Origin of the sequence: Vibrio salilacus, assembly GCF_002811245.1 — a bacterium.
Classification (GTDB): domain Bacteria; phylum Pseudomonadota; class Gammaproteobacteria; order Enterobacterales; family Vibrionaceae; genus Vibrio; species Vibrio salilacus.
Genome location: NZ_NIVQ01000014.1, coordinates 1 through 91695 on the forward strand (window position 1 = coordinate 1; position 91695 = coordinate 91695).

80 protein-coding genes, 2 pseudogenes and 1 other annotated feature are annotated in these 91695 nt (G+C 44.7%); of the genes and pseudogenes, 56 read left to right on the top strand and 26 right to left on the bottom strand.

Annotated features, from left to right (window positions below; all coding sequences use genetic code 11):
• Both CDZ87_RS10840 and CDZ87_RS10845 read left to right on the top strand, forming a co-directional pair.
• The coding region (locus CDZ87_RS10840; RefSeq protein ID WP_100753565.1) for a lipase family protein at positions 1 to 1616 on the top strand (1616 nt) is incomplete at its 5' end.
• Entirely contained in the window at positions 1613 to 2311 is a 699-nt protein-coding gene (locus CDZ87_RS10845) for a hypothetical protein (RefSeq protein ID WP_100753566.1), read from the top strand. The genes CDZ87_RS10840 and CDZ87_RS10845, both read left to right, overlap by 4 nt.
• Before the next feature lie 213 nt (positions 2312 to 2524).
• Here the strand turns inward: CDZ87_RS10845 and CDZ87_RS10850 are convergent, their stop codons facing one another.
• From CDZ87_RS10850 to trpL2, 8 genes are all read right to left on the bottom strand, one after another.
• On the bottom strand, positions 2525 to 3784 hold the full coding sequence (locus tag CDZ87_RS10850) for a dicarboxylate/amino acid:cation symporter (protein WP_100753567.1): 1260 nt from the start codon (positions 3782 to 3784) through the stop codon (positions 2525 to 2527).
• 338 nt (positions 3785 to 4122) lie between these two features.
• Positions 4123 to 4929, bottom strand: a complete 807-nt coding sequence (trpA, locus tag CDZ87_RS10855) for a tryptophan synthase subunit alpha (RefSeq protein WP_100753568.1) — start codon at positions 4927 to 4929, stop codon at positions 4123 to 4125.
• On the bottom strand, positions 4929 to 6119 hold the full coding sequence (gene trpB / locus CDZ87_RS10860) for a tryptophan synthase subunit beta (RefSeq protein ID WP_100753569.1): 1191 nt from the start codon (positions 6117 to 6119) through the stop codon (positions 4929 to 4931). The genes trpA and trpB overlap by 1 nt, the downstream gene beginning before the upstream one ends.
• Before the next feature lie 54 nt (positions 6120 to 6173).
• Positions 6174 to 7601, bottom strand: a complete 1428-nt coding sequence (gene trpCF / locus CDZ87_RS10865) for a bifunctional indole-3-glycerol-phosphate synthase TrpC/phosphoribosylanthranilate isomerase TrpF (RefSeq protein ID WP_100753570.1) — start codon at positions 7599 to 7601, stop codon at positions 6174 to 6176.
• A 27-nt stretch (positions 7602 to 7628) separates the two neighbouring features.
• Positions 7629 to 8627, bottom strand: a complete 999-nt coding sequence (gene trpD, locus CDZ87_RS10870) for an anthranilate phosphoribosyltransferase (protein WP_100753571.1) — start codon at positions 8625 to 8627, stop codon at positions 7629 to 7631.
• 5 nt (positions 8628 to 8632) lie between these two features.
• A complete protein-coding gene (locus CDZ87_RS10875; protein ID WP_100753572.1) occupies positions 8633 to 9229 on the bottom strand; it encodes an aminodeoxychorismate/anthranilate synthase component II in 597 nt (198 codons plus the stop codon).
• 7 nt (positions 9230 to 9236) lie between these two features.
• Entirely contained in the window at positions 9237 to 10799 is a 1563-nt protein-coding gene (locus CDZ87_RS10880) for an anthranilate synthase component 1 (protein WP_100753573.1), read from the bottom strand.
• Positions 10800 to 10927: 128 nt separating this feature from the next.
• Positions 10928 to 11030 (bottom strand) — a sequence feature (Trp leader region).
• Complete coding sequence (gene trpL2 / locus CDZ87_RS10885) at positions 10977 to 11102, bottom strand: tryptophan operon leader peptide (protein ID WP_100753574.1); 126 nt, start codon at positions 11100 to 11102, stop codon at positions 10977 to 10979. (Overlaps the previous feature by 54 nt.)
• 81 nt (positions 11103 to 11183) lie before the next feature.
• Between trpL2 and rnm the strand changes: the two genes are divergently transcribed.
• From rnm to CDZ87_RS10905, 4 genes are all read left to right on the top strand, one after another.
• Complete coding sequence (rnm, locus tag CDZ87_RS10890; RefSeq protein ID WP_100753575.1) at positions 11184 to 12050, top strand: RNase RNM; 867 nt, start codon at positions 11184 to 11186, stop codon at positions 12048 to 12050.
• Positions 12051 to 12086: 36 nt separating this feature from the next.
• A complete protein-coding gene (locus tag CDZ87_RS10895; RefSeq protein WP_100753576.1) occupies positions 12087 to 12707 on the top strand; it encodes an L-threonylcarbamoyladenylate synthase in 621 nt (206 codons plus the stop codon).
• Between the two features lie 106 nt (positions 12708 to 12813).
• Positions 12814 to 13752: a 23S rRNA pseudouridine(2605) synthase RluB gene (rluB, locus tag CDZ87_RS10900; protein WP_100753577.1), complete on the top strand. Its 939-nt coding sequence runs from the start codon at positions 12814 to 12816 to the stop codon at positions 13750 to 13752.
• Positions 13753 to 13990: 238 nt separating this feature from the next.
• The gene (locus CDZ87_RS10905; protein WP_100753578.1) at positions 13991 to 16270 is read left to right on the top strand and encodes a bifunctional diguanylate cyclase/phosphodiesterase; all 2280 of its coding nucleotides are present in this window, start codon (positions 13991 to 13993) and stop codon (positions 16268 to 16270) included.
• A gap of 31 nt (positions 16271 to 16301) precedes the next feature.
• Here the strand turns inward: CDZ87_RS10905 and cydC are convergent, their stop codons facing one another.
• From cydC to trxB, 3 genes are all read right to left on the bottom strand, one after another.
• The gene (cydC, locus tag CDZ87_RS10910; RefSeq protein ID WP_100753579.1) at positions 16302 to 18023 is read right to left on the bottom strand and encodes a heme ABC transporter ATP-binding protein/permease CydC; all 1722 of its coding nucleotides are present in this window, start codon (positions 18021 to 18023) and stop codon (positions 16302 to 16304) included.
• A complete protein-coding gene (gene cydD / locus CDZ87_RS10915; protein WP_100753580.1) occupies positions 18016 to 19803 on the bottom strand; it encodes a heme ABC transporter permease/ATP-binding protein CydD in 1788 nt (595 codons plus the stop codon). Before cydD ends, cydC begins: the two co-directional genes overlap by 8 nt.
• A 112-nt stretch (positions 19804 to 19915) precedes the next feature.
• The gene (gene trxB, locus CDZ87_RS10920; RefSeq protein ID WP_100753581.1) at positions 19916 to 20878 is read right to left on the bottom strand and encodes a thioredoxin-disulfide reductase; all 963 of its coding nucleotides are present in this window, start codon (positions 20876 to 20878) and stop codon (positions 19916 to 19918) included.
• 402 nt (positions 20879 to 21280) lie between these two features.
• Between trxB and CDZ87_RS10925 the strand changes: the two genes are divergently transcribed.
• Both CDZ87_RS10925 and CDZ87_RS10930 read left to right on the top strand, forming a co-directional pair.
• Positions 21281 to 21937: a 2OG-Fe dioxygenase family protein gene (locus tag CDZ87_RS10925; RefSeq protein ID WP_100753582.1), complete on the top strand. Its 657-nt coding sequence runs from the start codon at positions 21281 to 21283 to the stop codon at positions 21935 to 21937.
• The gene (locus CDZ87_RS10930) at positions 21921 to 23156 is read left to right on the top strand and encodes a cysteine desulfurase-like protein (protein WP_100753583.1); all 1236 of its coding nucleotides are present in this window, start codon (positions 21921 to 21923) and stop codon (positions 23154 to 23156) included. Before CDZ87_RS10925 ends, CDZ87_RS10930 begins: the two co-directional genes overlap by 17 nt.
• Positions 23157 to 23196: 40 nt before the next feature.
• Here CDZ87_RS10930 and CDZ87_RS10935 read toward each other — a convergent pair whose 3' ends face one another.
• The 4 genes from CDZ87_RS10935 to CDZ87_RS10950 form a co-directional block, all read right to left on the bottom strand.
• Positions 23197 to 24021: a DUF2797 domain-containing protein gene (locus tag CDZ87_RS10935; protein ID WP_100753638.1), complete on the bottom strand. Its 825-nt coding sequence runs from the start codon at positions 24019 to 24021 to the stop codon at positions 23197 to 23199.
• Between the two features lie 170 nt (positions 24022 to 24191).
• The gene (locus CDZ87_RS10940; RefSeq protein ID WP_100753584.1) at positions 24192 to 24884 is read right to left on the bottom strand and encodes a SanA/YdcF family protein; all 693 of its coding nucleotides are present in this window, start codon (positions 24882 to 24884) and stop codon (positions 24192 to 24194) included.
• Positions 24884 to 25204, bottom strand: a complete 321-nt coding sequence (locus CDZ87_RS10945; RefSeq protein ID WP_100753585.1) for a DUF3392 domain-containing protein — start codon at positions 25202 to 25204, stop codon at positions 24884 to 24886. Before CDZ87_RS10945 ends, CDZ87_RS10940 begins: the two co-directional genes overlap by 1 nt.
• Before the next feature lie 108 nt (positions 25205 to 25312).
• Entirely contained in the window at positions 25313 to 27001 is a 1689-nt protein-coding gene (locus CDZ87_RS10950) for an NAD-dependent malic enzyme (protein WP_100753586.1), read from the bottom strand.
• A gap of 155 nt (positions 27002 to 27156) precedes the next feature.
• On the opposite strand from CDZ87_RS10950, the gene CDZ87_RS10955 reads away from it, so the two are divergent.
• The 3 genes from CDZ87_RS10955 to CDZ87_RS10965 all read left to right on the top strand — a co-directional run bounded on the left by CDZ87_RS10955 (position 27157) and on the right by CDZ87_RS10965 (position 30898).
• Positions 27157 to 29502, top strand: a complete 2346-nt coding sequence (locus tag CDZ87_RS10955; protein ID WP_100753587.1) for a helicase-related protein — start codon at positions 27157 to 27159, stop codon at positions 29500 to 29502.
• A 211-nt stretch (positions 29503 to 29713) separates the two neighbouring features.
• Positions 29714 to 30091, top strand: a complete 378-nt coding sequence (locus tag CDZ87_RS10960) for a transporter (RefSeq protein ID WP_100753588.1) — start codon at positions 29714 to 29716, stop codon at positions 30089 to 30091.
• A 153-nt stretch (positions 30092 to 30244) separates the two neighbouring features.
• Positions 30245 to 30898 carry an outer membrane beta-barrel protein gene (locus tag CDZ87_RS10965; protein ID WP_100753589.1) on the top strand — a complete coding sequence of 218 codons (654 nt, stop codon included), beginning with the start codon at positions 30245 to 30247 and terminating at the stop codon, positions 30896 to 30898.
• 66 nt (positions 30899 to 30964) lie between these two features.
• Here CDZ87_RS10965 and CDZ87_RS10970 read toward each other — a convergent pair whose 3' ends face one another.
• Positions 30965 to 32155: an amino acid aminotransferase gene (locus tag CDZ87_RS10970; RefSeq protein ID WP_100753590.1), complete on the bottom strand. Its 1191-nt coding sequence runs from the start codon at positions 32153 to 32155 to the stop codon at positions 30965 to 30967.
• A 1162-nt stretch (positions 32156 to 33317) separates the two neighbouring features.
• Between CDZ87_RS10970 and CDZ87_RS17570 the strand changes: the two genes are divergently transcribed.
• From CDZ87_RS17570 to CDZ87_RS11020, 9 genes are read left to right on the top strand one after another with little or no spacing between them, the layout of a single operon-like run.
• Positions 33318 to 33998, top strand: a complete 681-nt coding sequence (locus tag CDZ87_RS17570) for a methyl-accepting chemotaxis protein (protein ID WP_422641422.1) — start codon at positions 33318 to 33320, stop codon at positions 33996 to 33998.
• A 17-nt stretch (positions 33999 to 34015) separates the two neighbouring features.
• Complete coding sequence (locus tag CDZ87_RS10985) at positions 34016 to 34399, top strand: response regulator (RefSeq protein ID WP_100753592.1); 384 nt, start codon at positions 34016 to 34018, stop codon at positions 34397 to 34399.
• 11 nt (positions 34400 to 34410) lie between these two features.
• Positions 34411 to 34722: an STAS domain-containing protein gene (locus tag CDZ87_RS10990; RefSeq protein ID WP_100753593.1), complete on the top strand. Its 312-nt coding sequence runs from the start codon at positions 34411 to 34413 to the stop codon at positions 34720 to 34722.
• Between the two features lie 29 nt (positions 34723 to 34751).
• Complete coding sequence (locus tag CDZ87_RS10995) at positions 34752 to 36923, top strand: chemotaxis protein CheA (RefSeq protein WP_100753594.1); 2172 nt, start codon at positions 34752 to 34754, stop codon at positions 36921 to 36923.
• Between the two features lie 35 nt (positions 36924 to 36958).
• On the top strand, positions 36959 to 38578 hold the full coding sequence (locus CDZ87_RS11000) for a methyl-accepting chemotaxis protein (protein WP_100753595.1): 1620 nt from the start codon (positions 36959 to 36961) through the stop codon (positions 38576 to 38578).
• Between the two features lie 15 nt (positions 38579 to 38593).
• Positions 38594 to 39142 (top strand): chemotaxis protein CheW, encoded by a 549-nt coding sequence (locus CDZ87_RS11005; protein WP_245834694.1) that lies wholly within the window; start codon positions 38594 to 38596, stop codon positions 39140 to 39142.
• The gene (locus CDZ87_RS11010) at positions 39126 to 40004 is read left to right on the top strand and encodes a CheR family methyltransferase (RefSeq protein WP_100753596.1); all 879 of its coding nucleotides are present in this window, start codon (positions 39126 to 39128) and stop codon (positions 40002 to 40004) included. The genes CDZ87_RS11005 and CDZ87_RS11010 overlap by 17 nt, the downstream gene beginning before the upstream one ends.
• Before the next feature lie 41 nt (positions 40005 to 40045).
• Positions 40046 to 40525, top strand: coding sequence for a chemotaxis protein CheD (locus tag CDZ87_RS11015; RefSeq protein ID WP_245834698.1), 480 nt, complete (start codon positions 40046 to 40048; stop codon positions 40523 to 40525).
• A 34-nt stretch (positions 40526 to 40559) separates the two neighbouring features.
• Positions 40560 to 41633 carry a protein-glutamate methylesterase/protein-glutamine glutaminase gene (locus CDZ87_RS11020; protein WP_100753598.1) on the top strand — a complete coding sequence of 358 codons (1074 nt, stop codon included), beginning with the start codon at positions 40560 to 40562 and terminating at the stop codon, positions 41631 to 41633.
• Between the two features lie 60 nt (positions 41634 to 41693).
• Here CDZ87_RS11020 and CDZ87_RS11025 read toward each other — a convergent pair whose 3' ends face one another.
• On the bottom strand, positions 41694 to 41993 hold the full coding sequence (locus CDZ87_RS11025; RefSeq protein WP_100753599.1) for a hypothetical protein: 300 nt from the start codon (positions 41991 to 41993) through the stop codon (positions 41694 to 41696).
• A 189-nt stretch (positions 41994 to 42182) separates the two neighbouring features.
• Here CDZ87_RS11025 and CDZ87_RS11030 point away from each other — a divergent pair, with 189 nt between their 5' ends.
• Together CDZ87_RS11030 and CDZ87_RS11035 are read left to right on the top strand one after the other, a co-directional pair.
• Complete coding sequence (locus tag CDZ87_RS11030; RefSeq protein ID WP_100753600.1) at positions 42183 to 43583, top strand: aminotransferase-like domain-containing protein; 1401 nt, start codon at positions 42183 to 42185, stop codon at positions 43581 to 43583.
• Between the two features lie 81 nt (positions 43584 to 43664).
• Positions 43665 to 43877 (top strand): hypothetical protein, encoded by a 213-nt coding sequence (locus CDZ87_RS11035; RefSeq protein ID WP_100753601.1) that lies wholly within the window; start codon positions 43665 to 43667, stop codon positions 43875 to 43877.
• 155 nt (positions 43878 to 44032) lie between these two features.
• Here the strand turns inward: CDZ87_RS11035 and asnS are convergent, their stop codons facing one another.
• Both asnS and CDZ87_RS11045 read right to left on the bottom strand, forming a co-directional pair.
• Positions 44033 to 45433: an asparagine--tRNA ligase gene (gene asnS / locus CDZ87_RS11040; protein ID WP_100753602.1), complete on the bottom strand. Its 1401-nt coding sequence runs from the start codon at positions 45431 to 45433 to the stop codon at positions 44033 to 44035.
• Between the two features lie 180 nt (positions 45434 to 45613).
• The gene (locus CDZ87_RS11045) at positions 45614 to 47227 is read right to left on the bottom strand and encodes a methyl-accepting chemotaxis protein (protein WP_100753603.1); all 1614 of its coding nucleotides are present in this window, start codon (positions 47225 to 47227) and stop codon (positions 45614 to 45616) included.
• Between the two features lie 291 nt (positions 47228 to 47518).
• Between CDZ87_RS11045 and queD the strand changes: the two genes are divergently transcribed.
• Together queD and CDZ87_RS11055 are read left to right on the top strand one after the other, a co-directional pair.
• Positions 47519 to 47884, top strand: a complete 366-nt coding sequence (queD, locus tag CDZ87_RS11050) for a 6-carboxytetrahydropterin synthase QueD (protein ID WP_038172492.1) — start codon at positions 47519 to 47521, stop codon at positions 47882 to 47884.
• Positions 47885 to 48314: 430 nt separating this feature from the next.
• The gene (locus CDZ87_RS11055; RefSeq protein ID WP_100753604.1) at positions 48315 to 49469 is read left to right on the top strand and encodes an amino acid permease; all 1155 of its coding nucleotides are present in this window, start codon (positions 48315 to 48317) and stop codon (positions 49467 to 49469) included.
• Positions 49470 to 49616: 147 nt separating this feature from the next.
• On the opposite strand, the gene CDZ87_RS11060 is transcribed toward CDZ87_RS11055, so the two are convergent.
• The 3 genes from CDZ87_RS11060 to CDZ87_RS11070 all read right to left on the bottom strand — a co-directional run bounded on the left by CDZ87_RS11060 (position 49617) and on the right by CDZ87_RS11070 (position 53221).
• Positions 49617 to 50978 (bottom strand): L-serine ammonia-lyase, encoded by a 1362-nt coding sequence (locus CDZ87_RS11060; RefSeq protein ID WP_100753605.1) that lies wholly within the window; start codon positions 50976 to 50978, stop codon positions 49617 to 49619.
• A 93-nt stretch (positions 50979 to 51071) separates the two neighbouring features.
• Positions 51072 to 52325 carry an aromatic amino acid transport family protein gene (locus tag CDZ87_RS11065; RefSeq protein WP_100753606.1) on the bottom strand — a complete coding sequence of 418 codons (1254 nt, stop codon included), beginning with the start codon at positions 52323 to 52325 and terminating at the stop codon, positions 51072 to 51074.
• 275 nt (positions 52326 to 52600) lie between these two features.
• A complete protein-coding gene (locus CDZ87_RS11070) occupies positions 52601 to 53221 on the bottom strand; it encodes a CoA pyrophosphatase (protein ID WP_100753607.1) in 621 nt (206 codons plus the stop codon).
• Positions 53222 to 53305: 84 nt separating this feature from the next.
• Here CDZ87_RS11070 and CDZ87_RS11075 point away from each other — a divergent pair.
• Positions 53306 to 53584: pseudogene (locus CDZ87_RS11075) on the top strand (heme NO-binding domain-containing protein); the annotation flags it as partial.
• Between the two features lie 154 nt (positions 53585 to 53738).
• On the opposite strand, the gene pabB reads toward CDZ87_RS11075, so the two are convergent.
• On the bottom strand, positions 53739 to 55121 hold the full coding sequence (gene pabB / locus CDZ87_RS11080; RefSeq protein ID WP_100753608.1) for an aminodeoxychorismate synthase component I: 1383 nt from the start codon (positions 55119 to 55121) through the stop codon (positions 53739 to 53741).
• A gap of 168 nt (positions 55122 to 55289) precedes the next feature.
• Between pabB and CDZ87_RS11085 the strand changes: the two genes are divergently transcribed.
• From CDZ87_RS11085 to CDZ87_RS11155, 16 genes are all read left to right on the top strand, one after another.
• The gene (locus CDZ87_RS11085; protein WP_100753609.1) at positions 55290 to 56813 is read left to right on the top strand and encodes a fumarate hydratase; all 1524 of its coding nucleotides are present in this window, start codon (positions 55290 to 55292) and stop codon (positions 56811 to 56813) included.
• 120 nt (positions 56814 to 56933) lie between these two features.
• On the top strand, positions 56934 to 57119 hold the full coding sequence (locus CDZ87_RS11090) for a hypothetical protein (RefSeq protein ID WP_100753610.1): 186 nt from the start codon (positions 56934 to 56936) through the stop codon (positions 57117 to 57119).
• 119 nt (positions 57120 to 57238) lie between these two features.
• Positions 57239 to 58615 carry a YcjX family GTP-binding protein gene (locus CDZ87_RS11095; RefSeq protein ID WP_100753611.1) on the top strand — a complete coding sequence of 459 codons (1377 nt, stop codon included), beginning with the start codon at positions 57239 to 57241 and terminating at the stop codon, positions 58613 to 58615.
• Positions 58612 to 59658 carry a YcjF family protein gene (locus tag CDZ87_RS11100; RefSeq protein WP_100753612.1) on the top strand — a complete coding sequence of 349 codons (1047 nt, stop codon included), beginning with the start codon at positions 58612 to 58614 and terminating at the stop codon, positions 59656 to 59658. The genes CDZ87_RS11095 and CDZ87_RS11100 overlap by 4 nt, the downstream gene beginning before the upstream one ends.
• Positions 59659 to 59757: 99 nt before the next feature.
• Positions 59758 to 61302: a transcriptional regulator TyrR gene (tyrR, locus tag CDZ87_RS11105; protein ID WP_100753613.1), complete on the top strand. Its 1545-nt coding sequence runs from the start codon at positions 59758 to 59760 to the stop codon at positions 61300 to 61302.
• Positions 61302 to 61880: a ribosomal protein S5-alanine N-acetyltransferase gene (rimJ, locus tag CDZ87_RS11110; protein WP_100753614.1), complete on the top strand. Its 579-nt coding sequence runs from the start codon at positions 61302 to 61304 to the stop codon at positions 61878 to 61880. Before tyrR ends, rimJ begins: the two co-directional genes overlap by 1 nt.
• 91 nt (positions 61881 to 61971) lie before the next feature.
• Complete coding sequence (locus CDZ87_RS11115; RefSeq protein ID WP_100753615.1) at positions 61972 to 62445, top strand: DUF2947 domain-containing protein; 474 nt, start codon at positions 61972 to 61974, stop codon at positions 62443 to 62445.
• Between the two features lie 302 nt (positions 62446 to 62747).
• A complete protein-coding gene (locus tag CDZ87_RS17170) occupies positions 62748 to 62915 on the top strand; it encodes a hypothetical protein (protein WP_038172456.1) in 168 nt (55 codons plus the stop codon).
• A 208-nt stretch (positions 62916 to 63123) separates the two neighbouring features.
• Positions 63124 to 63720, top strand: a complete 597-nt coding sequence (locus tag CDZ87_RS11120; protein WP_100753640.1) for a GTP cyclohydrolase II — start codon at positions 63124 to 63126, stop codon at positions 63718 to 63720.
• Between the two features lie 169 nt (positions 63721 to 63889).
• Entirely contained in the window at positions 63890 to 65155 is a 1266-nt protein-coding gene (locus CDZ87_RS11125) for an imelysin family protein (RefSeq protein WP_100753616.1), read from the top strand.
• Positions 65156 to 65276: 121 nt separating this feature from the next.
• The gene (locus CDZ87_RS11130; protein WP_100753617.1) at positions 65277 to 66668 is read left to right on the top strand and encodes a di-heme oxidoreductase family protein; all 1392 of its coding nucleotides are present in this window, start codon (positions 65277 to 65279) and stop codon (positions 66666 to 66668) included.
• Positions 66669 to 66677: 9 nt separating this feature from the next.
• Positions 66678 to 67709, top strand: a complete 1032-nt coding sequence (locus CDZ87_RS11135; protein ID WP_100753618.1) for an imelysin family protein — start codon at positions 66678 to 66680, stop codon at positions 67707 to 67709.
• Positions 67699 to 68775, top strand: coding sequence for a DUF1513 domain-containing protein (locus CDZ87_RS11140; RefSeq protein ID WP_100753619.1), 1077 nt, complete (start codon positions 67699 to 67701; stop codon positions 68773 to 68775). Before CDZ87_RS11135 ends, CDZ87_RS11140 begins: the two co-directional genes overlap by 11 nt.
• A 100-nt stretch (positions 68776 to 68875) precedes the next feature.
• On the top strand, positions 68876 to 70429 hold the full coding sequence (locus CDZ87_RS11145; RefSeq protein ID WP_100753620.1) for a L,D-transpeptidase family protein: 1554 nt from the start codon (positions 68876 to 68878) through the stop codon (positions 70427 to 70429).
• Between the two features lie 178 nt (positions 70430 to 70607).
• Positions 70608 to 71150 (top strand): peptidoglycan L,D-endopeptidase MepK, encoded by a 543-nt coding sequence (mepK, locus tag CDZ87_RS11150; protein WP_100753621.1) that lies wholly within the window; start codon positions 70608 to 70610, stop codon positions 71148 to 71150.
• A gap of 79 nt (positions 71151 to 71229) precedes the next feature.
• The gene (locus CDZ87_RS11155; RefSeq protein ID WP_100753622.1) at positions 71230 to 71886 is read left to right on the top strand and encodes an MBL fold metallo-hydrolase; all 657 of its coding nucleotides are present in this window, start codon (positions 71230 to 71232) and stop codon (positions 71884 to 71886) included.
• 54 nt (positions 71887 to 71940) lie between these two features.
• Here CDZ87_RS11155 and CDZ87_RS11160 read toward each other — a convergent pair whose 3' ends face one another.
• Entirely contained in the window at positions 71941 to 72615 is a 675-nt protein-coding gene (locus tag CDZ87_RS11160) for a DUF2982 domain-containing protein (protein WP_100753623.1), read from the bottom strand.
• Positions 72616 to 72834: 219 nt separating this feature from the next.
• On the opposite strand from CDZ87_RS11160, the gene CDZ87_RS11165 reads away from it, so the two are divergent.
• The 7 genes from CDZ87_RS11165 to CDZ87_RS11195 all read left to right on the top strand — a co-directional run bounded on the left by CDZ87_RS11165 (position 72835) and on the right by CDZ87_RS11195 (position 79498).
• The gene (locus CDZ87_RS11165; protein WP_100753624.1) at positions 72835 to 73212 is read left to right on the top strand and encodes a MarR family transcriptional regulator; all 378 of its coding nucleotides are present in this window, start codon (positions 72835 to 72837) and stop codon (positions 73210 to 73212) included.
• 387 nt (positions 73213 to 73599) lie between these two features.
• The gene (locus CDZ87_RS11170; RefSeq protein WP_100753625.1) at positions 73600 to 74691 is read left to right on the top strand and encodes a TRAP transporter substrate-binding protein; all 1092 of its coding nucleotides are present in this window, start codon (positions 73600 to 73602) and stop codon (positions 74689 to 74691) included.
• 130 nt (positions 74692 to 74821) lie between these two features.
• Positions 74822 to 75355: a TRAP transporter small permease subunit gene (locus tag CDZ87_RS11175; RefSeq protein WP_100753626.1), complete on the top strand. Its 534-nt coding sequence runs from the start codon at positions 74822 to 74824 to the stop codon at positions 75353 to 75355.
• A 12-nt stretch (positions 75356 to 75367) separates the two neighbouring features.
• Positions 75368 to 76651 (top strand): TRAP transporter large permease, encoded by a 1284-nt coding sequence (locus tag CDZ87_RS11180; RefSeq protein WP_100753627.1) that lies wholly within the window; start codon positions 75368 to 75370, stop codon positions 76649 to 76651.
• Between the two features lie 90 nt (positions 76652 to 76741).
• Positions 76742 to 78106: a cache domain-containing protein gene (locus tag CDZ87_RS11185; protein WP_100753628.1), complete on the top strand. Its 1365-nt coding sequence runs from the start codon at positions 76742 to 76744 to the stop codon at positions 78104 to 78106.
• Positions 78099 to 78737: a response regulator gene (locus CDZ87_RS11190; RefSeq protein ID WP_038172413.1), complete on the top strand. Its 639-nt coding sequence runs from the start codon at positions 78099 to 78101 to the stop codon at positions 78735 to 78737. Before CDZ87_RS11185 ends, CDZ87_RS11190 begins: the two co-directional genes overlap by 8 nt.
• 158 nt (positions 78738 to 78895) lie before the next feature.
• Complete coding sequence (locus tag CDZ87_RS11195) at positions 78896 to 79498, top strand: 2OG-Fe(II) oxygenase (protein WP_100753629.1); 603 nt, start codon at positions 78896 to 78898, stop codon at positions 79496 to 79498.
• On the opposite strand, the gene CDZ87_RS11200 is transcribed toward CDZ87_RS11195, so the two are convergent.
• A complete protein-coding gene (locus tag CDZ87_RS11200; protein ID WP_100753630.1) occupies positions 79495 to 80361 on the bottom strand; it encodes a patatin-like phospholipase family protein in 867 nt (288 codons plus the stop codon). The genes CDZ87_RS11195 and CDZ87_RS11200 overlap by 4 nt on opposite strands.
• A gap of 291 nt (positions 80362 to 80652) precedes the next feature.
• On the opposite strand from CDZ87_RS11200, the gene CDZ87_RS11205 reads away from it, so the two are divergent.
• On the top strand, positions 80653 to 80874 hold the full coding sequence (locus CDZ87_RS11205; RefSeq protein WP_100753631.1) for a hypothetical protein: 222 nt from the start codon (positions 80653 to 80655) through the stop codon (positions 80872 to 80874).
• Positions 80875 to 81025: 151 nt separating this feature from the next.
• Here the strand turns inward: CDZ87_RS11205 and CDZ87_RS11210 are convergent, their stop codons facing one another.
• Entirely contained in the window at positions 81026 to 82912 is a 1887-nt protein-coding gene (locus CDZ87_RS11210; RefSeq protein ID WP_100753632.1) for a PLP-dependent aminotransferase family protein, read from the bottom strand.
• 416 nt (positions 82913 to 83328) lie between these two features.
• On the opposite strand from CDZ87_RS11210, the gene CDZ87_RS11215 reads away from it, so the two are divergent.
• The 7 genes and pseudogenes from CDZ87_RS11215 to CDZ87_RS11250 all read left to right on the top strand — a co-directional run.
• Complete coding sequence (locus CDZ87_RS11215; RefSeq protein ID WP_100753633.1) at positions 83329 to 85221, top strand: methyl-accepting chemotaxis protein; 1893 nt, start codon at positions 83329 to 83331, stop codon at positions 85219 to 85221.
• A gap of 634 nt (positions 85222 to 85855) precedes the next feature.
• Positions 85856 to 88237, top strand: a complete 2382-nt coding sequence (locus CDZ87_RS11220) for a hypothetical protein (protein WP_100753634.1) — start codon at positions 85856 to 85858, stop codon at positions 88235 to 88237.
• A 39-nt stretch (positions 88238 to 88276) separates the two neighbouring features.
• On the top strand, positions 88277 to 88771 hold the full coding sequence (locus CDZ87_RS11225; RefSeq protein WP_100753635.1) for a hypothetical protein: 495 nt from the start codon (positions 88277 to 88279) through the stop codon (positions 88769 to 88771).
• A gap of 77 nt (positions 88772 to 88848) precedes the next feature.
• The gene (tnpA, locus tag CDZ87_RS11230) at positions 88849 to 89169 is read left to right on the top strand and encodes an IS66 family insertion sequence element accessory protein TnpA (RefSeq protein ID WP_088731436.1); all 321 of its coding nucleotides are present in this window, start codon (positions 88849 to 88851) and stop codon (positions 89167 to 89169) included.
• Positions 89166 to 89411, top strand: coding sequence for an IS66 family insertion sequence element accessory protein TnpB (tnpB, locus tag CDZ87_RS11235; protein ID WP_100753636.1), 246 nt, complete (start codon positions 89166 to 89168; stop codon positions 89409 to 89411). The genes tnpA and tnpB overlap by 4 nt, the downstream gene beginning before the upstream one ends.
• 547 nt (positions 89412 to 89958) lie before the next feature.
• On the top strand, positions 89959 to 91290 hold the full coding sequence (gene ltrA, locus CDZ87_RS11245; protein WP_157806467.1) for a group II intron reverse transcriptase/maturase: 1332 nt from the start codon (positions 89959 to 89961) through the stop codon (positions 91288 to 91290).
• Positions 91291 to 91349: 59 nt separating this feature from the next.
• A pseudogene (locus CDZ87_RS11250) lies at positions 91350 to 91695 on the top strand (IS4 family transposase); the annotation flags it as partial.

Consider the following 91695-nt stretch of genomic DNA (forward strand, 5'->3'; position numbering starts at 1 on the left):
CCTACGTTTTTGAAATCAAAGCCCTGCGCAGTTATATGCCCATGATTGTGGATACGGACAAGTTTAGTTTGGTTAACAGTTATACCTTTGCGTTATTGTCGCAATTAGCTTACGCCAATAAAGAATATGGTGATGCAAGAAACGAAAAGGTGCCGCAAGGTGGGCATGATGCTGTTTTAAAATCACTTGGAGAGAAGAAGCGTCCAATGTATTCAGCGGATAGTGAAGTCACTTGGTTGCTGGACGAAATACCCTACTCGCAAGCATTGAAAGGGGAGTTTTACCGAGATGACACCATTGGCTCTGAAGGCTATATCTTCAGTAATGATGATATCGCTATTATCGGTGTCAGAGGGACAGAAACGTACTTTTATAATGATGATGCATTTCAGCTCTCTAGTAACAAAGAAGCTGCTTTAATGGCTGAGGTGAGTTCCAGGTTACCGATATTGAAAGTGACTGAGGTCATGGATGGGGTACTTGCGGCAGTTGGTTCGCCGGGATATCAAGATGTGGCTACTGACATTAATGCATCTCAAGTTGCACCACCAGAATTTGGGGGAACGTATGTCCATCAGGGTTTCTATCAATATGCGGTTGGACTGTGGAAACCAATTGATGACTCTATACTAAAAAACCATGAAGGAAAAAAGATTTATATTTGTGGCCATAGCCTAGGAGGTGCCGGTGCTATACTACTGAGTAGCCTAATTCAGGATACCTATTCACCCTCAACATTGCGTCTCTATACCTACGGAATGCCGCGAACTGGTACACACAGTTTTGTTCGTCGTTATAGCTCACTTTTACACTTCCGGCATGTAAACAATCACGATCTTGTTCCTCAACTTCCAATGCGCTGGATGAACACCAACTCCGATAACAAATGTGAGTCATCATTGTTATGGAAATATTTGTCGCCGACCTTACTGTACCTTTGGGACTCTCTTAAAGAGAGAACGATGGATTGTGATGAGGATAATTATCAACACCATGGCGACCTTATTCAGTTGTTAACCTATAGCCAAACTAAACATCGCCCTGACGAAGTAAAACAAGTCATGTTAACGGAAAAACAGACGCACATCACCAGCTTGACACTAGCATCTAACAAAACAGAAGACTCTAATCGTTTAGCTAAAACATTAAACAACGATCATATTGATATTAATGGCTACGTTGATACCTTCAAGAACTCCGGATTGGATCATATGCTAGGTGAATACATTCCAAACCTGAAACAGCAACTCGCTTTGATGCTTGATAATACCATGACGGAGAATTATCAATCAGCTCAGCATATAATCCACCAGACAGAAGCAAAATTACTGAAAGCTCACCGTGCACTCAAAGAGGATGAAATGAACGCTTTAGTCATGCACGCCATATCAAGAAAAGATCCTGCGGCGCATGCACGGCGAGAGCATGAACGTACACAAGCATTATTTGTGATCAGACAAGAGCTGAAATTGACAGAAAAAATTACATTGAATGTGCAAAGGGTAAGAAAAGAGCTTGATGCTTTAGTTAAAACTCCGGAATTATTACCTAATAAAGAGTTACTATTTGGCGATCAAAGCATAGATATACGAACGGTGGAGGAGCAATTGCAATGAGCATCAAAGAGCGAACATTATCGATTGTGCTTCTCATCATTACAGTAATTCTGTTTGTGTATTATTTGAGGCCATCGGAGCGAATATGGGGGGCGGGTGAAGAGCCATATATGGTGATTGCTGGCAAAAAGCCATCAGATGCTAAGATTAGTGTTCAGGTTAACTATTTTGGACGAGGAGAAAGTTGTTCGGGATGGTCATGGAATGCAGGTAGTGGGAAGGTAAGTACAGGGAATTATAATGAACATTTTACTATCGAGCACAATTTCTCAGAAGATGAAAGCTTTTATGAACTAAGGATCCCTTATCAGCCCAGACAGCCGGAGACAAACTGCATTACTCATTTATCAAATATGGAAGTGAAGTTAACTAATGCTTTCGATACAGTAGGGTTTGCAAATTTACGTATCAATAAAGCGGGCACCGATTATTATAACAAACCGTTAGAGTTAACTTCAAAGATTGAAGCAAGAAAGTGTGAGCCTTTTTATTCTCCAAAATATGACAGATGGACGAATGGTTTTGGTTGCTTCTATTACGTTAATGGTGAAAAGAAATCCCAAGACCAGGAGTTTAATGCAGAAACTGTTTACTTCGATTTCTCTCAATTTAATAGTGATACGGTGATTCACTACGATATTGTAGCTGGTGATGACTATCGTAGTACCCCGCTAGATCCGCAAACAGGGAAGTAAAAGCTAGATAAGGCTCAGGCATGATCTTTCACTTTTTCGTGCCTGAGTTGAGTTTTTCAATATCTTAGATAATCCACAATATACTAATTTAGCAAAATAAATGACTCATTCTGTCCAAATATGCTTTAGGACACTTAGGTTCGCTCAAATACCGTAGGGCCCAATACAAAGAAGCCACTCAATCGAGTGGCTTCTTTGGCTTCAAGCGTATGTTTAAGCGTTCTGCTTTTGCATTTCTACTTGTTGCTCTTCTTCTTCAACCATTGCATCAACAATCACGGCACATGCAGCGTCACCTGTGATGTTTAGTGCGGTACGAATCATATCGAAGATGCGGTCAAGAGCAAACAGAAGCGGTAGACCTTCAATTGGAATGCCTGCGGCAAGCAGTACGGCAACCACTAAGAAAGACGGACCAGGAACGCCAGCTTGACCAACTGCACCTAACGTTGAAGTAATGATGATGGCGATGTAGGCGCCCATACCAAGATCAATGTTAAATAGCTGAGCAAAGAAGATAGCCACTAAGCCGTAGTAAATAGCGTTGCCTGACATGTTGATGGTCGCGCCAAGTGGCAGAACAAACGATGCTGTCGAGTTTCTCACTCCAAGTTCATGCTCAACGGTGTCCATCGTGACAGGCAGCGTTGCCATAGAAGAAGCCGTTGATAGTGCTACAGCTTGAGGTTTTTTCATCGCGGTTAGGAACTTCTTTGCCGAAGTTTTGGTGAAGATGTGTACCATCAATGGGTAGACAACAAAGCCGAAGATAAGGATAGCGGCAACGTAAACCACAAACAATTTGAATACCACCATCAGGGCACCAAAACCGAAGGTGCCGACCGCTTCTGCCATTAGACCGAAGACACCGATAGGAGCAATCACCATTACTTTGTTGATCATCCACACCATCGCATCAACAATACAGTTTACGCCATTGATGATAGGTTCACGACGCTCTTTGGCCTGCTTTGAAATCGCGATACCAAAGAACATACAGAATACCAAAATCTGGAGGATGTTAGCTTCATTGAGTGACTGGAAAACGTTGGTTGGGATCATACCTGTGACGGTAGCCCAGAAAGTAGGTAGTTCACCTTTTGAAGCGTACTCTGCAGAGAACATGCCTTCAACGCCAGAAACGTCAATGCCCATGCCTGGTTGGAATACTTCGCCCATCAGTAATGCTAACGAAACGGCAAGTGCAGATGTAAGGCCAAAATAAGCTAAGGTAGTTAGACCAACTTTACCTGCAGATTGGCTGTTTCCTAGACCAGCTGCACCAGAAATAAGGGCGACTGCTACCAAAGGAATAACCAGCATTTTAATCAAGCTGATAAAGATAGCACCTAACGGAGCGAATAGGATCGCGTCGTTACCCATCATGGCACCCACGGCAGTACCAACGATCATTGCAATGACGACTTGCACACCAATGTTGCTTAGTAAACTCTTATCTTTTAACACTTCCATAACCTCTGTGCTAATTAAATTTAAATTCCTGGAATTACACACCGTTAATCATATTTTATTTGGGTGATAATCCTGCTTCGCTTTGTACACTTAATTTTTACAATTGGCAATATCAGCAACAGGGTTATTGACTAAATAAGCACTGTTTATTGACGGGAGCTAATTTTTTGCACAATAGCAAACGATTGCTATTGATGCTGGTAATGATTCAGCGACATCTAATTAACGTTTCGGTGGTTATCGACAACAGAGAGAAAGGGCGGAAAATGTTAATAAAAAGATCAGCCTCATTAAGGGAATAAGAAGCTGATCTCATAGGTGGTTAGATGGTTAACACGTTACTTTTGTGTTGCAGCTTTCATTGCTGAAACAAAGCTCGCGAGCTTATTTAACATTTCTTGGGGTTGGTCGAGATTATTCTCGATGATTTTAACCACCGCAGAACCTGATATCGCGCCAGCAGCGCCGGCTTGCAACGCTTGTTTCACTTGCTCTGGTTCTGAGATGCCAAAGCCTAGTAGGGCTGGTGGGGCATCAAATCGATTAAGGTTGTCTATCATATCGGCGACGGGCATATTCGCCTTTGTTTCGGCACCTGTGACACCTGCGCGCGAGAGTAAGTAAGTATAGCCTCCACCAAGTTGGGCAACCGACTGCAAAGTGGCATCTGAGGCAGTGGGTGGCGCAATAAAGATCGGTTGAATGCCATGATGTTTGGCCGCAATAACGAACTCTTCACTTTCATTCGTTGGGACATCTGCGATCAAAACAGAATCGACCCCGGCATCAGCGCAGCGCTGATAGAAATTATCGATGCCGCGCGAGTAGACCAAATTAGCGTACATCAACAAACCGATTGGTAACTCTGGGTATTGCTGACGGATTTTGCTGATCGCATCAAAGCATATCTCTGGTGTGGTTGCCGACTCTAACGCGCGGATGTTCGCCCCTTGAATGGTTGGGCCATCGGCCAAGGGATCCGAAAAAGGAATGCCTAATTCCAGTGCGTCAGCACCTGCTTCAACTAAGGTTTGCATAATGTTGAGCGAGTGCTCTGGCGTTGGGTCACCAACCGTTACGAACGGGACAAAAGCGCCTTGGTTTTTTTCGCCAAGACGGGCGAACATAGCTTCATAGCGGTTCATTAGATCGCTCCTTTTTGTTCAAGAATGTCATGCACAGTGAAGATATCTTTGTCACCACGACCAGATAGGTTAACCACCAGTAATTGTTCTTTGTTTGGGTTCTCACGAGCCATACGCAGTGCATGTGCGAGTGCATGCGAAGATTCGAGCGCAGCAATGATCCCCTCACTACGTGCGATTTCTTGGAATGCTTCGAGTGCCTCGTCATCGGTGACATTGTCATACTCAGCACGGCCGATAGCGTGGAGGTGAGCGTGTTGCGGCCCGACCGATGGGAAGTCAAGACCTGCAGAAACAGAATACGACTCTTCAACTTGGCCATTTGCATCTTGCATTAACGGCGCTTTCATACCGAAGAAGATGCCTGTTTTTCCGTGTTTAAGCGGCGCACCGTGTTGGTCCGTGTCAATGCCTTTACCTGCTGGCTCAACGCCAATAAGGCGAACGTTTGGCTCTTCGATAAAGTCTGCAAAGATGCCAATCGCGTTTGATCCGCCGCCAACACAAGCAATCACCGCATCGGGTAAACGACCTTCGCGGGCGAGGATTTGATTTTTGGTCTCTTCACCAATAATGCGCTGGAATTCACGCACTATGGTTGGGAACGGGTGTGGACCGGCGGCAGTGCCTAATAGATAGTGCGCTTTCTCGTAGCTACCAGACCAATCGCGCAGTGCTTCATTACAGGCATCTTTTAATGTGGCTGAACCCGAGTGAACCGGGATAACCTCGGCGCCCATCAGCTTCATGCGAAATACATTAGGATTTTGACGCGCAACATCTTTTGCACCCATGTAAACGCGACATTTGAGGCCAAGCAGAGCACAAGCCAAAGCGGTCGCAACACCATGTTGCCCTGCGCCAGTTTCAGCGATGATTTCATCCTTGCCCATACGTTTAGCGAGCAATGCTTGACCGAGTACTTGGTTGGTTTTGTGCGCACCGCCATGCAGCAAGTCTTCACGCTTTAAATAGAGTTTAGTTTTGGTTCCCTTAGTGAGGTTACGAGTCAAAGTCAATGCAGTAGGACGGCCGGCGTACTCTTGCAACAGTGACATAAACTCACTGCGAAACTCAGGGTCGTCTTGGGCATCAATGAATGCTTGCTCAAGTTGATCTAGCGCTGGAACCAGAATTTGCGGTACGAATTGACCGCCGTATTCGCCGAAATAGGCGTCGAGTTTTGCCATGATGTTGTTCCTTTAATTTGAGTCAGCGCAACCATGCCACGCCGATGAAATTGGTTAATAGTTTCTGATTGCCATAAACGCTTGGGCGAGTTTGTCGGCATCTTTTTTACCTGGCGAGCTCTCTACGCCAGAATTGAAGTCAAGACCCAAACAGCCTTGTTGAGCCGCTTTTTGTGCATTGAATGGGGTAATGCCTCCTGCCAGCATAACTTTTGAACGATCGCCAATTAATGACCAATCAAAGACTAACCCAGTACCGCCAACCTGAGAGCCGACTTTGGTATCCAACAGATGGCGGTCAATGTGTTCGGTAATCAGGGTAGGCATCGATTCACCCACGCCGGTTGCTTTCCAAATTTCAATGGTTGGTGAAAGCTGATCTCTCAGCTGCGCAATGAAGGCTTGATCTTCATCACCATGCAATTGAACCGCCGCTAGACCAAGTTGACTAGCGGTTGCGGTAATCTCGTCGATAGTGTGGTTACGAAAAACCCCGACGTATTTCAGTTGTGCGCCGCTCATTATGATGCGAGCGGCTTCAACCTCAATAAAACGTGGCGATTTCTCGACAAAGATTAGACCACCGAAGACCGCACCTGATTGATAGGCTTTGGCTGCGTCATCAGGGTGAGTAAGGCCACAGACTTTGTTTTCACCTAAGATCACCTTACGTACCGCCAGCTCGAGATTCTCTTCGGCCATCAGTGAGCTGCCGATGAGAAAACCATCAGCAAAGTCGGCTAACTCGCGAACTTGTTGGTGGGTATAAATACCAGACTCGGAAATCACAATCGCCTCAGGGGCAAGCTGTCTAACCAGAGGCGCGAGTTGTTTTGTTCGGTCTAAATCGGTGGATAAGTCACGTAAGTTACGGTTATTGATACCGATGACTTTTGCTTCTAGTTTGACAGCGCGATGCAGCTCATCTTCATTGCTAACTTCAGTCAGTACGCCCATCTTTAATGAGTGCGCCACCTCAGACAGTTGTTGGTACTCTTCATCACTTAGCACGGAAAGCATCAATAAAATAGCATCTGCGCCGTAGTGGCGTGCCAAGTAGACTTGGTAGTTATCGACCATAAAGTCTTTACATAAAATTGGCTGTTTGGTTTGTTTTTTTATCTGCGGCAGAAAGTCGAAATTGCCTTGAAAGTATTTTTCGTCGGTCAATACCGAAATAGCGTCAGCATGATGATTGTAAACGGAAGCGATGTAATCCAAGTCAAAATCTTCACGAATCAATCCTTTAGAAGGAGACGCTTTTTTGCATTCGGTAATAAAAACGGTGTCACTTTGACTTAGTGCTTGATAAAAACCGCGATCAGACGCTTCAAGCGAGTCTTTAAATGAGGTGAGGGGTTGTGACTGCTTTCGTAGTGCTACCCATTGATATTTATCAGCTACTATCTTAGCCAGTACCTCAGCCATTTTCGCCTCTTGTCGCGAAACGTGCTCAGAGAGCTTGTCTTTAACCTCAGTCATGTTGTTGATTACCTTCTCTTGAGTAACTTAGGCATGCGCCGCAAGCTGAGTGACCAGCTGGTAGGCTTTGCCTGAATTCATTGCGTCAATCGCTTGTTGAGTATTGGCCTTAAGATCTTCATGGCCAAACAAGCGCATTAATAATGCGACATTAACCGCAACCGCACCAAGCTGCGCCTCGGTTCCTTTACCGGTTAAAATATTGGTGATAATCGCTTTGTTCTGTTGTGGATCACCACCTTTAATCGCCTCAAGTGGGTGGCGATTAACGCCAAAATCTTCTGGCGTTAACGTATATTCGACGATCTTACCGTGATTAATTTCAGCGACCAGTGTCTCACCGTGAATGGCGACTTCATCAAGACCGCTGCCATGCACCACTGCCGCGCGCTTCATCCCCATCTGTAACATGGTTTCAGCGATAGGGCGAACCAGCGCTTTGCTGTAAACGCCCATTAATTCAATATTGGGTCGAGCTGGGTTAATCAGGGGGCCAAGAATGTTAAAAATGGTGCGTGTTTTCATGCTTTGGCGAACTGGCATCGCGTGTTTGACGCCAAGGTGATATTGAGGCGCGAACAAAAACGCCACCCCTAACGTGTCGACAGCAGAGCGGGTATCTTCCGCGCTCATCGCTAAATTGATGCCAAATGAGTCAAGCAGATCTGAGCTGCCAGATTTACTAGAGACGCTGCGATTGCCGTGTTTCGCTACCTTTAATCCACAAGCGGCAGCGACAAACGCAGCCGTAGTGGAAATGTTAATGGTATCGTGACCATCGCCACCAGTACCGACAATGTCGGCAAAATCATAATCGGGACGTGGGAATGGTTTGGCGTTTGCCAGTAGTGCTTTGGCCGCACCTGCTATCTCATCCGGTGTTTCACCTTTGATTTTTAGCGCGGTTAGGGCCGATGCCATTAACATCGGATCGAGTTCGCCACGGATGATTGAGTCAAAAAGCTGTTGGCTCTCTTGTTGAGTAAGTGACACCTGGTCGTAGAGTTTATTAATGATCGCTTCCATGTCACTTATCCTTGCTGTTGATGGTTGGCAACGGCCCACTCAATCGCATTCGCGAGTAAGGTTGCGCCGTGGGTGGTCATAATGGATTCTGGGTGAAATTGAAAACCACACACTTTGTCTTGTTCTTGTACTACAGACATCACTAAACCATCAACCTCTGCGGTAACGGTCAATGCTTCGGGCACGTGAGTGGCAACTAAAGAGTGATAACGTGCGATCGCAAGCGGGGAAGGTAAATTTGCATAGGTCGGATGTTGCTGATGCGCCATCATGGAGACTTTACCGTGAATGATTTCGCCTGCGCCTGCAACGACACCACCATAGGCTTCGACGATCGCTTGATGACCAAGACAGATACCAATCATTGGCACTTGACCGCGTAACAGTTGAATCACCTCTGGCATAGAGCCTGCGTCTGAAGGAGCGCCTGGGCCGGGCGAGAGTAACACTACGGGATTGTCGAGTTCAGTCACGGCCGTAACAATCTTTTGCGCCGCGATATTGTTGCGATAAATGGTGACTTGATGGCCGAGTGAACGAAACTGATCAACGAGGTTGTAGGTAAATGAATCGAAATTGTCGATAAAAATGATATTCGCCATCTCTGCATTACTCCTTATGTGCGTTTTGGATAGCAGAGATTACTGCTTGCGCTTTGCCGCGGGTTTCGTCGGCTTCTGCTTGAGGATCTGAGTCAAACACCACTCCAGCGCCCGCCTGAACTTGGGCCACACCATTTTCAACGTATGCCGAGCGAATGACGATACAGGTATCGAGTGTCCCTTCACCAGTAAGGTAACCCACAGCACCGCCATAACTGCCTCGGCGGGTGCCTTCCACATTACGAATAAGCTGCATGGCGCGAATTTTCGGTGCCCCGGTCAGTGTGCCCATGTTCATACATGCCTGATAAGCATGCAGGGCATCAAGGTCGTCACGCAGTTGACCGACGACGCGCGAAACAAGATGCATCACATGGCTGTAACGGTCGACTTTAAGCAGATCAGCAACGTGTCGAGTTCCTGCTAGAGAAATGCGCGCCACATCATTACGTGCTAAATCAACCAACATCATATGCTCTGCGTTTTCTTTTTTATCGGTGCGTAATTCAAGTTCGATACGGCTATCAAGATCAAAATCGAGTGTTCCGTCAGGACGTTTTCCACGGTGGCGAGTCCCGGCAATTGGATAGATTTCGACTTGGTTGGTACCAGTTTCGTATTTGAGCGCACTTTCAGGTGATGCACCAAATAGGGTAAAGAGTTCATCTTGCATGTAGAACATATACGGACTGGGATTGCTCTGCTTAAGTTCTCTATAAGCCGCGAGCGGCGATGGACAAGGAAGCGTGAAGCGGCGTGATGGTACTACTTGGAATACATCACCGTTAACAACATATTGCTTTAAATCACGCACGATTTGACAGAAGTCTTGATCAGAAATGCTTGGCTGCACATCAAGGTGATTAACTGGGTGTGCTTTAGGCACGGGCTTTAGTGCGGCACATTGTTGGCGGATATCGTCGATTCTTGCTTGCAGCGCTGGTTTTTGTGAGTCATCGACGAACAAGCTTGCTTGCACATCGCAAGATTGAGTCTGATGGTCAATGACCAGCAGTGTTTCAGCAACGTAATAAACGTAATCAGGGCATTGATTATTGGTTTTGGCAGCCCCTAAAGGCTCGAAGTTTGCCACAAGATCGTAGGCGAACAGTCCGCCGATGAAGATGGCATGCTTATGCAGGTTGGTAATGTCGAAACTATGTTGAATCAGGCGCAAGGCATCAAATGAAGAGGCTTCACGTAGTCGAGAATCTTCATCCAATAAGTCAGACGGCGCTTCAAAGCTAAGGGTTAGCTCAGTACCGTTAAACTGGTGCTGAATATCGTCATGAATATTCATTGCAATATGGGCCAATAGATTGCGGCCATTGGCGGTCAGCGCCGTCATCGTCACCTGATGACCAAAACAAACAATTCGTACTGCTGAATCGACAATCAATAAACTTTTGAGATCTTGTTTAGAATCAATTTCAGCCGATTCCAATAACAAGCTATCGGTCTTACTTGCACATAAAGTGTGAAATAACTGCGTTGGGTCTTGCGCATAGGGAGCGTCAGTTCTTATCAGCTCAATATTAGCTAGCTTTCTGATTTCAATGGCCTTGTTCACAAGACCTCCTTATCGATATCGTTATTCTTCCTTTGTCACCATAGTCGCATAAAGCGTAGGTTGACCCAATCAAGATTTGGTCAAAACTGACCAATGTTTAAACACCTGAATGTGAGGAAGATTGCAAAACAAAAAAGCCCGCTTCTAGAGCGGGCTTTAAAACATGAATTCTTTAGATTAAAAGTACACGTTAGCCCACCAACAACGGGTCCAAGTACGCCACCAAGCAAGATCCGCCTGAATCCGTTGGTTAGGATTGGCAGCAACTTTTTCTTTATGCAGTTGGTTAATGTCTTGTAACATAGAGAGCCTTGAATTAAGTACTTTGTATTTGTGTACTAGTTAACTAGTGCAGGGGTAAAAAGTCAACAAAAAAATGAAACTATGAGAATTGATTTACACAGCCATACCACTGCCTCTGATGGTCGACTAGACGCCGAACAGCTTATTGACCGAGCTTTGAGCTTTGATCTCGATGTGTTGGCGATTACCGATCACGATACTGTTGATGCTCTCGGTGCCGCGCATCAATACATTCAAGATAAACAATTGCCCTTACAATTGATCGACGGCATTGAGATTTCGACCGTATGGCAAAATAAAGATATTCACATTGTTGGGTTGAACATTGATCGCCACAGCGAAGCGTTGCAAGCATTAATCACCAAGCAGCAACGTCACCGCGAGTCGAGAGCCGAGTTGATTGCCGAGCGGTTGCAAAAGGCAACCCGAGAAGGAGTCCTTGACGAAGTTAAAGTGATTGCGGGCAGTGCGCCGATCACACGAGCACACTTTGCCAAGTGGCTGGTCGATAATGGTTACGCTAAAACGATGCAACAGGTGTTCAAAAAGTATTTAACTCGCAATAATCCCGGTTACGTTCCACCGACTTGGTGCTCTATTGCCGATGCGGTTGAAGCAATTCATGCCGCGGGAGGTCTTGCTGTGTTAGCGCATCCTGGACGATATGATCTGACGGCAAAATGGTTGAAACGCTTATTAACCGCCTTCGCTGAAGCAGGAGGTGATGCGATGGAAGTGGCTCAACCTCAGCAAGGCCAACAAGAAAGACGCAACTTGGCTGATTATGCTATACAATACAAACTATTAGCCTCTCAAGGCAGTGACTTTCATTACCCGTCACCTTGGATGGAGCTAGGTAGAAATTTGTGGTTACCGAAAGGTGTTGAACCAGTATGGAAAGATTGGGGTATTGAGCCTTCTGCAACAGACTCCATCCCCGCAGATTAACTATAGAGTCGAGAGACTCGATAATGAGGAATGACAATGAGCCAGTTTTTTTACGTTCATCCAGAAAACCCCCAGGCTCGCTTGATCAATCAGGCTGTAGCAATCATTCGAAACGGTGGGGTGGTCGTTTATCCAACCGATTCAGGCTACGCTTTAGGTTGTCAGCTTGAAAATAAGCAAGCGCTTGAGCGTATTTGTCAAATTCGTCGTCTCGATGATAAGCACAATTTTACGCTGCTTTGCCGCGATTTGTCTGAGCTTTCTCTCTACGCACGAATCGACAATACCGCGTTCCGTTTGCTGAAAAACAATACGCCGGGACCGTACACTTTTATTTTTAAAGGGACCAAAGAGGTGCCACGTCGCCTAATGAACGCTAAGCGTAAAACGATTGGTATTCGTGTCCCTGATAACCGCATCGCCCTTGATTTACTCGAAGCATTGGGTGAGCCCTTAATGTCGACATCGTTGATATTGCCGGGAAACAGCGTGACAGAGTCAGACCCTGAAGAGATTCGCGATAAGCTTGAGCATGCAGTGGATTGTATTCTAAATGGTGGTCACTTGAGCGAGCAGCCAACCACTGTGGTTGATTTTAGTGATGGTGAGCCTGTTATTGCACGGATTGGCTCGGGTGATACTGCGCCTTTCGAATAATCGAAAGTACGTGATTTCCTCCACACTTTTTGCGATAATGTGCGGCCGCGATTTTGGGTCGCACTTGTTTATTCGACGTCTGAGAAGACGACACATAGGTAGATAAATGAACGAAAAACTACAGAAAGTATTAGCTCGAGCTGGACTTGGCTCTCGCCGCGAACTAGAAGCTTTGATTAAAGCGGGTCGTGTGAGTGTTAACGGTGTTGTGGCTAAGCTTGGTGAACGACTAGAAGATGAAAGCGCTGTAGTGCGTATCGATGGTCATATTGTTTCTGCTAAAGCGCAGGAAGAGGTGGTGTGTCGTGTGCTTGCCTACTACAAGCCGGAAGGTGAACTGTGTACTCGCCATGATCCGGAAGGTCGCCGTACTGTCTTTGACCGTTTGCCTAAAATCCGTGGTTCACGCTGGATTTCTGTGGGTCGTTTAGATGCCAATACCTCAGGTTTACTCTTGTTTACTACCGATGGTGAATTAGCCAACCGCTTAATGCATCCAAGTCGACAGGTAGAACGTGAGTATTTAGTTCGCGTGTTCGGTGAAGTGACCGAGCAGAAAGTGAAAAACCTTGTCCGTGGGGTTGAGCTAGAAGATGGTGTTGCCCGTTTTGAAGACGTGGTTTACGCTGGTGGTGAGGGTATGAACCACACTTTCTACGTCGCGATTAACGAAGGTCGTAACCGAGAGGTTCGTCGTCTTTGGGAATCTCAAGACACGACGGTAAGTCGTTTAAAGCGTGTTCGATACGGTGATATCTACCTCGACAAAAAACTGCCACGTGGCGGTTGGATGGAATTAGACCTGAAACAGGTTAACTACTTACGTGAGTTAGTTGAACTGCGTCCTGAGAAAGAGACGCTGCTTGATGAAAACAAAGCCAACACGTCTCGTAAACGTGAACGCTCTCGTAGTCAAAAAATTCGTCGTGCTGTTAAGCGTCACGAAGAACGAGTGAACAGCGGTGGTGGTCGTAGCAATAACCCATCTCGTCGTAAGCCAAAGAAAAGCGCAGGGCAGCAAAATGCTCGTAGCAATCAACGTTAATACATGATTAGCTCATAAAAATTATAAAAGCAGCGACTTAATTCGCTGCTTTTTTTATGCGAAAAATTGGTAAATGGTTAAATAATTGTAGAATATGATATGTTAATCAGAACAACCACAGGATTAATTGGTAACCTACGTATTGACGTCTCGAGCAAGGTAATGGATTGAAAACCGTTGAGCGGCGTTATAAGAGTTACCACATCTAATAGTAGTCTTCAGCAGGGATATGAGCTAAATGGCTTTGATCAAGAAAAATATTTGGTTAGCGTTTTACTTTATTATTGTGGTTTGGTCTGCGATCTCTGCCGCGGCTGCATATTTTTCTTATCAAGGCTCTTATCAAGATATCACACGCTCTCAAGTTAACCTGACAAAGCTAACCGCCAGTGCGTTTGATGCTTCATTAAATCAATATCGTACTATTCTCGATATTATTGGCTACGATTTAATTCGCTTTGATATCACCCAAGATATTGAGCATACTCGACAAATACTCGACTCAACGGTCAGCCTTGATGAGTCTATTTTGGCGGTAGAATTGTTTAATCTTGATGGCACTCTAGTGACTAGCTCGACCAGAGTATTAGCCAACCAAGCAATAAACCCACTTTTTCGCCCTCAAACTCGTGATAGTTTTCAGCAGACCCTAAAAACGGATCAGACCGTGATAGGACGCACTTATTTAAAGCCCAGCCTGGGCGAGCTAATTATTCCGTTTCGAAAACAGATGCATGACAACAATGGTCAACCGCTGTTTGTGATTTCAATTTCGGTATCACTCGAAAAAGGTTTTGACTATTTCTATGCTTACAGAGCGCAACAGGCCAATCAAGAGTTTGATATTTACCTCTACCGTGAACAAGACCGATATTACCAAATCGCTCCCAAGCACAAGATATATCAACCCAAGAGCTACCTCTATCAATTACGCCAGTCAGAAGTGGACCTGAGTGTTGCACGCTTAGAGCGAAAAAGTGGGCTTGATTATGATTACATCAAATTGAACCAAAATATTGTGGTTAACCAACTTGAAAATCACGCACGAGGAACGATTGGGGCGGCGACCTACATTGACCAATATCAGCTTTGGGTCGTAAGCGAAATGAACAAAAGCATGGTCATTGAGAGTTTCTTGTCGAAGCTGTCGATTATTATTGGCTTGTACATTATTGCGATCAGTGTGATGTTTTTTTTGTTCCGTAGTATTGCGCTTAGCGAACAACGCAAACAACAAGAACTAACCTATCAAGCCAATCACGATTATTTGACCGGAATAGCCAACCGTTTTTGCCTTGATCATTACTTGTCGAGCTTGAATAAGTTCCAAGACTTTAGCCTCATCCTAGTGAATGTTGATAGTTTTAAACTGGTCAATGATAATTTTGGTAATCAAGCGGGTGATGCGGTATTAACAAGTATTGCTAGACGCTTGCATGTTTTCATTAATGAACAACACCGATTATTTCGCTCCGGCGGGGATGAATTTACGGTTGTCACGCTCTTCACTGATCAAAAGGCTTTAACGACTTTGTGTGAAGGGATCCAGCAAGTATTCACACAGCCGTTTAGTTATCGTGATGCAGAAATTTCCCTTGATTGCAGCATGGGTGTTGCAACAAGAGAAGAGAGTGATTGGGATATTGAAGCGATCAAACGGAATGTCGGTCTGTCGATGCATTATGCCAAACAAGCTCGTCATGGATTGATGTTTTATCAAGCGAGTTTCCTCGAACATTACCTAGAAAGAAACCGTATTGAATTAGCGCTTAAGCAGGCGATTTCGCGTGGCGAGTTATCCATGGTCTATCAGCCCCAAATTAATGTTCATCGTCAACTAAAAGGGGTTGAAGCTTTAATTCGCTGGCATAGCCCTGAGCTTGGCTTTGTGCCGCCAGATAAATTTATTCATGTCGCAGAAAACTCTGGTTATATGCCGATTTTAGGTGATTTTATCTTAGATCAAACCTTAAATGATATGGCTGAGCTTAAAGCCAATACCGGCGCTAATATCGACGTCGCGATCAATGTCTCGGTTAAACAACTGCAAGACTATCGCTTTGTTGAAAACGTAAAAACTCAGCTTAATCACTACCATTTTGATCCACATAAGTTAATTCTTGAGGTGACAGAAAGTGTCTTTGCGGAAGACGTCGATACGTTGATTGTTTTACTCAATGCACTTAAAGAGCAAGCGATTCGTATTTCCCTTGATGATTTTGGCACCGGTTACTCGTCACTCAGCTTGTTGAAGAGCTTGCCTATTTCTGAAGTTAAAATCGATAAAAGTTTTGTTTCAGACATGCTCACTAGCGACAAGTCTTACTCTATGATGGCAGGAGTTCTGGATATGGCGCAGCGTTTAGGCATGGAAACGGTAGCCGAAGGCATCGAGTCTGCAGAGGAGGCAGCGGTGTTGCGCCAACTCGGTTGTGACGTCTTCCAAGGTTACTTTTTTGCTAAGCCGATGGATCTGGCTTCATTGCATGAGTTTGTGGTCAAGCAAGACGTTGCCTAGCGCTGACAACCTGAGTTGCCAGCCTAGAGGTTTAAAGGGTTTGAGTCAGTTGATAGTAGCGTCCTCGTTGTTCAACCAACGCTTGGTGACTGCCGTGTTCGACGATTTCTCCGTGTTCGATAAGGCAAATCGAATCCATCTTATCGAGATTGACCAAGCGGTGTGTGATAAAGACCACTGTCTTGCCGATAAAGTGCTGCTCAAATAGCGACATGATCTGCTGCTCTGTCTGTTTATCAAGCCCTTCAGTCGGTTCGTCTAATAGCAAGATCGGTGCGTTATGCAGTAAAGCACGCGCGATGCCAATCCGGCGTTTCTCCCCACCAGAAAGCTGTCGACCCCCATCGCCAAGCCAAGCATCAAGTCCCTGATCTAGCGTTAGTTTTTCGAGCCCGACTCGATTTAACACTTGAATGAGTTCGTTGTCATTGGCGTCGGGCTTTGCCATTAAGAGATTGTCGCGCAAAGTACCGTTGAGCACATCGACGCGCTGGCTGACGACACTGATCGCTTTTCGTAATTGGCTCTCGCTCCATTGTTGCAAAGGTTTTCCACCGATCTCAATCGTGCCTTGTTGTACATCCCAGTATCGGTTAAGTAGCTGAATCAAGGTAGATTTACCAGAGCCAGTTTGACCGACTATCGCAATACGATGCTGAGCAGGAATCGATAAGTCAACGTGTTTCAGCACTTGTGTTTGCGAGTCTGGGTAGTGGAATGAGACACCTTGGTAGGCAAGCGAAAATTCGCCGTTATGCGCAACATCTTGCTGGGTAAACTGAACCTCTGGCTCAGAGAGAATAATGTCGTTGAGGCGACGCGCAGAGGTTAGGGTTTGGCCAAGATGTTGAAATGCGCCTGCAATTGGCATCAGTAATTCAACACTCGCCATGGTCGCAAATGCGACTAATGCAATCATTGGGTCGGGCGTGTTGCCGCCAACGCCGTCGGCGGCGAGCCACAGCATAAGAACCAGAGTCCAGCCATTGGCTAGCAGCAGCAACGCTTGTGCTAAGCCTGAGAAATGGGCGTTAAAAAACTGATTCTTCAATAACTTTTCTTGTGTCGTTACGATGACATTGCGATAACGCTGCTCAGCGCCAAACAGAGTCAGTTCACTATAGCCTTGCAACCAGTCGAGTGTTGCGATGCGCAAATCGGCTTTGTGTTGGGTGAGCTCGCTGCCATTACGTTTACCTAGTTTATAAAACACCAGTGGCCAAGCCAGTAAAAGAGCAAAGAGGATGGCGCCCAGTATTAAACCAAGTTGGTTGTCAAACCAACACACTAAAGCCGATAGGGCCATAATGCCGAGTGTACCAACGACCATCGGACTAACCAGTCTGAGGTAGACATGATCCATTGCATCAATGTCGGCGACAAGTCGGTTAAGTAGATCCGCATCGCGTAGATTTGATATTCGGCCTGGAATAAGCGGTGCTAACTTGGAAAAAAAGAAAACTCGCAGGTCTGTCAGTAACTTAAACGTCGCATTGTGGCTAACGACACGTTCGCCCCATCGCCCAGCAGTGCGTCCCATAGCAAAGCCGCGGACAAAAGCACCAGGCAGCATGTAATTAAAAGTTTGCCTTGCAATGGTCAACCCAGCCACCGCAGCCGCTGACAAGAACCAGCCAGATAAGGTCAACAGTCCAATAGAAGCGGCGACCGTCAAAAACGCCAGCAGCATGCCGAGCGAAAGACCAAACCAATGTTTCTTATAAAGTTTAAGGTAGGGAAGGAGTTCACGCATCGAGATTTCCCTTTTCTGTCTGTTGAAGTGTCTGATTAGATTGCAACATCTGCCTGAATAAGCCGTCGTTATCGGCTAACTGTTGATAGTGACCGCTTTGAATGAGTTGTCCGTTTTGCATCACCAAAATTTGCTGCACATTCTGCAATGGAGTGAGCTGGTGGGTCACCATCAGTGTGGTTTTGCCGTTAATTTGTTTATCTAAGCCTTGCATCACCAGTTTTTCACTGCGAGCATCAAGACTTGCGGTCGGCTCATCCAATAGCCAGAACAACCCATCTTGAATCATTGCGCGAGCAAGGGCTAGCCGCTGTGCTTGACCAACAGACAACCCACCCGATCGATCAGAAATGTTGTAGTCTAAACCGTGTGCATCGACAAACTCCGAGGCAAAAGACTCATCTAACGCTGTGGCGATCTTTTGATCATTCACACCCTGCTTGCCGAGCGTAACATTGTCACGAATCGTGCCGTGCAGTAACAGTGGGTTTTGGCCAACCCAACTGATGTTTTTGCGCCAATCTGACAGTGAGAGTTCACGACGTTCAACGCCGTTAATCTTTAATGACCCTTTATAAGGTAAAAATCCAAGCAGGGCGTTGATAAGGCTAGTTTTTCCTGCGCCACTAGGACCAACCAACGCCGTAGTTTGACCATTGCTGATGTCGAAACTCATCGGCCCAAGTAGTTTCACGCCTTCGGGTGAGAACACCTCAAGTTCGCTCGCGGTGATGCTTACCCCTTGATTCACAGGTAAAAGGGTTTTTCCAGAGCGCACGGTTTCGACATCAGTGTCTAGAAACTCGACGATACTCTCTGCCGCTCCCACCGCTTGTTGCTTAGCATGATAAAACGTCCCAAGGTCGCGAAGTGGTTGATAGAACTCAGGTGCCAGTACAAGAATAAACAGTCCGGCAAAGAGGGTAACTCCTGCGCCATAATCACCAAAATTAAGCTCACCGATAAAAGCAAAACCGAAGTAAACCGCCGTTAATGCAATCGAAATAGAGGTAAAGAACTCAAGTACTGCAGAAGAAAGAAAGGCGATTTTAAGCACATCCATCGTGCGAGTGCGGAAGACTTCAGAAGCGCCGCGCATCATCTCAGTTTCTGCTTTGGTCCGGTCAAACAGACGAATGGTTGTCATGGATTGTAGGCGGTCATAAAAATGGCCTGACAAGCGCTGCAATGCTTTAAAGTTTTTACGGTTGGCGTCAGCGGCTTTCATGCCCACTAAGGCCATAAATAATGGTACTAGGGGCGCGGTCAGCAGAAAGATTAATCCTGCCGCCCAGTTCACCGGAAACACCACAATTAAAATAACGAACGGGATCAAAACCGCCAATGACATTTGTGGTAGGTAACGGGCAAAAAAGTCGTGCATGTCCTCAACTTGCTCAAGCAGCAGTGTTGCCCAAGCGCCAGCAGGTTTTCCTTTGATATAGGCAGGGCCAAGTTCATGCAGCTTATCGAGAATCAATTGCCGAATGTAAACACGAATCTGCTCACCACAGCGATAACCTGCGATTTCACGACCCCACGAACAAAGTGCTCGAACAGCAATGATAGCCGCGAGACCGACGAAATAAGGCACAAGTTGAGACTTATCAACATGTTCGATGATCAATTGGTGTAATAAGCTAGCCAGTAAAGCAGCTTGAGCTAAAAGGAAAAAGCTGGAAAGTACCCCAAGGCCAATAGCCGTCATAAGCCAGCGTTTGGCGAGCTTACTTTGCTGCTTGAGCCAATTGTTCAAGCTGCGTTGTTTCTTTTTATCCATCGTGAAGGCTTAATGATAATTATTATTACGAATTAGAGTGAGCCATTATACAAAAGAAAGCCCTAAGGGCATACCATAGGGCTGTAAGGATTTGAGCTAAAAATAGAAAATATTATTTAGCGTCTGCAAGTTCATCAAGGTAACGTTCTGCATCTAGCGCTGCCATACAACCGCTACCCGCAGAAGTGATGGCTTGACGGTAGTTGTGATCCATGACATCACCGGCCGCAAAAACACCAGCAACGCTGGTTTGAGTCGCGTTACCTTCAAGGCCGGATTGAACCAAAATATAGCCATCTTTCATTTCTAATTGTCCTGCAAAGATATCGGTATTTGGTTGGTGACCAATGGCGATGAATGCCCCCATAACATCAATCTGTTCGATAAGATCTGACTGGGTATCTTTGATGCGAACCCCAGTAACGCCCATCTCGTCACCGACAACTTCTTCAAGGGTGCGATCAGTGTGCAATACAATATTACCGCTTTCGACTTTGTCCATTAGGCGCTTGACCAGAATTTTTTCGGCACGGAAGCTATCACGTCGATGAATAAGGTGTACTTCCGATGCAATATTGGACAGATAAAGCGCTTCTTCTACCGCGGTATTACCGCCACCGACAACGGCAACTTTCTGGTTTCGATAGAAAAATCCATCACAGGTCGCGCAAGCAGAAACACCGCGGCCCTTAAATGCTTCTTCAGATTCTAGCCCCAAGTATTTTGCTGACGCACCCGTCGAGATTATCAACGCATCACAGGTATATTCACCGCTATCGCCTTTTAAGCGTAGAGGACGTTGGCTCAGATCGACTTCGTTAATATGATCGAACAGAATTTCGGTTTCGAAACGTTCAGCATGTTCTTTCATTCGTTCCATCAAAACCGGACCAGTTAAGCCCTCTGGATCGCCTGGCCAGTTCTCAACCTCAGTGGTAGTGGTTAGCTGACCGCCTTGTTGCATTCCGGTGACCAACACGGGTTTTAGGTTAGCTCGGGCTGCGTACACCGCTGCTGTGTATCCTGCAGGGCCAGAACCAAGAATTAAAAGGCTGCTATGTTTTACGACGCTCATTTGTGCTCCATTAGCGGTGACGCTTGCTGAATAATTTGTCTCGATTGTAGGGAATATATACGGCTTTTGAAAGAGTTAGCAAGGGAGAAAGCGGTAATAATTGGTTATAGGCTAGAACGTAAACGATCGCGCTACTGATGAAAGCTCGCATTCTAACTATATGAAAAATAATAACTATTTCCCCCCTACTAGTGAACTTGTCTAATATTCCCACACTCGCTCGTTTTAAATTGGTTTGTTTGACTGAAATTTTATTTTTTATTGGTTTTTAATGCTTAAATAAATATTTTGATAGATAGTGATGCTAATAAAAGTTGAACTTGCAAGATAAATGCGCAGATAATGATTGTGAACATGATGTTAATTTATTTGTAAGTATGTACGTTCATTAAGGAGATGATGATGTTACATCAGCGTGAAACCACTCTTCAACTGACCAAACTCAGCGACGCGGCGATTGCTCAGCTTGCCCCCACTTTCACCCAGCTTCCTAAAACTAGCCATGCTGACGGTAAATTCCGCTTACGACGTTATTCCGTGGTTGCCTTTAAAAACGGTGAAGTGCTTGATTTAAATAAAAATGAGTTTATGCAAACCGACGATATCAATCGCTTCCAAGGCAACGTTGTACGCCAGTTCGAGCCTGTAGAGGAGACCACCTTGAAAAGTGATGGCATGCGCGAGATGTGTCAGTTGTTCGCGACATCAAATAACCTTGTCAATGGTCAAGAAATAGAAATTCACCAAATTCGCATTGCAGCGGTTTACGACGAAACTCAGGTTGCCCCAGAAGGTGTTCACCAAGATGGCTTTGAACATATCGCCTTAATCGGTATGGGACGTCACAATATTGAAGGTGGCGATATCATGCTTTACAACAGTTTTAATGAAGCGCCATTTTTTAGAAAAGTTCTGCAAAGTGGTGAAGTGGCGATGTTGGCTGACAATAAACTGTGGCATAACGCGCAACCAATTCGTTCTGTCAACCAAGGCCAAGAGGGCTATATGGATGTATTTGTACTGACTGCGAAGGATGCCGTGAATGAGCTTCACTCCTAATCTAGCAAGGGCGCAATTTAGCGCGCTGAGCCAAACATATAATGACTTACCAGTGACATTTTTTGATGGCCCGGGCGGTTCGCAAGTGCCACAGTCGGTGTTAGAAGCGATGCAAGCTTATCTGGGTTTTTTCAACGCAAACTTGGGTGGGCATTATTTCTCAAGCCAGCAAACGACGCAATTAATGCTCCAAGCGCGCGAGCATGCCGCGGCACTGGTCAATGCAGAGTCGAAAGATAATATTGTGTTTGGCGCTAACATGACATCACTGACTTTCCAACTCAGTCGAGCCATCAGTCGTGAGTGGCAGATGGGGGATGAAGTAATCGTTACCGCACTCGATCATTATTCGAATGTGTCGAGTTGGCAGCAGGCAGCCGATGACAAGGGGGCGATTATCCATCAAGCCCTTGTTGACGAACTCGATTGCAGCTTGGATATCGAACATTTGCTGTCACTTATTAATGATAAGACCAGACTTATTGCGTTGACGCTTGCGTCAAATACCACAGGGTCGATTGTTGACGTGAAGCGTGTTGTTGATGCTGCACATCGAGCCGGTGCTATGGTTTACGTTGATGCAGTGCATTACGCACCGCACCATTTGGTTGATGTTCAGGCCCTTGGCTGTGACTTCTTAGCTTGCTCTGCGTACAAATTTTTCGGTCCGCACGTTGGTATCGCCTATGTCGCTCCGAAATGGTTGCATGCGTTAAAACCCTATAAGGTCGAGCCGGCAACTGACTGTGGCCCTGGTCGTTTCGAGACAGGAACGCAAAGCTTCGAAGCATTGTCAGGCTTAGTTGCGGCGGTTAAATACCTTGCGCAATGGGGCTCGAGTCATTTATCGCTACGAGAGCGTTTGGTTGAATCTTATCGTGACTACAACCAACATGAATCTGGACTCAGCGAGCGTTTCCTACTGCGTCTATCTGAGTTGTCAGGCGTGAGACTATATGGCCGACAGGTTGCTGATAGTGCGCTTCGAACCCCAACCTTTGCGTTGACGTTCGACAATCATTCGTCTGAAACGATTGCACGTAAGTTGGGCGAATGTAATATTTGTGTTGGGAACGGCCACTTCTATGCTCTTGGCTTAGTGCGGCAGTTAAAGTTAGAACAATCGGGCGGTGTGGTGCGTATTGGCTTTATGCATTACAACACGCTAGAAGAGGTCGATACGCTGTTTGATGAGCTTAAGGCCATTCTTGGCGATTAACCTGAATGAACAAAGGACCTCAATTGAGGTCCTTTTAATTTTACGCGCTGACTTCAACTTCATAAGAGGTGAATTTACGAATGTTAATTACCCCGGTATCAAAAATCAGATATTGGCCTTTAATCCCTTGAAGAACCCCAGTCACTTGGGGGGTTTTATCAAAATTATGTGAAGTGATTTTGATCGGATGCTGTTCGACAGGGTATTCGATTGGCGTAATACTTTCTGTCAGAACGTCAATGGCATCATCGCCAAATTGCTGTTTGATCTCTGCAATCTTATCGCTGAGGAGCGGCAATAGTTGTGCAAAGCGCTGATTAAGATCAATCGGCTCACCATCACCTTTGAGTAGCGTTCTCCAATTGGTTTTATCCGCGATATGCTTAGCAACTTCTACTTCAATCAAACCAGAAATATGACGGGTTTTAACTTTAAAAATAGGCAAACCTTGTGTCGCCCCTTGGTCTATCCAACGCGTTGGGATCTGTGTATGGCGAGTAATACCGACTTTTAAACTCGAGGTATTCGATAGATAGACATAATGGTCGACCATACAGTTGTCCTCCCCCCATTTTGGCTCGCGACAAGTACCTTGATCGTAGTGACAGGTTTCTGGCTTCATTATACACATGTCACAGCTGGCAAGCTTGCGCATACAAATAAAGCAATGGCCTTGTGAATAGCTTTTTTTGGTTTTCTTACCACACGCACTGCAATAGATATTGCCAGTGTGGGTTAGCGTGAGGGATTGACCGATAAATGGTGTCAGGTCGACAAACTGTTCGCCGACAGGAAGTTGATAGATGACTTTGACATCCAGTGAAGCACGCATTTTATTGAGCGTACCTTTCGCAATTAAAGACATGACAATGCTCTTTTCGTTTTTGTTGGTTTTTTCAATCGTTGATTGTAGCATTATTGATCTCGAGCGGAAAAACGAACGCCTTCTTTGCGCTAGCGAAATAGAATGATGCAATAACATGTTGCACATGATTGGTACGCGGTGATCGTCGCTTTTTAGTCACTTGTCTCAGATTACGGCTCGATTGTAATGGGTTCTTTAGGGCCTAAAAACTTAGGCTTGGTATTCGTAATGTAGATATCAAGTAACGCCTTTGCGCGGGCGAAGACTTCGCGGATGCGTACTTTGAAGCCTGAATGACGTGAAGGACCAGGAACTGCAAAGCACTTGGCATTAATATTGTGCGAGTTGGCAATAAATAGCGCCCGTTCGCAGTGAAACTTCTGCGAAATAATCAAAAAATTATCGGTATCAAAAATCTCTTTTGCTCTGACGACGGAATCCAGTGTGCGAAAGCCTGCATAATCCAACACAATTCGTTCTTCAGGAATCCCAGCGGCTAGTAGATCACGCTTCATGGTCCAGGGCTCATTGTATGAGCGATGCGCATTGTCACCACTGAGTATAAAATGACTGACCTTGTCCTGTTGATAGAGTGCGATAGCCGCCTCAATACGATGGGTGTAGTATTCGTTGAGAGTTTTACCAAGATATTTACTGGTGCCCAAAACCACGGCAACATTGAAAGAATCAACCTGATCCATTTGTGAAAACAACTGCTCACGTGCTTGAACAGAGACCCACCGGTCAACGCTAAATAGTGTTACCGCGATCAATAGTAGACTAAAAAATAGCCAGGTGAACAACTTGATTAGCCGTTTAAGCCAAGTCTGTGATTGTGTCTCTCGATGGAATAATTTTCGCACTAGATTTGTCGATTCCTTTGCGCCCAAAGACCGATGATAATAAAACATGTCAACACGATAGAGAACATTATACCGCTGTCCAATGATCGTAGTGTCCGAGTTAAATAGGGCGTTGCTTTAATGATGATTAAGCCGTAACCAAACGCGTTGATCAAGACAAACGCGATCGTTCTGAGCACGAAGTTGTAGTTTCTCAGCCATCTTCTGACTATGCTATTGATTTCACCGCCTGCCATCACTAACGTACAAGCAATCAATGCTGTAGAGATTTCACTCAGATAAGGCAGCAAATAGCGCCCGAGTATATGTAAATATTCCATTATTGATTAAAGAGTTAACTAAAAACAGCCAAGGATATCACGAAGTAGTGCGCCGCTGTCTAGAGTAAATCATAAAGAAAAACCCAGCAGTTGCTGGGTTTGAATGGATTAGAACGCTGTGCGTTTGTAACGGCGATACACTGGCTGCCAGAAAGAGGCGTCGATTGCCTCTTCGAGAGCTTCGTCAGTTATCTCAAGCGCCACACCTTGCTCAATCGCTTTTTTGGCGACAGCGAAGGCAATTTTCTTCGAGACAGAATGAATTGCTTCAAGTGGCGGTAACAGTGGGCCTTGACCATTGATCGCCAGCGGAGAGCAGGTCGCTAGTGCGCGGCTCGATTCCATCAGCATTTCATCTGTCACGCGTTTTGCTTGTACGGCCAAAACGCCCAAACCAATGCCCGGGAAGATATAGCTGTTATTACATTGGGCAATGGCGTAGGTCTTACCATCATGAGTGACTGGATCAAACGGACTGCCCGTGGCAACCAAGGCCTCACCGTTAGTCCAACGAATGATGTCATTCGGCGTGGCTTCGACTCGGCTGGTCGGGTTTGACAGTGGGAAGATAATAGGACGCGCGCAGTGAGCGTGCATCTCTTTGATTACTTCTTCGCTAAACAGACCTGGCGCACCAGAAACGCCCACTAGTACGGTTGGTTTGGCATTGCGCATCACATCAAGCAGTGAAAACCCATTGCTTTCTGCTTGCCAATCGGCGGTACTTTTGTGCTTTTGTACCAAACGTTGTTGGAAGTCGAGTAGGTTAGGCATGCCCTCTTGCAGTAAGCCCCAACGATCGACCATAAAGACTTGTGAGCGAGCTTTGGCATCACTAATGCCTTCTGACACCATTTGTGCAATGATCGCTTCTGCAATACCGCAACCTGCTGAACCTGCACCAAGGAAGGCGACGCGTTGCTGTGATAATTTACTGCCTGCCGCCTGACATGCAGCCAGTAGTGAACCAACAGTAACAGCGGCGGTGCCTTGAATGTCATCGTTAAAGCAACAAATGCGGTCTTTATAGCGCTCAAGTAGTGGCATCGCGTTCTTTTGGGCGAAGTCTTCGAATTGAATCAGCGCCTCTGGCCAACGGCGTTGAACGGCTTGCATGAACTCTTCGACAAAGGCATCGTATTCTGTGCCAGTAATGCGCGGATGACGCCAGCCCATGTACATTGGGTCAGCCAGACGCTGCGGGTTGTTAGTTCCCACATCAAGAACGATAGGCAAGGTATAAGCAGGGCTGATACCACCACAGGCAGTATAGAGAGCAAGCTTACCAATAGGGATACCCATACCACCGATACCTTGGTCGCCAAGGCCCAAAATACGTTCGCCGTCAGTGACCACAATGACTTTAACGTTGTGGTTAGAGGCATTGTTGAGAATATCATCGATGCGATCTCGGTTGGCGTAAGAGACAAACAGACCACGCCCACGACGATAGATGTTAGAGAAGTTTTCACATGCCGCGCCAACCGTTGGCGTATAGATAATTGGCATCATCTCAGAAATATGATTTTGCACTAAACGGTAAAACAGCGTTTCGTTTGTGTCTTGAATATTGCGCAGGTAAATATGCTTGTCCATATCGTTTTCAAAGTTACGATATTGCAAATAAGCACGTTCTACCTGTTCCTGAATCGTTTCAGTATTTTCCGGTAGCAGACCTTCAAGGTTAAAAGAGCTTCTCTCTTGTGCGGAGAATGCGCTGCCTTTGTTGAGCAGAGGTGTACTCAGAAGTGCTGGGCCTGCATATGGGATATATAAAGGGCGTTTATCGTTATTCATTACATGCCTATAGTAGGGTTTCGGTCAACAGACCATCGGGAACAGGAACCTAAAAATGATAGGGATTCGTCGCTGTATTGTAAACTGAATATTCCTCCATTTTAACAAACTTTGCGTATATAATTTGCCGCTTCAACTCAATCAGCGTATTTGTCATGACACCTTTACCGATCGATATTCTCAAGCCTCGATTTGACCAACTCATTACTGATGATGATTTAATCATCGAAGCGGAAACTGGATCGGGAAAATCGACACGTCTGCCTTTATGGGCTGCTGAAAAAGGCAGAGTATTGGTTATCGAACCAAGACGGATTGCTTGTACTTCATTAGCTCAGTTTCTGGCGCAGCAATCAGGTCAACCAATAGGTAAGTCGATAGGCTACGCGATAAAACTCGACAACTGCTGTGATGAGCACACTCAAGTTGTCTTTGTTACCCCTGGGGTTGCTTTACGTTGGTATGCCGAAAACCGTTTGACTGAATTTAGTCATGTCATTGTGGATGAATTCCATGAACGACGTTGGGATACCGACCTAATAGTCGCGCTGTTAAAAGAGCGCTCGTCACATCGGTTGATCATTACCTCAGCGACGATTGAAGGTGAAAAGCTCGCTCACTACATTGGTGCGTCGCGTTTGCAAGCACCAGGGCGCCAATTCGACGTTGAAATTGGTTATCGGGCTAAAGATCCCAAGCACTTACCGGATAGCCGCTCTTTAGACCAACGGGTTGCTGGTGAAGTTGAACATAGTCTGAAAACTCCCGGAGATATTTTGGTCTTTCTGCCCGGGAAAAAAGAAATAAATCAGTGCATGAGCCGATTGGCATCAATAGAAGAGATAGTCGCCGTTCCGTTGCATGCATCAATTACCGATCAGCAACGTGAAATTGCGCTTAACCAACAAGACTACAAAAAGGTGGTACTGGCCACTAATGTGGCAGAGACCTCGTTAACCATTGCTAATATTAGTCTGGTGATTGACTCTGGGTTAGAACGAAGGACCGAGCAACGCAACGGAAGAACAACACTCAGTCTCAAGACCATCTCTAAAGCCAGTGCTAAGCAACGTTGCGGCCGCGCAGGGCGAGTGATGAACGGCGTTTGTATCCGCTTATATGGTGAATTTGCAGCCTTATCAGAATCAACACCACCTGAGTTCCACCGTGAAGCGCTCACTGAGGCGATGTTGGCGTCGGCTTGTTGTGGTTACTCATTGGATCAACTCGAATTTCTTGAACCATTACCGGCAAAGTCACTTTTTCAAGCGCAGCATATATTAACCGTGATGGGGGCGATTGACCCACACGGCTTAGCAACCGAGCACGGCCAGCGCCTTTATCCATTGCCTATTGATGCGCTTTATGCCGACTTAACCACTCGCATGCCAACTAAGGCTCTGCAAGAGGCCATGGTTGATTTAACGGCGGTGCTAGCCACGCCAGCGACGTTATACCGACTCAATAACGATCAACAACAACGTCAACAATTGGATCAGCAAGAGCCATTGGGGTGTGATGCACAACTAGCAATTGCCTTGCTGCGCGGACAAACGTTTTCAGCACTCACGGTTGATCAAGAGGTGCTTAAAGAAGCGCGCTTACTTTCGCAGCAAATGAGAGCGGTGTTTGAGTTACCTCAGTTAAGTGTTGCCTCTCGCTATCAGCATGCGCACTTGAGTGAAGCGATTGCAAAATTGCACCCTGAATTGGTGTTTGTTCGCCGTGAAAAGCGTCGCGAAGCGTTTGGTAATGGTGAAATGGAGGTGTTGTTAGCTAGAGAAAGCCGACTGAAATCGGACCAAGAAGCGGTGTTGGTGTTAGATACTCACAGTGTGCCGGGTCGTGGCGTTAAACAGACTCTGAACCTTGCCACTATCACCGTCCCCTTAGCTTTCAGTCAACTACAACATTTGGCCATCGGTGAGTGGCGGCAAGGTGAGGTGATCCATCAAGATGATAAGATCTGGGTAGAGAGCGCGTTATATTACGCCGGTAGGGTGATTGCTACTTGCCAACAAGAAGCCAAAGGAGAGTTGGCGGTCACCCCCATTGTGCAAGCGGTGCTGGCTAACGAACAATTTCCAGGCTTTGCCAAACAGCGCGGCCAAGAAATAGAGCATTGGAAACTCTATCTTGGTTTAGGGTTGAGTGAGACACCACAAGAAGCTTGCGAGCTGACGTTTGAAACTTGGTTTACACAACAACTCTCGTTGCTTGAAATTAGTGATATCGAAGAGTTGGCGCTGTTTGAGCCACAAGATTTTTCGTTTAACGGTATTCCTGACTGGGAGTATGCCGAGTTTGCCCAAAGCTACCCGTTTGAGCTGTTGCTCGGTGATCTGAATTTAGATGTTGATTACCACATGGATAAGAAGTTGGTTCAGGTGGTTTATCGCGACGGGCTGAGAAAAGGCTACCCTAAACGTTGGGAGTTACCCAAGTGGCCAGGTTGGCGAATTCAGTTTAAAAAAGCCAGCAAAGTGATCGACATCCGCTGATGTGTACAGGGATATTATTCGATAAACAAAATATTACGCAACCGGTTACTTATATCGCTGAGATGTACATAGATTGTTACGTTATGGCGTTTTATATAGCTTTTTCAAACAAAGAATGGATATAAAAGACCATTCTTTTATATCCTATTGCCATAAGGGCGCGGATCTTGGATATTGGGTACATTGTGTTGCCGTTAACACGGGGGATGATATGGAACATCTGGGCAAGACAAGCGTTGTATTTGACTATACTTCTTTTCTTGGCGCTTCATGCAGTAAAAAATGGACGTTTTTAGAGGCAATGAGTACCTTTGCACCCATTTTTAGCTTGGCGTGGAAAACCACCATTAAAGAGTCGATAACGGTTGAAGATCGTTTGTGGCAACAGGCGATGAATAGCTTGTCTGCGAATCGCAGTGATGAGTCCAACATTCTCACTCTGCTTGAACTGGCAAAATTCGAAGGGGTGGTAGAGCTTAAGTTGGTGATGCCCTACGAGTTAGAGGATGAGCAAATAGAGCGGATGCGTCGTAAATCTGGCGTATCGATTCTGGCACTGACTCAAGATGAGCTCATGATTCGTTTTTAAACTGAAAAGATCTCGCAAGAGGTCTTTTCAGTTTTTGCTCGGATCAGATCATAGTTCTTGACTGTGGGGTAATAACTTGCAGCGCTTATGATCTATATTAAGTGACATAACTACCTGACTCTTATCAGGGTATATGGATTGTATGAGGTTGTAATGGAAGTAAAGTACACACGTTTTATCACGCCATTGTTGCTCGCCTTCGCAGCATCGGCGACTGCCAATGGTGGTACAAATCAACTCAATTATGATTTTCTCTATGCAGATTTAAGTGCCGGTTCGCTTAATGAAAATGTAGGCGTGAATAACAATGTCACGGCGTTAGCGGTGGGAGGCCATTATCTACTCGCTGATAATGTGTTAATGACGCTCGACTACAGTGCACGCTTCATTCATCCTGAAGGCTTTACCACTGAGCTATACACATTATCGCCAGGTGTGGCTTTTCGCTACCCTATTATTGACAAACTCGATCTGGTCGCTGGGGCTAGGTTAGGTTACTTGTGGGCGACACAAACTCAAGATGATACTCAGCAGAAACTATTTAGCGACAATGACTTTGTGCTGAGCGCGACTTTAGCATTGAAGTATGCCATTAATGAAAAGTGGAAGGTTGCCGCGCAAGGTGAAATCAACCATAGCGATTTCCTTGAAGAAAACGTCTTCCATTTTAGGGCGGATTACCAATTTGCCGAACGTTTTACTGTTGGTGGATTTTATACCCATCATGATGGTGATTTTGAAACGACTCAAATTAATGGTAAAGCTTCAACTAACGAAGGGGGAGTATCACTTCGTTATCTTTTTTAGCCCTAGCATAGAAACCAAAAGAACCAGCAATTAATTGCTGGCTCTTTTTAGTTAAATCAGCAGCGATTAAAGAACGGCTGCAATGCCTTTACATAGTGGTAGCATGTTGTTGCGCGTCATGCCTGCAACACTGATGCGACCCGAACCGACAATGTAGATAGCAAATTCGTCTTTTAAGCGGTTGACCTGCTCTTTACTTAGACCTGAGAAAGAGAACATGCCATTTTGGCGCTCAATAAAGCTAAAGTCAGCGTCAACGCCTTGCTCTTTTAGCGTCGTGACGAAGAGTTCGCGCATCGCTTGAATACGGTCACGCATCTCTTTCACTTCCTGTTCCCATTCAGCGCGCAAGGTTGGATTGTTAAGGATATGAGTAACAACAGCGCTGCCGTGTGCTGGTGGGTTTGAGTAGATAGAACGAATGATCGCTTTCACTTGTGAAAATGCGGTCGTTGCGACGTCAGCAGACTCAGCCACCAAGGTAAATGCCCCCACACGTTCATTGTAGAGGCCAAAGTTCTTCGAGAATGAACTCGCGACGAGAATCTCTTTATTGTGTTTGGCGAAAATACGCAGACCGGCGGCATCTTCTTCGACACCTTTTGCAAAGCCTTGGTACGCGAAGTCGAAAAGTGGCAGTAGTTTTTTGTTAGCGATCAGTTTTGCTAATGCTTCCCATTCTTCAGCGGTTGGGTCGATACCCGTAGGGTTATGACAGCAGCCGTGCAACAGAACGATATCGCCAGGTGCAGCTTTATCGAGATCCGCGAGCATTGCCGAGAAATCTTTGTCTTGAGTGTTTGCGTTGTAGTAGCTGTATTGCGCAGTTTCGATGCCAGCAGCAGTAAAGACTCCGTTATGGTTTGCCCACGTTGGATTACTGATCCAAATTTTTACGTCGCCAAGTTGGCGTTTGATGAATTCGCCAGCAACGCGAAGCGCACCTGTACCGCCAGGAGCTTGCGCTGTTTTAGCACGCTTGGCGCTGACGATTTCAGCGTCGGTACCAAATAGCAGTTTTTGGACGGCGAGGCCGTACTCGGCAGTCCCTTCGATGGTTAGGTATGACTTGGTTTTCTCAGTTTCTACCAGTGCCGTTTCTGCTTTTTTCACCGTCGCAAGAACGGGTGTTTCACCTTGTTCATTTTTGTAAATGCCAACACCAAGGTTGATTTTTTCTGCGCGCGGATCTTTTTTAAATTCTTCAGTCAGGCCGAGGATAGGGTCAGCCGGAGCAGCAACTACTTTTTCAAACATAATCGTCATCCATGTAAAGTATTAGAAGGGATTTTAGAAACCTAAAAGTTAAGGTATTTATACCTTCATGGCATACCTGTTACAACACACTAGATAGGAAAACTGGAAATAAATCGTAATGATTAGGGTCTGTTTATCTTTGGCGGTTAAATTTTGTTCGAGATAGAATCGTTTCAGGCGCGGCAAGAAGTATGTCGCCTAGTTATTCTAAGTCAATACCGCTTAACAAAGCATAAAACGATTCTAGCCGAACCCTCCTGGCAGCCTTTGTGGTTCATTTCTACTGCGTTATCGGCTTTTTATGTAGAGTAACCACACGTCAAAGCCGATGCCTTGTATCAATTTCCCACAAAGTACTGCAAAAATCAGCTCGAAAGGTCAACAGACCCTAACCATAATGAGCATAAAGCCTATTTATAAAAGTCGATTGGGGATGGTTTTCAGACCAGAAAAGGTTATCACGCTTAAGGACAGCAACGCCTTGTTGCCACTTTCCGGCCGGTAAAATCGACTTACATAATAAAATTGACATTACATAGAGCAGGCACATTGCAGATTCTTATAAGCTTTCCTATCTTTAGCTATGAGACCAGACGTTGCATAACAACTTCACACATAGCGTCATGGCTCACGTCAGTATTTATAATTTATGGCTAAAGGATAATAAATCATGCTGCTCATTAGGCTGGTACGTGTCTACGTTCCCTTAGTGTTATTATCAGTTGTTGCGCTTCTATCACAGCCCACACATATTGGTGTTTGGGCATCGATCTTGCTCGTTTTCATCACTGTCAGCTATGCACTTTGGAATTACGAATCATTTATTACTCAAGTTAAAGCACAAAAGCAAACCATTGAGCACCTATCACAAACTCAAGAGCTCCAGCTTGATGGGTATCATTCGCTAGAGCCTCTTTTTGCTCAATCTTTACCGGTTTGGTCTCGGCATATTGATTTGGCTAATCAACAATTGACTGATTCTGTAACACAACTTAGTCAGCAATTTAGCGATTTGGTCGAGCACCTTTCTCAGGCATTGTCACTTTCTCAAGGCTCGACTTTCAAAGACGACACGAACTTAATGGATGAAATTGAGTGTTGTCGATCAATGCTTTCTCAGGCGGTCGATGAACTTCATGATAGCCAAAAAACCAGATCACATATGCTTGATGAGATGAGAAGCCTTGAGCAATATACCGTCGATTTGAAAAAAATGGCCACTGATGTTGTTGGTATCGCGGATAAAACCAACCTTTTAGCCCTCAACGCAGCCATTGAAGCAGCACGTGCAGGTGAGCAAGGTCGTGGGTTCGCGGTTGTTGCCGATGAAGTACGAAACCTATCCCAACGTTCAAGAGAGATTGCTAGCAGCATGACAGAGAAAGTCAATGTGGTTAGCGAGGCTATTAATAGCACCTTAAAAACGGCTGAAATGATGATTGAGGCTGAAAGTGAACAGATGGACCAAACTGAGCATCGAATCGATGACGTGATTAATCATTTCCAAAATATAGCGCAAACACTGCAGCAACAATCGGAACGCTTGAAAGAAGATGCATTTTCTGCCAAAGAGACCATAAGCGATGTGATTATTAAGCTGCAATTCCAAGATAGAGTCAGTCAAATATTGGATCAAATAAGTACCAACCTTAAAGAACTCAGTGATTCTTTAGAGTTACTCAAACAGGACAGTAACCATTCAATAGCCGGTGAGTTATCACCACAAAAGTGGCTCGAAAAGATGACTGAAAATTACACAATGATAGAGCAGCACGATAGTCACAATGGTGAGGTTACTAAGGAAAAAAGCAAGGTAACCAGTACCGACATTACGTTCTTTTAAGAATAGTCAATGAATAGATGAGGGACTCTGTGATGAGCAAAACAATACTGGTTGTCGACGATTCGACTTCAATTAGGCAAGTTGTGAGTATGACCTTAAAAGGAGCGGGCTATCAAACGATTGAAGCTCACGACGGTAAAGATGCACTAGCGAAATTGGCTGGCAAACGTATTCATTTGGTGATCAGTGATGTCAACATGCCAAATATGGATGGCATCACGTTACTTAAAGAGCTCAAGCAAAGGCCAGATACCAAGTTTACACCTGTCATTATGTTGACAACAGAATCTGAGGCCGTGAAAAAAGAGCAAGGTCGTTCCGCCGGCGCGAAAGCTTGGGTCGTTAAACCTTTTGCACCTGATCAAATGCTTGCAGCTGTCGCAAAACTGATTCCAGCTTAAGGGAGACATTCATGCTCACATCACATCACATCGATGGTCAGCTGACGCTAAAACTGACAGGGGAATTGACGATTTATGAAGCTCGAGAGTTGTTTGAACAACTAACACCTTATGCCGCCCACAGTGGAAAAGTCGTGATTGACCTGGCTCAAGTTACCGCCATGGATACCAGCTGTGTGCAAGTGTTGATGGCATTTAAAAAAATAAGAATTGAACAAGGATGTGAACTGGTTCATCACAGTGGTGCTGTGGTGGATGCATTAGGCAAATTAGGATTAGTAGGGTGGTTTCATGATCCTATTGTTCTTTCGAGTTCACAGTAACATAGCACAACCAAGCATCGGGGAAAATTATGGATGAAATGATGGCTGCGGCGCTCCAAACTTATTTTAATGAGAGTCGAGAGCTGCTAGAGGGCATGGAGTCTGACCTTCTCGAATTAGACAGTGGTAATCTTGATGGTTTAAATGAGCGCTTAAACGCTATTTTTAGGGCGGCTCATACTGTAAAAGGGTCAGCAGGGATCTTTAACTTAAGCGCTATTGTCCAGTTTACCCATCGCGTCGAAAGTTTACTTGACTTATTACGTTCAGAACAACTGCCCCTAAACGAACAGCATATATCCTTACTCCTCGAGTGTTGTGACCATATGGTGAGTTTGATTGATGATGCTCAATCAGGACAAGAAAATTTAGCAGATGATGTGACAGGGCAGCGTTTGAGTGCTCGGTTATCCGAGTTTTTAGGTCAACCTGACGCTGAAATCCCTGTAAGTAATCCTGCCGAGAATGCAGATAATACCGTATCCGAACATTCATGTTGGCATCTTTCTTTAAGCTTCCCACTTCATGCGTTCCAAGATGGTATGGATCCGCTTTCTTTTCTTTCATATTTAACAACGTTAGGCGAGGTTATTTATATCGAAGCTGTGGATCGTAAATTACCCGATTGGCATCGTTTTGATCCAGAGTGTTGTTATTTGGGGTTTGAACTGCGATTTTATTCGTCTGCATCTAAACAACAAATCGAGGATGTATTTGAGTTCATTCGTGAAGAGGGCGATATTCGTATTTTCCCGCCGAGCTCTAAAGTTATTGATTTTATAGAATATATCCAATCTATGCCAGATGAAAGTTATAGAATTGGCGAGATATTAGTACGCTGTGGAGCTTTGACGGAAATCGAGTTGCAGCGTGCCTTGCAACAACAAGGTGTCCAACGAGAAGCGGCTTCAGGTACCTTACCGATTGGTGAGATTTTAACTCAAAAAGACGCCCAGCTAACACCGGTGCTCAATGCGGCTGTTGATAAGCAAAATAAAGCTAGGGAAGCGATTTCTAAAGAGCAGAAAAGTCTAAGGGTTGATGCTGAAAAGCTAGATACTTTAATTAATTTAGTCGGTGAACTCGTTACCGCAGGGGCAGGCAGTGCCTTACAAGCTGAATTAATGGGTGATAACGGCATGATTGAATCCGTTGCCAGGCTTAATGGACTCCTCGAAGAAGTTAGAGATGCGGCATTACAGTTACGAATGGTTGCTATCGGGGCGACGTTCGTTCGTTTTCAACGTGTTGTACGTGATATGGCTAAGGATCTCGATAAGAGTATTCATCTCACTATTAACGGTGCTGACACTGAATTAGATAAGTCGGTTATTGAAAAGATTGGCGATCCTTTAATGCATTTGGTACGCAATGCCATTGATCACGGTATTGAAACAGAAGAAGAGCGCGTAGCACATGGAAAATCGGCACAAGGTACAATCACACTCAATGCTTACCATGATTCAGGCAATATAGTGATCGATGTGGGCGATGATGGCAAAGGGCTTAATAGTGATAAACTTCGTGCAAAAGCGATGGAAAAAGGGCTAATAGATGAAAGTCAATCCATGACCGATGATGAAATATTTCAACTCATTTTTGAGCCCGGTTTTTCAACGGCTCAGCAAGTTTCTAATATTTCAGGTCGAGGCGTTGGGATGGATGTTGTAAAACGAAATATCACTGATTTACGCGGTCGAGTCGAGATACACAGTATTCTTCACCAAGGCACAACCATTCGAATCGTATTGCCACTAACGCTTGCGATCATTGATGGCTTCTTGATTGAGGTCAGTAGCGAAACCTTTGTCGTGCCATTAGATGCTGTTCAAGAGTGTGTCGAACTAGATAGTCAGTGGCTTAAAGATGGACAAGATAAGCCTTACATTAACCTCAGAGGGCAAGTGCTGCCCTTAATCGATCTAAGACAGCAGTTTAATCTTACCGCACGCAGTTCAAAACGGCAAAATGTGGTGGTGGTAAGTAGTGGAGGACAAAGCGCAGGGCTTATCGTTGATCACTTGCTTGGTGAACTTCAAACCGTCATTAAACCACTGGGGCCGATTTTTTCACGAGTGAAAGGAATTAGTGGCTCGACGATACTGGGCAGTGGAGATATTGCGCTTATCTTAGATATTGGCAGTTTGTCGCAACATATTATAAAGGAAGAATCGAAGCAGCATTTATTAGCAATACACTAATTCGATTCAATTACATCGTCAGAAAGGAATAGGCTATGTTCAAAAATATTTCAGTAAAATTCAAACTGACTATGCTGGTCGGCGTCTTAAGTTTGTTACTCATTGTGGTTGGTTCATTAGGTCTTTACGGCATGCAAAAAACATTACATGGCCTAGAAACGGTTTACTATGACCGAACGGTTCCGGCACTCTCTATCGGTGACATAAAAATTCGTTTTTTAAACAATCGAATCGCGCTGGCATTTTCACAGCTGTATCCTGAACCGGAGATCATTCGAACTCAAATAGAGGTAGTTGAAGAACATCTCAAAGTTATTGATGAAACATGGCAGCAATATAAATTAACCCGACTCACACCTAAAGAAGCAGAGCTTGCGAAACAGTTTGAAGTACAAAACAAAGCATTTGTTGAGCAAGCCCTCATGCCAACAATGGACGCTTTACGACGCTCTGATATTGCAGAAGCAACTCGGCTTGCAGTGGACAAAGTTCGCCCGCTCTATGTGCCGGTTGAAAAAACATTAAATGCGCTAATGCAGTTGCAAGCCGATGAAGCGGAGAATGTCTATTATCTTGAAGTTGAGCTTTATGACAATATACAAACGATTGCCATTGCCTCAATTGTATTAGGATTACTTTTTGGTATCGGCTTCGCAACAACTTTAATTCGAGGTATTTGCCATCCTTTGGAGCAAGCTGTGTCTCTAGCCAACAAGTTAGCGACTGGTGATCTGACTGGAAAAATAGAAGTCACATCCAACGATGAGCTAGGACGTTTATTAGCAGCGATGAAGAAAATGGTGGCTAAGTTATCTGATATTGTCGGAGAAGTGAATAGCGCCAGTAACTCTTTGGCTTCCGCTTCTGAAGAAGTTTCTGCGACCGCACAAAACTTAAGTCAAGGTGCTAGTGAACAAGCAGCGAGTGTTGAGCAAACTACGTCATCCGTAGAACAAATGTCAGCCTCCATTGCACAAAACACTGAAAATGCCAAAGTCACCGATAGCATGGCTGGTAAAGCGGCTAAAGAAGCCAAAGAAGGTGGAGAAGCCGTGGATAAAACGGTCTCGGCAATGAAATCAATTGCTGAAAAAATCGGCATTATCGATGATATCGCGTACCAAACTAACTTACTTGCGTTGAATGCAGCTATTGAAGCGGCTAGAGCCGGTGAACATGGTAAAGGTTTTGCGGTGGTTGCGGCTGAAGTGAGAAAATTGGCTGAACGTAGCCAGATTGCTTCCCAAGAAATTGGTGAGGTCGCTAAAAACAGCGTCGGCCTGGCGGAGCAAGCCGGGAAGTTATTGGATGAAATGGTGCCTTCTATCCAAAGAACGTCCGATTTAGTTCAAGAAATCAACGCCGCATCAATGGAGCAAGCGACCGGAGCAACGCAGATTAATCAGGCGATGGAGCAACTCAATAGTATCACTCAGCAAAGCGCTTCGGCATCAGAAGAACTTGCGTCGACTTCAGAAGAAATGAGTAGCCAAGGCCAGCAACTTCAGCAGCTTATGACCTTCTTTAAAACGGAAAATTCTCGACATGAGGCAGAGAGTCATCATTCAACTCTCCATGATATGCAAAGCCCTAAACAGAAAAAAGATATCGACTTGGTTTCGATGGATGATGAACCTGAATATGTCCGCTTTTAGTCTATGGAGGTGAATGTGGCTAATCTTATTCCAGTCGACGCGAAATCGAAGATCTTAACACCATCCACTACTGATATGGCGCAAGATCAACAATATTTAACATTCTTGCTTAATGGTGACATGTATGCATTTGCCATTTTGCATGTTAAGGAAATATTGGAGTACGGGAAAGTAACTCAAGTGCCAATGATGCCTGATTACATCCAAGGTATCATTAATTTACGTGGAGAAGTCGTTCCTGTTGTTAACTTAGCCAGACGCTTTTATCTGAAACCGCAAGAGGTGAATAAGAAAACTTGTGTGGTGATTATTGAAGTAACGAATGAAGACCATCATCAAGACTTAGGGGTGATGGTTGATAGTGTTTCTGAAGTGATCGAAATATCCGACCAGCTGATGCGACCTGCACCTAATTTTGGTACTAAAATCCGCACTGAATTTATCAGGGGGATGGCACAGTTAGAGGACGAATTCGTCATTATTTTAGCCGAAGATAAAGTGTTATCTGTCGAAGAGTTGGCCATGATGGAACAGGTTAAAGAACAGAATGAACTCGCAAGGTGAGCAGAAGGATCTAGCATTTGTTCATCAAATGGTTGGCCAGACGTCGACCATTAGTGATGCTGACTTTGAATTATATCGCAACTGGATATACCAATCCGCGGGCATTTCACTTACCCCGACTAAGAAAGCACTGGTGGTTGGACGTTTGAGTAGTCGCTTAAGAGAGCTCGGTGTGACTACATATCGAGACTATTTTGAATATCTGACGACATTTACTAATCAGCAGGAACGTAAACTTGAACAGCAGCGTGTGATCAATTTGCTGACGACTAATGAAACCTATTTCTTCAGAGAAGAAGCGCATTTTACCTATATCCAACACTCCCTTTTCGCTGCGTGGGCGGGACAACCGATTCGTTGCTGGAGTGCAGCAAGCTCTACGGGCGAAGAGGCATATTCGTTGGCAATGCTTCTTGATAGTCATTACCCAGGGAGATGGCAAATAGTTGGTACCGATATAAATAGCCAAGTATTGCATATTGCATCGCAAGGGATTTATCCGATGTTACGTCATGAACACATACCGCAGGTTTACCTTAAAAAGTATTGTCGAAAAGGGATTGGCTCTAAGCAAGATACATTAAAAATTGTTCACTCATTAAGAAGTCATGTGAAATTTGAACGGGCAAATTTACAACGCTCCCTAGACGACCTTGGTCTCTTTGACTTGGTCTTTTTACGTAATGTGATGATTTATTTTGATAAAAGTACTAAGCAACGAGTGATTACTAATGTGGCTAGTCGATTGAAAAATGGGGGGATCTTGCTCATCGGTCATTCTGAAACATTAAACGGGCTCGATTGTAATGAGTTGCAATTATTACAGCCATCAATCTATCAAAAGCGGAGCAATGCGGACTAATGGAAATGGCATTTTTGTCTAAAAGAGAGGCTTTGAATCTGATGCCAGGTGAGATGTTTTTTGGCCATCATCAAGGTTGTATTTATACATTACTCGGCTCGTGCGTTGCAATTACGTTATGGCACCCAAAAACCCAGTTGGTCGGTATGTCTCACTATTTACTCAGTCAGCGCTTTATCGGCAATACTGAAAAGGCGAAGCAACCTGAAGGTTACTATGCCAGTGATGTTGTTGCGTATTTTTCCCTTCAGTGCAGGCGGTATCATATTAACCCTAAGGATTGTGTTGTTAAAGTGTTCGGAGGAAGCTCTATGTTTTCAGTAAACTATGAGAAAACCGCTGTGATCAATGTTGCCCAACAAAATATACAGTTGGGTATGCAGCTACTGCAAGAGCATGACTTTCGTATCCATTGCCATGATGTCGGTGGGAATCGCTATCGGAAAGTGTGTCTTGATGTCCAAAATGGTGATGTCTGGGTTCAATATGGTCGCTCTTATGCAAGAGAAATCGCTTATTAATCTGTTATTAGCTAGTTAATTACAGAGGCATTGAATGAAAAAAATAAAAGTACTAATCGTTGATGATTCCGCGGTTGTTCGGCAAGTGATCAGCGCTTTGTTAAAGAATGAACCTGATATTGAAATGCTTGCTCCCGCTTCTGACCCTATATTTGCACTAAAAAAAATGGCCGTTCAATGGCCAGACGTGATCATTTTAGATGTAGAAATGCCTCGCATGGATGGAATTACGTTCCTAAAACAGTTAATGGCTGATCATCCTACACCAGTCATTATTTGCTCGACATTAACTGAACGAGGGGCGGAAGTGACAATACAAGCTTTGCAAGCGGGAGCCTTGACCATTATCACCAAACCTAAAGCAGGATTGAAAGACTTTTTGCAAGAGAGCCGGCAGGAGCTACTCAATGCGGTAAGAGCGGCCGCGCAAGCTAAGTTAGAAAATATTTTTAAGCCAAGCCATAATGCTGTAAAAAAAGTGCAGGCTACAGTGCAAGCGATTACTCATTCTTCACCTGCCTTAAAAACCACTCAAAAAGTGATCGTGATCGGTACATCTACAGGGGGCACGCAAGCTTTAGAAGCAATATTAACCGCATTACCGGCCGTCTCTCCAGGGATTGTCATAGTGCAACATATGCCCGAAAAGTTTACAGCGATGTTTGCTGATCGACTCAATGGACTGTGTCAAATAGAAGTCAGAGAAGCAAAGCATGGTGACCGAGTTCTTCCAGGTTTAGCTTTGATCGCACCTGGTGGTCGGCACATGCAACTGAACCGAAGTGGTGCTCATTATCAAGTGAAAATTAAGGATGGCCCAGCTGTCAACAGGCACAAGCCATCGGTTGATGTACTCTTTCGTTCAGCAGCAAAACAAGCTGGCCCAAACGCTGTTGGTTTTATTTTGACAGGTATGGGAGATGATGGTGCGCGTGGGTTGCAGATGTTAAAAGAGCACGGTGCGTTTACTGTTGCACAAGATGAAGCAAGTTGTATTGTTTTTGGTATGCCTAAAGAGGCAATTGAACGGGGTGGTGTTTGTTCTGTGCTGCCGCTTAATCAAATAGCACAAGAAATATTGCAGCGCGCCTCATCACGACACCAATAATTCGTCACTAAATATCAGTTGAAAAAGACTTGCTGAACAGTGGTCAACAAGTCATCATTTTTACTTTTTTAAGTCAATTTGATATTCGATGGCTTCGGATTCTATTTCTGGATGTTGAGCAAGTTTGTCGGAAGCCCATTGATTGATATGCGACAAAATTGCCGCTATAGCATGATTTTTATTGGCTTTATCGCCTGTAGAAACATCAACTTTCTGTTTCGGGTGAGATCCCATGGCATCTTCAGCAATATGGAGCCAGTCAGGGTGCCAGTAGTATGGCTGACCACTTGGCGCGATCCAACTGTGTACGCCGTTAGTTTCGCCTTTGTACTCGATGTGCGAGGAATCGTATTTTTTCATTATCATCTTGTCCCTAATCTAAGGTTGTTTTGATCACTTTAACCTGATGAATGTAACAAAATCGCCAAGTATTAATGTGATTTGCTTCAATAAATAGAGTTCGCCTAACACAATCACTTTTTGTGTCGTTGATTGGAGGACGAGTTTTACTTGCTTGTGGTAAGCTGACGTAGTGAAGCTGAGGAAGTTATGAACCGTTATCAACAGTTGGCCCAGACAATCCAAGAGCAAATCGAGCAGCAGGTATGGCGTCCAGGTGACAAAATACTTTCCATTCGTGCCGCGAGTAAAAGTTATGCAGTGAGTGCCGCGACCGTATTGCAAGCTTATCAGCGATTAGAGGGCGAAGGTTGGCTTATCGCAAAGCCGCAATCGGGGTATTTCGTTGCATCGAGACTTGCACATCATTATGCGAAGCCAGCTTTACCTACCACAGTAACGTCGTATCACGATGAATTGTATGACTACCTCAAAGACAGCAATCAAGCCAGCATCGCGCTTGGGGCCGCTTTTCCTTCTCCCGATTTGTTTCCGTTAGCACTGCTCAACCGTCATTTGGCAAGCGCAGGGCGAAAACTTCCCGTTGAAAGTGTGTTGCATAATATGCCTCCGGGAAACGAGTCTCTACGCCGTAGTATAGCCCAGCGTTACCTGGCTAATGGACTCACCGTTTCGCATCAAGATATTGTGATTACCTCAGGAGCGATGGAAGCGCTTAACCTTAGCCTAGCCACGTTATGTAAGGCGGGTGATACTGTAGTGATTGAGTCGCCAGCATTTTATGGTGCACGACAAGCCGTTGAGAGGCTGGGTCTAAACGTGATTGAGGTGCCAGTTGATCCTCAGTCTGGTCTATGTATAAATTCTTTAGAGCGCGCACTGCAATCTCAACCAGTCACAGCGTGCTGGTTAATGTCACGCTTTCAAAACCCAACAGGCGCTTGTTTAAGTGATGCAGGAAAAAAGCGAGTGGTGGAGCTGGCCAATCAATACCATGTTGCGATTATTGAAGATGATGTTTACGCTGAACTTGGGTTTACTGCGACCTCGCTAAAACCATTCAAATATTATGACAAGCAGGATAGGGTACTTCTGTGCGGATCATTATCGAAATCGCTTTGTCCTGGTTACCGCATCGGTTGGGTGGTCAATCAAGGTTTCAATGGCCGACTGCAGAAGCAGAAAATGCTATCAACACTGTCCGGGAGCGCTCCAGTACAACAAGGTATCGCGCATTATCTACAACATGAAAGCTACGATAACCATTTGCGTAAATTACGTAAGGCGTTGCAACTGCGCCAGGCTAGTACCATCGAGATGATTAGACAATATTTCCCTGCTGATATCACCCTGCATCATGCCGAGGGCGGCTACTTTGTGTGGCTAGAATTGGCTGACGATATTGACTGTTATTCAGTCTACGCTCAGGCATTGGCTGATGGAATTTCTATTGCATATGGTGGTCTGTTTGCTAGTAAGCCCCAATACCGTCATTGCATGAGATTGAATGTGTCGTTAGCGCCGAGTGAACAACTTGAGCAGGCTCTTAGTCGAATAGGTTTATTGATACGTCAACAAGCAACTGTTTAGTCATTTTTCCGTTTAACTGTATCGTAACAGAATGTAGCTTGCGTGATTAAATAGTGTCGTTGGAATTATTGAGGGACAAGTATGCAAGCAACGAAGTCAAAACGTGAATCTCGCCTGATCATCATTGCGGTTATTTGCGCAGCACTCTTAGTATTTGGTCATGTTATTTTAGCGAAAGGGTTTGCTGAATTAATCTGGACAGAGTACACCGCAGCAGCGATCCCTTTCATTATGTTTGGGCTTTGCTTATACAGCATCCGTTACGCTGTAAAAGGGCCTGATGATAAGCATTAATGGGTGTCTTGCTTAATCATTTAGGTTAGAGACATCAACAACAAACATGATGAAACTAGCTGACTCCACATCGGTTACCCTAGTAACGATAGACACAAAAAAGCCTTCACAATATGAAGGCTTTTTACGCTATAACCTAAACGTTGTTCGGCAGGTTAGAAGTTAGCTGAGCGTGGCGTACGTGGGAAAGGAATCACATCACGAACATTACCCATGCCTGTTACATAAGAAACAAGGCGTTCAAAACCTAAACCAAAACCTGCGTGCGGCACTGTGCCGTAACGGCGTAGGTCGCGGTACCAGTTCATGTGTTCAGGGTCGATACCGACTTCACGCATACGTGCATCAAGGACGTCCAGACGCTCTTCACGCTGAGAACCCCCAATAATTTCACCGATACCCGGTGCAAGGACATCCATTGCCGCTACAGTTTTGCCGTCTTCATTGAGACGCATGTAGAACGCTTTAATGTCTTTCGGGTAGTTCTTAACGATAACTGGTGCTTTGAAATGCTCTTCAGCAAGGAAACGCTCGTGCTCAGAAGACATGTCGATACCCCATTCAACAGGGAACTCAAACTCACGATCTGATTCAATCAAGATTTGAATTGCGTCAGTGTAGTCAACTTGGGCAAAGTCAGATGAAACAAATTGCTCTAGGCGTGTAATCGCCTCTTTGTCGATACGTTGTGCAAAGAACTCAAGATCATCGCGGCACTCAGCAAGTACGGCTTTAAACACATACTTAAGCATATCTTCAGACAATTTAGCCACATCGTCGAGATCAGCGAACGCAACTTCTGGTTCAACCATCCAGAATTCCGCTAGGTGGCGACTGGTGTTTGAGTTTTCAGCGCGGAAAGTAGGTCCAAACGTGTAAACTTTGCTTAGTGCACAAGCGTAGGCTTCTGCGTTTAGCTGACCTGATACGGTTAGGAACGTCTCTTTACCGAAGAAATCTTCGTTGTAATCGACATTACCTTGCTCTGTTCGAGGTAGGTTTTCCATGTCTAGCGTTGATACGCGGAACATTTCACCAGCACCTTCAGCATCAGACGAGGTGATAAGTGGTGCTGACACCCAGAAATAACCTTGTTCGTGGTAGAAGCGGTGAATCGCTTGTGAAAGACAGTTACGAACACGCGCTACTGCACCGATCACATTTGTACGTGGACGTAGGTGTGCAACTTCACGAAGGTATTCAATTGAGTGACGAGTTTTCGCCATTGGGTAAGTTTCTGCATCTTCAACCCAACCGACTACTTTTACATCAGTAGCCGCTAACTCAAAATCTTGGCCCTTGGCAGGAGACGCAACAATTTTACCTGTTACTTCAACAGAGCAGCCAGTGGTTAGCTTGAGTACTTCGTTATCGTAATTATTGAGATTATTAGGGACCACGGCCTGAATCGGGTCGAAACAAGAGCCGTCATAAATGGCGAGAAAAGAGATTCCAGCTTTGGAATCACGACGTGAACGGATCCAGCCACGAACAGTGACTTCACTGTCTACTGCTAGCTGACCTTTCAAAACGTCTGATACAGGCGCGTAAGTCATGTTGTAAATATTCCCCATTGAGATGAAAATTCAACCCAATGTGACATTAGTTTACGAATAAATAATGAACAAACATTGGGTTGGATAGAATTCTAGTACTTCAATGAGACATATTACCTTTCAATTACTAAGCTTCAACCTTTATTGTCGTTTAGTCGGACAAAAATAGCCTATAAATGGCTATTTTTTGGTTGAAAGGGTGAATTGATCAAGCAGAGCCGCCAAATGTTCGGAAAGTTGCTCAAGATTCATACTGATGTGATGCGTTTGAGCCGCTGACTCGCTAGTTTGGTTAGCATGTTTGGTAATGATCTGCACTTTACCTTGTACCTCCTTACTGATGGCTGCGGACGTATTGGTTTGCTGTTCGATACTATTGGCGTGTGACAGTGCTTGCTGCATCTCTTTTACCACTCCCGACATCGCTTGTGAAAGCTGCTCAACTTCTGTCGAACGCTGGTGGGCAGTACTACATACACTGTCAACAGAGTTCAACGAGGTTTGGCTGTCATGTTGGAACTGAGAAATAATGGTTTCGATGCTACTGGTGGCCTCTGCGGTGCGACTAGCGAGATTACGTACTTCATCGGCTACGACCGCAAAGCCACGCCCTTGTTCGCCCGCGCGCGCCGCTTCGATCGCAGCGTTGAGCGCCAGTAAATTGGTTTGTTCAGCAACGCCTTTAATGACCTCAAGGATACTTGATACTTCAGAAGTTTGATTATTGAGGGAAACGATACTGTCTTTGACGTGTTCAATATCATCGACCAAGGATTTTATATCATGGCTGGCGTTGTGTGCTTGCCCAGCACTTTGATTGGCAATGGTAGTTGTATGGGTGATCAAAGAAGAGGCCTCTTTGGTGGCTTGCTCGACTTGAGCCTGCTGCGCTTGCATATTTTCGATGTGGTCTTGAACGTCTGAGGTTTCGCGTTGCTGATTGTCGGCGGCAGAGTCAGTCATCTGAGCCACCTGAGTCAGTTCAGTCGCGCTAACCGCCACTTTATGCGAGGTAGTTTGAACTTGTTCAAGGCTGTCGTTCACCGTATCCATAAACGAGTTAATCGCGCCAGAAAGCTGGCCGATTTCGTCTTTTTGCGTAGCGTCTAGGCGTTGGGTTAAATCTTTTGTTGCGCTCAAGCTTTGCATAAACCCGGACGTTTTTTGAATCGGGCGAACAATTATCTTACGAATCAGTGCCATAGTAATAAGGAAGCCGACGAAACCAAACGCAGACATGATCGCTAAAGCGATAAACGCTCGCTGACTGATTAATTGATTAACATGAGAAAGGTTGTACTCAAGTCGAATCGCGCCCAACACTTCACCTTCTGCGGCCATATGGCAGGCCACGCAGTTAGTTCCGCGGTAGTTTTCACTAGACTTCATCGGCAAAGCAACCACAATCCCTTTACCCCAATCGGCAGCAATAGGCTCGATCACCAATTCGCCCGCCAACGCACGTCGGTCTATTTCATCGATCGGAACTTGATTGTCCTGACCCGGGCCGTACAGTTTGTTGACGGCATCGGCACGCAAAACTTTGACTTGCTCGATACCGTCTTGTGCCAGCGCTTTTTGGCGCAATGTCTCTTTTTGAGCCATGGTTCCGGTTAGCATCATCATATTTAAGCTATCGAAATAATTGCTCGCTTTATCGTGCAATTGTTCAGTTAAAACTGAGTTGATAAGTTCACGTTGTTGGAGGTATTGGTAGGTTGTTGATGCGACCAATACCAGTCCGAACACGGTCAAAAGGGTGATAAGCAACTTGGTTGTAATTGTTAAGCGCATGATAGACTTATTATTTAGAATTATTGGAATTAACTTCAAGATCTTGTCTTATCTACTAGCAGAAAAAAAGATAGCGAACTTTATACTGTGACCTTACTCTCCTCGAGGGTATTGTAAATGTGATGTAAGCGTAATGTAATCAAAAAATTGACGCGGCAACGTGAAATTGACGTGCTAGGGGCAGGGTATCGTTTAATCACATAATAAGTGGCCGAATGTCGAGAGCAAAGCTTGTCTCATTTGTCGTTATTCCTTAGTATTGCGTCTGTTTTGACAAGCCTGAGATCTAAGATGAAAACAGAATTATACAAAGAGTTTATGTTTGAAGCGGCGCACCATCTTCCGCATGTTCCGGAAGGCCATAAATGTGGTCGTCTCCATGGGCACTCTTTTTTAGTTCGCCTTTATGTTGAAGGTGAGGTGGATCCACATACAGGCTGGGTGATCGATTTTTCAGAGATTAAAGTCGCCTTTAAACCGATTTACGACCGACTTGATCATTATTACCTAAATGATATTAAAGGGTTAGAAAACCCAACTAGCGAAGTCCTTGCTAAATGGATTTGGAATGAGCTGAAACCAAGCTTGCCACTCCTGAGCAAAATCGAAATCAAAGAAACCTGTACCGCAGGTTGTATCTATAAAGGCGAAGCCTAACGGTTAATCGAAAAGCGAAGCACAGACTTCGCTTTTTTATTACTATTAACTGCCTGAACTTTAGTCACTTGACTGCTCGTCAGTTGCAATCGTTTGTTTTGACGATAAGATAAAAATATCTCGATGTGAGATGACATAGAGCATGAAGCGCTATTATATCAGCCAGCGGATGGTTGTTTGTTAGGATACAAAAGTGATTTTCAAAATAACGACACCGATAATAGAGCCGACAGAAGGATCACCACATCGCGCGGTTTTCATTTGCCAATCTTACTTCTTATCACTGTTTTCCGCACTTTGCCGCAGCCCCTATTTACCGTCCTATTCATTTTCTCGATTTAGCACCTTGTATTGATCTTTGCTTTCGATACCTGTGCTCAAAATACCCACATACAGTCAAAAATAATTAATTATTACGGTTTTACAGAAAATGAACACAAAACTATTGGGCAGTGCGCTCATTATTTCGGGGACCGCTCTTGGTGCCGGTATGCTAGCTATACCTATGGTATTAGCTCAATTTGGCCTAGCTTATGGCTCTTTGTTAATGGCCTTGATATGGTTTGGTACTACCTATGCCGCGCTGTTGTTACTTGAAGCGACCATCAAATCAGATGGTGGCATTGGGCTTAATTCGATCGCGAAAAAACTGTTGGGCCGAAGCGGCCAATGGCTAAGTAACAGCTTGTTGTATGCGCTGCTTATCTGTCTGTTAATGGCCTATATTCTGGGTGCTGCCGATTTGTTAGCACAATTATTATCCAGCGTTGGCCTAACTCTGAGTCAGGTTGAAAGCCAAGTAATGTTTACCTTAGCGGCAGGTGCAATCGTTACCTGTGGCACCGGCGTGCTTGACAAGCTTAATCGCGTGTTGTTTATGGTGATGGTCTTGTGTTTATTTTTAACACTCGGCGCGCTTTTACCACAGTTTTCTTTTACTGCGTTACAGCAGGTGAGTAATCACGATCACTTTAGTTTAATCGAAACCAGTTCGGTGCTATTCACCAGTTTTGGTTTTATGGTCGTTATCCCAAGCTTGGTTACATACAACAATGAAGCGACCGACAAACAGCTAAGAAACATGATCATACTTGGTTCAATTATTCCCTTAGTTTGTTACTTGTGTTGGTTGTTTGCCGTGGTAGGGAGCTTGCCAGCACAGCAATTAAAACAGTTTACTAATGTGTCTGAATTGATAAGTGTTTTTCAGCAGCAAACCCCATGGATAGGGAACGTATTGTCACTGTTTACTGGTTTGGCGTTACTGACATCATTTTTTGGCGTGGCGATGGCTTTGTTTCATCAAAACAGTGATGCGCTGGGTAGCAATCGCACGCTGATTTACGTGGTTACCTTTATATTACCATTGCTTGGCGCGATAGGGGCAGCGGATAAGTTTTTGTCAGTACTGGCTTATGCGGGGATTATTCTCGTGTTGTTAGCCGTTGGCATGCCGTTAATCATGGTGATAAAAGCACGCCAAGCAGAGATCATGTCGCAACGATATCGAGCTGAAGGAGGTGCGTTCATGCTGATCTTTAGCTTATTGTTTGGCGTGTTTCTTATTACCTCACAGCTGATGTGATGCAATAAAAGAGCTGCGGTTGATCTTATCTTGAATAGGGTAAACCGCAACGGAAAATGGATAGGATTTCATGTTTGATATCTGGTAACAATCCATAAAAAAGCCCGAACAAATGCTCGGGCTTTTTAGATTATACAAGGCGGGTATTTAGCAAATAACTTTGATTGCTAAGCCACCTTGAGAAGTCTCACGGTATTTTGCGTTCATATCTTTACCTGTCTCTAGCATAGTCTCGATAACCTTATCTAGAGAAACGGTCGGAGCAGAAGAACGACGTAGCGCCATACGAGTTGAATTGATCGCTTTCACAGCAGCAATGCCATTACGTTCGATACAAGGTACCTGAACCAGGCCGGCAACAGGGTCACACGTAAGACCTAGGTTGTGCTCCATGGCGATTTCTGCGGCCATACAGACTTGTTCAGGGCTCCCCCCCATCAGCTCTGCAAGACCAGCCGCTGCCATCGAACACGCAACACCCACTTCGCCTTGGCAACCTACTTCAGCACCTGAAATGGATGCGTTACGTTTGTACAGACCACCAATCGCGCCAGAAGCAGCAAAATAGCGGATGTAATCTTTTTCAGTAACCGTCTGGATGAACTTGTCATAGTAAGCCAGAACCGCAGGGATGATGCCACACGCACCGTTGGTGGGTGCTGTCACAACACGACCGCCCGCTGCGTTCTCCTCGTTAACAGCAAAAGCAAACATGTTTACCCAGTCAACCACAGTCATAGGATCGTTGGTGGTTTTCTCTGAAGTAATCAGTTGCTGGCGTAGTGCTGCTGCACGACGCGGCACACGTAGGGGACCTGGCAAAATACCTTCGGTATTCATACCGCGTTCCATACACTCGCGCATGGTTTTCCAAATCTTGGCAAAATAAGTATGTGATTCTTCTTCAGTATGAAGTGCAGCTTGGTTCTTCATAACTAAGGTACTGATCGAAAGGCCACTCTCCTTACATTGCTTCATTAGCTCTTCAGCGCTGGTGAATTCGTAAGGTGCTTTAACTGGATTTTGTTCTTCTTTACCGAAGTTTTCTTCATCAACAATGAAACCACCGCCGATAGAGTAATAAGTCTTTGAGTACGCTTTTTCGTCATCGACCCACGCGTGGATTTGCATGCCGTTTTCGTGTAGTTCAAGGTTGGTAGTATGGAAGTTAATACCACCTTCTTTCGGGAACGATACTGTGTGACAGTGCATGCCAACAGGAAGGCGCTCAGTTTCTTCTACGCGAGCGATAAAGCCCGGAATAGAGTCGATATCAACTTTCTCTGGCGTATTACCAGCAAGACCCATAATGATGGCGATATCTGTGTGGTGACCTTTCCCTGTCAGTGATAGTGATCCATAGACGTCCACGGTAATTTTAGTGATGTCGCGCAATTTTCCCATTGAACGTAAATCATCAATAAATTCTTTACCCGCTTTCATTGGGCCTACAGTGTGTGAGCTTGAAGGACCAACGCCGATCTTATAGATGTCAAAAACACTAATCATATCGATTACCTCAAAACTAAACCTCCCAAGGGTTGAGAGGTTTATTATTATCGTTATATTTTTGGCTTAATCAGACTGTGTAAAGTCTTAAGATTAAAGAGCGCCGTAGATTACAGAACTAATTGCAGCAAGACCACAGATAGTTGTGAAAATCTGTACGGGTGCAGAAGTTTTGTACTTCGCCATCGCTGGCACTTTATGCATTGCGAATATAGGCATGAGGAACAAGATCCCTGCGATCATTGGTGCGCCCATTGTTTCAATCATACCTAGAATACTTGGGTTAACGATAGCTACGACCCAAGTAGTAATGACGATGAACAACAGTGACACTTTTTCAATCTTGTTGATTGATGTGTTAGAGCGAGACTTAATCAAACCAACCAAACCTTCATGAGCGCCTAGGAAGTGACCAAAGTAGCTAGAAGTGATTGCTGCGAATGCAACTAATGGACCCATGTAAGAGATCAGCGGTGATTCGTGAACGTTGGCGAGGTAAGAAAGCACTGAGATATTTTGTTCTTGCGCCATAGCCAGTTGCTCTGGAGACAGTGAAAGTACTACAGAAAAAACGAAGAACATAACGAAGCCCATCAACATCATTGCTGCGCCGCCCGTTATCGCGTCTGTTTTCTTCACTGCGTCATCACCGTATACACGACGTTGCTCTTTAGAGAACTGTGAGATGATTGGGCTGTGGTTGAAAGAGAACACGATGATTGGGATTGCTAACCAAACGATAGATGGCATTGCAGACCAATCCGGTGCGACAGAAACCATTGAGCTATTCCAGTCTGGGATAAGGAAGAAAGATAGCGCAAGCAAGATAGCGACAAGTGGGTAAACCATCGCTGAGGTTGCTTTTAACATCAACTCTTTACCAAATACCACGCCTGCTGTCATGGTTGTGATGAGCGCACCAGACAGCAACCAGCGTGGAATAGATTCCATACCGATTTGGTTAACCAAGAAAGAATCAACCGTGTTGGTGATACCGACGCCGTAGATAAGAACGATTGGGTAGATGGCGAAGAAGTAAGCGAAAGTAATAAGGTTTGCGCCAGTCTTACCAAAATGTTCTTCAACAGTGTCCGTAATATCAGCTTCAGGGTTTTTCGCAGAAAGCACGAAACGAGCAAGAGATTTATGCGCAAACCAAGTCATTGGTGCTGCGATTAGAGCAAGGATGACTAATGGCCAAAAACCACCAGCACCTGCTTTGATTGGTAGGAAAAGTACGCCAGCGCCGACCGCAGTACCAAAAAGCGACAGACACCAGGTGAAGTCCTTGTAATTAAATTTATTAGACGATTGTGTGGCAGATGCCACTGTATTAGTAGTATTCATTTGTGATACTCATTTTTGGGAACAGGAAATAAGTCGGTTGCAATTCTGCAGAATTTCTTTACATGAAAAGTAGATCTAAATCATGAATTGATAAGAGTTATAATAGGATATGTCAAAAATAGGTTTTTGCTCACGAAAATGATGTGCTACTAGTGATTTATGCTAATGCTTGGCATTAGAAAAACTAAAAATGTTATGATTTTGTTTGGTTGATGTCGATAGAAAACGTTTACTATATTAATAATAATCTACCTAATGTGACGGATTATCAAGAGCTAGTCGGTTTGCTCGCCACTATGCATAATCTGTTTTTGCATCGCATCGATAATTTGCGCTGTCATTCCCCAAATAAAGTGGTTTTGATAGGATAAACCAAATACGCGATGGCAATAGTTGTTGATTAAGAACTGTTCACTGTGCAATTTCTGCGTATCTAAAACGACGTTAGCCGGGACTTCAAATACTTGGTCGACTTCGTTGTGATCGATCTTGATTCGATAGTCAGAAGCGATAAAAGCGACGAAAGGAGTGACCGTGAATTTACTCACTGTCACTAGCTCAGGTAACTGACCAAGAATTTGTATTTTATCTTGGCTAATTCCCACTTCTTCATAGGTCTCCCTCAGAGCGGTGGTAGTCAAATCACCGTCACTAAGCTCATATTTTCCTCCGGGAAAGCTCACTTGACCTGGGTGGTGTTTAAGGTGGCTCGCTCGGCGAGTAAAGAGTACGTGTAAGCCGTTGTCTCTTTCAACAAAACCAATTAGCACCGAGGCTTTTCTTAGTTTATTCGGGTGTAAGTGCGCAACACGTCGGATCGCCTCTTGATGATAGTTAACTGTTTTATGCAATTGAAAGCGCTGAATTAGGCTGCTTTTATTTAACTCAGACAACACGTTAGCTCCTAGTGCAATTTGGAAATGTAAATAAAATGACTCATGTTTTTGGTAAGCAAAAATCGCATAAGGATAGCGAAACGAATGAAAGGAATTGTATTCACCAAATTTATGGAATTAGTTGAACAGCAGTTCGGTCTTGAAGAGCTAGGCGCAGTTCTATCTCAAGCTGAAGACAACGGTGTCTACACCACAGTAGGTAGCTATGATCACAGAAACCTAGTTAAGCCCATCGTCCAATTGAGTCAGCGTACTGGCATTTCCCCTCAACAACGACAACGTATATTCGGTCAGTCCGTCTTTCACAATTTATATCGCACCTTACCTAGTAATAGTAGTCTATAGAATTGTAAATCTACCTTTTAATTCATAAAGTTGGTTGAAGACTATTATTCATGTCGAGGTAAAAAAAGCGCTATCAAGTGGTTAGTGAATTAACTATTCTCGTCAATGGTGGTGATATTTTAACCAAGCCGTATGCCGCTAAGGATTTAACACAGACACTAGATAAATGGGTTTAGTGTTCGCGGCTTTGGCGACTTAACACGGGTAAAATTCGACTGAGCTTATCAAGTGTCTCTTGGTATTCGCTATCGCATTGACTATCGGCCACGAGGCCACCTCCAGCCCAGACATAAAGCTGATTGTTTTCGGCGACCAAAGTGCGAATGGTAATGCTAGTGTCCATGGCGCCATGTCGACTGATGTAACCAATGCTACCGCAGTAAGCACTGCGACGGTGTGGCTCTAACTCCTCAATGATTTCCATTGCTCTGATTTTCGGAGCGCCAGTAATTGAGCCTCCTGGAAACGATGCTCTGAGTAGATCGGCGGCAGTGAAACCGTCGTCCAGTTGAGCTCGAATCGTGCTGACGAGGTGGTGAACCGCTGGAAAGCTTTCGATTTCAAACAGTTTCGGTACATGCACACTGCCTGGCTTAGCGACCCGACCGACATCGTTACGCAGTAAATCAACGATCATCAAGTTTTCAGCTTGATCTTTTTCAGCATGAGCGAGTTCGTCAGCCGCTTGCTGGTCAAGCGTTTCATCGACGTGTCTTGGTCGAGTTCCTTTGATTGGCTTGGTTTCGATCTTTCCCCGTTTAACTTGCAAGAAGCGCTCAGGTGAGACGCTGATGATCGCGCTCTTATCTGTACGAACAAACGCTGAAAATGGGCCCTGATTGACCAGCTCAAGTTCTAGGTAGGCTTGCCATTCGCTACCTTGGTATTCGGCGTTAAATCGTTGGGCAAGATTGATCTGATAGCAATCTCCACAGCGCAGGTACTCTTGCACTTGATGAAACTTGTCACTGTAGCTTGCTTTGGTCATATTCGATTGCCAGTCACTGGTGAGCGAGAAAGCTTTATTGCTGTCTGACGTTTGAAGTTGTAACCACTGCCAACGCGCCTCAATATCAACGCCAACCACGAATGCTTGCTTTGTCTGGTGATCAACCACAACCGCCCAATCATACATGCCGACAGCCATATCCGCAGTCGTGAGATCTTGCTCGGCAATAACAGGTAAACGTTCAACACGGCGACCTAAGTCGTAAGCAAAATAACCGAGCGCGCCACCAATAAAGGGCAGCTCTCCCTGATAGTCGATTTCAGGTAGGAGCTCGGATTGAATCTGCTTAAGTAGCTCAAAGGGATCTTGCTGTGACTCGCTGATATGACCCTTTTTGACAAGGCATGTTTTGTCGCCAGTGGTGGTTAGGGTCGCCACCGGATTGACGACAAGAATGTCAAAACGGCTATCGATATGAGAAGGCGAGGGAGAGCGGAGTAACATCGCCCACGGCTGTGACTCGACAAGATTAAATAGCTCGATTGCTAAGGTGTTTTTATAGGTAATCGGCTTGATTTCTAAGTGATTTGGCTTGTTGTTATTCATTTGTTTAATTTGTGACAAAGAGATCGTTGCTACCGTGGCGTGTTGAGGAAAGCAAGAGTATCATAATGACCATAAATGTCGCTACACCAGCGTGTTGCTAATACAAGTTCGTTTAGCAATCGTTTGTGTGCGATGACAAAAGGAAGCATAACGATAACGAGGCATGCAATGACCGTAATTCGCCAACAGGATGTGATCAGTAGTGTTGCTGATGCACTTCAGTACATCTCTTATTACCATCCATTAGACTTTGTCCAAGCCCTAGAAAAAGCTTACCACCGTGAACAAAGCCAAGCGGCAAAAGACGCGATGGCGCAAATTCTGATTAACTCACGTATGTCTGCCGAAGGGCACCGCCCGATCTGTCAAGATACGGGCATTGTGACCTGTTTTGTCTACATCGGTATGAACGTACAATGGGACGCGACCGATATGACCGTTCAGCAAATGATTGATGAAGGTGTGCGTCAAGCTTATACCAATCCTGACAATCCGTTACGTGCTTCTATATTGAAAGACCCAGCAGGAAAGCGCATCAATACCAAAGACAATACTCCAGCGGTCGTTCATATCAATATGGTGCCAGGCGACAAGGTTGATATTCAGATTGCAGCCAAAGGCGGCGGTAGTGAAAACAAGACCAAAATGGTGATGCTCAATCCTTCCGATGATATCGCAGAGTGGGTAGAAAAAACCTTGCCAACAATGGGCGCGGGTTGGTGTCCTCCGGGTATGCTCGGTATCGGTATTGGCGGCACGGCTGAAAAAGCAGCAGTGCTGGCGAAAGAGTCTCTGATGGAGCATATCGATATTCAAGAACTTATCGATCGCGGTCCAGAAAATGCAGAAGAAGAGTTACGTCTCGATATCTTTGATCGAGTTAATAAACTCGGTATCGGTGCGCAAGGTCTTGGCGGTTTGACGACCGTTGTTGATGTCAAAATTAAAACGGCGCCAACCCATGCGGCCTCTAAACCTGTCTGTTTGATCCCGAACTGTGCGGCGACGCGTCATGTTCACTTTACTCTTGATGGCAGCGGCCCTGCAGAATTGACGCCACCAAAACTTGAAGATTGGCCAGATATTACTTGGGAAGCGGGTGAGAACACACGTCGCGTGAACTTAGAGACGGTCACTAAAGAGCAAGTTCAAGAGTGGAAAACCGGTGAAACGGTACTTCTATCGGGTAAAATCCTGACAGGTCGTGATGCGGCGCATAAGCGTATTCAAGGCTTGCTTGAAAAGGGTGAAAAGCTACCAAATGGCGTTGATTTAAAAGGTAAGTTTATCTATTACGTCGGGCCAGTTGATGCCGTGGGTGATGAAGTGGTTGGCCCTGCTGGCCCTACAACGTCAACCCGCATGGACAAGTTCACCGACATGATGCTCGAAGATGCGGGCATTATGGGCATGATTGGTAAAGCTGAGCGCGGACCTGCGACAGTTGAATCAATCAAAAAGCATAAAGCGGTTTACCTAATGGCCGTCGGTGGTGCTGCCTATTTAGTCGCTAAAGCGATTAAAAAAGCGCGCGTGGTCGCATTCGAAGATTTGGGTATGGAAGCGATTTACGAGTTCGAAGTGGAAGATATGCCAGTGACAGTGGCAGTTGACGCAAACGGCGCTAACGCTCACCAAATCGGACCAGAAACTTGGAAAGTAAAAATCCAAGAAATGGATGTTAAATCGTAATAACAACGATTAATTTTGAAAGAAATTACTGATTTAATTAGCAAATATTTGACAAAGGTGGCGCCAAGGCACCACCTTTAGTCTGTATACTCTACTATTTTAAAATCGTCAGGAGCTTACATGCCACGTTTTATTCAAATCTTGCAACTCTTCATTGCGGTGGTGGTGGGGACATTTATCTGTTATGACCTTATTTTACATGGTATTAGTATCTTCGATGAGAAGTACGTGACGATCACCTGCGTGTTGTTGCTGATAGTAGAAATTACCCTGTTTATTATCTATAAATTGATCGAAGACGATTAAATTTTCGTTGATAGCACATATATTTTAAGCCTCTGGATCTCTTCAGGGGCTTTTTTGTTCATCTAGGATTAAGGTTAGTCACAATAAGCTAGGGCTATCAATCGCAAAAGAGAGTGTGAATGAAGCAATTAACGCAAGAAATGAATGATTTACTTAGCCGCACTATGGACTCCCATGTTCGTATCGCGGTGACGGGGTTATCGCGCGCAGGTAAAACCGCTTTTATTAGTTCACTGGTGAATCAGTTACTTCATACTTCGACGCACGACAATCTGCCATTGTTTGCCGCGGCTCGGGATAAACGAGTGATTGGCGCCAAACGAGAGCCACAAAGCAACATGCTGGTGCCGCGTTTTGCTTATGACCAAGCCATGGAGCAAATCCATGCAACGCCACCAACATGGCCTGAGCCGACGCGAGATGTGAGTGAAATTCGTCTGGCGGTAAAATATCGTCCAATAAAACGGACGAAAAAACTCTTCGGTAGTACCGCAACACTCAACATCGACATTATCGATTACCCAGGTGAATGGTTGCTCGACTTGCCTTTGTTAGATATGGATTTTAATCATTGGTCCCAAAGTCAGTTTACCGCGCTAAAAGGCGTACGTGCGGATTTGGCCAAACAGTGGCTTGCGCAGATGGAACGCTTTGACCCTGACGCGCCGTTAGATGAAAAACAGATTACCCAGATATCATCTAGCTACAGCGACTTTTTATTTGCGTGTAAGGATCATGGCTTGCATTGGGTGCAACCGGGGCGTTTTGTGTTACCCGGTGAGCTTGAAGGTGCGCCAGTGCTGCAGTTCTTCCCATGCCGTGTTGAACCAGAGCACAAAGTGATCAAAGGCTCGAACTTAGCGATATTAAAAGCGCGCTATCGAGAGTATCAACAAAAAGTGGTTAAGGCGTTTTACAAACACCACTTCTCAACGTTTGACCGACAAATCGTACTGGTCGATTGTTTGCAACCACTCAATGCAGGTCAGGACTCTTTTAACGATATGCGTCAAGCGTTAGAACAGATCATGCACAGTTTTCGTTATGGTCGCAGCAATGTGCTTAAACGTTTGTTTGCACCGCGTATCGACAAGATTTTGTTTGCAGCAACCAAGGCTGACCACGTGACTCCAGAGCAGCACAATAACTTGGTGTCACTGTTACAACAAATGGTGCATCCAGCGTGGCAAACGGCATGTTATGAAAACATTGAGATGAGCTGTATGACCTTAGCGTCGATTCAAGCCACTGAAGCCGGTTTTATTGCCCAAGGCGATCAATCATATCCTGCACTGCGTGGCGTGACTATTGACGGGCAGTCGTTAACGGTCTTCCCCGGAGACGTGCCGAAAACACGGCCAGAAAAAGCGTATTGGCAGCAACAAGGCTTTGATTTTATTGATTTTAGGCCGATGGAAAATTCTATCGACGAGCCGTTACCGCATATTCGTATCGATAAGGCGTTAGAATTTTTAATAGGAGATAAACTGAAATGACCTCAAGTGATAAAGCGCCGCTTAAACCTAAACAGGTCTTCAATGAGTCTTTGGATGAACCCAATATCAAGCTTGATCCCGAGCTGACAGCGAAGAGGCAGTTTGCTCAAAACGAGACGTTTGTTCCGGTCAATATCGAAACAGAAATACCGACAGAGGCAGAGCAAAAATTAGAACAAGTGATCAGACCTAAAAGTGGTTCGAAGTGGCTGACTACCGGCTTATTAACGTCCTTTGCAGGCCTAGTGGCTTGGCAAGCGATAGACAATGTGCTGACTGCGATACAGAGTGCGGACTGGTTAGCGCTGGGCTGGGTAGGCTTTGTTACTGTGCTCGCGAGTTTAGGGATTGGTGCGATTAGTAAAGAGCTTCTAAAACTGCGTAAGCTTAAGCATCACTTTAGCGCTCAAGAGCAAAGTGAGGTGATGATCAACACGCACAATGTCGGACAAGCTAAGGCTTTTTGCCAGACCTTGGCTCAAGAAGCGGGGATTAAGCCCGAGTCACCGAGTTATGACCGCTGGCTAAACAGTATCAATGCGTCGCACAATGACGCAGAAATCCTCGATATGTACGATGCTATGGTGGTTGCCGAGCAAGACAAAGTGGCAACGCGCATTGTCTCTCAACATGCAACAGAGTCTGCTGCGTTGGTGGCCATAAGCCCTCTGGCATTAGCTGATATGTTGCTGGTGGCGTGGCGCAACTTTAAAATGATCGACAGCCTAGCGCAAGTCTATGGTGTTGAGCTTGGTTACTGGTCACGCTTGAAACTATTTAAAGCGACCTTAATCAATATGGCCGCAGCGGGAGCGAGTGAATTGGCGGTTGATGCCAGCATAGATTTGATGTCAATGGACCTAGCCGGCAAAGTGTCGGCAAGAGCCGGGCAAGGTCTTGGTGTTGGTATTTTGACTGCCCGTTTGGGGCTGAAAGCAATGACGCTATTAAGACCGACGCCATGGAACGCGCAGCGACAGGTTAAATTGGGTGCAATTCGCAAGCAGATCGTTGAAAAAATCGGCGCAATTACCTTCAAATAGCATGAATGTGACGCGAGCGTTATCAGTTTACTTGACGGGGATCTAGGCTTAAGGGAAACTACTGTCAACTTTTCGTGACACCTAGTTAGGAACTCATCCGTGCGTCTAGAAGTTTCCTGTGAAGACAGACTTGGTCTGACTCGTGAATTACTCGATATCCTCGCGTCTAAAAGCATAGACTTACGTGGTATCGAAATTGATGTCAGCGGTATTATTTATCTCAATTGCCCAGACATTGATTTTGATATGTTTAGCGAGTTAATGGCTGAAATTCGTCGTATTTCGGGTGTTAAGGATGTGCGTAAAATTCAGTTTATGCCCATTGAAAGACACAATAATGAATTGATTTCATTGCTCAACAACTTGCCCGAACCAGTACTGGCTATTGATTTGAAAGGCAATGTTGATATGGCAAATCATGCGGCTCTGACACTATTTGGCCATGAAGAGAGTGACATGATTGGTCATCAAATCTCTTTATTGCTGCCAAGCTTTAACTTTAGCAAGTGGGCGGAAGGTAAGATCACCCGGCTGAGAGAAGAAATCGTCATCCGCGGCCTCGACTACATGATGGAAATCATGCCCGTCTATATCAGCGATGAAACCAACGAGTCAATGCTGGCCAGTACGGTGATGATTATTCGCTCGAGCAATGAAAAACCGCTGTTTGATGATTCTCTTTCTGTGCACAATAATTTGGGTTTTGAGCACTTTGTTGGGGTTTCAAATCGTCATAAGGCATTGATTAGTCAGGCGAAGAAACTGTCTATGCTCGATCAGCCACTATTGATTCAAGGTGAGACAGGTACTGGCAAAGAGATGCTCGCCAGAGCATGCCATAATCGCTCTCAACGCGCGGCACGGCCATTTTTAGTCTTGAGTTGCGCTTCAATGCCCGATGATGTGGCAGAAACTGAGTTGTTTGGCCATGCGCCGGGCTCGTTCAATCACCAGCAAGGCCATAAAGGGATCTTTGAACAAGCTAACGGTGGCACCGTCTTTCTTGATGAAATTGGTGAGATGAGCTCGCACTTGCAAATCAAATTGCTGCGCCTACTTCAAGATGGCACTTTCCGCCGGGTTGGTGAAGAAGATGAAATACATGTTGATGTGCGAGTGATTGCCTCAACAAGACATCATCTTGCAGATTTGGCTGAATCAGGGACTTTCCGCGAGGATCTATTCTATCGCCTCAATGTATTAACGCTGCTTATTCCGCCTTTAAGAGAGCGATCGAATGATATCGCACCGCTGCTTGAGTTATTTGTTGCGAAATACGTTAAACAGTTGGGAATGGCGAAACCGTATATTGATGATGAGTTGATTGATCAGCTGGTTAGCTATCAATGGCCAGGTAATATGCGTCAGCTCGAAAACGTAGTACTGCGCGCACTGACCGAGTTAGAGTCCGATCAGCTTACGGCGGATCTATTTCATTTGCCACAACTTGAGTCAGCCAGCAGCAACGCGCCAACATTAAATCTCGATGGTTCGCTGGATGAAATCATGAAAGAGTATGAATCTCAGATCTTAGAGCGTTTGTATCAATCTTTCCCATCAAGTCGTAAACTTGCGAAACGTCTTAATGTGTCGCACACCTCAGTGGCGAACAAACTCAGAGAATATGGTATTCGGAAAAATTAATGGACAGAGTCAGTACCCCCACTCAAGTATTTGAGGTTGATGATGAGATAGTAGTCCGCACTGCTGAGCCAACCGATGGCGCGTTGATTGCGGACTACTTCATGCGCAATAGAGCACACCTTAAAGCGTGGGAACCCAAGCGTGAAGAGGCGTTTTTTTCTATCTCTGGATGGACACAGCGTCTTATTAAGCTCAATGAACTGCATCGGATGGGATTAGGTTATTACTTATTGATTATCGATAGAGAATCGGATCAAATGTTAGGCACTATCTCATTTAGCAATTTGTCGCGCTTTCCTTTTCATGCTTGCAATATGGGGTATTCGCTAGGTAAAGAGGTGCAAGGAAAGGGCGTGATGACCCGTGCACTGCGTTTAGCGGTTGACTACATGTTCCGTATACAGAATATCCACCGCATCATGGCCAGCTACATGCCGAAAAATAAACGCAGTGAAGCGGTACTTGAGCGGATTGGGTTCGTTAAAGAAGGTTTTGCGCAAGATTACCTGTTGATCAATGGTAAGTGGGAAGACCACAACTTAACATCTTTGATCAATCCGCACTGGAAGACATTGTAATTGTGCATCATTGAAAGCAAGATCAATCATAGTCATTTATCAAGCCAGCAGTATGGCTGGCTGAAAGCAGCATGCTTTAAGAGGAAACTAAATGTCGTACCTACCTTTGGAGCAATACCAAAGAAAATGGATTTTTACTCACCAGTCAATGCCAGTGCCTGAATCAGATCTTGCGGCGATAAAACCAATGACTCAATTGCGCGCGTCGCAACTGTGGAAAGAAAACATCAGTGCGCAAAGTCCAGATGCCGATCGCTTTAGTTCTAGTGATTGGCCGATGAAAGAGTCAAACTGGCAAGACAACGTTGATTGGATGGCGGCTTGGGAATCTGATGACGAACAATTGCCGCAAGAAATATTAGACTTCGTTGACTGGCAAGATGATGTCACTGTCTATTTTTGTTACGAAAAATACAACGTGATCGAAACCAGTTGGTCATTTTTTAAAAAGTATTGGAAAAATTTCCTCTTTTACGATGATGGCCCGGTGCTGATCGGTCGTCGACGCAATGAAGCGTTATGGTTTGATAGTGAAGGCAAGGTAAAATTAGGCCAACGAAAATAGATAAAAGCAGCGTCAGCTGCTTTTTTACATTGTGTCTTTTTCCATGCGGCTCTTATCGAACTTGTATAACGTGTTATTTCCTAGTGGTTGAATCTAATGATCGTACTTAAGCCAATGAAGATCATTATTGATCGACTAAGTGCCAGAAATGTAAAGAGTAGGTTTGACGGAAAATGTGATTTTAAGCCCATTATTGAGCCTATTTTTTGCATGGGAATTTGTGTTTGTTATCATTTATGGGACAAATACATCCAGTGAGTTATTTTTCACATTTCATCATCGTCTTAGGGAAAGTAGTGGCCATGAACATTGCTCAATTACGCGAAGATTTTTATGCGCATATTAGCGCCATACAAGCCTACGCGCTGCCTCAGACTAAGCCGACGCTTTCACTATTAACGGAAGAAGAACTCAGAGAACTAGAAGCCTGTTGGATTGAATTATCTGTTTGGAAAAATCAGCAAGACTAAGCAACTGATAGCCAATCATTGTAAAAAAACCTCAATATATTTCATATTGAGGTTTTTTATTGCCTGGACGATTAATTGTTATAATATAACAATTGTGATCTTAATATTGAATTATTCAGTATTAGTCCCCATAGTTAACCTCAAAGCGGAGCATCGCATGAATGCAGCGACAGATATAACAATTAAAAAATTCCAGGTGAGTAAGAATATGGCGGAAGTAAGAGCCAGAGTTGACTTCAAAGTCGGTGTTAAAAGTAATATTGATGCAGAAATCTTATCTTTTAGCGGTTTAAAGACAGACAAAGAACATATCGCTGTGATTTTTAAGCATGCTGACCAAAATCAGCCAGCGCCTTTAGTTCGCATGCATTCAGAGTGCTTAACCGGAGATGTATTTCACTCTTCGCGTTGTGACTGCGGTGAGCAACTCGACGAAACCATCAACCGGATGGGAGAGTCGGGCGGTATTATCCTCTATTTGCGTCAAGAAGGTCGTGGTATTGGTCTTTACAACAAAATTGATGCATACAAGCTACAAAGTGAAGGGATGAACACCTACGAAGCTAACAATCATCTTGGTTTTGGCGATGACCTACGTGATTTTACCGAGGCCGCGCAAATGTTATTGGCTTTAGGTATCACGAATATTCGTTTGGTGACCAATAATCCCAAGAAAGTTAAAGAACTGCAAGAGCATGGTATTAGTATCGAAGAAGTGGTCAACACTTCTGCGCACGTCAAAGAAGGCAATGAAGGTTACCTGAAAGCGAAAGTGTCTCATGGCAAACATAATCTCGTTCTCTAACTTATTCATCGTCTTATGTTGATAAAAAAGCCTCACTTTTGTGAGGCTTTTTTGTTTGGTGCTTGCAAAAAAAATGTAAATTTGTATTATTCCTACCTAAGAGTGCAAATGATAATAATTAGCACTAACAATGGCGAATAATAATTAAGCTCAACAAGGATGCTCTTTAATGAATGTAAACACGCTTTTCGCTCAATCAGCAGTTGCTGCGTCTCTTTTGCTCGTTGGTGGCTCTGCGTTGGCCGCTCCGGTCACTCAACAACAAGTGGTTGAGCATTATGCCGATGTGGCTCATGCGGTTTTTGCTGACTCGTTAACCACCGCGAAAGCACTAGATACTGCAATCGAATCCTTCCTAGCCAACCCAAGTGCAGATAAGTTTGCACAGGTTAAGCAAGTTTGGATAGCGTCACGCGTACCATACCAGCAGTCTGAAGTTTTCCGTTTTGGGAATGCGATTGTCGATGATTGGGAAGGACAGTTGAATGCATGGCCGCTTGATGAAGGTTTGATCGATTATGTCTCTGCTGACTACCAGTATGAGCTAGGCAACGAAGGGGCGAGAGCGAATATTATTGCGAGTAAAACGCTGAAGATTGGTCCCTCAACGCTTGATGTATCGACGATCACTCCGACATTGATTGCTGATTTGAATGAAGTGGGTGGTTCTGAGGCGAATGTAGCATCGGGCTATCACGCGATCGAATTTTTACTGTGGGGTCAAGACCTCAACGGTACCAATGAAGGCGCGGGTGCACGTGCTTATACTGATTTTGTGGTCGGTGACGGATGTACCAATGGCCATTGTGACCGCCGTGGTGCTTATCTGCAAGCGGCAGCGGACCTGCTGGTACAAGATCTTGAGTGGATGGAAAAGCAGTGGTCGGCTAACGAGAAAGGTAACTATCGCGAAACTCTTCTTAATGAGTCTGCTGAAAATGGTCTGCGTAAGATGCTGTTTGGCATGGGCTCACTCTCATTAGGTGAACTTGCTGGTGAACGGATGAAAGTCGCGCTCGAAGCAAATTCAACCGAAGATGAGCATGATTGCTTTTCTGATAACACCCACAACTCGCATTACTACAACGAGCAGGGTATCTACAACGTTTATACCGGATTGTATAAGCGTGAAGATGGGACCTTACTTTCCGGTCCTAGCCTGCACGATTTAGTTGCGCAAAAAGATAAACAAGCCGCGCAGCAGATCCAAAAGCAATTTGATCTGACTCGCGCGCAAGTGGGCCAATTGGTGACGTCGGCGGAAAAGCATAACCAATATTTTGATCAATTGATTGCGGCAGGCAATGTTCAAGGCAACGCACTTGTCAATCAAGCGATACTCTCTTTGGTCGCGCAAACTGCACAAATTGAACGAGCTGCGAAAATTGTTGGTATTACTAGTCTTAATCCAGACACAGCGGACCACGAATTTTAAGCTCAGCGACATTTATTGATAAAGGGCTCGCTAGAGCCCTTTTGCTGTTATGAGTCCTATTTTTTTATGAGAAATATTCCCATTTTCATGCTTCGTTTTTTCCCTTTATAGAGTTATCGCAATGACGTTTTTTCCCAAATCTTTAATGGTCACCTGTTTGGCGCTGAGTGCATGCTCTGCATTTGCTTATGAAGTGAAATCGGGGGGTGACACCTCTGTTAAAAAGCAAGGAGCGAATGCCTATTCTCTTCCTGCTGCCAATTTACCGATGTCAAAGCGACTTGATTTCAGCGTCGGTAACAGTTTTTTCCGTAATCCATGGGTTCAGGCACCAGCCTCAACCGATGCTCGTGATGGTTTAGGTCCACTATTTAATACGAATGGCTGTCAAAACTGCCACATTAAAGATGGTCGTGGTCATCCCCCTGAGAAAGGCGACAAGCATGCGGTGTCGATGTTAGTTCGTTTAAGTATTCCAGCTATGACAGCAGAACAAAAAAAGGCATACATTAAAGGTGGCGTAATTCCAGAGCCCAATTATGGCGACCAACTGCAAGATTTTGCTCTGCAAGGTGAGGTCCCAGAAGGAACGATTAATATTCGCTATGACGATGTTCCAGTGACTTTTTCTGATGGTACGGTAGTGACGCTGCGCCAGCCGAATGTATCGATTACACAATTAGGTTACGGGCCGATGCATCCCCAAACTCAACTGTCCGCGCGTGTGGCGCCACCTATGATTGGTCTTGGTTTGCTAGAAAGTATCCCGGATCAAACCCTCATCGGCTGGTCTGATCAACAAGACCAAGATAATGACGGCATTTCCGGCAAAGTGAATCGAGTTTGGGATGTACGCAAGAAGGATTTCGCGATTGGGCGCTTTGGCTGGAAAGCAGGTCAACCTAATTTGATGCAGCAAAATGCGGCGGCGTTCAACGGTGATGTCGGTTTGACCAGCGCCTTGTTTCCACAAGAAAACTGTACCGCGACACAATCCATCTGTGATGATTTACCTAATGGAGGCGCCCCTGAAGTCAGTGATAACATCCTCAATTTCGTTGAGTTTTACTCTCAGCACTTAGCGGTGCCTGTTCGTCGAAATGTTGATGATCCGCAGGTTAAACTTGGTCAGACACTGTTTGCTAAAGCAGGCTGTGATAGCTGTCATAAACCGAGTGCCAAGACTGAGGTGCGCTCCGATCTGCCGGCGCTTTCTAATCAAACTATCCATCCTTACACCGATCTTCTGCTTCACGATATGGGGCCTGGATTGGCTGACCATCGACCTGAATATTTAGCCAATGGACAAGAGTGGCGCACGGCACCGTTGTGGGGTATCGGTTATACCCAAGAAGTGAATGGCCACACCTATTTTCTCCATGATGGTCGAGCGCGTAATTTGATGGAAGCGGTACTATGGCATGGTGGTGAGGCGAAAATGGCTCAGCAACAGGTATTAACATTCAATGAAAAACAAAGAGATGCATTAATTGCATTCTTAAACTCGTTATAGGGCAGGCCAATGGATTTTAAGCAAGTGCTGTTAGCTTCACTGCTGACGATATCTCTGTTAGGTTGCCAGAGCACAGACACACAGACGGTTAACCCACAAATTTCTAGTCATCCTAGTCACCACGTTTATAAGCTTGAGTTTGAGTTTGCTCAACGCTTAAAAGTTGAGTCAATCAATTTATCTCAGACGGTGAGCGATTATTGCGCAGCCAATGGTGATCTTGCGTCGTTAAAGCAGCAATGGCATCGTACAATGCTTGCGTGGATGGCATTACAAGGCCAGCAACGAGGGCCTGAGTTGGCATTGGCACAAAGTTGGAACCTACAGTTTTGGCCAGATAAGAAGAACACGACTGGGCGTAAAATGCATCAGCTTATCGCGCAACCTAAGCGTTGGACTCAAGCTGAAATAGCTAAGCAAAGCGTTACAGTGCAAGGGTTAGGCGCAATGGAGTGGTTGTTGTTTGATTCGGCGTCTGATTTGACTACAAATACGTCGACATGCCTAACCGCTATCGCTATCAGTAATAATTTAGCACGAAATGCCAGTGAGATTGCCCGTGCGTGGCACACAAATCCATGGCTCAATCTTGATGAAAAACAGTGGCATGCAGAATACATTGCCCTTCTATCCAATCAACTCGATTATAGTATCAAGAAGCTAAGTCGCCCTTTGGCAAATTTTGGTCATCCAAAGCCGTATTTTGCTGAATCTTGGCGCTCACAAGCCTCGATGAAAAACTTACAAGCCAATATTATGGCTTTACAGGCACTCTATTTGGCTGATGGCAACGGAATCGACGCTGTGTTGCGTGATAGGGGCAAAGCGAATCTGGCAGATAGAATTGTCAATCAGTTCGATACGATGGTAGAGACTTGGCCAAGTGAACAAAGTGTTTTTGTTTTACTGCAAACCAAACCAGGCTATCAGAAGGTCTATGCGCAATTGAATAAGTTAGAGCAACTAAACTACCTTATCCATGAAGAAGTAGCGATTGAACTAGGCGTCATAATAGGATTTAACGCAACAGATGGTGACTGATAATACAAGACGTCGTTTACTTAAAGTCGCTCTGTTGGGCGCGGCTTACCCATTGGTCGGGTGTGTATCGACGTCAGCAAAAAATACCCAACCTGCGCTTATTGGCTGCGCGATTAATGGACGCGATCGTTTTTGTGCGGTTGTTGCCAACGCGGATGGTCAGTGTATTCGTCAAGTTGCGCTTCCTGATCGTGGGCATGGTGTTGCCACCCACCGACGCCTGCACCACGCGGTGGCTTTCGCTCGTCGTCCAGGGCGTTATTTTCAAGTGTTTGACTTTAATACTGGCGAGTCGATAAAACTGCGTCCAGCTGATAATAATCGCCACTACTATGGCCATGGAGTTTACTCTAACGATGGGCAATGGCTGTATGCGACAGAAGGGCAGCGCGGCAGCAGTCGAGGAATCATCGGTGTGTATGACGTTGTTGCAGGCTATCAAAAAGTGGCAGAGTTTAGCGGCTTTGGTATTGGTCCACATGAAGTGATAGTCATGCCGGACGATAGGCTGGTGATTGGCGTTGGAGGCGTACATACCAATGGACGCGAACCACTCAATCTCACCACTATGTCGCCGAGCCTTAGTTATTTGGATCGAAATGGCGAACTGGTGGATCAAGTCGGGCTTAGTGATCACAAGCTGAGCATTCGTCATCTTGCTCATGACGGAGGTAAAACGGTGTTATGTGGTCAGCAGTATCGCGGTGAACCAGAGGAATATCCAGCGCTATTAGCGATGCATAAAGCAGGGGGACCAATGGTGCAGCTTGAGGCAGAACCAGAGCAGTGGGCGCGTTTTAATCATTATATTGCCAGTATTGCGGCAACGAAGGAGTGGATCTTAGCGACTTCACCACGTGGTAATTGCTATGGAATTTGGTCTAAACAGACACTTAAACTGGTCGAGTTAGCGCCACTTCCCGACGCTTCTGGTGTGGTAGTTCAGGGCGAGACATTTAAAGTAAGCTCTGGGGCTGGGAGCGTGGTGTCTTTAGTCAGCGCCGCAAGTAAACATGTGAGCCAATCGGGTATCCAATGGGATAATCATTGGGCGGTCATCACTTAATCAAGAAAAACGTAGACGCGTCTAGAACTCTTAGCAACAAGCCATACCTATATCACTTATCTCTGCCATACTTCTTGAGTGGATGTGAAGGGGTGAATCAATGGGAAGATGGGCATGCTGGCTGTTGGTATTGTGCCTAACACCAACAGCGGCTTTTTCTGGGCAATACTTTAATCAGATAGGTTGGCTTGAGTCGAACAGTCAACTGACGGAAATACTCCAATATCCAGCCGTTGTAGAAGACATCTATCGCAACAATAACACCCAGATGATTTGGTTTGACTTGCAACAAAGCAGCAAACTGGAATTTCAATTAGAAGTTATCCAACATGCGGGGTTTAGCCCGCTGTTTTCTCGTCAACTTAGCTACCTTAAGTTCTATCGCAAAAGTAATCGCTGGTATGAATACGATATTCTTGCCACCGACACGTTATTGCTCTATCTCAGCTATGCAGAACTGGCTAAAACCCAAGGCAATCGATGGTTTTTTCAGACGAAACTAAAAAGTAACTTAGATCTACCACCAAATAGCGCCTTTATTGCCATGCACCGAGCCATTGCTCAGCAACAACTTGGCGAGTTAATAGAAGCTTATACACCAGACAGCCGTGAGTACCAAAAGCTGGTGGATACCTATCTGCATCTGATGAAGTTTCAGCAATTTGAACTTCCGCTATATCAACAAACTGGGTTAAAACGAGTGGGTGATACGCTTGATTATCGTGACGTGTTGCTGCAACGCTTGGCGATGGTAGACATTAACCTGGCTGATGTCCGTAAAGACGTTAGTTGGTATGATTTGTCATTACAAGCTGCGATCAAGCAATTTCAGTATTTACACGGGTTAAAAGATGACGGCATTATTGGCCCTGAGACAATCAGGTGGCTTAATCTGCCGATTGAAAAGCGCTTGTCAACGTTGGCACTCAATGCCGAACGTGTCCGTTACTGGCCTGTGCAACGTGACACCATCATTGTGGTCAATGTTCCTAGTTTTCAGATGAGGTATTGGGCGGCAGGAGAAGAGCTTTTTCACTCTAAAGTCGTGGTCGGTAAAAAAGCGCGTCCTACCCCGGTAATGACAACAAATTTAGATTCACTGATCCTCAATCCGACTTGGAATATACCATGGAAAATTATGATCGAAGATATTATTCCGAAAGTGAAACAAGACACGCAGTACCTGACAAAAAATAATATCAAAATCATACCCAAGTGGGGCTCGCATGTGGTAGTTAATCCGGCTGAGATTGATTGGGATAACCTAAAACCGCACGCGTTTCCATATCGGATGACCCAGTTATCAGGAAATGCCAATGCGTTAGGATTGTATAAATTTAATACGCCAAATCGCCGCGCCATTTTTCTCCATGACACGCCAAGTAAAAACCTATTTACTCAGACTCAGCGCGCGTTCAGTTCGGGTTGTATTCGCGTTGAGAATGCCGATGTGTTGGCCAATTTATTGCTAGAGTCACAAGGCTTGATGATGGCACCTCAGTCAGACAATGAACCGACCCCAAACCAGTCAATTCCACTGCGAAGCCGTATTCCTGTGCATATCATTTACCAAACGGCATGGTTTGAGGAAGGAACGGTCCACTACCGGGAAGATATTTACCGTTTCGATAGATTTGGTTACACAAAAGGATAGAATTAACACAATCCTGACGTGTTTTGTATTTGTTGTTTTATTAATAGGTTCAATAAGTAAGCATTTCTTATCGTGACTTACAACGGTTTGAGCATGGTTTATGCATTTGCACTTCACAATAGAGTCCGGTACGGTCGCTGCCGAAAACAGAATAACTCAATTGTGAAGGTAATAAATTGTGGCATTATCTCGACGAGATTTTTTAAAATTGGCCGGAAGTGGATTGGTGGTCACAAGTTGTGCGCCGACAATCGCCTTGGCCTCTTACCCAGAAGAACCTCGCTCACTTGCTTTGACTCACCTGCATACAAGAGAAGCGCTTGAAACTTGCTATTTTGATGGGGCAGAGTACGTTTCAAAAGAACTGCGCCGTATTAACCATTTGTGCCGAGACTTCAGGCGCAATGAGGTTCATCCGATGGACAAACGTTTATTCGATCATATTAGCCAAATTCAATCCGAGCTCGGTGTTGAAACCGAAGTGCAGATCATTTCTGGCTACCGTTCGCCAGCAACCAATGAAGCGCTGCGCAGTCGCTCCGGTGGTGTGGCGAAGAAAAGCTATCACATGTTGGGTCAAGCCCTCGATTTCCGCCTTGATGGTGTCGAGTTAAAACGCGTGCGAGATATCGCTCGTGAGCTTGATTTTGGTGGCGTTGGCTATTATCCACGCAGTAATTTTGTTCACATTGACACCGGTCCCGTACGTTACTGGGCGTAGCTTCGCCGTGTCTATGGTTGTCATAAGGCTCGGCAAATGTCATAGTTCTGCCAGTTTAGATGATTACTAAAGGTTAGCTATGTCGCTTAAGTATCAAGTTGTTCCTGTTACCTCGTTCTCTCAGAATTGCTCTATTGTATGGTGTGATGCAACCATGGAAGGTATCGTGGTCGATCCAGGTGGTGATGTCCAACAACTTACCATGTTGATTCATCAACTCGGTGTGAAAGTGGTCAAGTTGGTTTTGACTCATGGCCATTTAGATCACGTGGGTGGCACTGAGCCTTTAGCGAGTGAGTTAGGTGGTGTTGAGATTGTTGGCCCACATAAAGCCGATAACTTCTGGCTACAAGGATTAGAAGGACAAAGCCAAATGTTTGGTTTTCCTCTGACTCATGCATTTGAGCCGAATCAGTGGCTTGATGAGGGTGATAAAATTACCTTTGGTCAGCAAGTTCTTGATGTTATTCATACACCTGGTCACACTCCAGGCCACGTGGTGCTATTTAGCGAGCAAGCGAAATTGGCTTTTGTTGGTGATGTGCTATTCAATGGTTCTGTTGGTCGTACTGATTTCCCTCAGGGTGACTTTAATACTCTGATTACTTCAATAAAAACTAAGCTTTGGCCGTTAGGTCACGATGTGCGCTTTGTGCCAGGCCATGGCCCAGAATCCACTTTTGGTCGTGAACGCGCTTCAAACCCATTTGTTGCCGACGAAATGCCGCTTTATTAACGCGTGCTTAAACACTAAAGGTCGTTGAGGCGGCCTTTTTATCGTCGTGGTTAATCAAGATGACGGCTCAGACTCGGCAGCGGCGAGATAGCGCCGTGCAAGGCCAACGAATTCTTCTGGCGTTCTGTCTAAGTCTGGCGTTGCAATAAAGATATCGTAGTCGAAATAACGCCGCTGATAGCGCATGCGGTTGGCTAACATCGCCTGTAGGCCTTTAAACTCCACGCCATCTTCATTTCTATAGATAGCTGAGTCCAGTACAATATCCTCAAAATTTCCGCTTTGTTTATGCTGCCTCGCACCTAAATAAAGCAACGATCGTTGACTGAGCAACAGCTCGGTAGCGATGCGCGGGCAAATACTACTGATGTAAGGGGAGTAGCACTTTAACTTAATTCCGATCCACGGTAAGGGGCGCTGCCAACCGTCTTGGTCGTAGGTGCAAATATCAATCTTTTGGATGTTATTCCATTTAACGACCCAACCGCCTTTGAATAAGTGTTGCTGGAAATGCGTGGCAGTGAGAGTAAAACGTACGGTACTTTTCAGAATCAAGAGGTAGCCAAAGGCGATCACGCAGCCTATCGCGATGATCGTGATCAACCCCTGCTGCCAACCAGGTGCATACACCATCAAAAATACGCAACCAATGGTAAAGATACCCGTTAGCCAACGTACGGTGATGGAAGAAAATACAAAAGGTTGATTGGTTAAGTGTACGGTTTGCATCTTTTATTACTCAAGTCGATAGATACCTCTGTTTATACAATCAGTAGTCTAAGAATCGATCACAATAACACTGATTAAATTGTAGTCTGATACCTGCGTATCGGGAATTTTTGTGGCATAAAGGCGCTGATACCCTGTAAATTCAACCAAAAATTTGCTATAAATCGCGCTTCAAATTTTCACCACTGCCACGTATGCAGTGAAATGGAGAAATACTCGATGAGACTTGCTCATAAGCGTAAGGTGCAGTTAAAGTTGCAAAAGCGCATTAAAGCGACAGTTGCAAACGTAGAAGCAACACAGAAAGTCAAGCCTACTGTTGAGAAAAAGCTAGTGGCCAAGCCAGCAGCGAAACAACAAGTTGTCGCCGCGGCTAAAATAACTGACATTGCGCTCACTCCAAAGCAACAACAAGTTTTAGATATCGTTGCTAAAAATGCAGACGGCATCAATCCAAAAGGCATTGGCCTTGAAGCGGGTCAAGATGACGCTAAAGCGGCTTCTTGGGCGACTGGCGCTTTGAAAAAACTACTGGAAGAAAACCTAGTCGCGAAAGAGCAGCTTGCGGGTAATAAAGTTATTTACAAAGCCATTTAAAGGCCGCAGCAACGTGCTTTAAATCGCTAAATTAAGATTGAAAAGCCTCGATTTTTTCGAGGCTTTATCATTTATTTAATGCGTTATTAATATCTTTGTCACATTTTTAGCTAATGTCTGAGTTGTTTTACTCGCGTTTATCATTACGTAGTTAATGCATTGTGATTATATTCCTCTTCCGTTTAATTTGTTGATTTTTTTGAATAAAAACATATCTCGTATCTTATGGATTACGTAGTACTACGTAGTTATTTAGTCTAACTTCCGTCATATGTGTTAAAAAACATCCGTGTTCACGCTGATTTCATCTTCGGTCATGATCGATCACTCTGTAATCGATATAGAACATATCTAAAAAGGTATGACCCGTTAACAAAGGACGTGAACATGAGTGTTATTAAAAAATCGCTAAAACGAATTTTTAAAGGGACCGTAATGGCAACTGCGTTAGCTGTTATGGCTACCTCTGCTTCTGCGGCAGAAAAAATATATCGCTTGAAGCTGGCAGAAACATGGGGACCAAACTTTCCAATATTTGGTGATGCCACCAAAAATATGGCCAAAATGGCTGAAGAGATGTCAAACGGACGTTTACAGATTCGTATCGACTCTGCCAACAAACATAAAGCGCCGCTAGGTGTTTTCGATATGGTTAAGTCTGGCCAATATGATATGGGTCACTCCGCGTCGTATTACTGGAAAGGTAAAGTACCAAACACTCTATACTTCACTTCGATGCCTTTCGGCATGCTACCAACAGAGCAGTACGCATGGTTCTACTATGGCGGTGGTATGGAACTAATGGAGCAGGTTTATTCTCAACATAACCTTCTATCGTTTCCTGGCGGTAATACCGATACCCAGATGGGTGGCTGGTTCCAAAAAGAGATTAACTCCGTTAAAGACTTACAAGGTCTGAAAATGCGTATTCCAGGGTTTGCCGGTGAGATCCTTGCCGAACTCGGCGCGAAACCGACCAACATTGCCCCGGGCGAACTTTATACCTCACTTGAGCGTCGTACCATTGATGCGTTAGAGTGGGTCGGTCCATCGCTTGATTTACGTATGGGCTTCCACAAAATTGCGCCTTACTACTACACAGGTTGGCATGAGCCAGCAACAGAACTGCAGTTCTTGGTTAACAAACGTGTATGGGAACGTCTACCGGCTGATCTACAAGCTATCTTACGTGTCGCCATGAAGACAGCAGCCTACGATATGTACACACAGTCAAAACACGAAAGTGGTAAGAACTGGGCGTCAATCAAGTCTGAGTACCCTAATGTCATGGTTAAAGATTTCCCAGAAGAGGTCATGACAGCGCTACGTGAAGCTAATGATCGCTTGCTAAAAGATCATGCAGAGAAAGATGCATTGGCGAATGAGATTCAACAGTCTCAAGCGAACTACCTAAATCAGGTTCGTCCGTGGTCTAACATCTCACATCGCGCTTACCTCAACAGCCAAGTACAACAATAAAAGATTTGGCGTAACAATAACAATAAGCGAATGGGTGACGTTGTCACTCGTCCGCTAGCCAAAGAACCCGATCAGATAATACTTCGCTACTCTATGAGTGGCATCGATTCAAAATTCCATGGAGTAGGGAATGAGAAGCCTAATATATATCGAGCGAGCATTTAATCGTTTTGGTGACTTCCTCGGATGGTTATCGAGCATTTTGTTTATCTTGCTACTGGCCAATGTCGTCTACGATGTTGTGATGCGCTACGCATTCAACGATGTTTCCATTGCGTTTCAAGAAATGGAATGGCATCTATTCTCGGCCGTTTTCCTACTCGGCGTTCCTTATGCGATTAAATCCGGTGGGCATGTTCGCGTTGATTTGTTTTATGAGCGGCTGTCGAACAAAGCTCAAGCCATTATCGATGTGCTCGGTACGCTGTTTTTCTTATTTCCATTTTGTCTGCTAGTGGCTTACTACGGAGTGGACTTTGCTCGCGAGAGTTACGCGCTAGGCGAAACATCCGGTGACCCTGGTGGTCTGCCTTATCGTTGGATAATCAAAGCGATGATCCCACTTTCATTCTTCTTTATGGCGATAAGTGGCGTTGGTTTATTGCTGCACTCCATCAACAAAATCGTTAATCCACATCTTATATATTCACAAGTGCAAAAGTAAGGAGACAAGAAAATGGTCGGTATTGTAATGTTTTTTGTAGCCTTGTTTGCTTTGCTACTTGGCTTTCCAGTTGCGTTTACCTTTGGCGGTATCGCATTGATTTTTGGTGTTTGGGCAGAAGGCATGGATATGTTTGCCTTTATGCCATATCGAATTCAGTCGATTATGGAAAACACCGTGTTAATGGCCGTTCCCCTGTTTGTCTTTATGGGGTTAGTATTGCAAAAAACGCGTCTTGCTGAGCAACTGCTAGAATCGATGGGAAAGTTATTTGGCGGCATTAATGGCGGTATCGCAATCTCTACCGTATTGGTTGGTGCGCTTTTAGCGGCGTCAACAGGTGTTGTTGGTGCTTCTGTTGTTGCCATGGGGTTGATTTCACTCCCTGTTATGCTCAAGTACAATTACGATAAAGGCTTAGCGTGTGGCACCATTTGTGCTTCTGGTACGCTTGGCCAGATCATCCCACCTTCTATTGTTTTGATTCTGCTTGGCGACGTACTAGGTGTCCCTGTCGGTGACTTGTTCCAAGCGGCGATTTGGCCAGGTTTCGTGTTGGTTGCAGCTTACATCATCTACATCCTTATCTATGCCAAATTAAACCCTGAATCGGCTAAAGCGATGCCAGCTGATGAGAATCTTAATCGTAAGCAAGAAGTGATTGCTGCTCTGAAAGCGGTGGTCCCGCCATTAGCGTTGATTATTGTGGTACTGGGCTCGATTTTTGCGGGTGTGGCGACACCGACAGAATCGGCGGCGTTGGGTGGTGCCGGTGCGATTGTACTCGCGCTACTGTATGGTCAATTCAGTTTCATGATGGTTTATGATGCGGCCAAAGAAACGGTTAAAGTGACGGCGATGGTCTTTGCGATCTTGCTCGGTGCAACGGCTTTTTCGATGGCGTTTACCTACACAGGTGGTGACTATCTGGTTGAAGAGTGGATGCTTCAGCTTCCAGGTGAGAAATGGGGCTTCTTGATTATCACTATGTTGGTGATCTTAGTGCTGGGCTTTTTCATCGACTTCGTTGAAATCTGTTTCATCATTGTGCCAATTATAGCGCCAGTGGCTGAACTGATGGGCATCAACATGACATGGTTCGCAATCCTCGTTGCGATGAACTTGCAGACATCATTCTTAACCCCGCCGTTTGGCTTTAGTTTATTCTATCTAAAAGGGGTCGCTCCAAATGGTGTGACAACCCGAGACATCTACCGAGGTGTAATGCCATTCATCGCGATTCAGGTGTTGGTGTTGGCTTCCTTGTTGGTCTTCCCTGGATTCTATGGAATGTGATCAACAAGTTACGATTTGATCACAACTCCTGCTAAAGTGAGGCTGCTTAACCGAAAGGTAAGTAGCCTTTGTTTTTTATTGGGGAAAGGGATGCCTCTACAAGGAAAACTCATACTTCTCAGTCTACTACCACTTATGTTGGTGACGGCATTGACCAGTTGGATATCTATCCACCAAGCTAAAACGCTGGGTGAAAAAGAGATCCAAATTTTTGAAGATGGATTGATTCGTTCCAAAGAGACAGCATTGAAAGATTATGTTGACCTTGCCTTTGATGCCATCGGCCATATCTACAATGACACCAGTTTACCTGAGCATCAAGCCAAACAACAGGTTAAAGAGGTGTTGAATAAGCTTCGTTATGGCAAAGATAAAGATGGCTATTTTTTTGCCTATGATCAATTTGGTGTCAACTTAGTTCACCCGATACAGGCAGAGTTGGTCGGGCAAAACCTTCTGCTTCTTCAAGACGAAAATGGTGATCATCTTATTGAAGCTCTGCTTAATCAGGCACAAAATGGTGGAGGTTTTCATCGTTACTTATGGCAAAAACCGTCAACAGGGGAAAATGTCCCCAAACTTAGCTATGCCGCCTGGCTTGAAAGGTGGAACTGGATGGTGGGGACAGGACTTTACATTGAAGATGTTACCTATGAGGTAGCGAACTTAAAGTCTGAGGTTAACAATAACATTGAGACGACGTTTTTCTCTGTGATCGTCATTATGAGCGTCACCGTAGGTGTCATTGTGGTGATTACGCTAGCAGTTAACCTGCATGAACATCGCTTGGCGGATAAGAGTTTAAAAGAGCTAGCGCATAAAACAGTGATGTTTCAAGAAGATGAGAAAAAGCATCTGGCCAGAGAATTACACGATGGTATCAATCAGTTATTGGTATCGAGCAAGTGTCATTTGGAGTTATTGGCCAGTAAAATTGATGACGCTTCCCTTAAACAGCATTTGGCTCAATCGCAACAATCGTTGATGACGGCGATCAACGAAGTGAGGCACATTTCGCATAACCTGAGACCAAGTGCGCTTGATGATATTGGCTTAGAAGCTGCATTAAACAGTTTACTGCTAGATTTTAAGGCGCACTCAGGTATCGATGTTGAAGCGACACTCAATACTCACTCTTCGAATAAATTAAAATCGGAAATGGCGACCACATTGTATCGCGTTGCTCAGGAGTCACTAACCAATATCGAAAAACATGCTCACGCTGACAACGTCAGTGTCATTTTGCAGCAGATGGGCAGTATGCTGCAGTTGATCATTCGTGATGATGGTGTCGGGTTTGATGTTAATGTAACCTTGAGAAAATCCGGCATAGGCCTGCGTAATATGCGTGAACGTGTCGAATTTATTGGTGGCGAACTGGATATCGAAAGTCAGCCAGGGTTGGGCACTGAGATAACCGTATTGTTGGAGTTGGACGGATTAGTTTATGGATGAACCGATTAAAGTTGTGATTGTGGATGATCACCAAGTTGTTTTAGACGGTTTTAAAGCGCGGCTGCAGACCGAATCTGATATTGATGTTGTTGGATCTGCAAGTAACGGGCTAGAGGCGATAGAGGTTGTGAAGGCGCTACAACCAGATGTTGTTTTGATGGACGTTAGCATGCCACTGATGAATGGAATTGATGCAACGAAGGTGATCAAAGAATCGATGCCTGATGTCAAAGTGTTGATGTTAACCATGCATGACAACCGTGAGTACATTATGAAAGTGATGCAGGTGGGGGCCGTGGGTTACATGCTTAAAGAAATCTGCGCACAGCGCATGGTTCAAGCGATTAAAACCGTTTATCAAGGCTCGACCTATTTTTGTGAATCGGTCACACAAACCTTGTTTTCCCAAGAAGTGATTCCCGCAGCGCAACGACCTAATCCACTGAGTCGCCGAGAAGAGGCGATCTTGAAATTGGTGGCGGAGGGTAATAGTAGTAAAAAAATCGCATCACTTTTAAATATCAGTTACCGCACAGTGGAAACGCATCGTCAGAATATTAAACACAAATTGGACTTACACAGCACCGCTGAGCTAGCTAAATACGCGCTTGAGCAGGGTATCGTTGCGTAGTGAATTTTCCCCTGTGTGAAATTTGGCGTGACTTGGTGGTGGCACAATTTTTTGTTATGGCCTCATTTGTCGTTACGACAATAAATCTGATTAGTAGTTGTCTGTATTGATTGTGTATAAGCGTGGTTCCAATCGCCTTAATGGAATCCACGCGAGAAATGAACCAGCTTATCGATGCGTTATTTACCCAAGGATATTATGTTTGGGATGACTTTCTGTCGCCAAATGAAGTTGCGCAACTACGGCAGTGTCTACCACCTGAATGGGAAAAAGCACGAATTGGGCGTGGTGAGCAAGCAGTGCGGGCAACCTCAATTCGTAGTGATAAAGTTCATTGGCTGCACCGAGCAATGGACGCCCCCGTTTTGTCCTACCTCGATAAGATGGAATGTTTACGGTTAGAAGCAAATCGCCATTTCTTTCTTGGTTTATTTGAGTACGAAGCCCACTTTGCCAAGTACGAGCGAGGAGATTACTACCAAAAACACCTCGACAGCTTTAAAGGCAATGAGAATCGTAAACTGACAACCGTCTTTTACTTGAACGACTCATGGACAGTAGACGATGCTGGCGAGCTAGCGATCTATGACCTTGAAGATAAGCACTTACTGACCGTCGCCCCAAAGTCAGGTCGGTTATTGGTGTTTTTTTCTGAGCAATTTCCACATGAAGTGTTGCCGACCAATAGCGAGCGTTACAGTATTGCTGGTTGGTTTCGCGTCAATGGAGTACAAAACAACCGGCTTGATATTGCCAACTAGACACAGAAGTGACAGTTTTCACGGGTTAAGCCATGAACACCTTGTCGAGTAGCAAGGTGTTGTTGTCCTTTTGAACGTCCCATCTGATAACCTTGCTCTAATAATACTTGTTTCATAGTTAAACGCTTGACGGCAAATGTTTGTGAGGGCGCGATAACTCTGATGGTGGCATCAACAGGTGGATGGCGAATAAACTCAAGCGATTGATTGTAGCGCCTAGCTCGATCGACCATCGCATCGCCTATCTTTGGGTACTGTTTAAGAAGCCGTTTAAAGACTAACGCGCTTTTTCGTTCTGGCATTTGATAGCTGAGCGGATGAGACAGTATCACCGTAATCTCTCGTGCGCCACGACGATAAGCTTCGATGACAGGAATCGAATCGGCGACGCCGCCATCGGTGTAACAGCCATGTGATAAACAGGGAGTCTGTTTGTAGGCGATTGGCAGCGCACTAGTCGCTTCTAGCACTTTCTCTAAATTGTCGGCATTTACCTGATAGTAGTCAGCACGGCCTGTTTCGATATTAGTCGCCGTTGCTATTAAAGGTATGTTGTTAAACAAAGTGTCCGTATCAAGCGGATACTGTTGATTCGATTGTGTCACTAACCACTTTACATCAACAAGGTTGCCTCCTTTAAGGAAGCGAGCGGGATTATAAAACTGCTTATCTGTCGCAAGTTGAGTGATCACTTGGTAACTACGACCAGATTGTTTGGCTAAGTAGCCAACTAAATTAGAGACACCCGCCGACACTCCAAGCGCGAAATCAAATGGATTATAGTTTTGCTCGATAAACTGATCTAACACACCTGCCGCAAAAATACCTCGCATTGCTCCGCCTTCAACCACTATCGCTTTCATCGTTACTTCATCTGTATCTGTTGTTCTCAATATCGACAGTGTAATTAGAGTTGCTAGGTTTTTGAAATGGGTAGTTTATATCACTGCAATAGAAGGTCCCTATTGATAGAAAATACCAATGCAATTGATAGGAAATGACAGGTTCAAGATAACACCAATAAGAACTAGATTAACTAAATGGCCAGACAAACAAGCAGTTAAAATGATTGTCTGTGCATATACACAGGTGTTTTCTTGCATTGCTATTAAACTGAACTATACTGTTTATAAATACAGGTTAAGGAGGTGTGTATGTTGTTAGAAACGATTGAACGTGTAAACCGCCTACGCCAACAAGCGTTGAGCGATCCTAAATTTCTTAATTCTGCCAAAGAGCATGAGAAAGCATTGCAGGCGCAAGAACAACGTTGTGTGAGCCAAGCTAATAAAGCTCAGTCTCGCAAGGATCGAAGTCTTGCCAATATCTACCACCAAGCCGAATTTGGTCAGCGCAGTGATAGTTCAACGCACTAGATGCGGCTTTTATGCGGTATAAAAAGTGATTACTAGGGGAGCACGAAGCTCCCCGTTTTTGACATTTTCTTCATCGATTCAAGTACTAAGTGCGACACCTCAAAGTATGCTGATTTGAGGTGTCACTAGCCTTTATGAATGCTCGAATTGATCAGCGAAATGAACGCCCCCTAAGAGGTAAGCGAACTTGTTTGAGGGTATTTGTGACACGAGGTTTTGTCACTGTTGTGTGCTTGATCGACTCAAATAAAGCAGGATCAAATGCGCCTGGCTGTTTGAGATCATGACATAAGCTATCGATCAGAGTCTTGTCTACGTCCCACATCGTGAAAAGGTGAACATAGTGCCTTAGCTCTGAATCTTGGTTCTCTCCCAAGTTGGTGCTCTCTTTTGCAAGCGAATAGCGGAAAATGATTGATTCATTTGGTTGGCAGAAGATAAGAGAGAGTGACAATGGTGTTTTTTGTAACCATAACCCTTCTGGTAATCCCACTCCTTTGTTACGCCAAAATTCGGCCACAAGAGACAACTGCTCATAAGCATAATGTGCCATTTTTTGTGCTTGCATGGCGAGCTCGATTTGTCGCTGATAACTGTTACGAGCAAAATACTCCCAAAGCACTAGCGGAGAGAGCCCATTACGTGAACCAGCAAAGGTGGTATCGGGGGAGCCAATGTATTCTGGGTTATCAGGAGGGGAAACCATAAATTGTTGTTTGGTCATATAGACGCCTGTCGGCCAAGGTGCCCCTGGCCATTTATGACCGCTCGTGACAATCGAGTGAACCATAGGGTTACTGAAGTCAAAATTAGGCCCAGTGTCATCACCATGCTTGGCAAAGAACGTCTGATACTCTTGACAATCCTTAGCCATTTTTATGAAGGGAAGGTAGCTCGCGCCAAGTGCTCCATCGATATGAAGCCAGTAACCTGTGCGAGTCTCGTAGTGGCTCTGGGGATCTTTAGGGTCGACGGGGACCTTTCTTTGCCACAGTCCATTGGCTTTTAAAACGGGTTCCAATCGACGAGTAACATAATCAACATCATCATAGGCGCCTTTAAACGTCGTACCGCAGTTGAGAACCACCAAAATAGGGTGACCTTTTTCAGCAAAAAACGTCACGTATTTAACGAGTTTTTCAACATCAATGGCACCAGAGCCTGCTGGAAGATCTGCCGTTGGTTTCTCTGACTCGACCTCACTTGGCCAAGGTTTTCCTGGTTCGATGGGGTTCAGTTGCGGGTAAAGTCGATTCCCAAGTTCACCAAAGGTATCGATTTTTTCAACCGCCATCGCCTTCACGATTGAGTAATGAGTGTCCTCTGAGAAAAATGCGACAGGGGTATAGGCATTAGCGCTTTGTGGTGGTGGACAAGGGTAGTGTGCATAGACTTCGCTATTCGTTAAAGTAGTACCGGTTTCTGTTTCAGATCGTATTTCCTCTTCTAACAACATCACACCGCTTAAATAGTCACGAGCATTGAGCATCGCATATAAGTTTCCTTCGGTACTGCCCATGGTAAGGACATAACCCCAGTAACTCTCAGGATCGCCTGATTGAAACTGGTTATTCTTATCAATATATGGCCCTTGAGATGGCCATTTTGCATTCCATAAACAAGCAAAATAGTCGAGTACCGAACGCTCAACACATTTTGAGTTGATCGTATAGTTCCCGTTGACGAAAGGGTCACCCACGTTGTTTAGACTGGCGTTAAGGAAAGGGGGTAAATGACTTTGATAGTGGATTTTTTCTTCCGTTTGATAGCCAAGAAAGTGCTGTTTTTGTCCATCAACATAGGCAAGAAGTTGTCGAAAAACTTGGTCTTGTTCACTTGCCGTTTGCCCACCGGGTGGCAGCTCTACATCAAAGCTGTTAACGGCTTGTTCTGTGTAGTGAAAATCGTAATTTCTTTCGGCATAGATCTTGGTAGGATCTGCTGAAGGTGGGGAGATCTTGTCAAGTGCGAAGTCGGGAACCTGTTCTATCCATGGCTCTCGCCTAGGACCGTACTTTATTTTGTTTTGGTCACTCATAATCGTTGCCCCAAGTTATTAAGATTTTTTTATCCGGAACAAGTAGCGAGAGTTTTTTCACTACCTAGCCAACCACGATATGTTCGTGTATCGCTTACTATAGTTAGTCAGTTGAATATCGACTTGATCGATCTTAAAAATATTAACTCAGTCTCATATATGACCATCTTTATTAACTAAAGAGTAAATAACAATGTTTTTCAAGAATAAATACTACTCAAATGTTGATAGTTATCGTCAAAACAACTACACATTCTATTGATAACTTAGTTGTATATAATTAAAAAGAGTTATCATGGCTAGGTGATAGATTGGTTTTCGTTTTTGTGTATTGAGTGATCAGTACCGCGAAGCACAAAGTTAATGACCAACATCATCAAAAATACCGCTCTAACACGCAGACCGTGAGGTATAAGATGAATTTAGGCTTCAAATCAAGAATTTACATTGGTGTTGGGGTGCTCGTCGCCGCTTCTCTTATCGTATTGGGCACGCTCAATATAGTCGCGATGAGAGACAATATGGTTGACGGCCTCGTGGCGAAAACCTCAGACAAACTGAGTTTTCATGTGGCAGAGCTTGAGCAGATGATGACCTTTAAAACTCAGGCAATTAAGAATGGTGCTAAAAGCTTTAACCTCCAACTTAACGATGACGATAATCAACGCTTAGTCGAACTTCTGGCGACAAGCGCTGCGATTTCAAATGTCATCATGACCTATCAAGACGGTCGTTCGTATATGTCGCTAAACAATACCAAATACGATTTTCGTACCCGAGATTGGTATCAAAGTGCGAAAAACGCCTCTGATGTCACGGTCACTGGAGTATATCAAGACCAAGTTACTCAACAGAAAGTAGTCAGTGTGACGATGCCAGTTAAGCAACAGGGGCAGGTGATAGGTGTTTTACTGGGTGATATAAAACTTGACGATGTGATCAGTACGGTGAGCAACATGCGTTTTGCGGGTGGTGCAGCGACATTGACCGACAACAATGCGGTATTTTTTGCCAGTGACGATCCGAATGATATCGGAAAAACCCCGTCACAAATTAGCGCAAACTTTGCTGACATGGAACGCGCCTTTTTCTCGCAACAATCTGGCCATTTAAGTTTTCCTTATCTTGGTATTCAATTTGATGGTTATTTCGAGCGCGTTAATCTGACCCCCGATATGTATTGGACCTTGATGGTCTTTGTTGACCAAGAGAGCGCGTTGGTGGATGTTTACGCCGCAATGTACGAATCCTTAGTGACTGGTGGCATATTACTGCTTATCAGCGGTGGTGCGATTTTTGTTATTTTACAATACGCTTATCGACCGCTGTTGAAATTAAAAACCGCGGTGCTTGATTTATCTCATGGCACTGGAGACCTGACGCAGCGACTTAAAATCGAAGGTGATGATGATTTAGCTCAGATAAGTCAGGGCTTCAATCGATTTGTTGAAAACCTTCAGGAGATGATGCTACATATATCACAAGCCAGTCAAAACATTTCAGTTAGCGCTAAACAATTGGGTACGACCGCGCGTGAAAATGAGGCCAAACTGGTGACTCACTCAAGTGAAACAGAGCAAGTAGTGACAGCCATTACTGAAATGAGTGAGAGTGCTCGAACGGTTGCAGAAAACGTCAATCAATCGAATCGCATCACTGAAGACGCGAGCAAAGAAGCAGAATCATCTCTTGCTATTGTTAATAACGCGGTTAGCACTGTAAGTGCGTTAGTAACAGAAGTAGAGGACATGTCGAACCGCATTCTGCGTATGAATCAAGACGCGAATAAGATCAGTAATGTATTGAATGTTATTGGTGAGATCTCTGAACAAACCAATTTACTTGCGCTTAACGCAGCGATAGAAGCCGCTCGAGCAGGTGAGCAAGGGCGCGGTTTTGCAGTTGTCGCTGATGAAGTTCGTGCTCTTGCCGGGAGAACGCAAAACAGCACGATGGAAATCTCTGACATGCTTAATCAACTGCTTGGTGGTACAGAGAGCGTTGTTAAGGCAATGGACTCAACCAAAAGGCAATGCCAAGAGACCGCCGATAAAACCGCTGAAGTGTCTGAAAGTCTGACCGTAATGAGCACATCGGTACAAGAAATTGATGATGTCAGTACTCAAATTGCTGCTGCTACAGAAGAACAAAGTACCGTAGCAGAAGAGCTCAGTCGTAATATGCTATCGATCCGAGACATTGTCGAGTCATTGGTAACTAGCGGTCAGCAAACGGTACAAGCGACGGAGTTGCTTAATGATACCAATGACGATCTTAAGCGACAGGTCGCCAACTTTAAGCTGAGATAATTCAGATAGTTAAAACGAGGAAAAGTTAAAACATCAACTCGGCTTAACTGAGCATTAAGCCGAGTTTTAACTTAGTGCATCAAACATTACGTGGCTCTCAATGTAGTAGCTATTCATTTCGGCGTAACTCCTTTTTGGACAATTTTGAGTTAGAGTAAATTGCTTGACTCCATTCACTCGCACAAATAAATGTATTGCAAAGTCCCAACGATTTTTAGTTGTGCTGTATTTTTTTCGTGCCTCACTGGACTGCCCAGTATTTCCCTAACAGATAAATGGTAAGTCTATGATTAAAAGCTCATTTTGATAAATAGTGACGGACACTTCCAATGCCAATAAAAGGCCCACATTATGACCCTACACAGTTACAGCATACATAAGATATATCTTATGTGGATTAGCTCAACCTGTCACTTACAAGATCGGGATGTTACCTAAGCCATCAGAGCCCCTATCAAACTTTGTCCCGTAATGTGCTGAAGCTGATACTCGCAACATTTCCACAAGTTTCTCTTTGACTTGGTCAACTTAATGTGATAAATATGCATCAATGTTCATATTGATTCATTAACGATTCAGAGCTAAATAATCTGACAAAACAAGTCCATGTTCATAATATTTCAGGGAGTTGATCATGACCAACACACTGCAAGACACTGACGAGCTGACCTCTACCACCTTAACTCAACTTGACGAGTTATCAGAGCAGAAGTTACCCCTCTCACAACACAACAAAGCACAACAAACGCCAAGAGTTTTAGGCGACAACAAAAAGCCAGAAAACTTCGTCAACATCATCTATGAGCAATTTGCCAATACATTTGGAAATCAGAATCCAACACAAATGTTTAGCCTTTGCTGGCCTGGAACCGTCCTGGATCCCCAAGCTCTTGGGGTTGAAAAAGACGCCTCTGAGATACCCTTAAAACAGCTAATCCGAACTTCACAGGTCATGGACACTTATGTACCACCCGCGCCCATCACCCAGCCGGACGGGACAAGAACGTCTGATAGGTACAAGATGGCTATCAGTCAACTCGCCCCTAAAGTGAATCCAGAACTTGCGAAACTTCAAGAAATCGTCCGCGAAAAAATCAATACACAGATTGAAATTGAAATTGACAACGAAAAGCAAACGATGTCTATGAGTGATGCGTTTTACAGGTTATACAGTAGTTGGATATCAAAAAAACGAGAATGGTCTGAACAGATCAACAACAAACGAAATGAACTAGCTCAAAAATATTCAGGAGATCCACAAAAACAATATGACGAATTTCTGGCCTGGCACACTACAGTTTCAGAAAGTTACATTTCTTCAATCACTCTGGCCTACACCAACTTGATCGCCCAATTTCCATTATCACAATGGGAAGATTCTATCGCCATCCTAGATACATACAGTGACGGCGGATTGGGCGACGCGAAAACCATCATGCGAAATGCCGTTGTTTCCGTACCACCGGAAGAGGGCTTCACGTATTTGCCAATTCAGTCTATTCCTGCAGCATGGCCAAACCAGATCAAACCTACTACCAGCTTTATCGACTATCTGTCAGATCCCGAACTACAAAAGTCAGTCTTTGAAACCGCAATGAACCAGTTGAATGCACAAATTGCTGCATGGAAAGCCATCATCCCTCAAATCGATGACAAAGACGTTCAGCAAAAAACGAAAGCATTATCCGAAGCCAACCAAAACTATCGTAATGCCTGGAAAAAGTTGCGCGATACCTACACCGAGAACACAGTAACCGCAGTACAAATTCTGATGGATATTTTGGCGTCAAATGATGAGTCGTTAGATGACGCAAACGACGATCAAAAAGCTGATAGGACGAAAAAAGTTAACGAATTGTCCAAGTCGCTCACCGAACAAAACGAAAAAGAATCCTCAAGCGTTGACTACGAAGAGATAAAAGAAATTGCTACGAAAGTTGGCGACATGCAAAACAACCTTAACGATTCGCAATCTGGCGCTATTGACTGTGGTATTCAATTAGCCAATGCAGCCAATGATTACCTTGAAACCAAAGGCAAGTCTTCAAACATGGGTTGGTTAAAAAGTTACATCGACCAACTCACAACCTGTTGCGAGAAAGCAAAAGCGCAACTTGCCAACTTTTCATCTGCTTCTAATAGATACAACCAATACCTTAATGCGGCAGGCAATACGGAAGATGCCAATCAAAGTGACAAGTTTGGGAGCAATGCCTTCGCCAGCAATATCTCAGATTCCGAGGCAAAAAACTGGACTGAGATGAAAATCGTTATTGATAAAGAGTCAATGAATTCGTCATCTGACCTTACAACATCATTCAGTCAGCGCGACTGGGGTGTCAATTTCTTCCTTGGTAGTGCCTCTGGTTCAAACACAGTCAGTGGCTCGGAATTTGCCGAGAGTTTCATGAGCAATAAAACAAAAATAGAACTCGGATTTCTGGCGCAAAAAGTGGTTATACAACGTTCTTGGTTGAAAGCCGGTATCTTCACCAACACCGCCAGTATGTATCGGACAATGAAAGCACCGCTGTCACCTCAGACCAAAGATTCGTTCGATGCTGCGGACGCCTGCAATCCAAAAAATGCTCAGAAAATCAAAAACCTTATCTCAGATTACCAATTTCCGTCTTATCCAGTGGCTTTCATCATCGTCAAGGACTTGTGCGTAAAGATCAATGTTGAAACCGCTGAAACCAACCGTGCTCGTGAGCAATGGAACAAAACCAAGACACAAGGTGGTGGGTTCTTCTGCTTCTCCATATCAGATACCACAGCGGAAGTTACCGATAATGAATCGACCAACTCCTATGCCATGGCAGGGCAGCTCATTCTTCGCTCACCTACCCCACAGATCATCGGTTACTACTCTCAGCTTCTGCCGCCAGACAATTCAACGATTTTGACGACCGGCACGGTTCAAGAGCTTATGGAGTCTATGACTTTTCTTGAAAACCTGAAGAGCATCCATTCGTCTGATGCTATTCCTGAATTTCCAATCATGCCTTCTTATTAAGACTACACAAGGCCCACTAATATATTTAAGGAAACTACAATGCCAAGAAACAATACCCAACGTTTGTCACTCATCGTAAATGACTTAGCGGAAAATTGTTATTTTTCAGGTAACAAGAAAGGTGCTCAATATGTCGCCCCCTTTTTTTTGTGTGATCCAAAAGAGTTAGAAATAGAGCAACAATATTGGGGCAAGTTTAGTAAAGACTACTCACACCTACATATTTGTACAAATAATGATGACCCGACCAATGCCGTGCAAGTAGATAACGAGGTAGTTAAATCTGTAATATTCCACTTCACGCTTAGACCGAATGGCGGTTTAGATGGCAATAGGTCTGAGAAAGTCAAAATTACCCCCGACACCACTTTCTATTTTGGCAATGCAGATGGGGCTGGTGAAGAGTTTGAGTTTGAAATCAGCGAGGATGAACAATCTTTCTTACAACAGGCTTGCTTTGTAGAAGAAAACTTCATTGATCATGAGGTTGATCAAGATCCTAAGAAAGACATCAGATTCGTGTATTACTCGTAAGCGCGTCATAAACCCCACATTCTAATCAATATCGGTACGTCCTAAGATCAAATCTCCCAATCTCAAGGAGATCTGAAATGGCAAAACGACGTACCGACCAAGAATGGAAAAACCTGTTCGAGCAATACGAATCCAGTCAACTATCCCAGCGTGTTTTCTGCGAGCGCCATAGTCTGAGTCTTTCGACCTTTTATGCAAAGCGTCAACAATTGCAGTGCTCTAGGCAATCTCAAACTGGTGGCTTTATCAAAGCTGAAGTCGTTGAAAAAACGACTCGCTACCAAGTAACTCAAACACCCATCGCCAACATGACATTATTTGTTAATGACGCTGAACTCAGCATTCCACAGGGTACACCTGCCTCGTATCTGGCAGAGTTAATCGGAGCACTATCATGAAACGAATGTTGAGCGCCCCGAATGTTTACCTGTATCGGGAGTTCGTGGATTTTAGAAAGTCTATCAATGGCCTGGCGGCGATTATCGAGTCCGAAACCGATTTGCCGCTCGGCACGGGCGCACTGTTCCTATTTACCAATAAACAACGCGATAAAGTCAAAGTGTTGTATTGGGATAAAACGGGTTTTGCCCTGTGGTACAAACGGCTCGGTGCGACAAGAAGTCGCTTTGTTTACTGTTGAACTTTGATTCAACCCTTCGTATTGCCGAAGGTTTCCTATTTCGATATGCGTCACTAGCAATGGTGGGGTGTGAAGCTCGAAAGACAATGTAGCCTTAAGTTCAATAGTGATGTTGAACAAACTGCAAGCATCATGCGGTTGGGCCCTAGGAATTAATGGTATGTGTAATTAACTGAACAGTTGTAACTGTCGTCATTGTAAACAAGCTAAAGATGCTGACAAGCTTGAACCAAAAGGTGTGGTGGACAAGTTAACATGCTCTAGTCTCATGTTACGCAATTTAATGTGCCCCCGGCGGATTGACTGACACTAACCCATTATGTGAATAAAGCGGAACTTGGTAAGCCCGTATGCTCCCTCGTTGAGGTAGTTTCTTCGTAAGAATGAATGACGGGCATGCGGGTAAAGGACGATGGAGAAAGCGAATGCCTTGCTGTAATGGCAAAGATAGATGTATTGAACGTGACATCATGCGAAAGCATAGCCCACTTCCATCGAGTGGTTAATCACAAGAAATTTGTAATAAGATTTTAGCTTAGGAATGCAAATGAATTGCTCTTATGAACAATGTGCACCTATAAACGAAGCGCAATGCTGGTCTAACATCGATTGGAAGGCTGCAAAGCGCTACGTAGGATCATTGCAAGCGCGTATTGTGAAAGCAGTAAAGCAAGGGAGAAAAGGGAAAGTTAAAAGCCTGCAATGGTTATTGACTCATTCCTTTTATGCGAAAGCCCTTGCGGTTAAACAAGTAACGGAGAACAAAGGGCGTAAAACGTCTGGTGTTGATGGCGAAACATGGCAAAGTGCTACTAAAAAATGGCGAGCAATCTCATCGCTCAAACGCTCTGGATACAAGGCAAGTCCATTAAGGCGAGTCTTTATTCCAAAGTCGAATGGGCAGAAAAGACCTCTCGGTATCCCCACAATGCTGGATCGTGGGATGCAAGCACTATATTTGCTAGCCGTTGAGCCAGAAGTGGAGACAAACAGTGACGGCAATTCTTTTGGTTTTCGAAAACAAAGGTCTTGTGCTGATGCGATCGAACAATGCTTCAAAGTATTGTGTCGCAAACGTGCGGGAGAATGGGTGCTTGATGCGGACATTAAAGGTTGCTTCGATAATATCAGCCATGAGTGGATGCTAAAGCACTTAAACATCGACAAACCAATCCTTTCACAGTGGCTGAATGCTGGCTTTATGGAGTCTGGTAAGGTATATCCAACACTTGCAGGAACACCGCAAGGAGGAATAATCTCGCCGACGTTAATGAATATGGTATTGAATCAACTGCAAGGAACAATTGAAGAAGCTTCTGGTGTTAAAAGAGGTAAGCACCGTGAAATTCGTTCTAATGTTAAGAGAGTCTCTGTAATCAGATATGCCGATGATTTTGTTGTAACGGCTCATTCTCAAGCGTTTTTGGTAGATACAATATTGCCTTGTATTAATGAATTTATGTCCCAACGTGGTTTGGCATTATCGCCAGAAAAAACGCACGTTAGGCATATATCAGAGGGTTTTGATTTTCTTGGTCAAAATCTCAGAAAGTATAATGGCAAATTATTGGTCAAACCCAGTAGCAAAAGCGTTCTACATCTGATGAATAAGTTGAGACTTACGATCACCAAATATCGCTCTAGTCGACAAGACAGGCTAATCTTTCAGCTTAATCCAATATTAAGAGGTTGGTGCAATTATCACCGACACAGTGTCGCAAAGGAAGTATTTTGCAAGATTGACTCTGATATATGGTTGCTACTCTGGAAATGGGCATGTCGTAGACATCCTAGAAAAGGAAAATACTGGATTAGGGCTAGATACTTCCACCTGAGGAATCCCCTAATGATTTTGATAAAAATCATCAAGTTAAGGTAGATACACACCTTGTCGTATGATCAAATGGTTTCGCCAAAAATCAATAACCAGACAACAAGATGTGCGAACTCGATATTTTACACGACTCTCTTTACCAATTCTGCCCTGAATTACACTTAAAACGACTCAACAGTTTAACGTTGGCTTGCCACGCATTACTTGAGAGTAAAACGCTCACTCTTACCGAGCTTGGTCGTAACCTGCCAACCAAAGCGAGAACAAAACATAACATCAAACGAATCGACCGATTATTAGGTAATCGTCACTTACACAAAGAGCGACTCGCTGTATACCGTTGGCATGCGAGCTTTATCTGTTCGGGCAATTCGATGCCCATTGTTCTTGTGGACTGGTCTGATATTCGTGAGCAAAAACGGCTTATGGTATTGCGAGCTTCAGTCGCAC

Bases quoted from the DNA above. Each gene is read 5' to 3' on its own strand.
- CDZ87_RS10845 (WP_100753566.1), top strand. From the start codon at position 1,613: ATGAGCATCAAAGAGCGAACATTATCGATTGTGCTTCTCATCATTACA.
- CDZ87_RS10850 (WP_100753567.1), bottom strand. From the start codon at position 3,784: ATGGAAGTGTTAAAAGATAAGAGTTTACTAAGCAACATTGGTGTGCAA.
- trpA (WP_100753568.1), bottom strand. From the start codon at position 4,929: ATGAACCGCTATGAAGCTATGTTCGCCCGTCTTGGCGAAAAAAACCAA.
- trpB (WP_100753569.1), bottom strand. From the start codon at position 6,119: ATGGCAAAACTCGACGCCTATTTCGGCGAATACGGCGGTCAATTCGTA.
- trpCF (WP_100753570.1), bottom strand. From the start codon at position 7,601: ATGACTGAGGTTAAAGACAAGCTCTCTGAGCACGTTTCGCGACAAGAG.
- trpD (WP_100753571.1), bottom strand. From the start codon at position 8,627: ATGGAAGCGATCATTAATAAACTCTACGACCAGGTGTCACTTACTCAA.
- CDZ87_RS10875 (WP_100753572.1), bottom strand. From the start codon at position 9,229: ATGGCGAATATCATTTTTATCGACAATTTCGATTCATTTACCTACAAC.
- trpL2 (WP_100753574.1), bottom strand. From the start codon at position 11,102: ATGTTACAAGACATTAACCAACTGCATAAAGAAAAAGTTGCTGCCAAT.
- rnm (WP_100753575.1), top strand. From the start codon at position 11,184: ATGAGAATTGATTTACACAGCCATACCACTGCCTCTGATGGTCGACTA.
- CDZ87_RS10895 (WP_100753576.1), top strand. From the start codon at position 12,087: ATGAGCCAGTTTTTTTACGTTCATCCAGAAAACCCCCAGGCTCGCTTG.
- rluB (WP_100753577.1), top strand. From the start codon at position 12,814: ATGAACGAAAAACTACAGAAAGTATTAGCTCGAGCTGGACTTGGCTCT.
- CDZ87_RS10905 (WP_100753578.1), top strand. From the start codon at position 13,991: ATGGCTTTGATCAAGAAAAATATTTGGTTAGCGTTTTACTTTATTATT.
- cydC (WP_100753579.1), bottom strand. From the start codon at position 18,023: ATGCGTGAACTCCTTCCCTACCTTAAACTTTATAAGAAACATTGGTTT.
- cydD (WP_100753580.1), bottom strand. From the start codon at position 19,803: ATGGATAAAAAGAAACAACGCAGCTTGAACAATTGGCTCAAGCAGCAA.
- trxB (WP_100753581.1), bottom strand. From the start codon at position 20,878: ATGAGCGTCGTAAAACATAGCAGCCTTTTAATTCTTGGTTCTGGCCCT.
- CDZ87_RS10925 (WP_100753582.1), top strand. From the start codon at position 21,281: ATGTTACATCAGCGTGAAACCACTCTTCAACTGACCAAACTCAGCGAC.
- CDZ87_RS10930 (WP_100753583.1), top strand. From the start codon at position 21,921: ATGAGCTTCACTCCTAATCTAGCAAGGGCGCAATTTAGCGCGCTGAGC.
- CDZ87_RS10935 (WP_100753638.1), bottom strand. From the start codon at position 24,021: ATGTCTTTAATTGCGAAAGGTACGCTCAATAAAATGCGTGCTTCACTG.
- CDZ87_RS10945 (WP_100753585.1), bottom strand. From the start codon at position 25,204: ATGGAATATTTACATATACTCGGGCGCTATTTGCTGCCTTATCTGAGT.
- CDZ87_RS10950 (WP_100753586.1), bottom strand. From the start codon at position 27,001: ATGAATAACGATAAACGCCCTTTATATATCCCATATGCAGGCCCAGCA.
- CDZ87_RS10955 (WP_100753587.1), top strand. From the start codon at position 27,157: ATGACACCTTTACCGATCGATATTCTCAAGCCTCGATTTGACCAACTC.
- CDZ87_RS10960 (WP_100753588.1), top strand. From the start codon at position 29,714: ATGGAACATCTGGGCAAGACAAGCGTTGTATTTGACTATACTTCTTTT.
- CDZ87_RS10965 (WP_100753589.1), top strand. From the start codon at position 30,245: ATGGAAGTAAAGTACACACGTTTTATCACGCCATTGTTGCTCGCCTTC.
- CDZ87_RS10970 (WP_100753590.1), bottom strand. From the start codon at position 32,155: ATGTTTGAAAAAGTAGTTGCTGCTCCGGCTGACCCTATCCTCGGCCTG.
- CDZ87_RS17570 (WP_422641422.1), top strand. From the start codon at position 33,318: ATGCTTGATGAGATGAGAAGCCTTGAGCAATATACCGTCGATTTGAAA.
- CDZ87_RS10985 (WP_100753592.1), top strand. From the start codon at position 34,016: ATGAGGGACTCTGTGATGAGCAAAACAATACTGGTTGTCGACGATTCG.
- CDZ87_RS10990 (WP_100753593.1), top strand. From the start codon at position 34,411: ATGCTCACATCACATCACATCGATGGTCAGCTGACGCTAAAACTGACA.
- CDZ87_RS10995 (WP_100753594.1), top strand. From the start codon at position 34,752: ATGGATGAAATGATGGCTGCGGCGCTCCAAACTTATTTTAATGAGAGT.
- CDZ87_RS11000 (WP_100753595.1), top strand. From the start codon at position 36,959: ATGTTCAAAAATATTTCAGTAAAATTCAAACTGACTATGCTGGTCGGC.
- CDZ87_RS11010 (WP_100753596.1), top strand. From the start codon at position 39,126: ATGAACTCGCAAGGTGAGCAGAAGGATCTAGCATTTGTTCATCAAATG.
- CDZ87_RS11015 (WP_245834698.1), top strand. From the start codon at position 40,046: ATGCCAGGTGAGATGTTTTTTGGCCATCATCAAGGTTGTATTTATACA.
- CDZ87_RS11020 (WP_100753598.1), top strand. From the start codon at position 40,560: ATGAAAAAAATAAAAGTACTAATCGTTGATGATTCCGCGGTTGTTCGG.
- CDZ87_RS11025 (WP_100753599.1), bottom strand. From the start codon at position 41,993: ATGAAAAAATACGATTCCTCGCACATCGAGTACAAAGGCGAAACTAAC.
- CDZ87_RS11030 (WP_100753600.1), top strand. From the start codon at position 42,183: ATGAACCGTTATCAACAGTTGGCCCAGACAATCCAAGAGCAAATCGAG.
- CDZ87_RS11035 (WP_100753601.1), top strand. From the start codon at position 43,665: ATGCAAGCAACGAAGTCAAAACGTGAATCTCGCCTGATCATCATTGCG.
- asnS (WP_100753602.1), bottom strand. From the start codon at position 45,433: ATGACTTACGCGCCTGTATCAGACGTTTTGAAAGGTCAGCTAGCAGTA.
- CDZ87_RS11045 (WP_100753603.1), bottom strand. From the start codon at position 47,227: ATGCGCTTAACAATTACAACCAAGTTGCTTATCACCCTTTTGACCGTG.
- queD (WP_038172492.1), top strand. From the start codon at position 47,519: ATGAAAACAGAATTATACAAAGAGTTTATGTTTGAAGCGGCGCACCAT.
- CDZ87_RS11055 (WP_100753604.1), top strand. From the start codon at position 48,315: ATGAACACAAAACTATTGGGCAGTGCGCTCATTATTTCGGGGACCGCT.
- CDZ87_RS11060 (WP_100753605.1), bottom strand. From the start codon at position 50,978: ATGATTAGTGTTTTTGACATCTATAAGATCGGCGTTGGTCCTTCAAGC.
- CDZ87_RS11065 (WP_100753606.1), bottom strand. From the start codon at position 52,325: ATGAATACTACTAATACAGTGGCATCTGCCACACAATCGTCTAATAAA.
- pabB (WP_100753608.1), bottom strand. From the start codon at position 55,121: ATGAATAACAACAAGCCAAATCACTTAGAAATCAAGCCGATTACCTAT.
- CDZ87_RS11085 (WP_100753609.1), top strand. From the start codon at position 55,290: ATGACCGTAATTCGCCAACAGGATGTGATCAGTAGTGTTGCTGATGCA.
- CDZ87_RS11090 (WP_100753610.1), top strand. From the start codon at position 56,934: ATGCCACGTTTTATTCAAATCTTGCAACTCTTCATTGCGGTGGTGGTG.
- CDZ87_RS11095 (WP_100753611.1), top strand. From the start codon at position 57,239: ATGAAGCAATTAACGCAAGAAATGAATGATTTACTTAGCCGCACTATG.
- CDZ87_RS11100 (WP_100753612.1), top strand. From the start codon at position 58,612: ATGACCTCAAGTGATAAAGCGCCGCTTAAACCTAAACAGGTCTTCAAT.
- rimJ (WP_100753614.1), top strand. From the start codon at position 61,302: ATGGACAGAGTCAGTACCCCCACTCAAGTATTTGAGGTTGATGATGAG.
- CDZ87_RS11115 (WP_100753615.1), top strand. From the start codon at position 61,972: ATGTCGTACCTACCTTTGGAGCAATACCAAAGAAAATGGATTTTTACT.
- CDZ87_RS17170 (WP_038172456.1), top strand. From the start codon at position 62,748: ATGAACATTGCTCAATTACGCGAAGATTTTTATGCGCATATTAGCGCC.
- CDZ87_RS11120 (WP_100753640.1), top strand. From the start codon at position 63,124: ATGGCGGAAGTAAGAGCCAGAGTTGACTTCAAAGTCGGTGTTAAAAGT.
- CDZ87_RS11125 (WP_100753616.1), top strand. From the start codon at position 63,890: ATGAATGTAAACACGCTTTTCGCTCAATCAGCAGTTGCTGCGTCTCTT.
- CDZ87_RS11130 (WP_100753617.1), top strand. From the start codon at position 65,277: ATGACGTTTTTTCCCAAATCTTTAATGGTCACCTGTTTGGCGCTGAGT.
- CDZ87_RS11135 (WP_100753618.1), top strand. From the start codon at position 66,678: ATGGATTTTAAGCAAGTGCTGTTAGCTTCACTGCTGACGATATCTCTG.
- CDZ87_RS11140 (WP_100753619.1), top strand. From the start codon at position 67,699: ATGGTGACTGATAATACAAGACGTCGTTTACTTAAAGTCGCTCTGTTG.
- CDZ87_RS11145 (WP_100753620.1), top strand. From the start codon at position 68,876: ATGGGAAGATGGGCATGCTGGCTGTTGGTATTGTGCCTAACACCAACA.
- CDZ87_RS11155 (WP_100753622.1), top strand. From the start codon at position 71,230: ATGTCGCTTAAGTATCAAGTTGTTCCTGTTACCTCGTTCTCTCAGAAT.
- CDZ87_RS11160 (WP_100753623.1), bottom strand. From the start codon at position 72,615: ATGCAAACCGTACACTTAACCAATCAACCTTTTGTATTTTCTTCCATC.
- CDZ87_RS11165 (WP_100753624.1), top strand. From the start codon at position 72,835: ATGAGACTTGCTCATAAGCGTAAGGTGCAGTTAAAGTTGCAAAAGCGC.
- CDZ87_RS11170 (WP_100753625.1), top strand. From the start codon at position 73,600: ATGAGTGTTATTAAAAAATCGCTAAAACGAATTTTTAAAGGGACCGTA.
- CDZ87_RS11175 (WP_100753626.1), top strand. From the start codon at position 74,822: ATGAGAAGCCTAATATATATCGAGCGAGCATTTAATCGTTTTGGTGAC.
- CDZ87_RS11180 (WP_100753627.1), top strand. From the start codon at position 75,368: ATGGTCGGTATTGTAATGTTTTTTGTAGCCTTGTTTGCTTTGCTACTT.
- CDZ87_RS11185 (WP_100753628.1), top strand. From the start codon at position 76,742: ATGCCTCTACAAGGAAAACTCATACTTCTCAGTCTACTACCACTTATG.
- CDZ87_RS11190 (WP_038172413.1), top strand. From the start codon at position 78,099: ATGGATGAACCGATTAAAGTTGTGATTGTGGATGATCACCAAGTTGTT.
- CDZ87_RS11195 (WP_100753629.1), top strand. From the start codon at position 78,896: ATGAACCAGCTTATCGATGCGTTATTTACCCAAGGATATTATGTTTGG.
- CDZ87_RS11200 (WP_100753630.1), bottom strand. From the start codon at position 80,361: ATGAAAGCGATAGTGGTTGAAGGCGGAGCAATGCGAGGTATTTTTGCG.
- CDZ87_RS11205 (WP_100753631.1), top strand. From the start codon at position 80,653: ATGTTGTTAGAAACGATTGAACGTGTAAACCGCCTACGCCAACAAGCG.
- CDZ87_RS11210 (WP_100753632.1), bottom strand. From the start codon at position 82,912: ATGAGTGACCAAAACAAAATAAAGTACGGTCCTAGGCGAGAGCCATGG.
- CDZ87_RS11215 (WP_100753633.1), top strand. From the start codon at position 83,329: ATGAATTTAGGCTTCAAATCAAGAATTTACATTGGTGTTGGGGTGCTC.
- CDZ87_RS11220 (WP_100753634.1), top strand. From the start codon at position 85,856: ATGACCAACACACTGCAAGACACTGACGAGCTGACCTCTACCACCTTA.
- CDZ87_RS11225 (WP_100753635.1), top strand. From the start codon at position 88,277: ATGCCAAGAAACAATACCCAACGTTTGTCACTCATCGTAAATGACTTA.
- tnpA (WP_088731436.1), top strand. From the start codon at position 88,849: ATGGCAAAACGACGTACCGACCAAGAATGGAAAAACCTGTTCGAGCAA.
- tnpB (WP_100753636.1), top strand. From the start codon at position 89,166: ATGAAACGAATGTTGAGCGCCCCGAATGTTTACCTGTATCGGGAGTTC.
- ltrA (WP_157806467.1), top strand. From the start codon at position 89,959: ATGAATTGCTCTTATGAACAATGTGCACCTATAAACGAAGCGCAATGC.